Source organism: Corynebacterium sp. NML140438, from assembly GCF_001875725.1.
In the GTDB taxonomy this organism is placed as follows: Bacteria; Actinomycetota; Actinomycetes; order Mycobacteriales; family Mycobacteriaceae; genus Corynebacterium.
The window spans coordinates 111064-222478 of the sequence record NZ_MLCQ01000029.1 but is presented as its reverse complement, the minus strand read 5'-3'; the positions used below and the strand labels follow the sequence as shown (position 1 = coordinate 222478).

General features: G+C 62.9%; 115 protein-coding genes and 1 pseudogene (2 of these 116 running past the window's edge). 62 read left to right on the top strand and 54 right to left on the bottom strand.

The genetic code is table 11. From position 1 onward, the window contains the following. From groL to BJP08_RS09600, 3 genes are all read left to right on the top strand, one after another. Window positions 1–636, top strand: partial view of a chaperonin GroEL gene (gene groL / locus BJP08_RS09610; RefSeq protein ID WP_071569369.1) — the 3' end only. The gene continues 975 nt to the left of window position 1, outside the view; the window shows 636 of its 1611 coding nt (coding positions 976–1611); its start codon lies beyond the left edge, outside the window; it ends in the stop codon at window positions 634–636. Between the two features lie 139 nt (window positions 637–775). Beyond that, complete coding sequence (locus BJP08_RS09605; RefSeq protein WP_071569368.1) at window positions 776–1360, top strand: sigma-70 family RNA polymerase sigma factor; 585 nt, start codon at window positions 776–778, stop codon at window positions 1358–1360. Further along, window positions 1357–2115, top strand: coding sequence for a hypothetical protein (locus BJP08_RS09600; protein WP_071569367.1), 759 nt, complete (start codon window positions 1357–1359; stop codon window positions 2113–2115). The genes BJP08_RS09605 and BJP08_RS09600 overlap by 4 nt, the downstream gene beginning before the upstream one ends. Here the strand turns inward: BJP08_RS09600 and BJP08_RS09595 are convergent. Then, window positions 2112–2534: a DUF5319 domain-containing protein gene (locus BJP08_RS09595; protein WP_071569366.1), complete on the bottom strand. Its 423-nt coding sequence runs from the start codon at window positions 2532–2534 to the stop codon at window positions 2112–2114. The two genes, BJP08_RS09600 and BJP08_RS09595, sit on opposite strands and share 4 nt — an antisense overlap. A 104-nt stretch (window positions 2535–2638) precedes the next feature. Here BJP08_RS09595 and guaB point away from each other — a divergent pair, with 104 nt between their 5' ends. From guaB to guaA, 4 genes are all read left to right on the top strand, one after another. Then, window positions 2639–4162, top strand: coding sequence for an IMP dehydrogenase (gene guaB / locus BJP08_RS09590; RefSeq protein ID WP_071569365.1), 1524 nt, complete (start codon window positions 2639–2641; stop codon window positions 4160–4162). Window positions 4163–4197: 35 nt separating this feature from the next. Further along, window positions 4198–5352 carry a GuaB3 family IMP dehydrogenase-related protein gene (locus tag BJP08_RS09585; protein WP_071569364.1) on the top strand — a complete coding sequence of 385 codons (1155 nt, stop codon included), beginning with the start codon at window positions 4198–4200 and terminating at the stop codon, window positions 5350–5352. 24 nt (window positions 5353–5376) lie between these two features. Then, on the top strand, window positions 5377–6669 hold the full coding sequence (locus BJP08_RS09580; RefSeq protein ID WP_071569363.1) for a PAS domain-containing protein: 1293 nt from the start codon (window positions 5377–5379) through the stop codon (window positions 6667–6669). 130 nt (window positions 6670–6799) lie between these two features. Next, on the top strand, window positions 6800–8353 hold the full coding sequence (guaA, locus tag BJP08_RS09575; protein WP_083428503.1) for a glutamine-hydrolyzing GMP synthase: 1554 nt from the start codon (window positions 6800–6802) through the stop codon (window positions 8351–8353). A gap of 9 nt (window positions 8354–8362) precedes the next feature. Here guaA and BJP08_RS09570 read toward each other — a convergent pair whose 3' ends face one another. Further along, window positions 8363–9409 carry a PspC domain-containing protein gene (locus BJP08_RS09570; protein WP_071569361.1) on the bottom strand — a complete coding sequence of 349 codons (1047 nt, stop codon included), beginning with the start codon at window positions 9407–9409 and terminating at the stop codon, window positions 8363–8365. Between the two features lie 111 nt (window positions 9410–9520). Here BJP08_RS09570 and BJP08_RS09565 point away from each other — a divergent pair, with 111 nt between their 5' ends. After that, window positions 9521–10648, top strand: a complete 1128-nt coding sequence (locus BJP08_RS09565) for a PspC domain-containing protein (protein WP_071569360.1) — start codon at window positions 9521–9523, stop codon at window positions 10646–10648. Beyond that, entirely contained in the window at window positions 10645–11268 is a 624-nt protein-coding gene (locus BJP08_RS09560; protein ID WP_071569359.1) for a response regulator transcription factor, read from the top strand. Before BJP08_RS09565 ends, BJP08_RS09560 begins: the two co-directional genes overlap by 4 nt. On the opposite strand, the gene BJP08_RS09555 is transcribed toward BJP08_RS09560, so the two are convergent. After that, the gene (locus BJP08_RS09555) at window positions 11265–13160 is read right to left on the bottom strand and encodes an FAD/NAD(P)-binding domain-containing protein (RefSeq protein WP_071569358.1); all 1896 of its coding nucleotides are present in this window, start codon (window positions 13158–13160) and stop codon (window positions 11265–11267) included. The genes BJP08_RS09560 and BJP08_RS09555 overlap by 4 nt on opposite strands. A 375-nt stretch (window positions 13161–13535) precedes the next feature. On the opposite strand from BJP08_RS09555, the gene BJP08_RS09550 reads away from it, so the two are divergent. After that, window positions 13536–14042, top strand: a complete 507-nt coding sequence (locus BJP08_RS09550) for a hypothetical protein (RefSeq protein ID WP_143110092.1) — start codon at window positions 13536–13538, stop codon at window positions 14040–14042. On the opposite strand, the gene BJP08_RS09545 is transcribed toward BJP08_RS09550, so the two are convergent. Then, window positions 14039–14482, bottom strand: a complete 444-nt coding sequence (locus tag BJP08_RS09545; protein WP_071569356.1) for a hypothetical protein — start codon at window positions 14480–14482, stop codon at window positions 14039–14041. The genes BJP08_RS09550 and BJP08_RS09545 overlap by 4 nt on opposite strands. A 106-nt stretch (window positions 14483–14588) precedes the next feature. Between BJP08_RS09545 and BJP08_RS09540 the strand changes: the two genes are divergently transcribed. Beyond that, window positions 14589–15302, top strand: a complete 714-nt coding sequence (locus BJP08_RS09540) for a hypothetical protein (protein ID WP_071569583.1) — start codon at window positions 14589–14591, stop codon at window positions 15300–15302. Next, complete coding sequence (locus tag BJP08_RS09535) at window positions 15299–16843, top strand: DNA polymerase Y family protein (RefSeq protein ID WP_071569355.1); 1545 nt, start codon at window positions 15299–15301, stop codon at window positions 16841–16843. Before BJP08_RS09540 ends, BJP08_RS09535 begins: the two co-directional genes overlap by 4 nt. 13 nt (window positions 16844–16856) lie before the next feature. Here the strand turns inward: BJP08_RS09535 and BJP08_RS09530 are convergent, their stop codons facing one another. Continuing rightward, window positions 16857–17450 (bottom strand): hypothetical protein, encoded by a 594-nt coding sequence (locus BJP08_RS09530; RefSeq protein WP_177221752.1) that lies wholly within the window; start codon window positions 17448–17450, stop codon window positions 16857–16859. Window positions 17451–17593: 143 nt separating this feature from the next. On the opposite strand from BJP08_RS09530, the gene BJP08_RS09525 reads away from it, so the two are divergent. Further along, window positions 17594–18499, top strand: a complete 906-nt coding sequence (locus BJP08_RS09525; RefSeq protein ID WP_071569354.1) for a sucrase ferredoxin — start codon at window positions 17594–17596, stop codon at window positions 18497–18499. On the opposite strand, the gene BJP08_RS09520 is transcribed toward BJP08_RS09525, so the two are convergent. Genes BJP08_RS09520 through BJP08_RS09505 form a run of 4 tightly spaced genes read right to left on the bottom strand, consistent with a single transcriptional unit; the run spans window position 18496 to window position 21925 of the window. Then, a complete protein-coding gene (locus BJP08_RS09520) occupies window positions 18496–19284 on the bottom strand; it encodes an HAD family hydrolase (RefSeq protein ID WP_083428540.1) in 789 nt (262 codons plus the stop codon). The two genes, BJP08_RS09525 and BJP08_RS09520, sit on opposite strands and share 4 nt — an antisense overlap. Before the next feature lie 29 nt (window positions 19285–19313). Beyond that, window positions 19314–20006, bottom strand: coding sequence for a methionine ABC transporter permease (locus BJP08_RS09515; RefSeq protein ID WP_071569352.1), 693 nt, complete (start codon window positions 20004–20006; stop codon window positions 19314–19316). Continuing rightward, on the bottom strand, window positions 20003–21034 hold the full coding sequence (locus tag BJP08_RS09510) for a methionine ABC transporter ATP-binding protein (protein ID WP_071569351.1): 1032 nt from the start codon (window positions 21032–21034) through the stop codon (window positions 20003–20005). Before BJP08_RS09510 ends, BJP08_RS09515 begins: the two co-directional genes overlap by 4 nt. Window positions 21035–21037: 3 nt before the next feature. Then, window positions 21038–21925 (bottom strand): MetQ/NlpA family ABC transporter substrate-binding protein, encoded by an 888-nt coding sequence (locus BJP08_RS09505; RefSeq protein WP_071569350.1) that lies wholly within the window; start codon window positions 21923–21925, stop codon window positions 21038–21040. A gap of 144 nt (window positions 21926–22069) precedes the next feature. Here BJP08_RS09505 and BJP08_RS09500 point away from each other — a divergent pair, with 144 nt between their 5' ends. The 3 genes from BJP08_RS09500 to BJP08_RS09490 are packed head-to-tail and all read left to right on the top strand — an operon-like array spanning window position 22070 to window position 27163. Beyond that, window positions 22070–25207, top strand: coding sequence for an error-prone DNA polymerase (locus BJP08_RS09500; RefSeq protein WP_071569581.1), 3138 nt, complete (start codon window positions 22070–22072; stop codon window positions 25205–25207). Window positions 25208–25226: 19 nt separating this feature from the next. Beyond that, window positions 25227–25733, top strand: coding sequence for a PH domain-containing protein (locus tag BJP08_RS09495; RefSeq protein ID WP_255364817.1), 507 nt, complete (start codon window positions 25227–25229; stop codon window positions 25731–25733). Beyond that, window positions 25730–27163: a PH domain-containing protein gene (locus BJP08_RS09490; protein WP_071569349.1), complete on the top strand. Its 1434-nt coding sequence runs from the start codon at window positions 25730–25732 to the stop codon at window positions 27161–27163. The genes BJP08_RS09495 and BJP08_RS09490 overlap by 4 nt, the downstream gene beginning before the upstream one ends. Here the strand turns inward: BJP08_RS09490 and BJP08_RS09485 are convergent. Beyond that, window positions 27086–27556 carry a tRNA (cytidine(34)-2'-O)-methyltransferase gene (locus BJP08_RS09485; protein ID WP_071569348.1) on the bottom strand — a complete coding sequence of 157 codons (471 nt, stop codon included), beginning with the start codon at window positions 27554–27556 and terminating at the stop codon, window positions 27086–27088. The two genes, BJP08_RS09490 and BJP08_RS09485, sit on opposite strands and share 78 nt — an antisense overlap. A gap of 23 nt (window positions 27557–27579) precedes the next feature. Here BJP08_RS09485 and BJP08_RS09480 point away from each other — a divergent pair, with 23 nt between their 5' ends. Beyond that, window positions 27580–28428, top strand: coding sequence for a bifunctional methylenetetrahydrofolate dehydrogenase/methenyltetrahydrofolate cyclohydrolase (locus BJP08_RS09480; protein ID WP_205634833.1), 849 nt, complete (start codon window positions 27580–27582; stop codon window positions 28426–28428). Further along, entirely contained in the window at window positions 28421–28756 is a 336-nt protein-coding gene (locus BJP08_RS09475; protein WP_240492742.1) for a DUF3017 domain-containing protein, read from the top strand. Before BJP08_RS09480 ends, BJP08_RS09475 begins: the two co-directional genes overlap by 8 nt. A gap of 7 nt (window positions 28757–28763) precedes the next feature. Here BJP08_RS09475 and BJP08_RS09470 read toward each other — a convergent pair whose 3' ends face one another. The 3 genes from BJP08_RS09470 to BJP08_RS09460 form a co-directional block, all read right to left on the bottom strand. Beyond that, entirely contained in the window at window positions 28764–29858 is a 1095-nt protein-coding gene (locus BJP08_RS09470; RefSeq protein WP_071569347.1) for a homoserine O-acetyltransferase, read from the bottom strand. A gap of 1 nt (window position 29859) precedes the next feature. Beyond that, the gene (locus tag BJP08_RS09465) at window positions 29860–31182 is read right to left on the bottom strand and encodes an O-acetylhomoserine/O-acetylserine sulfhydrylase (protein WP_071569346.1); all 1323 of its coding nucleotides are present in this window, start codon (window positions 31180–31182) and stop codon (window positions 29860–29862) included. A 626-nt stretch (window positions 31183–31808) separates the two neighbouring features. Further along, the gene (locus BJP08_RS09460; RefSeq protein WP_071569345.1) at window positions 31809–32306 is read right to left on the bottom strand and encodes an ATP-binding protein; all 498 of its coding nucleotides are present in this window, start codon (window positions 32304–32306) and stop codon (window positions 31809–31811) included. Window positions 32307–32341: 35 nt separating this feature from the next. On the opposite strand from BJP08_RS09460, the pseudogene bioB reads away from it, so the two are divergent. Both bioB and BJP08_RS09450 read left to right on the top strand, forming a co-directional pair. Further along, a pseudogene (gene bioB, locus BJP08_RS09455) lies at window positions 32342–33168 on the top strand (biotin synthase BioB); the annotation flags it as partial. Between the two features lie 92 nt (window positions 33169–33260). Then, on the top strand, window positions 33261–33452 hold the full coding sequence (locus BJP08_RS09450) for a hypothetical protein (RefSeq protein ID WP_071569344.1): 192 nt from the start codon (window positions 33261–33263) through the stop codon (window positions 33450–33452). 30 nt (window positions 33453–33482) lie between these two features. Here the strand turns inward: BJP08_RS09450 and BJP08_RS09445 are convergent, their stop codons facing one another. From BJP08_RS09445 to BJP08_RS12010, 4 genes are all read right to left on the bottom strand, one after another. Continuing rightward, on the bottom strand, window positions 33483–34166 hold the full coding sequence (locus tag BJP08_RS09445) for a hypothetical protein (protein WP_071569343.1): 684 nt from the start codon (window positions 34164–34166) through the stop codon (window positions 33483–33485). Further along, on the bottom strand, window positions 34163–34846 hold the full coding sequence (locus tag BJP08_RS09440; protein ID WP_071569342.1) for a hypothetical protein: 684 nt from the start codon (window positions 34844–34846) through the stop codon (window positions 34163–34165). The genes BJP08_RS09445 and BJP08_RS09440 overlap by 4 nt, the downstream gene beginning before the upstream one ends. After that, window positions 34843–35196 (bottom strand): GntR family transcriptional regulator, encoded by a 354-nt coding sequence (locus BJP08_RS09435; RefSeq protein ID WP_071569341.1) that lies wholly within the window; start codon window positions 35194–35196, stop codon window positions 34843–34845. Before BJP08_RS09435 ends, BJP08_RS09440 begins: the two co-directional genes overlap by 4 nt. A 165-nt stretch (window positions 35197–35361) precedes the next feature. Next, window positions 35362–35544 carry a hypothetical protein gene (locus tag BJP08_RS12010; protein ID WP_071569340.1) on the bottom strand — a complete coding sequence of 61 codons (183 nt, stop codon included), beginning with the start codon at window positions 35542–35544 and terminating at the stop codon, window positions 35362–35364. 74 nt (window positions 35545–35618) lie between these two features. Here BJP08_RS12010 and BJP08_RS11230 point away from each other — a divergent pair, with 74 nt between their 5' ends. Then, on the top strand, window positions 35619–36479 hold the full coding sequence (locus BJP08_RS11230) for a hypothetical protein (RefSeq protein ID WP_083428502.1): 861 nt from the start codon (window positions 35619–35621) through the stop codon (window positions 36477–36479). 230 nt (window positions 36480–36709) lie between these two features. On the opposite strand, the gene BJP08_RS09420 is transcribed toward BJP08_RS11230, so the two are convergent. Then, the gene (locus tag BJP08_RS09420; protein WP_071569339.1) at window positions 36710–38923 is read right to left on the bottom strand and encodes an NADP-dependent isocitrate dehydrogenase; all 2214 of its coding nucleotides are present in this window, start codon (window positions 38921–38923) and stop codon (window positions 36710–36712) included. A 103-nt stretch (window positions 38924–39026) separates the two neighbouring features. Between BJP08_RS09420 and BJP08_RS09415 the strand changes: the two genes are divergently transcribed. From BJP08_RS09415 to BJP08_RS09400, 4 genes are all read left to right on the top strand, one after another. Then, window positions 39027–39944 (top strand): exodeoxyribonuclease III, encoded by a 918-nt coding sequence (locus tag BJP08_RS09415; RefSeq protein WP_071569579.1) that lies wholly within the window; start codon window positions 39027–39029, stop codon window positions 39942–39944. 1 nt (window position 39945) lies between these two features. Next, window positions 39946–40725 (top strand): trimeric intracellular cation channel family protein, encoded by a 780-nt coding sequence (locus BJP08_RS09410; RefSeq protein WP_071569338.1) that lies wholly within the window; start codon window positions 39946–39948, stop codon window positions 40723–40725. A 43-nt stretch (window positions 40726–40768) separates the two neighbouring features. Beyond that, a complete protein-coding gene (gene trpS / locus BJP08_RS09405; protein ID WP_071569337.1) occupies window positions 40769–41776 on the top strand; it encodes a tryptophan--tRNA ligase in 1008 nt (335 codons plus the stop codon). 81 nt (window positions 41777–41857) lie between these two features. Next, window positions 41858–42955, top strand: coding sequence for a YhjD/YihY/BrkB family envelope integrity protein (locus BJP08_RS09400; protein WP_071569336.1), 1098 nt, complete (start codon window positions 41858–41860; stop codon window positions 42953–42955). On the opposite strand, the gene BJP08_RS09395 is transcribed toward BJP08_RS09400, so the two are convergent. Continuing rightward, on the bottom strand, window positions 42915–44177 hold the full coding sequence (locus BJP08_RS09395; RefSeq protein WP_083428501.1) for a D-alanyl-D-alanine carboxypeptidase family protein: 1263 nt from the start codon (window positions 44175–44177) through the stop codon (window positions 42915–42917). The genes BJP08_RS09400 and BJP08_RS09395 overlap by 41 nt on opposite strands. 88 nt (window positions 44178–44265) lie before the next feature. Between BJP08_RS09395 and BJP08_RS09390 the strand changes: the two genes are divergently transcribed. Next, on the top strand, window positions 44266–44955 hold the full coding sequence (locus tag BJP08_RS09390) for a VIT family protein (RefSeq protein WP_071569335.1): 690 nt from the start codon (window positions 44266–44268) through the stop codon (window positions 44953–44955). On the opposite strand, the gene BJP08_RS09385 is transcribed toward BJP08_RS09390, so the two are convergent. The 4 genes from BJP08_RS09385 to BJP08_RS09370 form a co-directional block, all read right to left on the bottom strand. Then, window positions 44952–46037, bottom strand: a complete 1086-nt coding sequence (locus tag BJP08_RS09385; RefSeq protein WP_071569334.1) for a trimeric intracellular cation channel family protein — start codon at window positions 46035–46037, stop codon at window positions 44952–44954. The genes BJP08_RS09390 and BJP08_RS09385 overlap by 4 nt on opposite strands. A gap of 66 nt (window positions 46038–46103) precedes the next feature. Next, on the bottom strand, window positions 46104–47342 hold the full coding sequence (locus BJP08_RS09380) for a hypothetical protein (RefSeq protein ID WP_071569333.1): 1239 nt from the start codon (window positions 47340–47342) through the stop codon (window positions 46104–46106). 12 nt (window positions 47343–47354) lie between these two features. After that, on the bottom strand, window positions 47355–48317 hold the full coding sequence (locus BJP08_RS09375; RefSeq protein ID WP_083428500.1) for a C40 family peptidase: 963 nt from the start codon (window positions 48315–48317) through the stop codon (window positions 47355–47357). Continuing rightward, entirely contained in the window at window positions 48317–48652 is a 336-nt protein-coding gene (locus BJP08_RS09370; RefSeq protein WP_143110091.1) for a hypothetical protein, read from the bottom strand. Before BJP08_RS09370 ends, BJP08_RS09375 begins: the two co-directional genes overlap by 1 nt. Before the next feature lie 7 nt (window positions 48653–48659). Between BJP08_RS09370 and upp the strand changes: the two genes are divergently transcribed. The 4 genes from upp to BJP08_RS09350 all read left to right on the top strand — a co-directional run bounded on the left by upp (window position 48660) and on the right by BJP08_RS09350 (window position 52441). Continuing rightward, window positions 48660–49295, top strand: a complete 636-nt coding sequence (gene upp / locus BJP08_RS09365; RefSeq protein WP_071569331.1) for a uracil phosphoribosyltransferase — start codon at window positions 48660–48662, stop codon at window positions 49293–49295. A 61-nt stretch (window positions 49296–49356) separates the two neighbouring features. After that, window positions 49357–49713, top strand: coding sequence for a helix-turn-helix domain-containing protein (locus BJP08_RS11225; RefSeq protein ID WP_255364816.1), 357 nt, complete (start codon window positions 49357–49359; stop codon window positions 49711–49713). Window positions 49714–49764: 51 nt separating this feature from the next. Beyond that, window positions 49765–50943, top strand: coding sequence for an amidohydrolase (locus tag BJP08_RS09355; RefSeq protein ID WP_071569330.1), 1179 nt, complete (start codon window positions 49765–49767; stop codon window positions 50941–50943). Between the two features lie 91 nt (window positions 50944–51034). After that, a complete protein-coding gene (locus BJP08_RS09350) occupies window positions 51035–52441 on the top strand; it encodes an NAD(P)H-quinone dehydrogenase (protein ID WP_071569329.1) in 1407 nt (468 codons plus the stop codon). Here the strand turns inward: BJP08_RS09350 and BJP08_RS09345 are convergent. After that, window positions 52438–53745, bottom strand: a complete 1308-nt coding sequence (locus BJP08_RS09345) for a short-chain fatty acyl-CoA regulator family protein (protein WP_071569328.1) — start codon at window positions 53743–53745, stop codon at window positions 52438–52440. The genes BJP08_RS09350 and BJP08_RS09345 overlap by 4 nt on opposite strands. A gap of 189 nt (window positions 53746–53934) precedes the next feature. On the opposite strand from BJP08_RS09345, the gene prpD reads away from it, so the two are divergent. The 4 genes from prpD (at window position 53935) to BJP08_RS09325 (ending at window position 61224) form a co-directional block, all read left to right on the top strand. Further along, entirely contained in the window at window positions 53935–55446 is a 1512-nt protein-coding gene (gene prpD, locus BJP08_RS09340) for a 2-methylcitrate dehydratase PrpD (RefSeq protein WP_071569327.1), read from the top strand. 1 nt (window position 55447) lies between these two features. Further along, a complete protein-coding gene (prpB, locus tag BJP08_RS09335) occupies window positions 55448–56368 on the top strand; it encodes a methylisocitrate lyase (protein ID WP_071569326.1) in 921 nt (306 codons plus the stop codon). Between the two features lie 51 nt (window positions 56369–56419). After that, window positions 56420–57580: a bifunctional 2-methylcitrate synthase/citrate synthase gene (locus tag BJP08_RS09330; RefSeq protein ID WP_071569325.1), complete on the top strand. Its 1161-nt coding sequence runs from the start codon at window positions 56420–56422 to the stop codon at window positions 57578–57580. Window positions 57581–57774: 194 nt separating this feature from the next. Then, window positions 57775–61224 carry a pyruvate carboxylase gene (locus tag BJP08_RS09325; RefSeq protein ID WP_255364815.1) on the top strand — a complete coding sequence of 1150 codons (3450 nt, stop codon included), beginning with the start codon at window positions 57775–57777 and terminating at the stop codon, window positions 61222–61224. A gap of 18 nt (window positions 61225–61242) precedes the next feature. Here the strand turns inward: BJP08_RS09325 and BJP08_RS09320 are convergent, their stop codons facing one another. Next, window positions 61243–61740 (bottom strand): GNAT family N-acetyltransferase, encoded by a 498-nt coding sequence (locus tag BJP08_RS09320; RefSeq protein ID WP_071569323.1) that lies wholly within the window; start codon window positions 61738–61740, stop codon window positions 61243–61245. 87 nt (window positions 61741–61827) lie between these two features. Here BJP08_RS09320 and BJP08_RS09315 point away from each other — a divergent pair, with 87 nt between their 5' ends. After that, entirely contained in the window at window positions 61828–62718 is an 891-nt protein-coding gene (locus tag BJP08_RS09315) for a hypothetical protein (protein WP_071569322.1), read from the top strand. On the opposite strand, the gene BJP08_RS09310 is transcribed toward BJP08_RS09315, so the two are convergent. The 6 genes from BJP08_RS09310 to BJP08_RS09290 all read right to left on the bottom strand — a co-directional run bounded on the left by BJP08_RS09310 (window position 62705) and on the right by BJP08_RS09290 (window position 67928). Then, complete coding sequence (locus BJP08_RS09310; RefSeq protein ID WP_071569321.1) at window positions 62705–63190, bottom strand: GNAT family N-acetyltransferase; 486 nt, start codon at window positions 63188–63190, stop codon at window positions 62705–62707. The genes BJP08_RS09315 and BJP08_RS09310 overlap by 14 nt on opposite strands. Before the next feature lie 2 nt (window positions 63191–63192). Continuing rightward, window positions 63193–64962: an acetyl/propionyl/methylcrotonyl-CoA carboxylase subunit alpha gene (locus BJP08_RS09305; protein ID WP_071569320.1), complete on the bottom strand. Its 1770-nt coding sequence runs from the start codon at window positions 64960–64962 to the stop codon at window positions 63193–63195. A 136-nt stretch (window positions 64963–65098) separates the two neighbouring features. Continuing rightward, on the bottom strand, window positions 65099–65782 hold the full coding sequence (locus BJP08_RS09300) for a hypothetical protein (RefSeq protein ID WP_071569319.1): 684 nt from the start codon (window positions 65780–65782) through the stop codon (window positions 65099–65101). Window positions 65783–66269: 487 nt separating this feature from the next. Further along, on the bottom strand, window positions 66270–66440 hold the full coding sequence (locus tag BJP08_RS11720) for a hypothetical protein (protein ID WP_168156198.1): 171 nt from the start codon (window positions 66438–66440) through the stop codon (window positions 66270–66272). A 5-nt stretch (window positions 66441–66445) separates the two neighbouring features. Beyond that, entirely contained in the window at window positions 66446–66877 is a 432-nt protein-coding gene (locus BJP08_RS09295; RefSeq protein ID WP_143110088.1) for a hypothetical protein, read from the bottom strand. A 184-nt stretch (window positions 66878–67061) separates the two neighbouring features. Beyond that, entirely contained in the window at window positions 67062–67928 is an 867-nt protein-coding gene (locus BJP08_RS09290; protein WP_071569317.1) for a sulfurtransferase, read from the bottom strand. Between the two features lie 295 nt (window positions 67929–68223). Here BJP08_RS09290 and BJP08_RS09285 point away from each other — a divergent pair, with 295 nt between their 5' ends. Then, window positions 68224–69282 carry a Cj0069 family protein gene (locus tag BJP08_RS09285; protein WP_071569316.1) on the top strand — a complete coding sequence of 353 codons (1059 nt, stop codon included), beginning with the start codon at window positions 68224–68226 and terminating at the stop codon, window positions 69280–69282. A 38-nt stretch (window positions 69283–69320) separates the two neighbouring features. Here the strand turns inward: BJP08_RS09285 and BJP08_RS09280 are convergent, their stop codons facing one another. The 5 genes from BJP08_RS09280 to BJP08_RS09260 form a co-directional block, all read right to left on the bottom strand. Further along, entirely contained in the window at window positions 69321–69716 is a 396-nt protein-coding gene (locus BJP08_RS09280) for a DUF3151 domain-containing protein (protein WP_071569315.1), read from the bottom strand. 5 nt (window positions 69717–69721) lie between these two features. Next, window positions 69722–70315 (bottom strand): nucleoside triphosphate pyrophosphatase, encoded by a 594-nt coding sequence (locus tag BJP08_RS09275; RefSeq protein ID WP_071569314.1) that lies wholly within the window; start codon window positions 70313–70315, stop codon window positions 69722–69724. A 3-nt stretch (window positions 70316–70318) separates the two neighbouring features. After that, the gene (locus BJP08_RS09270; protein WP_071569313.1) at window positions 70319–70522 is read right to left on the bottom strand and encodes an acyl-CoA carboxylase subunit epsilon; all 204 of its coding nucleotides are present in this window, start codon (window positions 70520–70522) and stop codon (window positions 70319–70321) included. Window positions 70523–70537: 15 nt separating this feature from the next. Then, a complete protein-coding gene (locus BJP08_RS09265) occupies window positions 70538–72064 on the bottom strand; it encodes an acyl-CoA carboxylase subunit beta (protein WP_071569312.1) in 1527 nt (508 codons plus the stop codon). Window positions 72065–72169: 105 nt separating this feature from the next. After that, complete coding sequence (locus BJP08_RS09260; protein WP_083428499.1) at window positions 72170–72592, bottom strand: hypothetical protein; 423 nt, start codon at window positions 72590–72592, stop codon at window positions 72170–72172. A 31-nt stretch (window positions 72593–72623) separates the two neighbouring features. On the opposite strand from BJP08_RS09260, the gene BJP08_RS09255 reads away from it, so the two are divergent. Then, on the top strand, window positions 72624–73346 hold the full coding sequence (locus BJP08_RS09255) for a biotin--[acetyl-CoA-carboxylase] ligase (RefSeq protein ID WP_071569310.1): 723 nt from the start codon (window positions 72624–72626) through the stop codon (window positions 73344–73346). 10 nt (window positions 73347–73356) lie between these two features. Next, window positions 73357–73818, top strand: coding sequence for a hypothetical protein (locus tag BJP08_RS09250; RefSeq protein ID WP_255364814.1), 462 nt, complete (start codon window positions 73357–73359; stop codon window positions 73816–73818). Here BJP08_RS09250 and budA read toward each other — a convergent pair whose 3' ends face one another. Next, window positions 73819–74556: an acetolactate decarboxylase gene (budA, locus tag BJP08_RS09245; RefSeq protein WP_071569575.1), complete on the bottom strand. Its 738-nt coding sequence runs from the start codon at window positions 74554–74556 to the stop codon at window positions 73819–73821. Between the two features lie 57 nt (window positions 74557–74613). On the opposite strand from budA, the gene BJP08_RS09240 reads away from it, so the two are divergent. Together BJP08_RS09240 and purE are read left to right on the top strand one after the other, a co-directional pair. After that, entirely contained in the window at window positions 74614–75777 is a 1164-nt protein-coding gene (locus tag BJP08_RS09240; RefSeq protein WP_071569309.1) for a 5-(carboxyamino)imidazole ribonucleotide synthase, read from the top strand. Between the two features lie 18 nt (window positions 75778–75795). Continuing rightward, a complete protein-coding gene (purE, locus tag BJP08_RS09235; RefSeq protein ID WP_071569308.1) occupies window positions 75796–76299 on the top strand; it encodes a 5-(carboxyamino)imidazole ribonucleotide mutase in 504 nt (167 codons plus the stop codon). A 12-nt stretch (window positions 76300–76311) separates the two neighbouring features. Here purE and BJP08_RS09230 read toward each other — a convergent pair whose 3' ends face one another. The 7 genes from BJP08_RS09230 to BJP08_RS09200 all read right to left on the bottom strand — a co-directional run bounded on the left by BJP08_RS09230 (window position 76312) and on the right by BJP08_RS09200 (window position 82466). Then, window positions 76312–76521 carry a PEP-CTERM sorting domain-containing protein gene (locus BJP08_RS09230; protein WP_071569307.1) on the bottom strand — a complete coding sequence of 70 codons (210 nt, stop codon included), beginning with the start codon at window positions 76519–76521 and terminating at the stop codon, window positions 76312–76314. A 3-nt stretch (window positions 76522–76524) separates the two neighbouring features. Next, the gene (locus BJP08_RS09225; protein WP_071569306.1) at window positions 76525–76794 is read right to left on the bottom strand and encodes a hypothetical protein; all 270 of its coding nucleotides are present in this window, start codon (window positions 76792–76794) and stop codon (window positions 76525–76527) included. Window positions 76795–76864: 70 nt separating this feature from the next. Beyond that, window positions 76865–77686 carry a carbohydrate ABC transporter permease gene (locus tag BJP08_RS09220; protein ID WP_071569305.1) on the bottom strand — a complete coding sequence of 274 codons (822 nt, stop codon included), beginning with the start codon at window positions 77684–77686 and terminating at the stop codon, window positions 76865–76867. Next, a complete protein-coding gene (locus tag BJP08_RS09215) occupies window positions 77683–78699 on the bottom strand; it encodes a carbohydrate ABC transporter permease (protein ID WP_071569304.1) in 1017 nt (338 codons plus the stop codon). The genes BJP08_RS09220 and BJP08_RS09215 overlap by 4 nt, the downstream gene beginning before the upstream one ends. Window positions 78700–78800: 101 nt before the next feature. Further along, on the bottom strand, window positions 78801–80057 hold the full coding sequence (locus BJP08_RS09210; RefSeq protein ID WP_071569303.1) for an ABC transporter substrate-binding protein: 1257 nt from the start codon (window positions 80055–80057) through the stop codon (window positions 78801–78803). 123 nt (window positions 80058–80180) lie between these two features. Continuing rightward, on the bottom strand, window positions 80181–80879 hold the full coding sequence (locus BJP08_RS09205) for a TIGR03089 family protein (protein ID WP_071569302.1): 699 nt from the start codon (window positions 80877–80879) through the stop codon (window positions 80181–80183). Between the two features lie 24 nt (window positions 80880–80903). Continuing rightward, window positions 80904–82466, bottom strand: coding sequence for an LCP family protein (locus tag BJP08_RS09200; RefSeq protein ID WP_071569301.1), 1563 nt, complete (start codon window positions 82464–82466; stop codon window positions 80904–80906). A 138-nt stretch (window positions 82467–82604) separates the two neighbouring features. Here BJP08_RS09200 and BJP08_RS09195 point away from each other — a divergent pair, with 138 nt between their 5' ends. The 3 genes from BJP08_RS09195 to BJP08_RS09185 all read left to right on the top strand — a co-directional run bounded on the left by BJP08_RS09195 (window position 82605) and on the right by BJP08_RS09185 (window position 85193). Then, the gene (locus BJP08_RS09195; protein WP_071569300.1) at window positions 82605–83477 is read left to right on the top strand and encodes a glycosyltransferase family 2 protein; all 873 of its coding nucleotides are present in this window, start codon (window positions 82605–82607) and stop codon (window positions 83475–83477) included. A 25-nt stretch (window positions 83478–83502) separates the two neighbouring features. Continuing rightward, a complete protein-coding gene (locus BJP08_RS09190; RefSeq protein WP_255364813.1) occupies window positions 83503–84597 on the top strand; it encodes a sugar phosphate nucleotidyltransferase in 1095 nt (364 codons plus the stop codon). Window positions 84598–84902: 305 nt separating this feature from the next. Then, a complete protein-coding gene (locus BJP08_RS09185; RefSeq protein WP_305083192.1) occupies window positions 84903–85193 on the top strand; it encodes a WhiB family transcriptional regulator in 291 nt (96 codons plus the stop codon). A gap of 9 nt (window positions 85194–85202) precedes the next feature. Here BJP08_RS09185 and BJP08_RS09180 read toward each other — a convergent pair whose 3' ends face one another. Next, window positions 85203–85673 (bottom strand): metallopeptidase family protein, encoded by a 471-nt coding sequence (locus BJP08_RS09180; RefSeq protein WP_071569299.1) that lies wholly within the window; start codon window positions 85671–85673, stop codon window positions 85203–85205. 93 nt (window positions 85674–85766) lie between these two features. Here BJP08_RS09180 and BJP08_RS09175 point away from each other — a divergent pair, with 93 nt between their 5' ends. From BJP08_RS09175 to manA, 3 genes are all read left to right on the top strand, one after another. Continuing rightward, complete coding sequence (locus BJP08_RS09175; RefSeq protein ID WP_255365770.1) at window positions 85767–86273, top strand: DUF3499 domain-containing protein; 507 nt, start codon at window positions 85767–85769, stop codon at window positions 86271–86273. A 10-nt stretch (window positions 86274–86283) separates the two neighbouring features. Then, window positions 86284–87669 carry a phosphomannomutase/phosphoglucomutase gene (locus tag BJP08_RS09170; RefSeq protein ID WP_071569297.1) on the top strand — a complete coding sequence of 462 codons (1386 nt, stop codon included), beginning with the start codon at window positions 86284–86286 and terminating at the stop codon, window positions 87667–87669. A gap of 105 nt (window positions 87670–87774) precedes the next feature. Further along, on the top strand, window positions 87775–88962 hold the full coding sequence (manA, locus tag BJP08_RS09165; protein WP_071569296.1) for a mannose-6-phosphate isomerase, class I: 1188 nt from the start codon (window positions 87775–87777) through the stop codon (window positions 88960–88962). Here the strand turns inward: manA and BJP08_RS11495 are convergent. Continuing rightward, on the bottom strand, window positions 88959–89171 hold the full coding sequence (locus BJP08_RS11495) for a hypothetical protein (protein ID WP_143110087.1): 213 nt from the start codon (window positions 89169–89171) through the stop codon (window positions 88959–88961). The two genes, manA and BJP08_RS11495, sit on opposite strands and share 4 nt — an antisense overlap. Window positions 89172–89193: 22 nt before the next feature. Between BJP08_RS11495 and BJP08_RS09160 the strand changes: the two genes are divergently transcribed. The 9 genes from BJP08_RS09160 (at window position 89194) to secA (ending at window position 99168) form a co-directional block, all read left to right on the top strand. After that, entirely contained in the window at window positions 89194–89718 is a 525-nt protein-coding gene (locus tag BJP08_RS09160; RefSeq protein WP_143110086.1) for a hypothetical protein, read from the top strand. Window positions 89719–89923: 205 nt separating this feature from the next. Beyond that, a complete protein-coding gene (locus BJP08_RS09155) occupies window positions 89924–90283 on the top strand; it encodes a DUF4259 domain-containing protein (RefSeq protein ID WP_071569294.1) in 360 nt (119 codons plus the stop codon). Window positions 90284–90317: 34 nt separating this feature from the next. Next, a complete protein-coding gene (locus BJP08_RS09150) occupies window positions 90318–90923 on the top strand; it encodes a dTMP kinase (protein ID WP_071569293.1) in 606 nt (201 codons plus the stop codon). Between the two features lie 18 nt (window positions 90924–90941). Then, complete coding sequence (mtrA, locus tag BJP08_RS09145) at window positions 90942–91613, top strand: MtrAB system response regulator MtrA (RefSeq protein WP_070477811.1); 672 nt, start codon at window positions 90942–90944, stop codon at window positions 91611–91613. A 9-nt stretch (window positions 91614–91622) separates the two neighbouring features. Beyond that, a complete protein-coding gene (mtrB, locus tag BJP08_RS09140) occupies window positions 91623–93248 on the top strand; it encodes an MtrAB system histidine kinase MtrB (RefSeq protein WP_369816421.1) in 1626 nt (541 codons plus the stop codon). Continuing rightward, on the top strand, window positions 93238–94944 hold the full coding sequence (gene lpqB / locus BJP08_RS09135) for an MtrAB system accessory lipoprotein LpqB (RefSeq protein ID WP_071569292.1): 1707 nt from the start codon (window positions 93238–93240) through the stop codon (window positions 94942–94944). Before mtrB ends, lpqB begins: the two co-directional genes overlap by 11 nt. A 5-nt stretch (window positions 94945–94949) precedes the next feature. Further along, the gene (locus BJP08_RS09130; protein WP_071569291.1) at window positions 94950–95594 is read left to right on the top strand and encodes a ComF family protein; all 645 of its coding nucleotides are present in this window, start codon (window positions 94950–94952) and stop codon (window positions 95592–95594) included. Window positions 95595–95723: 129 nt separating this feature from the next. Then, complete coding sequence (gene hpf / locus BJP08_RS09125; protein ID WP_070362946.1) at window positions 95724–96416, top strand: ribosome hibernation-promoting factor, HPF/YfiA family; 693 nt, start codon at window positions 95724–95726, stop codon at window positions 96414–96416. 211 nt (window positions 96417–96627) lie between these two features. Then, on the top strand, window positions 96628–99168 hold the full coding sequence (secA, locus tag BJP08_RS09120) for a preprotein translocase subunit SecA (RefSeq protein WP_070477721.1): 2541 nt from the start codon (window positions 96628–96630) through the stop codon (window positions 99166–99168). Between the two features lie 34 nt (window positions 99169–99202). Here secA and BJP08_RS09115 read toward each other — a convergent pair whose 3' ends face one another. After that, entirely contained in the window at window positions 99203–99610 is a 408-nt protein-coding gene (locus BJP08_RS09115) for a hypothetical protein (protein WP_071569290.1), read from the bottom strand. A gap of 150 nt (window positions 99611–99760) precedes the next feature. Between BJP08_RS09115 and BJP08_RS09110 the strand changes: the two genes are divergently transcribed. Together BJP08_RS09110 and BJP08_RS09105 are read left to right on the top strand one after the other, a co-directional pair. Further along, window positions 99761–100174, top strand: coding sequence for an HAD family hydrolase (locus BJP08_RS09110; protein ID WP_071569289.1), 414 nt, complete (start codon window positions 99761–99763; stop codon window positions 100172–100174). After that, on the top strand, window positions 100174–100668 hold the full coding sequence (locus BJP08_RS09105; protein WP_070362942.1) for a hypothetical protein: 495 nt from the start codon (window positions 100174–100176) through the stop codon (window positions 100666–100668). Before BJP08_RS09110 ends, BJP08_RS09105 begins: the two co-directional genes overlap by 1 nt. Here BJP08_RS09105 and rsgA read toward each other — a convergent pair. Together rsgA and aroA are read right to left on the bottom strand one after the other, a co-directional pair. After that, window positions 100642–101664 carry a ribosome small subunit-dependent GTPase A gene (gene rsgA, locus BJP08_RS09100; protein ID WP_071569288.1) on the bottom strand — a complete coding sequence of 341 codons (1023 nt, stop codon included), beginning with the start codon at window positions 101662–101664 and terminating at the stop codon, window positions 100642–100644. The two genes, BJP08_RS09105 and rsgA, sit on opposite strands and share 27 nt — an antisense overlap. A gap of 10 nt (window positions 101665–101674) precedes the next feature. Then, entirely contained in the window at window positions 101675–102943 is a 1269-nt protein-coding gene (gene aroA, locus BJP08_RS09095; RefSeq protein ID WP_071569287.1) for a 3-phosphoshikimate 1-carboxyvinyltransferase, read from the bottom strand. 21 nt (window positions 102944–102964) lie between these two features. Here aroA and BJP08_RS09090 point away from each other — a divergent pair, with 21 nt between their 5' ends. After that, the gene (locus BJP08_RS09090; protein WP_071569286.1) at window positions 102965–103612 is read left to right on the top strand and encodes an SOS response-associated peptidase; all 648 of its coding nucleotides are present in this window, start codon (window positions 102965–102967) and stop codon (window positions 103610–103612) included. Here BJP08_RS09090 and ybaK read toward each other — a convergent pair. Beyond that, window positions 103609–104076 (bottom strand): Cys-tRNA(Pro) deacylase, encoded by a 468-nt coding sequence (gene ybaK, locus BJP08_RS09085; protein ID WP_071569285.1) that lies wholly within the window; start codon window positions 104074–104076, stop codon window positions 103609–103611. The two genes, BJP08_RS09090 and ybaK, sit on opposite strands and share 4 nt — an antisense overlap. Before the next feature lie 45 nt (window positions 104077–104121). Here ybaK and BJP08_RS09080 point away from each other — a divergent pair, with 45 nt between their 5' ends. The 3 genes from BJP08_RS09080 (at window position 104122) to BJP08_RS09070 (ending at window position 107859) form a co-directional block, all read left to right on the top strand. Continuing rightward, complete coding sequence (locus tag BJP08_RS09080; RefSeq protein ID WP_071569284.1) at window positions 104122–104733, top strand: sigma-70 family RNA polymerase sigma factor; 612 nt, start codon at window positions 104122–104124, stop codon at window positions 104731–104733. Next, window positions 104733–105008 carry a hypothetical protein gene (locus BJP08_RS09075; RefSeq protein WP_071569283.1) on the top strand — a complete coding sequence of 92 codons (276 nt, stop codon included), beginning with the start codon at window positions 104733–104735 and terminating at the stop codon, window positions 105006–105008. The genes BJP08_RS09080 and BJP08_RS09075 overlap by 1 nt, the downstream gene beginning before the upstream one ends. Window positions 105009–105615: 607 nt before the next feature. Beyond that, on the top strand, window positions 105616–107859 hold the full coding sequence (locus BJP08_RS09070) for a hypothetical protein (protein ID WP_071569282.1): 2244 nt from the start codon (window positions 105616–105618) through the stop codon (window positions 107857–107859). A 436-nt stretch (window positions 107860–108295) separates the two neighbouring features. Here BJP08_RS09070 and BJP08_RS12005 read toward each other — a convergent pair whose 3' ends face one another. Together BJP08_RS12005 and BJP08_RS09065 are read right to left on the bottom strand one after the other, a co-directional pair. Further along, window positions 108296–108370: a 50S ribosomal protein bL37 gene (locus BJP08_RS12005; RefSeq protein ID WP_100227335.1), complete on the bottom strand. Its 75-nt coding sequence runs from the start codon at window positions 108368–108370 to the stop codon at window positions 108296–108298. A 131-nt stretch (window positions 108371–108501) separates the two neighbouring features. Next, window positions 108502–108765 carry a WhiB family transcriptional regulator gene (locus BJP08_RS09065; protein ID WP_070362936.1) on the bottom strand — a complete coding sequence of 88 codons (264 nt, stop codon included), beginning with the start codon at window positions 108763–108765 and terminating at the stop codon, window positions 108502–108504. Window positions 108766–109229: 464 nt separating this feature from the next. Here BJP08_RS09065 and BJP08_RS09060 point away from each other — a divergent pair, with 464 nt between their 5' ends. Then, a complete protein-coding gene (locus BJP08_RS09060) occupies window positions 109230–109685 on the top strand; it encodes a hypothetical protein (protein ID WP_255364812.1) in 456 nt (151 codons plus the stop codon). A gap of 46 nt (window positions 109686–109731) precedes the next feature. Here the strand turns inward: BJP08_RS09060 and BJP08_RS09055 are convergent, their stop codons facing one another. Next, on the bottom strand, window positions 109732–110943 hold the full coding sequence (locus BJP08_RS09055; protein WP_071569281.1) for a hypothetical protein: 1212 nt from the start codon (window positions 110941–110943) through the stop codon (window positions 109732–109734). Further along, window positions 110940–111415, bottom strand: partial view of a DEAD/DEAH box helicase gene (locus BJP08_RS09050; protein WP_071569280.1) — the 3' end only. The gene runs 850 nt beyond the window's last position; only the last 476 of its 1326 coding nucleotides appear in the window; the start codon falls outside the window, past its right edge; it ends in the stop codon at window positions 110940–110942. The genes BJP08_RS09055 and BJP08_RS09050 overlap by 4 nt, the downstream gene beginning before the upstream one ends.

The following is a 111415-nucleotide window of genomic DNA, read 5'->3' as shown; positions in this document are numbered from 1 at the left end:
GACGATACCGTGCTTGTCGACGGCGCCGGTACCGCGGAGGACGTCGAGGAGCGCCGCAACCAGATCCGCCGCGACATCGAGGCGACGGACTCCACCTGGGACAAGGAGAAGATGGAGGAGCGCCTGGCGAAGCTGTCGGGTGGCGTCGCCGTCATCCGCGTTGGTGCCGCGACCGAGACCGAGGTTAACGAGCGCAAGCTGCGCGTCGAGGACGCTATTAACGCTGCCCGCGCGGCTGTTGAAGAGGGCATCATCGCCGGTGGTGGTTCCGCGCTGGTCCAGATCGCACGCGAGCTGGAGACCTTTGCGGAGTCCTTCGAAGACGAGCAGAAGACCGGTGTGCTGGCGGTGGCCCGCGCACTCGTGAAGCCGGCGTTCTGGATTGCGGACAACGCTGGCCTGGACGGCTCCGTCGTTGTGTCAAAGATCGCCGAGATGCCGAACGGTGAAGGCTTCAACGCCGCGACGCTGGAGTACGGCAATCTTGTCGAGCAGGGCATCATCGACCCTGTGAAGGTGACGCACTCCGCCGTCGTCAACGCTTGCTCGGTTGCCCGCATGGTGCTGACCACGGAGGTATCTGTGGTGAACAAGCGGGAGGAAGCTGAGGAGCACGCACACGGTCACGCGCACTAACTGAGCGCTTGTCACGTGTTGAGCCCGGACGGGTACGTGCCGTCCGGGCTTTTGCGTGCGCGGAGAGGGGCGAGCTTTGGGAAAGGCACGCTCGCCGCTGTACCCTTGAGCGATACTGGAAAGGAGTCGGGCGTCGCGTATGAGCAGTACAACTACTGATGATGTAAACGCGCAGCTTGTGCAGTTGCTGCCTGCAGCGCAGTCCGGTGACGACCGGGCGACGCAGCGCATCGTGGCGCTCATTTACCCGCTCGTGCTGCGTTATGCTCGCGCTCGCATTGGTGGTGGGCGCACCCCGACACCAGAAGACGTCACCCAGGACGTCTGCTTCGCCGTGGTCAACGCGCTTGGCAACTATAGGGACCAAGGCAAACCGTTCATGGCGTTCGTGTACGGCATCGCATTCAACAAGGTGACGGACGCGCACCGCAGTTACGCGCGCGACCGCATGTTGCCCACTGAGGACATCCCCGAGGGGGTCTCGCAGGAGGCCGACCCCGAAGGGTATGCCCTGGATATCGACGCAAGTAACAAAATGCGCGAGCTGCTCGATGTACTCAACGAGAAAGCGCGAAATATCATTATTCTTCGCGTGTTTGTTGGCCTTTCGGCGGAAGAAACAGCAGAGATTGTTGGCGGGACAGCTGGGTCGGTTCGTGTCGCACAGCACCGCGCTCTGGCTCGTTTGCGCGAGGCCCTTGAAGAGGAGGAATCTGCGAAATGACACGTGATGCTCACCGCATCCCGCAGTTTGATGAGCTGTTGGCAGACGACGCCTTGCTGACCCGCGTGTCACGTGGGGAAGACCCAAGCGACGGTACCGACCCGCTGCTGGGGTTGATGAGCGCGCTGCGCGAGGACGTCGAGCGTCCGATGCCGTCACCTCCTTATATCGCGCCTGTAGTGAAGCCTGCGCGGAAGCAGATGAACCCGTGGCTCAGTGGGCTTGTGGGCGCGGCAGCGGCCACGGCCATTGTCGCAGGCAGTGGGACGATGCTGTACAACGCGACGCCCGATTCCCCTCTGTGGCCAGTGGCCTCAACAGTGTTCGGGGAGCGCGCGTCGGTGATGGAGCTGGCGAGCACGCTCGACGAAATGGAAGTCGCGAGCGACGAGGGCAATGAGGACGCCGTACGCTCACTGATGCTGCAGGCCAAGGCGCTGCTGAACGCGATGGATGTGAGGAGGACGCAGGGGTCTGAGCCTGCGGTGGCGTCGACAATTCCTGAGGTCACGGTGACGCGGACGGTGACCGTCACGGTGACGCCTGAGCCGCGCGAACCTGTGACGGTGACGCATGTGGTGACGGAGCAGCCTGCCATCGAGCAGCATTCCTCCCCGCAGCCAACGGCGAGCGCGGAGCCGAGCCAGCCTCGCCCGGCTACTTCTGCTGCCAAAGACGCAACCCCGGAATCGTCGGCCGTGACTACTTCCCCCAAACCGGCAGAGGCGCCGGCGTCGGCTGTGCCGCAGCGCTAGCGGCCTGCGGACTCGATGCCGTCCATGTAGCCCAGCGCGTAGTCCCACGTCACGTAGGCGTTGACGTCAGGGCTGGCGCTCGGCTCGTGGACGGGTGGGAGCGCGTGATTAAGCGTGGAGATCATGTTTTGCTCCATGATGTCCCAGTCGTAGTAGTGCGTCTGCTCGCAATCCTCGCACATGAAGAAGATTCCGAGGATGCCGCGGGGACGCAGGATTCGCTGCGCGTCGCGGACGTGGGCGAGATCGTGAATGATCGCCTGTCGCTCCTCGCTGCTTAAGGGCTCCGGCAGTTCGTCGTCCTCGATGAACGATGCCGGGTCGTTCGGATCGTTCGCGAACGGGTCGAGTGGCATCATGTCGTCGTAATTCACACCGATCAGCCTATTGTGTGGGGAGTGACAAGGCCAATTAGCCATGTGTGTTGGGAATTTTCGACGCGTCTGTGTGTCGTGTCGCGCGACGTTATATCATGGCTGAAAACCAATGTCGGGTACACCGCGCGCGGAAGGAGAAGTTGTCAATGGCAAACGAGCGAGTTCTTACAGGTGGGGATGACCCGCACAAGATTGCACTGCGGGGCTTGACCTTTGACGATGTGTTGCTGCTGCCTGCCGAGTCACACATCGTGCCGGCCGAGGTGAGCACGAGCTCGCAGTTCAGCCGGAACATCAAGCTGGGTATCCCGATCGCGTCGGCCGCGATGGATACGGTCACGGAGTCGAGGATGGCGATCGCGATGGCGCGCCAAGGCGGCATCGGTGTGCTGCACCGTAACCTGAGCGCGCAGGACCAGGCGGAGCAAGTGGACATCGTGAAGCGCTCCGAGTCCGGCATGGTGACCAACCCGGTGACCGCCACTCCGGACATGACGATTCGTGACGTTGACGCACTGTGCGGCCGCTTCCACATTTCGGGCCTGCCGGTCATCGATGCAGACGAGCGCCTCGTCGGCATCATCACGAACCGCGACATGCGTTTCGAGCCGGACTTCGACCGCAAGGTTGCAGAGGTTATGACGCCGATGCCGCTCGTGGTGGCGGATGAGGGCGTCGATAAGCAGGAGGCGCTCGCGCTGCTGTCGGCGAACAAGGTGGAGAAGCTGCCGATCGTCGATAAGACCGGCAAGCTGGTTGGCCTGATCACGGTGAAGGACTTTGTAAAGAGCGAGCAGTACCCGAACGCGTCGAAGGACTCGAACGGTCGCCTGCTCGTTGCTGCGGGCATCGGCACTGGCGAGGAGTCCTACGAGCGTGCTGCGCTGCTCGTCGAGGCGGGGGTCGACGCCCTCGTCGTCGACTCCGCGCACGCACACAACAACCGCGTGCTTGAGATGGTCTCCCGCGTGAAGAAGGACTTCGGCGACCGCGTCGACGTTATTGGTGGCAACCTGGCGACGCGCGAAGCCGCGCAGGCCATGATCGATGCCGGTGCGGACGCCATCAAGGTCGGCATTGGCCCTGGCTCCATCTGCACCACGCGCGTTGTGGCTGGTGTTGGTGCCCCACAGATTACTTCCATCTTGGAGGCCTCCGTGCCTGCCCACAAGGCTGGTGTGCCGATCATCGCGGACGGTGGTATGCAGTTCTCCGGCGACGTCGCGAAGGCGCTCGCGGCTGGCGCATCGACCGTCATGCTCGGCTCCATGCTTGCGGGCACCACTGAGGCGCCAGGCGACGTCGTAGTCGTCGGCGGCAAGCAGTACAAGCGCTACCGCGGCATGGGCTCCATGGGCGCGATGCAGGGCCGTGGCCTGACCGGCGAGAAGCGTTCCTTCTCCAAGGACCGCTACTTCCAGGCCGACGTCACGAGCGAGGACAAGCTGGTGCCGGAAGGCATCGAGGGCCGCGTTCCGTTCCGCGGAGATATCGACGCCATCACCCACCAGATCGTCGGTGGCCTGCGTGCCGCGATGGGCTACACCGGCTCCGCCTCGATCGCTGAGCTGCAGACGAAGCAGTTCGTCCAGATCACCACGGCTGGCTTGCGCGAATCGCACCCGCATGACATCACGCAAACGGTTGCAGCGCCGAACTACAAAAACTAATCTTTTCTGACTGCTCCTGAAGGAGAGAACCTGACATGCGTGAATATGTAGAAATTGGCATCGGGCGCGAGGCCCGCAAGGCCTACGACCTTGATGATCTAACCCTGGTCCCGACGCGGCGCACCCGCTCGTCGAAGGACGTCAACACCGAGTGGCACATCGACGCCTACTCCTTTGACATGCCGCTCGTTTCCCACCCGACCGATGCCCTGGCGAGCCCTGAGTTCGCCATCGAGATGGGTAAGCAGGGCGGGCTGGCGGTACTGAACGCCGAGGGCATTCTGGGCCGCCACGCGAACTTCGAGGAGGCGATCAACGAGGTTTGTGGTCAGGCGCCAACCCCCAAGGACCTCGAACCGGAGAACTACCACGAGATTCCTAGCAAGATTGCCAAGGCTACGGCGACGCTGCAGAAGCTCCATCAGGCGCCAATCGACCTCGACGTGTTGAGTGAGCGCATCGCGCAGGTCCGTGCGTCGGGCGCGACCGTCGCCGTGCGCGTGAGCCCGCAGAACGTGCGCGAGCTTGCCCCGGCAGTGATCAAGGCCGGCGCGGAGATCCTGTTCGTGCAGGGCACGTTGATTTCCGCCGAGCACGTGCAGCCCGGTGGGGAACCGCTGAACTTAAAGGAGTTCATCGGTTCCCTCGACGTCCCAGTTATCGCAGGCGGCGTGTTCGACTACACGACGGCCACACACCTGATGCGTGCTGGCGCAGCCGGCGTGATTGTCGGCTCGGGACGGTCCTCCTCTGGCCTGGCCCTGGACGTTCCTCTCGCAACCGCGATTGCTGACGTGGCGGCGGCGCGCCGCGACTACTTGGACGAGACCGGCGGCCGCTACGTCCACGTCATCGCGGACTCGGCACCGTCGAACGCCGGGGACATCGCGCTGGCACTCGCCATGGGGGCAGACGCCGTCATGGTCGGTGACCTGCTTGCGAAGGCGAACGAGGCCGCCGCTGGTGGCGCATACTGGGAGCCGGCCTCTGCACACCCGCGTTTCCCGCGCGGCGAGGTCGCCAACTGGGGGCTGGGCGAGCGCCTCCCGTTGTCTGAGATTTTGTTTGGCCCATCGAGCGATTCTGGCGCCGCCACCAACTTAGTGGGTGGTTTGCGCCGTATTATGGCGAAATGTGGGTACACTGATCTCAAGTCGTTCCAAAAGGTCGACGTGACCGTCCGCCCGTAAACAGATTGACCTAATATATCGAATATGGCCTACGAAGTAGTTATTAAACGAGATGCCCCAGACGGCCCGCACCATGAGGTCGATGTTGACCACATCTTCTTCTCGGTGACGGACAGCAAGGGCATTATGACCCATGTCAATGAGGTCTTCATCCACTACGCCCAATATCCCGAAGTTGAGATGATCGGGAAGCCGCACAATCTCATTCGCCATATTGAGATGCCTGGTGGCGCGTTCAAGTTGATGTGGGACGTCATTGAGGACGGCCGACCGTTCGCAGGCTATGTTCGCAACCGTGCAAAGAGCGGTTCCGCGTACGACGTGTTTGCTACCGTGACGCCTCTGCCAAACGGCGATTATCTCTCGGTGCGTACCCGCCCGATGACTGACCTGTTCAAGGTCGTCGGCGATGTGTACCAGGCGGTAAACGACGTCGAGTGGAAGGCGCGCCACGAGGGTGTTGGTCGTCGTCGCCGCGCCGAGCTTGGCCTGGCCAAGCTGCAGGAACTCGTTCCCGACTACGACGCCTTCGTTGCCGAAGCGCTACCGGCCGAGGTGCTGGCGCGCGAGGAAGCAGGCTTCGACCTCCCAGAGGGCACCGGCGAGGTGTACGAGGCCACCAAGCGTCTCTACCGCGAGCTGGACCGCTTCATGGAAATCCAGTCGTCCATCAAGGAAGCCGCTGAAGAACTGGCAAAGGCCAGCCAGACTTTGGTGGAAGAAAACGCTTTGACCAACAGCGTGAAGGGCGAGATGGAAAACGTCATGGCGGAGGGCGCTGCCCGTACGCTGCTACTCGCACCGCTCCAGGTATGGGCGACGATGCGTGGCATCATCGACGAGAACGCGCAGTCGCTCAACGAGGTCGCTGGTGAGTTGGCAAAGAAGGCTGCGACCGCGCGCATGGCGATTGCGCTGGCGCGCCTGCACACGGCGCAGACCGCGATCTTCTCCCTCGAGGAGAACCGTGGTGAGGTGCTCTCCATGCTGTTCGACGCCCTCGAAGTGGACGTGAAGCAGATGGACGACGCGGTCTTCCTGCACTCCTCCCTGGCGAACCGTGTGGATCTGAAGGTGAACTCGATTTCAGAGCTGACCAAGATGCCGCTCGAGATGATTCGCCGCTGGTCCCAAACAACGGCGCAGGAGCCGTTCGTCGAGAACATCGAACCGCTTGTTGCTCAGGTGCACCGCGCTATCCAGGCTGCGGATAACTCCATCGACCGACTGCACGCTTCCTCGCAGAAGCTGGGCTCCGACCCGGCGATTGACGGGGTGCACGATGCGCTGGAGAACCTGCGCGCGCTGCTGAAGTAGTCTGTTGTAACGCCGTAACGCTGAAGACACCACCTGCCTGGCGGGTGGTGTTTTGTTGTTTCGGGGGACGCAGGACGCAGCCATCGGGCTCACGTACACATTAGGTGCTGCGTAGGTTAAGATTTGGTGCGTGACTACAGCTCAAACTCGCCCTGTTCTTGTTGTTGACTTCGGTGCGCAGTACGCGCAGCTCATTGCGCGTCGTGTGCGTGAGGCACACGTGTTCTCCGAAGTCGTTCCGTCTACGATCTCCGCTGCGGAGGTGAAGGAGAAGCAGCCGCTGGCGCTTGTCCTGTCCGGTGGCCCGTCGTCCGTGTATGAGGATGGCGCTCCGCAGCTGGACCCTGAGATTTTCGAGTTGGGGATTCCGATCTTCGGCATCTGCTACGGCTTCCAGGTGATGACGCGGGCGCTCGGTGGCAAGGTTGAGAAGACCGGCGCCCGTGAGTACGGCCGCACGGCGATGAACGTCAAGGGTGGTGTGCTGCACGCTGGTTTGCCGGAGGAGCACAAAGTGTGGATGAGCCACGGTGATTCGGTGACGCAGGCCCCGGAGGGCTTCGAGGTCACCGCGTCTTCGAAGGGTGCCCCGGTTGCCGCGTTCGAGGATACGGAGCGCAAGTTCGCTGGCGTGCAGTACCACCCGGAGGTGATGCACTCGCCGCACGGCCAGGAGGTGCTGACACGCTTCCTCACGGAGATTGCGGGTCTGGAGCAGAACTGGACGGCATCCAATATCGCGGAGCAGCTCATTGAGCAAGTTCGCACCCAGGTTGGGGACGGCTACGCCATCTGCGGACTGTCCGGTGGTGTGGACTCGGCCGTCGCTGCGGCGCTGGTGCAGCGCGCAATCGGTGACCGTCTGACCTGTGTGTTTGTGGACCACGGTCTGCTGCGCCAGGGTGAGCGCGAGCAGGTGGAGAAGGACTTCGTCGCCGCGACCGGCGCGAAGCTCGTGACTGTCGACGAGCGCAAGGCCTTCCTGGACAAGCTGGCCGGTGTGACCGAGCCGGAGGCGAAGCGCAAGGCGATCGGTGCGGAGTTCATCCGTTCCTTCGAGCGCGCCGTGGCCGATGTGTTGTCGGACCACAAGGTTGATTACCTGGTGCAGGGCACGCTGTACCCGGACGTAGTTGAGTCGGGCGGTGGCACTGGTACCGCCAACATCAAGAGCCACCACAACGTGGGCGGCCTGCCGGACGACGTCGAGTTCGAGCTGGTCGAGCCACTGCGACTGCTGTTTAAGGACGAGGTCCGCGCGGTCGGCCGCGAGCTGGGCCTGCCCGAGGTGATCGTGAACCGTCAGCCGTTCCCGGGCCCGGGCCTGGGCATCCGCATCATCGGTGAGGTCACCGAGGAGCGCCTGGAGACCCTGCGCGCTGCGGACGCAATCGCGCGCGAGGAGCTGACTAAGGCTGACCTGGATGAGCAGATCTGGCAGTGCCCTGTCGTGCTGCTGGCTGACGTTCGCTCGGTGGGTGTGCAGGGCGACGGCCGCACCTACGGCCACCCGATCGTGCTGCGCCCGGTCGCGTCCGAGGACGCTATGACCGCGGACTGGGTCCGCATTCCGTACGAGACGCTCGAGGCCATCTCGACCCGCATCACCAACGAGGTGGCGGACGTCAACCGCGTGGTGCTGGACGTGACGTCCAAGCCGCCGGCCACCATCGAGTGGGAGTAATACGCCGACTTATTCGGCAAAGTACGCGGACACGGACCCGACGCGCTGCTTCACGTTGATCGTGAGGAGCTCGCCGTCCTTGTCCGCGTTTTGCTTACCCTGGGGGCAAGTAGTTTCGCCGACGGTTGCTTCGCAGTGGACGTCGACAGGCACGTTGTTCGGCAGGATGATGTCGATTTCACCGACGCCATTGCTGATGTTGATGGTCTTGGGTTCGTCGAGTGGCGCGAGGTTCGACAGGTCGATGGTGGTTTCTCCAACGAGGTTGCTGAAGTCAGGGATTGAATTCGCGTCCTCGAATGTGTGATGTATCTCGCCAATTCGGCTGTCCACTTTGCTATCGAACCGGGGGCCCGCAATACCGGTGATGAACAGGAGACAGAAGAGGATGACAGCCAGGGGCAGCCATAGCCACAGGCGTGTCTTTTTCTTCGGCTGCTCCGGTGCTGGCTCGGTTGGCTCAGGCAGGTGCCACAGCCCGGGCGCCGCGCCGAGTGGGTCCCACGCCGGTGGCGTGCCAGGATGCTCGTAGCCCTCCGGCACGGTGAGGTGCGAGGTATCCACCGTAGGGCCTTCGCGTTTCGACGCCTCCTCAGGCTTCACCACGAGCAACCCCGCGGGCGGCTCCGGCTGGCGCTGGTGGGCGAGGTACCACCCGAGCGCGAACAACACGAACGTAACGAGTACCCCGTTGACATCGCCTGCCGCTGAGACTGATGGGAAGAAGACCACTAGGCCGAGCAGCAGCCACCAACCGGTGCTGCGGTCTTTCTTCTCTGGCTCGGTGAGCTGTTCTTTCGGCGTGGTGATTGCGTTCCATGGGCTGCGGGTCATGCCGAAGCGTGGCATGTTGATCCAGCACAGCAGGTAGAGGAAGAGGCCACCACCAAATATGAGTGCAAGTGCTACGAAGATGACGCGGACAAGCGTTGGGTCGATTTGGTAGCGGGCGCCGATACCTTCGCAGACGCCACCGATGACCGCTTTGCCGCCCTGGTCCTTTGGGATGCGGGGCGGGCGAGTCTCCCACATGCGCTTCAGTGTGTTTGTTTCCATGTCTTTATTGTCCCGTGGTGGGTCCGCGGGCGGTATCGGGAACGACCCTGATTTTTGATCTCAGGGTTTACCCCGATGTGCCAGAGGAGCTGTGCGTGTAAAGATGAGTGCATGTCTGCGTTGTATCCCCGGCTGACCCGGGACCCTTCCCGCCGGGTTATTGCTGGTGTGGCCTCTGGTGTGGCTGGCCACCTCGGAGTGGACGTGAGGTGGGTGCGGCTGTTTTTTGTTGTCGCAAGCTTCGCCGGTGGGCTGGGGGCGTTGCTGTACCCGGGCTTGTGGATGTTCACCCCGGTTGCGGAGAACACTGAGTCCCGGCAGCGTCCTGGCGCGCTGGATGTGTTCCTTGTGCTGGTGGGGTTTGCAGGCGCGCTGCTGTCCTTGCAGGGCTCCTCGGGCGTTGGATCCGCCGTGCTGTTCGTGGTTGGCGTGCTCATTGTGGGTGCGGTCATCGCGCTGCAGGCCTACGACCGTGGTACGTCTTCGTGGAAGAACATGGCGGCGATGGCGCTGGGTGCGCTGCTGGTGATGGGCGGGGTGCTGGCGCTCGCACTCATGGGGGAAAGCAGTGGGGTCGCCGGGGTGGTGGTCTCTGTGCTGGTGACGGTGCTGGGGGTGGCGGTGCTGGTGGTGCCGCTGATCACGAAGCTGGCGAACTCGCTCGTCGCGGAGCATGAGCAGAAGGCGGTGGCGGACCAGCGTGCGGAGATCGCCTCCCGCTTGCATGATTCGGTGCTGCAGACGCTGGCGCTCATCCAGCGGCAGGCCGGTGACCCGGACGAGGTGGTTCGGCTTGCCCGTGGCCAGGAGCGTGAGCTGCGCGCCTGGCTGTTCGACGACACCGTGTCTAACCACACCACCACCTTCGCCGCGTTGCGCAAGGCTGCAGGCGAGGTGGAGGACGCGTACGGGGTCGTGATTCAACCCGTCACGGTGGGCGAGGACATTCCCTTCGACGAGCGCGCAGAGGCGGTCGTGCTCGCAGCTAGGGAGGCGATGGTCAACGCGGCGAAGCACGCCGGCGTGGACACGGTCGATGTCTACGCGGAGCACCTCGCTGGCAGGCTCACCGTGTTCGTGCGGGATCGTGGCAGCGGCTTCGACCCCGAGGCGGTGCCCGCTGACCGGCACGGTCTGCGGGACTCCATCGTGGGCCGCGTGGAGCGGGTCGGGGGAGAGGTGCACGTGGTGTCGTCGGAACGCAGTGGCACCGAGATTGAACTAGCGTTGGACCTATGACTCGCGTGTTTCTGGTGGATGACCACTCCGTGTTCCGCGCTGGGGTGAAGGCCGAGCTGCAGGAATCGGTGGAGATCGTCGGTGAGGCCGGGACGGTCGCCGAGGCGGTGCGGGGGATCGAGCAGACACAGCCCGACGTCGTGCTTCTCGACGTCCACATGCCCGACGGCGGCGGCCTCGCAGTGCTGAAGCGCGCACCCGGCCCAGCGTACCTGGTGCTCAGCGTGTCCGACGCCGCCGAAGACGTCATTGCCCTGATCCGCGCGGGCGCCCGCGGGTACGTGACCAAGAACATCGCGGGCGGGGAGCTCGCGGAGGCGATAGAGCGGGTACGCGGCGGGGATGCGTACTTCTCGCCGCGGTTGGCGGGGTTCGTGCTTGACGCGTTTGCGAGCGGGCCGGTCGTCGAGGAGGACGACCCGGCGGTGGACTCGCTCACCAAGCGTGAGCTTGAGGTGCTGCGGCTGCTGGCGCGTGGCTACACGTACAAGGAGATCGCGCAGCGCCTGTTCATTTCTGTGAAGACGGTGGAGACGCACGCGTCGAATATTTTGCGCAAAACGCAGACCTCGAACCGCCACCAGTTGACCCGGTGGGCGGTTGCGCGCGACCTGGGCTAGCGTACGCCCGCCTGCCGTAGCAGCGACCGTGCGGTCTTGTCTGTTTCCTGCAGCATGCGCGGGTCGGTGCCGGGCATTGGGGAGATGGTGGTGTCTGCCCACTGCTTGCCGGTGGGGATGCCGACGATGTGCAGGCGCGGGTCCAGGGTGCTGTCGGGGTGGATGATGCGGCGGGTGTCCGCGTCGGTTTCGGGGGAGCCGGTGGGCGTGCCGAAGGGCGCGAATGGGCGGATACGCTCGCCTTCCAGCAGAGACGCGGTCAGTGGGTCGGCTGCGCGGGTGATGTTGGGGGACGGCAGGAAGGCGTCCGCGAGGGTGTCCGCGGTGACGGTGCGCTCGGCGCTGGTGGCGGTGAACGCGGTGCCCGACTGCGTGACGGTTGGGGCTGGGCCCAGCAGGGTGACCAGGCCGGCGTCGATAAGAGCGAGGAGCTCGCGGGAGCGGAAGAGCGGCGGGCCCGAGCCGACCATCTGTCCGAACGCCATGTAGTCGGAGAGCGCGCCGCGCTGGTCCTTCGGGGTGCCGCGGCCGTTCTCGACGGCGATGGCGGTGGGTTTGCGGCCTGCGGAGATCACCCACAGGGCGGACTTGATGGGGGAGTCGTGGGCGGCGACGGCCTCGGCGATGTCGCGGGCCAAGGCGTCGGCGATGACGCAGTTCAGGCTTTCGGTGTCGAGGCCGTCGCACCCGGCGAGGGGGTCGATCCAGTAGGAGATGTCGAAGGGCTCGGTGGTGGCGTTGGCAAGGGATTCGTTGAGCGCGCGGGCGCAGGGCAGGAGGCTGGTGCGGGTGGCGGCGTCCGCCAGTGGTGTGGCGTCGATGCGCGCGATGATGTCCGCAAGTGGGATGCGCAGGGCGTCGGGGCGCACGCGCGCAAGCGTGGTGTAGTAGGCGGCGTAGGAGTCGCGGATGAGTGCGGGCCAGAGCTGCTCGCCGAAGCTTATCGTGGTGGCGCCGCTGTGCTGCTTGATCGCGGCGCGCAGCCGCGAGAGGTCGGCCTTGGGCGGCAGCGTGTGGTACTCGGATTTCGGCAGGTAGGGGTAGCCGCGCCCCGAGGTGACCACGAGGTGAGGCTCGGCGCCGCTGGGCTCGTAGCGCAGGCCGGAGCGGGTGTCGGCGGGCACGAAGCGGCCGCCGCGGTTGATGGTGCTCAGTGCCATGAGGTCGAAAAAGCCCATGCCAAGCCCGCGCACGATTGCGGTTTCGCCAGCGACCAGCGTATCGACGTCCTGTTCCACCGGGTTGCCTGGTTGGATCCAGTGCCCGCGGAAAGCTACCGGGTGCTCTGGGACGACCCAGCCGGTGGCGAGCACGGTGGCGTCGGCGTGGATGGTGGTGCTGTCCTCAAGCGTGATGGTGTCACGCCCGTCTTCGGCGGTGATCTGCTGCGCGCGCGAGTGGTGATTGGTAACCGTCACGTGCTCGGGGAGCTGCGCCAACGCGACCGTGAGGACCCAGTGGAGGTATTCGCCGTACAGCGCACGTGAGGGGTTGGACTCCGGGCGGGTGGCAGCCAGCTCCGCGCCGAAGTCGGCGGTGACGTGGTCGGGGGTCGGGTGGGCGTCGAAAAGCGATTGCTTGGTGGCGGACACGGCGCCGCGCTCGCCGCGCAGGAGCTGAATCCACTCGTACATGGTGGGCCCCTCGAGTGCGGGGGCGCTGACGGTCGAGCCGGGTTCGGTGAAGAGGGTGACGGCGCCGGCCAGCGTGTTCATGCACAGCGTGTGGGTCTGTGCGGTGTCCCAGACGCGCCCGGCGCCGTGCTGGGCGTCGTCGATGAGGTGGATTGTCAGAGGTTGGTTGGAATTAGATTCGTTGAGCGTGGCGGCGATGCGTTCGATGATGGAAATGCCGCGTGGACCTGCGCCGACGATGGCGATTGCTGGCTGCACTGTGTGTTCCTTCCTGTTGCGACAGCGACCGTTTAGACTGCTTAGTCTAGGCCCATGGGACCGCTCCGTCTAATCCGTGTTAGCGTTATCGCTCATTGAAGGGAGAACAGTGAACCACAAACGTTGAACGCAGGCCGGGTCTGCGCGGTAGGATCCGTCCAGGACTACGTCGCCGAACATACCTATACGCTGTCACTGCTTGAAGAGCCGTGGGCCTACGCGCTGAGCTCGCGCGTGTGCTGTACGGCGCCTACCTCCAGGAAGGCAATACGCCTTGCTGTGCATCGTCAAACGGGTAGGCCAAGCGCTCATTCTACTGCTGCTGACCTGCGCCGTCGCGTTCTTTCTGTTTTATCCCTGACGCCCGCCGGTGTGATGGCATGCTATACCGGCCCCGCCCTGGAGTTTGGCCAAGTGGGGATTGGGAAGAACTGCTCCGAGATGGGTGTCGACAAGCCGCTGTTCTCGCTGATGGTGTCGCTGCCAGGATTGTGGATCTCGATCGTTCTGTTGCGGCTTGTGTCCTTTGGGTTCGGCTGGATCGACGTGGTCGCCCCAGCCCGTTCGTGTAGGTGGTGCGGGCGCGCACTCCCTAGGTTGGCGCGCGAGGAGAAGTCCGAGTTCACCGAAGAACACTGCGACGCGCTGCTCAAACCCGAGAGGGTCGGCATGAAGTGTTTCCGGCTGCTCGTGCGCGACGCCGCCGTGGCGCTCACGCACACCCCGATCGCGTTCTCGCGGCAGCACGTCGCAGCGCTGCGCGAGGTCGGCTGTGGCGAGCTCGAGATTCTCGACCTGGTGAACTCGGCGGCGTTCTTTAACTGGGCAAACTGCCTCATGCTCAGCCTGGGTGCGGCTGACGTGCCGAAGCGCTACCGCTAGCGCTTTGTCGTAGGCGCTGCGGGTGCTGGGGGTGCGTATGCGAGGCGCCGCGTGCCGTCGACGTGCGGCATGAGCACCCACGCCGCTACAAACAGTCCGCCCGCAAGTAGCGCCAACCCCCAGCCGGGCAGCGGCGCGATCAGCGGGCACAGCATGATTGCGAGCCACCACAGCATCAGCGGCACCACCATGCTCAGCGACGGCACCTGCGAGACGTTGCGGCTGCGCGCAAACTCGGCCATAGCCTTGCGGTACGGGTGCGCCCGGGTAGTCGCACGGGCGATAAGCACCGCCGCGAGAGCAACACCGACTTTCACGGCTGCGGGCAGCGGCGCCGCCATCACGCTTATCGACGCCGCTACGCACCCCGCCGCCACCGCCCGCACAGCAGGTGGCGTGGGAATTGGGGTGACGCGGTTGCGGAAGTCTGCGTAATACATAGGGCAGAGCGTACCGCATGAGGACCCGCTTTGCGGCACAGGAATTCGAAATCCTGTTCGACCTTTGCTGTTGCTCGTGTCGGGGGCGCGTTGCATACTTGCAGACATGAATGGAACACCTATTCGCTTGCGTGAGCTCGCCCCGGACGGTGGCGGGCAGCTCAGTAAGGCTGAGCAGATCGCGCAGCTTCGCGCGCAATTAGCCGAGCTTGACGGCGGTGCCGCGCAGGAGCAAATCGGGGGCGAAGGTGTTGTTCCGTTGGGTGGTGAGTTAGCGAATGTGCTTCCGAACGGAGGTTTGCCACGGCGGCAGGTCACGCAGGTGAGCGATACGCCCTCGCTCATCGTGGAGATCCTCCGGCAGGTCACGGAGGCCGGCGGATACGTGGGCGTGGTGGGATGGCCGGAGCTGTCCTACGCGGAACTTTCAGCGCAAGCGCTACGCAGGACAGTCGCAGTCCCGGAGCCGGGGCTGGACGCAGTGCACGCCGCGGGAGTACTCGCCGAGGGGCTGGATGTGGTGGTGCTGCACGCCCGAAGCGAAATCCAGTTCACGCCTGCCCAGGCCCGCCCACTCCTCGCACGTGTGCGCGCAGGGGGAGCGGCGATGCTGTGCGTGAACGTGGCGGTACCTTCGCCAGCACTGCGCATGAGCGCGGACATCGCTAGATTCCACGGCATCGGGCGTGGCCGGGGGTGCATCGCAGGCATTGACCTTGAGGTGTCCGCGCACGCGAAAGGCTGGAAGCGGCCACCAGCATTACTGACGCTTGGGTCCGCGACGGGCGGTGTCACACGCCTGAAGGCGGTGCCCTCATGAGGGTTGCTGCACTTTGGTTCCCGGACTGGCCGGTACAAGCAGCCAAGCTCGAAGCCGAGGACACGCTGGAAGAACCGATCGCGATCGCGGTGCAGCACCGCATCAAGGTTTGTTCGCAGGAGGCGCGGCGCGCCGGGGTACGTCGCGGGATGCGGGTGCGTAACGCGCAGGCCGTCGCGCCGGAGTTGACAGTGGTAGAGGACAACCCGGAGCGCGACGGCCGCACGTTCAGCGCGCTCGCAGGCTCCCTGGACGACGTCGCTGCCTCCGTGGAGGTGCTGCGCCCCGGCCTGGTGGTCGCCGACCTCGCCGCGGCGGGGAAGTTCCACGGTAACGAGGACACCGCACTTGAGATGCTGATCGATGCCGCTGCCCGCCACGGCATCGACGTCATGGCAGGGGCCGCGGATGAGATCGCCACCGCAGTAATCGCTACCCGGAGCTCACACATGGTGGCTGAAGGGGGATCGGTGCAGTTTCTCTCGGCGCAGCCACTTCGGGTGCTCACGGCAGAGGCAGCGCTCAGCGCGGACCCGGAAACCGTCCGTACTCTGGGCCAACTTGGTATCCAGACGTTGGGGCAGCTCGCGCGGCTGCCGGCCTCCGCAGTGATGACGCGCTTCGGGGTCGCGGGCATCCACCTGCACCGGATCGCCAGCGCGGCCCCGGACCGGCGCGTCGCCCCGGAGCTGCCCGTGGAAGACTTCGCCGTGGAGATGACACCGGAGGAACCAATCGAGCGCGTCGACGCCGCCGCATTTGCCGCCCGCGCGCTCGCGGCCAGGCTGCACCAGCGCCTCAAGGGTGCTGGGGTGCACTGCCTGCGGCTGAAGATCTCCGCCGAGCTTTCCGACGCCACCCGAGTCGAGCGTGTGTGGCGCACACGGGAAGCGCTGACGGAGGCCGGCACTGCCGATCGGGTGCGCTGGCAACTTGATGGATGGCTCACCAACGGAGGCAGCGGGCCGATCGCCTCGTTGCTGTTGGAACCGCTGGAGCTTGCGCAGCCCGACGTAGTGGGGGAGTTGTGGTCCGACGGGGCGTCGGACGAGGGGGCGCGTCGCGTGATTGAGCGGGTGCAATCCCAACTCGGGATGGAGGCGGTGCTGCAGCCGGTCGCGGTCGGAGGGCGCGGTGTGGCCGAACGTATCCGCCTGGTTCCCTACGGGGAGGTGCCACCACAGGACCGCGGGAAGTTCGTCGGCGCTCTCCCGTCACCACTTCCAGCTCGGCTTGGCGGTGGGATCGAGCATCCGTCATCTCGAGTGAAGCTACTGGATAGCACAGGCCAGCCGGTGCTTCTCAACGCCGAAGTCCTACTCAGCGGCCAGCCGGCCACGTTGGTGTGGGGCAGGCGCAGCTACGATGTCACCGCGTGGGCAGGCCCGTGGCCCGTCGACGAAGGGTGGTGGGGTGCGCACCCTCTGAAGCTTGCGCGCCTCCAGGTGCTCGGGCACAAGCAGGGGGCAGGCGGTGGGCAACGCGGGTGGCTGTTGGTGTGGCACCGGCAGCGCTGGAGCGTCGAGGCGCTCTACCACTAGGCCACTAGGTGTGTTAGGACTGCACGATGTCAACAACCAGGCGCAGCGGATGCTCCAGCACCTGCACCGAATACGGCAGATCAGAACGCAGGCCCACGACCACGCGGCTGCGTCCCTCGTACGTGCCAGCGTTGACGACGTCAATAATGTTGCCGGTTTCTGCCGGGGTATCCACCTTGATCTGGTCCGCGTCCAGGCCAAGCTCGTAAGGGTAGACGGTGCCGTCGATATTGATGTTGAGGAACGCGTTGCCGGTCACCTTCAGTGGCTTGCCGGTGATTTCCTGCATCGGGGTGGAGGTGTAATCCACGAACCAGCCGGGCTCACCTTCGCCGACGAGGTCTACGACCACACGGTCGAACCCTTCGTGGGTGCCCACACGAACGCCTGCCACCGCAAGCTGCGCAGGCGCGGATGGGCGCTGGGTTTTCGGGCTCGCGTTCGCGGTACCGAGAGGCCGAAGCTGCGTCGACGACGGTGCAGCGTGTACCGAGCCGACGCGGGTCGCGGCCTGGTCCTGGGCAGGAGAGGCCACGCACCCGGCGAGCACAGCGCCGGCAACACACGGGGTCAGCGCTGCAACGGCGAACTTCGGTAAAGGAAACACGCAAATCACCGTAGCCAGAACGATTCTCGAAGAGCAAAGCAGAACAGCAAAAAACCAAAAAGGTTATCAAAATGTTAACTGCCCGACTCGTTCCGGTTTAGGTATGCCTAATCAATTAGGAAATTTTCGCTACAGTAGGTGACATGACTACAGCCCATGCACGCGAACTTTGTTCTGACACGGACAATGAGCCGCTGCCGGGTACCGCGAAACCCGGCTCGACCTACGTGTTGTTTGAGTGGCCACACAAGTGGAGCCACGATGTTCTCGACGGCGACACTTTCGGAGAAGAACTGACCCAAAAGCTGAAGGCGCACATGCAGCGCTACAACGCCACGCTGCTGCTCATTCGCCACCCAACGAGGGAAGGCCGCCAGATCAAGGACCACCACGTGTATCTGGTCTTCGCCGACCAGGCAGCCACGGAGGTGCTGCACATCGATCGCCCCGAGGAGATCCTCGACCTCGACTTATCCGGCCCGGGTCGCAACAATGCGCCGACGCGCACGAAGCCGCTCGTCCTGGTCTGCACCCACGGAAAGCGCGACATGTGCTGCGCTATCAAGGGCCGCCCCATCGTCAACGAGCTTGTAGAGAAGTACCCGTTTGGGCAGGGTAACGACGTGGTGTGGGAAACCTCGCACATCAAGGGGCACCGTTTCGCCGCCACGATGCTGCTCATGCCGTGGGCGTACAGCTTCGGCCGGATGAACATTGAGGCAACCGAGGCGATGCTCGACGCCGCGATGCGGGGCGAGTACTTCGTGCCGGGCAACCGAGGGCGTGGCACCTTTAGCTCGGTGGGGCAGGTGGCGGAGGTCGACGTCGCAACGCAGCTCGCCACCCATGGGGAGCAGGTGCGCTACGGCCAGCTTGAGGTCACCGCCGAGCGTATCGACGGCCCCTCCGCCCACGTCACCGTCACCGACACCGCCACCGATACCGCCTACGGGGTGGCACTCGAGCAGCGCGATGTTGACGCCGTGATGGCGTCGTGCGGGAAGGATCCGAAGCCGGGCAAGAGCTGGGTCGTCGCCAGTCGCTCCTAGATGTAGCTGGGCAGCACGTCAGCGACCCTGTTGATCACGTGGTCGGTGCGTTGCTGCACCTCGGCGGGCGAGTGGTGGAAGCTGTGCGAGTGATCTGCGATTTCGTGCATGGACAGGTCATTCCACGAATCGCCGAAGGTATACAGCTCGATGTTTTCGCGCGGTACGTCGAGTAGTTTCAGTAGGTCCTGGATACCAGCGCCCTTCGTGCGGCCCGGCGCCATGATGTCGATGAAGTCCTGGTTCTGCGCCACCGAAACATGCGGCAGCGCGCGCGTCCACTCGTAGACTTCGGCGCGAAGCGCCTCGTTGTCCGGGATCCACAGGGGGACGACGGCGAATTCGTGGTGGGGGATGTCGGCCGTCGTCATCGCGTCGAAGTTGACGGTGAAGCTGCTGTTCGCCTGCGTGTTATTGCTGAACTCCCCGTCGACGTGGCCGATCGTGGTGCCGAACACCGCCACACCGTCAGTGTCAGCGAAGTGCGTCACCACCTGCTCGACGATTGCTGGGTCCACGAGATGTGAGTAGAGCAGGTGCTCATTGTCGCCGGTGGTTGCGGAGCCACCGTTGGAGAGCACCTGGTAGTCGAAGCGGATGGGGCAGTGGCGCATCCCGAACTCGAGCGCGGTGCGCGAGCGTCCGGTGGCAGAAATGGCGATGTGCCCGGCGTCGCGCCAGGACTGGATCGCATCCATGTCGGCCGGGTCGAAGCCGTGCTCGCCGGTGTCAGTGCCCGTGGGATGATGAAGGGTGCCATCAAAATCAAACGCTGCGATTTTCATGGCACCCATCCTAACCAACTGGTCACACCTTAGCGGCGCATCACTTTCTTGGACAGCCAGTTGCCCAAGAACTGCGCCAGCTGCACGATGACGACAATGACGATCACAGCCGCCCACGTCACCTGCGGTTCGAACTGGCGGTAGCCGTACACGATGGCGAAGTCACCAAGGCCGCCACCGCCGATGTAGCCGGCCATCGCGGACATATCGATCACCGCGATGAAGATGAACGTGTAGCCGAGAATCAGCGGGCCAAGCGCCTCCGGGAGGATGACGGTGCGGATGATGGTCCACGGGTCCGCACCCATCGAACGCGCGGCCTCAATCATGCCTGGGTCAATAGACACCAGGTTCTGTTCGACGATACGAGCCACGGTAAAGGTCGCGGAGAAGCACATCACGAACGTGGCCGCGCCCCGGCCAATCGTGGTCCCCACCACCGACAACGTGATGGGGTAGAGCATCGCGATCATGATGATGAATGGGATCGGTCGGAAGAAGTTCACGGCGAAGTTGATCACCCAGTACACGACGCTGTTCTGCAGGATGCCACCCGGGCGGGTGGTGTACAGGAACACGCCAAGGATCAGGCCGCAGATACCGCCGACCAACAGGGTGATGCCCACCATCCAGAGGGTGTCGCCGATGGCGTCCACAAACGTGGGTCCGAGGCGGTCCCAGTTCGGCTGCGCCAGAATGAATTCGTTGACAGCACTGTTCATCGACGTATCTCCTGAATATCCGTGGTGCCCTGCAGTGTTTGCAGGAACTCGTTAATCGCTGCGTCATCGCCGTTGAGGCGAACCGTCATCTTGCCGAAGGAGTGCTCCTGCAGTGTTGTAATACCTGCGTGCACCGGCTGAATCGATACGCCACGTTGGCGGGCCTGCTCCGCTGCACCGAAGAAGCCCGAATGCTCGGACAGATCGACGGTGAAGAGGCGACCGGGCGCCGCGTTGAGGAGCTCGATCTCCTCGTGCTTGTCTGGCGTGTTACGAAGCGACGTCGATACGAAGCGCTGCGCAACCTTCGTTTTCGGGGCGGAGAACACCTCGTAGACGGAGCCGTACTCGACGACCTTGCCGGCCTCCATCACGGCGACCTTGTCCGCGATCGCGCGGATGACGTCCATCTCGTGGGTGATCACCACGATCGTGATGCCGAGTTCCGCGTTCACGCGGCGCAGCAATTCGAGCACCTCGTGGGTGGTTTCCGGGTCGAGTGCGGAGGTGGCTTCGTCGGCAAGCAAGAGCGATGGATTCGTGGCGAGCGCACGAGCGATGCCCACGCGCTGCTTCTGACCGCCCGAGAGCTGCTCAGGGTAGTTCTTGCCACGATCCGACAGGCCAACGAACTCGAGAAGCTCCTCGACGCGTGCGCGTCGCTCCTGTTTGCCCATGCCGGCAAGCTGCAGCGGGTACTCAATGTTACCTGCTGCAGTTCGGGACGAGAAGAGGTTGAACTGCTGGAAAATCATCCCAACGTTTCGGCGCACTTCCCGCAGACGCCTCTCGCTCTTGCCGACGATATTGGTGTCGTCGAGGAGGAGCTCGCCGCTGGTAGGCATGTCGAGCCCGTTGATCAGGCGCACCAGCGTGGATTTACCAGCGCCGGAGTAGCCGATCACACCGAGGATCTCGCCAGGTTCGACCGTCAGTGACACATTGTCGACGGCCACAACCTCGCGCCCACCCGTTGTAAAGACTTTCGATACGTCCCGGAACTCGACCCGGGTGCCGGTGTTCGTCACGGACTACTTCTCCTGAAGGCGTGCGAGGATAGCGTTCGCGTCATCGCGGGAGCGCTCAACAGCGACCGCGGTGCCGCGGGAATCTTCCTGGACAGCAGCTGCGACCTCGGGGGAGTTCCACAGCTCTGCAAGGCGGTTGTAGGTCGGGTTGTCCAGGTCCTCAGCGCGTGCCGCGAAGACGTTGATGTACGGCTCGCCCTGCTCGGAAGCTGGGTCGTCCTGGAAGATAGCCTGCTTCGGCTCGATGCCGGCGCGCTCCAGCCAGGAGTTGTTGATGATGGCCGGGCGGCCCTCCTTGTATGCGGAGGTCGTCTGGGAGGCGTCGACCGGAACCACCTTCACCTTCGAAGCTGCGGTGTCGATGTCTGCTGGCGCCGGCGCCAGTGCATCAGCGCCGTCCTTCAGTGTGACAAGGTCAGCCTGGACGAGGACGTTGATTGCGCGGCCCTGGTTCGAGTCATCGTTCGGGATGGCTACCTCGGTGCCTTCGATGCCGTCGAGGGAGTCGTGATCCTTCCAGAACAGTGCCAACGGGTAAATCTCCGTGGTGGACAGGACCTTCAGGTCGTTGCCGGAAGCCTCGTTGTAGGTAGCAAGGTAGAGGATGTGCTGGAACTTGTTCAGGTCAATCTCGCCCTGCGCAAGTGCCTCGTTAACAGGTGCGTAGTCAGAGAACTGCACGATGTCGAGGGTGATGCCGTTTTCCGCTGCGAGGTCTTCGAAGACGGACCACGCCTTCTGGTCGGCGTCGGTGGTACCAATCTTGACGACGGTGTCCTCGCCGCCGGCTGCATCGGTGGACTTCTCGGCAGAGTCGTTGGAGCAAGCTACCAGGCCGGTAGCCGCAAGTGCTGAAGCTGCGATGGTTGCAATCACACGGTTGAGGCGCATGATGTCTCCTTTATGTTTTTCATTGGGGAATCAGTGATGGTTTGAAAACTTAGCACCTATTGGACCGCTTAGTCTATCTCTGGCAAAAAACGATGAATATAATTCCTCTTGCGCGATCATTCGAACATGCTTACACTATCGAACATGCGATTCAATGGGGGTGCTCCACTGACGTGGTCGAAGCTGGAGCGGATACTGTCCGGGCAAGACGTCGGGCCCGTGGTTCCCGTGGGCCGTTTTGCGTCTGCCGGCAGAGCGCGGGAGGGCGCGGGTTGCTTGATGGATGGCGGGGTGCCGTTTGCGGAGTTGCACGCAGTGTCCTCCTACAGTTTTCTTGGCGGAGCAAGCGAGCCAGAGCAGCTTGTCGCGCGCGCTAGTTCTCTTGGTTTATCGGCGCTTGGCCTGTGCGATCGCGATGGGTTCTATGGTGCAGTGAAGTTTGCGGAAGCTGCAGCGAAGGCCGGGGTGGCCACCGTGTTTGGTGCAGAGCTGACGCTGGAGGAGGGGGTGCTGCCTGTCTTGGCTCGCGGTGCGGAAGGGTATCGGAGGCTGTCGCGGCTCATGTCGCGTGCACATATGAAGGGTGGGCAGAAGGGCGATCTTGCGTACCCGCCACTGCACGAAGTTGGGGAATGGCTTGACGGCTCTTGTGTGGCGCTCGGCGGATGGGAGTGGATTTCGCAATTCGATACTTTGAGCGAGAGTTTTGGGGCGAGAAATGTGGTGAGGGAGTATGTGGTATCCCTCACACCTGATGATGCCGATCATCACCGTCAATTAGACAGCTTCGTTCATCTTCCGGCCATCGTAAGTACCCGGCCCGCCGCTGCCACGCGCAACCACGCACGCCTTGCTGCGGCCAAGCATGCGCTTGCTCAGCGGCAGGCGCTCCGGCAAAACGCTGCTGACCTACACCCTATGGGGGCGCACTGGCTGCGCAGCGGACGGCAGCTGGCCCGGCTGCTGCCGGGGTGTGAGCCAATGCTGGCCACCACAGTGGAACTCGCCGAACAGTGCGCGTTTACGCTCGACCTTGTTGCCCCAAACTTACCGGACTACGCCACCCCGGAGGGCCACAATGAGATGAGCTACTTGCGGGAGCTGACCTACGCCAGCGCGCAGATGCGGTACGCGACGCGGCCAGAAAGCACCCGTGAGCAGGCATTATGGCAGATCGAGTACGAGCTTGGCGTCATCGAGGAATTACAATTCCCCGGCTACTTCCTAATCGTGTACGACCTCGTCGATTTTTGTCGGCGCAACAACATCCTGTGCCAGGGGCGCGGGTCTGCGGCAAACTCGGCGGTCTGCTTCGCCCTCGGGATCACGAACGCTGAGCCAATCAGTGCCGGCCTCCTCTTTGAACGTTTCTTGTCACCGGACCGCGACGGACCACCAGACATCGATATTGATATAGAGTCCGGCAGGCGCGAAGAAGTCATCCAGTACGCCTACCAGCGCTACGGCCGCGAGCGCGCGGCCCAGGTGGCAAACGTGATTACGTACCGGAAGAAAGGCGCGGTGCGCGACGCTGCCCGCGCGCTCGGGTACCCGCAAGGTGCTGCGGATGCTTGGTCAAAAGGGCTCAGTGACCCTCCGGGGCAGGTGAGCGAGTTAGCTGAGGAGTTCGTTGGGCAGCCGCGCCACCTCGGGATCCACTCTGGTGGGATGGTGATCTGTGACCGGCCAATCGCAGACGTGGTCCCCATTGAATGGGCGCGCAAGGAACAACGCTCGGTGGTGCAATGGGACAAGGACGACTGCGCCTCGGCGGGGCTGGTGAAGTTCGACCTGCTCGGGCTCGGCATGTTGGAGGCCCTGCACCACATGGTGGATCTCGTGCGCGACACGACGGGCATCGAGGTCCACCTGTGGGAACTCGACCTCGCGGACCAGGGCGTCTACGACATGCTGTGCCGCGCTGACGCCGTCGGGGTGTTCCAGGTGGAGTCGCGTGCGCAGCTTTCGACGCTGCCGCGGCTGAAACCGCAGTGCTTCTTTGACCTCGTGGTGGAGGTTGCCCTCATCCGGCCTGGTCCTATCCAAGGCGGGTCAGTCCACCCCTATTTACGACGCCGCGATGGTCTCGAGCCCGTTACCTACGACCATCCGGTACTGGAAAAGTCGCTTGGGAAGACGCTGGGTATTCCGCTGTTTCAGGAGCAGCTCATGCAGATCGCCGTCGATGCCGCGGGCTTCAGCGGCCGGGAGGCGGACGCGCTGCGCCGCGCGATGGGTTCGAAGCGGTCCCCAGCGAAAATGGCGGCGCTCAAAGCCCGGTTCTTCGAGGGTTGCCACACGACGAACGGGATCGGGGCGGACGTCGCGGAAAAGCTCTGGAATAAGATTGTTGCGTTCGCTGCCTACGGCTTCCCGGAGTCGCACTCGCAATCGTTCGCGTCGCTGGTGTACTTCTCCGCGTGGATGAAGTACTACTACCCAGCCCAGTTCTGCGTTGGCCTGCTGCGGGCGCAGCCGATGGGCTTCTACTCGCCCCAGTCCTTGATTCAAGACGCTCGGCGTCACGGCATCACGGTCCTGCCGGTGAGCGTGAACGGGTCCGGCGTGCAGGCGCGCTGTATAGATAATGACACAATCCGGATCGGGCTGAATCTGGTGAAGGGGGTCGGGGAGAAGGCCGCAGCCCGGATTGAGGAAGCCGCCCCGTTCACTGACATCGCGGACCTGGCGCGCCGGGCCGAGTTGACCGTGGAGCATGTCGAAGCGCTCGCGAAGGCAGGTGCGCTGGACTGCTTCGGAGTGGAGCGTCGACAAGCGGTGTGGGCGGCGGGCATCGCTGCGACGGAGCACGACGGCATGCTCCCTGGTCTTTCAGGTATCGACGCCCCCGCGTTGCCCGGGATGACCGCATTCGAGCTGCTTGCCGCAGATGTCGCCGCGACCGGCGTCACCCACGACACGCAGCCGATGCAGCTGCTGCGCGAACACCTGCAACGCGAGGGCATCCTGCGGGCGGTCGACCTGCGCAACGTAGAGGACGGAACACGTGTGCGCGTTGCAGGCGTGGTCACGCACAGGCAGCGGCCGCAAACGGCATCAGGCCTGACGTTTCTGGGGATGGAGGACGAAACCGGGCTGCTGAACATCATGGTGTCACCGGGGCTGTGGAAGAGGCAGCGCGTAGTGGCGCGCACAGCGCACGCCCTGGTGGTGCGCGGGATCGTCCAAAACGCGTCGGGTGCGGTCAGCGTGGTGGCGGACCGCTTGGAACAAATCGATGTCGGCCAGTGGCTCTCGCGTGGTTCACGTGATTTTCGGTGAGGTAGCTAGGGTGGTGCCTATGGAACAGCAGACTGACACACTGGCGAGGCCACCGCTGCCGGCATCCGTTGAGCAGATGCACCGCGTCTCGCCGAAGTACATGGTGCCCATGCTGGCGACCAACACGGTGTGGGCGCTGATCGTGATCGGTGGCCTGCTGTGGGCACAGTGGAAGTATGGCGGCTGGTGGGTGTGGGGCGCAGCCGTCTGTGGGGTGTTCTTCATCTGGAAGTACTTCCTCATCCCGTTTCAGGTGCGCAACCTGGCGTGGCTGGAAACGGATAACGAGCTGATCTTAAGTCAGGGCAAAATGTGGCACACGCTCACAGTCATCCCCTACGGGCGAATCCAGTTCGTGGATGTGAATACGGGGCCAGTGATGCGGGCGCTTGGGCTGAAGAAGCTGGTGGTGAGTACCGCATCGGTCAGTTCGGTAACCACGTTGCCGGGCCTTCTCACCGAGGACGCCGATGCGCTGCGTGACCGGCTCGTGGTCAAAGCACGCGAACAGATGAGTGGCCTATGACGGCGGCCCCTGAGTATCGGCGGGTCCACCGCCTGACCCCGTTGCTGCGCGTGTGGGCGACGCTACTTGCGCTGCTCACAATCGCTGTATTCAACTTCACCGTGCCACTGATGAACTGGTTGCAGGACGAGGGCGTCGGCATCATGGATGTGGGCGTGGCCGTCGGCGTGTTCGTCGTTGGGCTGCTTGCGGTGTTCGTGGTGTCCCAGCTGTGGTGGGCCAAGATCGGGTTCCGCGTTGGCGCCGAAGACATCGAGCTGAAGCGGGGAGTGCTCACGACCACGGTGCGCACCGCGCGCTACGACCGGATCCAGGCCGTCGACGTCATCGAGCCGTTCGCGCCGCGCCTGTTTGGGCTCGCGGCAGTGCGCGTTGAGGCGGCGGGTGGCAACAATTCGGCCATCGAGATCGCCTACCTGCCCCGCGCGGAGGCGGACGAGTTGCGTGCCGAGATTCTGCGGGCCATTGCGGCCCACCCCGGCGCAGCTGCGCCCGCGCTGACGCGCGCCGAGCAAGAAGCCGACCTGGCAAATACGCTGGTGCCTCCCATCCCTATTGGCCGCTCGCTGCTTGCGGCTGCGTTCCAGTTCTCCACCTTCATTACTGTCGTCTCGAGCGCCGTTCCGCTCTTCACCGACCTCTCGATCACCGCGGCGGTACCGATCCTCGTCGGGTTCGTGCCACAGATCTGGCGCACGATTGACCACTCGTGGCGCTTCAATTCCGTGCTTGACGACGCCCCCTCCGGCACCAACGGGACCGTCATCAACATGACGTACGGGCTTGCGAACCGCAGGCACCAAGCGGTCCCGCTGCACCGCATCCACGCGATACAGCTTCGCCAACCGCTACTGTGGCGCATGTTTGGGTGGTGGACTGTCTCGGTGACTGTGGCCGGGTACGGGTCTGAGCGCAACAAGGCAACTGGCACGTCGAAGCTGCTGCCGGTCGGGACCTGGGGGCAGGCCATGCAGGTCATCGACGCGATCGCGCCGATGTCCGGCGAGACAATGCGTGATACGTCGCGTGCGCAGCTGCGCTCCCCGCGCGCGGCGCGGTGGGTCTCACCGGTTGATTGGCGGCGGCAGACGGTCACGCTGTACCCAGAGGTCACAGTGGTCACGTTCGGTCGCCTGTCCAGGCGCTACCAGATGGTGGAAAACACGCACATCCAGGAGCTTTCCTTCAAACAAGGGCCGTTGCAGCGCAGACTTGGCCTGGCGCATGTGCGCTTTGATCTGGTCCCGGGAGCCGTCAAAATGGTGGCGCGGGACGTGCGTGCGGGGGAGGGGCGTTGGCTCGTCGACACGCTGCGCACCCGCACGCTGCCCCCAGTGACTACAGAGCCGGAGCTAGACGCCGCCGACGAATCCCAACTGCCGCCAGGCCTCGAAGACGGCGACGGAAGCGGAGTTGGAAAGGTTCATTGACCTACGGCTCGGCAGCATCGGGATGCGGAGCTGCTTGGTCACACGCGGGTGGTTCCGGTGTGCCTCGGGCAGCCCGGTCGGCTCGGTGCCGAAGAGGAGAGCGTCGCCGTCGCGGTACTCCACGTCCTGGTAGTAGTCGGTCGCCTGGGTGGTGAACGCGAAGATGCGAGCATCCGGGATGGCGGCGAAGCAGGCGTCAATAGTTGGGTGGATCTGGACGTCCGCTAAGTCGTGGTAGTCCAGCCCTGCGCGCTTGAGGTGTTTGTCTTCGAAGTTGAACCCGAGCGGCTCCACCAGGTGCAGCACGGCGCCGGTGTTTGCGCACAGCCGGATTGCGTTGCCGGTGTTGCCTGGGATGACAGGATTGTCAAAGATAACGTGAAAAGCGCACATGGTTACAGTCTAGGATGGTCACCGTGACTGCGATTAAATTAGACGGAAAACTGTACCGCGAGGAGATCTTTGCAGATCTCAAAACACGAGTCGCCGCCCTGCGAGAGCGTGGGATCACGCCGGGGCTGGCCACCGTGCTGGTTGGCGATGATCCGGCGAGCCAGAACTACGTGCGCATGAAGCACCGCGACTGCGAGGAGCTGGGCATTGCCTCCATCATGAAGGAGCTGCCGGGGGACATCACGCAGGAAGCACTCGAGGAAGTCATCGAGGAGCTCAACAACGACGACGCCGTCACCGGCTACATCGTGCAGCTGCCCCTGCCGAAGCACCTGGATGAGAACCGCATCCTGGAACTGATCGACCCGGACAAGGACGCCGACGGCCTGCACCCGGTCAACCTGGGCAAACTGGTGCTTAACGAGCCCGCGCCGCTGCCGTGCACCCCGAACGGTTCCATCAAGCTGCTGGAGCGCTTCGGCGTGGATCTTAACGGCGCGATCGTGTGCGTCATCGGCCGCGGAGTGACCGTGGGTCGCCCAATCTCGCTGATGTTGACCTCGCGCAACGTCAACGCCACGACGGTGCTGTGCCACACCGGCACGAAGGACTTGGCCGCGGAGACGCGCCGGGCGGACGTGGTCATCGCGGCGGCCGGTAAGCCGCACATGATTACGGCGGACATGATTAAGGAAGGCGCCGCACTGCTGGACGTGGGCGTCTCGCGTGTCGACGGCAAAACGGTCGGCGACCTGCACCCTGATGTGTGGGAGAAGGCGGGCTGGGTCTCGCCGAACCCTGGTGGTGTTGGCCCGATGACTCGCACGTTCCTGGTCCGCAATATCGTGGAGCGGGCTGAGCAGCTTGCCTAACTCGGCAGAAGGGTTGTCGCTGGACAACCCTCATGACATTGGGAACCCGCCCTCGCCCCTGCCACGGAACGTGCAGGTGGCGATGGTCGGCGTGTTCATCCTGGGGTTTGTCGCCGCGGGGGTGTGGTCGCTGACGGATCATTGGCGGCGTGCCACGTTCACACTCGGGGCGACCATGCTGTGGTGCGCACTGCTGCGCCTGACGTGCGACTCGCAAGTCATTGGTCTGCTGGCAGTGCGCTCCAAGCGTTTCGATATCGCGTTTTCCACCGGCCTGGGCGCCGCGATGGTGTGGCTAGCCTGGTCGGTGGACGCGCTGGGCTCCTAAAAGGATCTTACGCGCTGGTCAGCGCGATGAAGTTGCGCAAGATGTTGTCCATCTGGCGGGCCTCGACGAGAAACGCGTCGTGGCCAACCGGGGATGACAGCTTGTGCATCCCCAGCAGGTTCCCCAGGTTGCGGGACATGTGTTCCTGCTGGTGGTAGGGGTACAAAATATCCGTATCGACGCCCACAATCATCGTCGGCACCGTCGACGAGTGCAGCGCTTTGTTTAGGCCCCCGCGACCGCGGCCGATGTCGTGGCGGTTCATAGCTTCGGTGAGTGTGACGTAGGCGCCGGCGTCGAAACGTTTGACGAGCTTTTGCCCCTGGTAGTCTAGGTAGCTTTGCACAGCGAAGCGCTGGTCGTGCTCGCGGTAGGGGCCGAGTGGGTTTTCGCCCTCCTGGGCGCTGGTGCCGAAGCGCTCGTCGATTTCGAGCTCACCGCGGTAGGTGAGGTGTGCGATGCGCCGGGCGGCAGCCAGTCCCTCATCGGGGGAGATGCCGGTGGAGTAGTAGTCGCCGTCGTGCCAGTTGGGGTCGCGCACGATGGCGTAAATCTGAGCCTCCTGGATGCCGATCTGCCAGGCGCTTGCGCGCGCGGAGACTGCCATGACGCAGGCGTAGCCGACAGATTCGGGGTAAAGCAGCGTCCACTCCAGGGTGCGCGCACCGCCCATGGAACCTCCCATGATGGCATGCACACGGTGAATACCGAGCTGGGTGAACAGGGTGTGTTCGGCGCGGACCTGGTCGCGGACTGAAAGTGCGGGGAAGCGCGACCCCCATGCGGCGCCGTCGGGATGCGTGCTCGCAGGACCAGTCGAGCCGTAGCAGGACCCGATCACGTTGGTGCAGATCACGCACCATGTGTCGGTGTCGAGTGCTTTGCCGGGGCCAATCGCCCCGCTCCACCACTCGGCGGCGTTGGAATCGCCGGTTAAGGCGTGCTCAACAACAAGGATGTTGTTGTCGCCCTTCGGGTCACCCCGGAACTGCCCCCACCGCTGGTATGCGATGTGGGCGTCCTGGATGGTGGCTCCGGCCTCTGTGGTGAAGTCGCCAATCGGGACTAATTGCAGCTCGCCTTCAGGCGCCAGGTTGGGCATGTTAGATCGCTGCGAATCCGCGCTCGAGGTCCGCAATGATGTCGTCGGCGTCTTCGATACCGACGCTCAGGCGGATGGTTGCCTGGGAGATGCCGGCTCGTGCCAGGCCCTCCGCGTCCGACTGGGAGTGCGTCGTTGTAGCCGGGTGAACCACCAGGGAGCGGACGTCGCCGATGTTCGCCAGGTTCGAGTGCAGCTTGAGGGCGTCGATAAACTTCCAGGCGTTGGTGTGGTCGTCCTTGTCGCCTGCGACCTCGAAGGAGAGCACCGAGCCGGTGTAGCGCAGGCCGAGCTTCTCCTTGACCGCGTAGTACGGAGAGGACTCGAGGCCGGCGAAGTTCACCTTGGCCACCTTGTCGTGCTCGCTGAGGAACTTTGCCACCTTCAGCGCGTTCTCGTTGTGGCGCTCCACGCGCAGGCTGAGCGTGTCCAGCCCCTGCAGTGCAACCCACGCGTTGAACGGGGAGATTGCAGCGCCAGTGTCGCGCAGGATGCCAGCGCGAGCCTTCAGGGCGAAGGCCGGTGCGCCGAGGTCCGCGTACTTCAGGCCGTGGTACGCCGGGTCCGGGGTGACGAAGTACGGGAAGACCGGTTTGCCGTCGCGTTCGACGGTCCAGTCGAACTTGCCGCCGTCGACGAGGACGCCGCCGATAGCTGCGCCGTTGCCCGTGTAGAACTTCGTAGTGGAAGCGACCACGATGTCCGCGCCGAGCTCCAGTGGGCGGACCAGGGCAGCGGTGGCCATGGTGTTATCGATAATCAGTGGCACCTGGTTGCGGTGCGCGACCTCTGCGATGGTCGGGATGTCGAGGACGTCGGCGATCGGGTTGCCGAAGGTCTCGCCGTAGAACGCCTTCGTGTTCGGCTGGACGGCCGCCTGCCAGCTCTCTGGATCGTCAGGGTTGTCGACGAACGTGACGTCGATGCCGAGGCGTGGCAGCGTCACCTGGAACAGGGTCTCGGTGCCGCCGTAGATGCGAGGCGAGGTGACGATGTGGTCACCTGCCGACGCCAGGTTCGTGATGGCGGCGGTCTCTGCAGCCATGCCAGAGGCGAATGCGGTAGCTGCGACGCCACCCTCGAGGTCCGCGATGCGGTCTTCGAGTGCCTGCTGGGTTGGGTTGGTCAGGCGGGTGTAAATCGGGCCTGGGTTGGAGAGGTTGAAGCGGTCTGCTGCGTGCTGAGCGTTGTCGAACACGTAGGAGGTGGTCATGTAGATGGGTTGGTTGCGGGCCCCGTAGTCGCTGTCCACGGCCTGTCCGGCGTGGATGGTGCGGGTGTTGAAGGACCAGTCTTTCGTATTGCTGTTGTCGTATTGAGTCATGGGGAACAATGTAACGCTTGGTAGGTTTCGTGTGAACCAAGCTGTCTAGCGACGCCTGTTTACCAGTGGCTATGCGTGAATATAAATCTTGCGAGTACCGTAGCTCGCGATGACGTGACCTCCGTTTCCAGGACAGGGGGTGTTATCTGTACTGCGTTAGTTGGCGCACTGGATTCCCCTATTGGAGGAGGCTTCAGCGTCCGTCTAGCCCGCTGATCACGTCCGCGAAGACGTCCGATTCTGAGACTGGGTGCTCGGCCGCATTCTCTCCGAGCAAGAGGGGGCAGGAGATCTTCGATCTGGTCGAATCCAGTCGCCGTACTGTCGTCGACATCGCCCACGGGGGTGTCTCCGGCATCCTCGAGTCCATGGTCCTGTTTAAAGAGGTCGGCCTGGGCAGTGTCTACGTCGTCCCGCTGTTCGAGATGTCCAAGTCGCCATGAGTGGGCTGGTCATCGCGCTGCGCAATGAGGGGTAGGTTTTCGCAGCGGGGGTGCTGAGTGGATCTCCCTGAAACCCGCCACAGAAGCAAGAAAGAGGTAAGAAAACGTTTCTCAAGCTAGAGGAGTTTTTGGAGTGGTTTTCGGGCTGTTTTGGCACTCTTTTCTGGTTACGGAGCAAGAAAACTACTCGGCCCAAAAAGGAACATAGTGGCGGTTGCGAGCTCTCGTATTCGGGTCGTAGAGCCGGATGAGGCCTTCATCTACGGTGGCGTTTATGAGATGGGTCGTCTGGGCGGTCTGTGTATCCCTGAGTCCGAAGCGACTTCGTATCGATGTATTCGTGACCGCGCGATTGTCCAGAAATCCAAGGCATGCATGCTGGTAGACGGCTTCGATCTTTTCATCTGTAGTCATCAGCTTGAACGGGCGGTAGGCACTCAGCGTGACGGTGGTTGTGCCATTTGTGCGAATGGGCGCAGGTGGAAAGTGTTCCGCCTCCAGTGACGCAACAATCTTGTCCCAACCACTTCCACGTTGCTCGACGAAGTGTGCGAGGCGAAGCGCTTCGCCGAGACGTGGATTGCGAGTTGTGGAAGCCGAGTCAATAAAACGCTGGGGATCGACCAACGGGGCTCCAGGATTAGTCACTTCGACACGGTCGCTGAAGACCTCAACAGTCAAGTATTAGTCACGCTGTTCCAGGTCCTGGTGCATGAGTGCAAGGGATCATCTCCCTGAAGACCGGTGGCTGTACTGAGGACTGCCACTTCTGCTCCCAGTCCGGCCTGTTCGAATCCCCGGTGCGCGCCGTGACGCTGGACATCGCCGAACTTGTCGAGGCCGCCAAGCAGTCCGAGAAGATGGGCGCTTCCGAGTTCTGCATCGTCGCCGCCGTGAAGGGCCCGACCCAGCAGCTGCTCGACCAGGTTGCCGAGGCTGTAACGGCTATCCAGAAAGAGGTGGACATTTCCATCTCCGCATCACTTGGCATCCTCCCTCGCGACCAGGCTTGCCAACTGGCCGAGATGGGCGTGTCGCGCTACAACCATAACTTCGAAATCGCCGAGTCGTTCTTACCTAACGTGGGGTCACCACCCACACCTGGCAGGAGCGCAAGGACACGCTGGAGAACGTGCTGGCAGAGGGCATGGAGACCTGCTGCTGCGGCGGCATCATCGGCTTGGGTGAGAGCATCGAGCAGCGCGCCGAGTTCGCCACCCAGTTGGCCGAAATCCAGGCGCATGAAGTGCCGATGAACTTCCTCGATCCGCGCCCAGGAACCCCGTTCGTAGGCTGCCCCTTGGTGCCGCAGGGTGAGGCACTGCGTGCCGTCGCGGCGTTCCGCCTGGCCATGCTGTCCACCCAGCTGCGCTTCGTCGGTGGCACGGCGCTCGCGCTTGGCGACGACGGCACCGAAGCGGTCCTCATAGGCGGCGCGAATGCCATCATTGGTGGCAATTACCTGACCACGTTCGGCCGTCCGATGGAGAAGGACCGCGACGCCGTCGACCGAGTGATGGAAGGCGGGGCGAAGCCAGCCTAAAGCCTGAGCATCACCACGGTGGGGCAGAAGCAGAACTCCGGACACGGTGTTCTGTATGACACCATCAAGTCGCTGTAGTCAGCCGGGCCCTGATGAAAATCCTGGATTCAACGGAACTCGCCGACGCAGTCCTCTCTAGCGAGATCGCCTGGCCACTCGACCCGGCCAGGCCCTACGACGCACCGCGCATCTGCCCGCTGTGCCAGCGGTGCATGGTGATAAAAATCAGCCCGATGGCGTGGGAGGCGGCCTGCTCCCGCCATGGGCTGTTGTGCTCCGAGTAGTTGGAGAAGTAACAGGGACGGGAGTGGCTGCTAGCACACGAAGCGCTTCGTGCTACGAAACGCCACCGCGCTGACAGCGAGTGTGACTAGGCACGCGGCGCTTACGCCACCGACGGCGGCGGTGTCCCAATCGCCTACAGGGGACTCAATTGCCCAGTACAGCGCCACCGCGATGAGGAACGTGGCAAATGCGGTGATGAGGCCGCGTCCCGTGCCGAAGGATGCATAGACCAAACCGAGCGCAACTCCCACGATGGCGGCCACGAAGAAGAACGCGATGTGGAGCAGCACCGTCCACGCCATCGACGTGGTGTCTTGTCCGACGTTCGCCACGATGTAGGGGTCACCGTTAGTGTCTACCCAGGGTACGTCTGCGCCGTTCGTGAAGAGGAACAGGTCATAGGCCTGGTAGTACGGGCTCTTGAACTGGTTGTAGATCGAGGATGCCGCGGTGGGCACTCCAAGTACCACCGCAGCAAAGACGGCTGTGATTGTTGCCGAGTTCATCCACGCGGAAAAGCTCGCACCGAGCTGGTTTAACGCGCTCCACTGCGTGCCAGCGAGGATAAATAGGGCGGTCAGGGCGAAGCCTCCGAAGATAGTCCAGAGGGAACCATCTCCACGGTAGAAACGGCCCAGAGGGGCCAGGATCAGTAATACGGCCAGTGCCACCAGATAGGACAGCGGCTTGAAGGGGCTGAGGAAGAGTTTCATCGTGTGGGCCTTTCTGTTGCAAGGAGGTCGATGAGTTCGGCATCGTCCGGGTACTCGATGGGCAGGTGGACATTGTTCTCACTGAGGGGTTCAGCGAAAGTGGCGCGTGTCGTTGGCCCGAGGTTCGCCGTCTCGGCGACGGGGAAGCGGGCGATAAGTTCTTTAATCTCGGCGGTGGGGCCGGTGACCGTCGGAAAACGCAGGCGGGCGTCGTCGAGTGGGACTGGGTGCGAAACCACCCGATCAAACACCTGGATGACATGGGTGGCGAGACCCACGAAGTCCTCCGGGCGATGCGACGCCATCACCACGCTGCGCTGCGGGTTCTCTGCGATGTAGTCAATCAGCCGCTGGCGGACCTGTTTGCGGGTGGCGGTGTCGATGCCGTCAAACGGCTCGTCGAGGAGTAGCAGGTCCTTGCCGATGGCTAGGGCTACCTCGATGGTGAGGAGGCGGCGCTGCCCAACAGAGAGGTCCCTGATGCGGGCGTTGGGGAAGTCGAGCTCTACATGTGGGTGGATGGCCGCGACCGCGCGCAGATGGTCGTCCACGGTCGTGCCCGCAAACTTCGCGTCCGCACCAGCCGGGACAAACGCGGCGTGCGGGCCCATCAAGGTGTGAAGGTAGTGGGTTTTGCCGGCGGCGTTTGGGCCGACCAGAGCATAAAAGCCGGGATTCATCGAGAACGCTCCTTAGTGATCATTGTTGTCAGTTCCTCGGTGGTGAAATCGAGCTGGTCGGCTTCGTGCACGAAGGGTTTGACGAAGTTATGGAGAAAAGCTTTGCGGCGAGTGTTCAGTACCTGTTCACGTGCGCTGTCGAGCACGAACATGCCAAGTCCTCGGCGTTTTTCCAGTAGCCCCTCGTTGAATAGCTCGGTTAGTGCTTTCGCGGAGGTTGTGGGGTTGACGGAGTGAAAATGGGCGAGTTCGTTGGTGGATGGCACACGGTCACCTGGGGCAAGGACACCCGAGCCGATGAGGTCGCGTAGTTCATCGGCAATCTGCCGGTATATGGGTTTACCACTCATGTGGGTAACTATATAACTAGTATGCCTGGAGTGTCAATAGGTGGAGACTCAATGCCCGTGCCTGGAAGACGAAATCGATGTTGGCCTGCGCTACTACTAACTCTCCCTGCTTGAGCAAATCCCGACGCTCAACCGCGCTATCCGCTACGATCTGCGCGACACCTACTACCGCTCAACACCGTCCAGCTCGAGCTGCTGCGCCGCTACCGAGCCGGCGACGAGACCTTCCTCGTTTCCAAGACCATCCAGGTCACCATGAACACGCTGGCCACCGCGCTGCGCAACGCGGGGTAGGCCTTCGGCGACGGGAGGGAACCGGTGCCGGGTTTTCGCCGTCAGAAAAGACATGGGGATTGACAGAGCACATAAGGCACAACAGCAACGGTGGGAGGAACGGAAGGAAGAGCTACGGCGGGGGGATTGTGGACAAGCGGGTTCTTTCCCACAAGGAACTCGACAAACTCCGAGGGCCGTATCGGGTGCTCGACACGAGCATTGTGTATGCAGAGAAGGGCTGGAAAGAGCTGAGGTTCCACGAACGTCAGTGGCTGCGCGTCGAAGCTGCTGCGATGATGAGCAGGGAAGCGGTGTTGGTCGGAAGATCGGCCGCGCGCATGCACGGCATTTGGGTGATCAGTACGACGGAAGAACTCGTCGAACTGTGTCTGCTTTCGAGGGGGAGCCCGCCATCTCGCCGAAACCGGGAGGGGATAATGTTTCGGCGCATGGTGCTGCGTAGCAACGAAATCTCGTTGCGCGACGGCCACCGGGTTACCAACGGTTTCCGAACGTTCGCTGACATCGCCCGCCATTACGGCTTCGTCGAAGGGCTCGTCGCTGCCGACTACCTTCGGTGTAGTGGGTTTACGTTTGAACTTCTTGAACGGGAGGCATCCCAACTTGGCAGGCTAAAGGGCGTTGCCGTGGTCCGGGAGTGCATCCGGCACTGTGTCGCGGATTCCGGTTCGCCCTACGAATCTTTCGCACGCGCTCTGCTGATCCGGGCGGGGATCGGCCCTTTGTTTACGCAGTACGAAGTGGCTGGACGCTACGCGGACCTCTGCGTCGACGGCTGGCTGCTCATCGAGATCGACGGCAACGTGAAATACCAGGGACCCAACGCCGAACGCGCGCGGCAGGAAGAGTTCGAGCGACAGAAGATGATCGCCAACAGGGGGTATGTCTTCCTCCGCTACTCGCCGTCGTTCTTGCGTCGGTACCCCGATCAGTTCGTCCGCGAGGTCCGCGACACCATCGCTGGCCGCCGGGCAGCCCTCGGGTGAGTACCTGCTTCTCGACGCCACCACACCCGCAGCCCGCTCTTAGCCGAGGATGGTGACCAGAGGATGGTAATCAGCCGAGTAGAGGTGATCGCCGTTGGCCCAGTTACTCGGCTGATTACCATCCTCTGGTTACCACGTAGAGGTACCATCCTGGGCGCCAGGTCAAGAACCGTAAACGAAACCCCGGCCGCCGCGAAAACGCAGCAACCGGGGCCGATCAAACCGAGGGTTTACTTCAAACCGTCAATCACCTTGTTAAACGTTGCCGACGGACGCATGACGGCAGTGACCTTGGCCTCCTCAGGCCAGTAGTAGCCACCCAAGTCGGCAGGGGAGCCCTGCACCGCGAGCAGCTCTGCGTCGATGGTCTCGGCGTTCTCTGCCAGTGCAGCCGCAACCGGGGCGAACGTGGCCGCCAGGTCTGCGTCCTCGGACTGTGCAGCGAGCTCCTCAGCCCAGTAGCGTGCCAGCCAGAAGTGGGAGCCGCGGTCGTCGATCTCGCCCACCTTGCGCGATGGCGACTTGCCCTCGTTGAGCAGCTTCTCCGTTGCGCGGTCCAGCGCGTCACCGAGGACGCCTGCCTTCTCGTTGCCGTTCGTGTTCTTCTCGTGGCGGAAGGACTCGGCAAGCGCGAGGTACTCGCCGAGGGAGTCCCAGCGCAGGTGGTTCTCCTCCTGGACCTGCTGCACGTGCTTCGGTGCGGAGCCGCCAGCACCGGTTTCGAAGAGGCCGCCGCCAGCCATCAGTGGAACGACGGAGAGCATCTTCGCTGAGGTGCCCAGCTCCAGAATCGGGAACAGGTCGGTGTTGTAGTCGCGCAGGACGTTACCGGTCACGGAGATGGTGTCCTCGCCGCGGCGGATGCGCTCGACGGAGACCTTCGTTGCCTCAACTGGGTTCAAGATGGAGATGTCCAGGCCGTCCGTGTCGTGGTCAGCCAGGTACTTGTTCACCAGCTCGATGAGGTTGCGGTCGTGTGCGCGCTCCTCGTCGAGCCAGAAGATGGCCTTCATGCCGGACAGGCGTGCGCGGTTGACCGCGAGTTTGACCCAGTCCTGGATCGGGGCGTCCTTGGTCTGGCATGCGCGCCAGATGTCGCCAGCCTCGACGTCGTGCTCAATGAGTACGTCGCCGGCCTTGTTTACAACCTGCACCTTGCCGTCGGCAGGGATCTTGAAGGTCTTGTCGTGGGAGCCGTACTCCTCAGCCTTCTTCGCCATCAGACCGACGTTTGGCACGGTGCCCATGGTGGTTGGGTCGTAGGCGCCGTTGGCGCGGCAGTCGTCGATAACCGCCTGGTAGACGCCCGCGTAGGAGGAATCCGGGATGGTCGCCAGGGTGTCCTGCTCCTGGTCGGCAGCATTCCACATGTGGCCCGAGGTGCGGATCATCGCAGGCATCGAGGCGTCGATAATGACGTCGGAAGGCACGTGCAGGTTGGTGATGCCCTTGTGCGAGTTGACCATCGCCAACGCCGGGCCGTCCTTCAGCGCTTGCTCGAAAGCAGCGCGGATCTCTTCACCATTGTCGACGCCAGCAAGGCCGTCGAGGATCGCGCCGAGGCCGTTCTCGCCGTTCAGGCCAGCAGCCAGGAGGGTCTCGCCGTACTTGTCGTAGACGTCCTTGAAGTATGCGCGGACGACGTGGCCGAAGATGATTGGGTCGGAGACCTTCATCATCGTCGCCTTCAGGTGGGCGGAGAAGAGCACGCCCTCTTCCTTGGCGCGCTTGACGGCGTCGAGAAGGAATGCGTCGAGTGCCTTGGCGGACATGTAGGTGCCGTCCACGACCTCGCCAGCCTCAACGGCCAGGGAGTCCTTGAGGACGGTCTCGGTACCATCGTTGGCGACCAGCTTGATGGTTAGGGAATCAGCCGCCGGCATGATGACGGACTTCTCGTTGTGGCGGAAGTCGCCAGCATCCATGGTGGCAACGTTCGTCTTGGAGTCCTTCGACCAGGCGCCCATCGAGTGCGGGTGCTTCTTCGTGAAGTTCTTGACGGCCTCCGGCGCGCGGCGATCGGAGTTGCCCTCGCGCAGGACTGGGTTCACGGCGGAGCCCTTCACGGCGTCGTAACGCTTCTGGACTTCGCGCTCTTCGTCGGTTGAAGGGCTGTCCGGGTACTCCGGCAGGTCGAAGCCAGCGGCCTGCAGCTCCGCGATGGCCTTCTTCAGCTGGACCAGGGAAGCCGAAATGTTCGGAAGCTTGATGATGTTCGCTTCGGGGGTAGTGGCGAGCTGGCCGAGCTGCGCGAGCGCATCGTCCATCTTCTGCTCGTCGGTGAGACGCTCCGGGAACTGCGCGATGATGCGGCCTGCAAGCGAGATATCAGCGGTGGTGACATCGAGTCCCGCCTGAGCGGCGAATGCCTCAACGATTGGCTTGAGGGAATAGGTTGCCAGCAGTGGCGCTTCATCGGTGCGTGTCCAAATGATTTGAGCCATGGTTCTCCTTACATATCGCGTCAAAAGTGTTGCTTAAACGCACAGCGTACAGCTTTTACATACCGCGTGTCTTGTATTAGCGGGGAAAGGTAGGGTCATGGGCATGGTTTTAAGCATTGCTTCGGTCAACGTCAACGGAATCCGCGCGGCAACGAAGGTCCGCAACGAGCTCAACCACGGGATGCACGCATGGCTCGACGCATCGTCTGTCGACGTCGTGTTGATGCAAGAAGTGCGGGCAACACAGGAACAAACAGAGCAGGCGCTGGCGCCTGCGCTTGAGCAAGGGTGGCATCTCGCGGTCGCCCCGGCGGAGACTCCGGGCGCGAAAGGCCGCGCGGGTGTGGGAATTCTGTCACGAACCCCCCTATCTGAGGTAAGCGTTGGTATCCCGGGCTTCGAAGATGCGGGGCGTTTCATCGCGGCGACCCTCGAAAATGGTGTGCGGGTGGCGTCGCTTTACCTGCCGTCGGGCGCTGCCGAGACTGCCAAGCAGGATGAGAAGTACCGCTTCTTCGACCAGTTCAGTCCGGTGCTCGAGGAGCTGCCGTCGCAGCACCCAGACATGGTGATCGCTGGCGACTGGAACATCTGCCACCGTCGCGAAGACCTCAAGAACTGGAAGACGAACCGGAAGAAGTCCGGCTTCCTGCCCGACGAGCGTGCGTTCATGGACTCCGTCTTCGGTGCGTTCCCGGACGCCACGGCCCAGGACCTCGAGGACAAGGAGGCAAGCCGGTGGGCTGGGGCGGTGGAGTATGCGTCGGAGGGGCGTCGACAAGCGAATGACAACCCGCAGTGGTTCGACGTCGCGCGCCGCCTGCAGCCCGAAGACGCACCGTACACCTGGTGGACCTACCGCGGGCAGGCATTCAACAACAACGCGGGCTGGCGCATCGACTACCAGGCAGCAACACAGTCCATGCTGGAGCGTGCGCAGCGCAGCTGGGTGGAAAAGGCCCCGACAGTAGAGCAGCGCTGGTCCGATCACTCCCCACTCATCGTGGAGTACGACATCTGATATGGACGCAGTCAGCACTGATCAGCTCATCACCGCGCTGTTCATCATCGGAATCGTTGCAGAGGCCATGACCGCGGCCGTCTCGGCGGGCCGCATGCGCATGGACCTCTTCGGGGTGGTCACCCTCGGTGCGTTGACCGCGCTCGGCGGGGGCACAGTGCGCAACCTGCTGCTGGGTATCTACCCGATGGTGTGGGTGGAAAAGCCGGAGTACCTGCTGCTCGTCGTGGTTGCCTCCGTGCTGACTGTCCGCATTAGTTGGCTCATGCACCAGCTGCGCCGGGGCTTCTTAGTTGCCGACGCCATCGGGCTCGCCGCGTTCGTGGTCGTGGGTATCCGAATCGCTATTGAGCACGGCCACGGCTTCATCATCGCGTGCGTGGCCGCGATCACCACGGGTGTCTCGGGTGGCATCATTCGCGACGTCCTCTCCGACCGGGTGCCGCTCGTGTTCCGGAAGGAGCTGTATGCATCGGCGGCGGTCATCGGCACCGTGGCGTGGTGGCTGATGATGATGGCGGGGGTCCCGGAGTGGATCAACGTCATCGTGACCGTGCTGCTGGTGCTCGGCGTTCGCCTGATTTCGCTGAAGCGGGGCTGGTCACTGCCGATCTATGTGTACGACGACGATCGCGTCGCCGAAATCGATCCGAAGTACGCGCTGACCTCGTACTTCTACCGCCGTGCGCGGATGGTGCCCGGTGCGCGCCAGGTGTACCGGGGCATCAAACGCATCCGACGCCCCGATCCTAAGTCCGACGAGGAACCGGACAAGGAATAGGGCAGGTACCGCACGCGCGTGTTCCGGTCTACAGTAAGTAGGCATGACTGAAAAACAGCGCGTACTTTCCGGTATTCAACCCACGGCAGATTCCTACCACCTCGGCAACTACCTTGGGGCGCTGAAGCAGTGGATTGACCTACAAGACGGGTACGACGCGTTCTATTTCATCCCCGACCTGCACGCCATTACGGTCGACCAGGATCCGGAGGAGCTGCGTGAGCGCACTATCGCGGGCTGCGCGCAGTTGATCGCGCTCGGGATTGATCCTGAGAAGTCCACGCTCTTTGTGCAGTCGCATGTGCCGGAGCACACGGAGCTGACCTGGGTGCTGCAGTGCCTCACCGGCTTCGGCGAGGCCAGCCGCATGACGCAGTTTAAGGACAAGAGCCAGAAGCAGGGCCAGGACCGCACCTCGGTCGGCCTGTTCACCTACCCGGTGCTGATGGCTGCCGACATTTTGCTGTACTCGCCGCAGCTCGTGCCGGTTGGTGAGGACCAGCGCCAGCACCTCGAGCTGACCCGCACGCTCGCTGAGCGCTTCAACTCCCGCTACGGCTCCACGTTCGTGGTGCCTGAGGGCCTGATTCCGGAAGGCTCGGCAAAGATTTATGACCTGCAGGATCCGACGTCGAAGATGAGCAAGTCTGGGCAGAACCCGAAGGGTCTGATCAACCTGCTGGATGATCCGAAGGTGTCCGCGAAGCGGATTCGTTCCGCGGTGACGGACGACGATGGCGTCGTCGCCTACGACAAGGAGAACAAGCCCGGCGTATCCAATCTGCTGGTGATCCAGTCGGCGCTGACCGGCACCCCGATCGACTCGCTGGTGGCCAGCTACGAGGGCAAGGGTTACGGCGCACTGAAGGTGGATACGGCGGATGCACTCGAAGCCTTTACGACGCCACTTCGCGCCCGCTACGACGAGCTCATGAACGACCGCGCGCAACTGGAACGCATCCTCGCAGACGGAGCGCAGCGCGCCCGAGAAATCGCGGCGCCGTTGGTCAAAGACGTCTACGAGAAAGTCGGGTTCCTGGCCGGAGCCTAATAATTCGGTGGCTAGATCGTGGACCTTTCCTCTACGATGGTGTGCTTAGCGTAACTAACCAAACGTAGGGAAGGGACTGTGATGGCCACGTCGACGTCGCCACAGACGGAGTACACCGACCGGCAGGGTATTGAGCGAGCTACGAAGCAGCAAACAGAGGGCGCTGCGGACGAGATCGCGAAGAAGGCCCCGGCGGTTGGCCACCTGATGCGGATGAACGAGCGTTTCTCCGCGCAGGGCGGTAACCAGCTTTCTGCAGGTATTACGTACTTTTCTGTCCTGTCGCTCTTCCCGCTGGCGATGCTGCTGTTCGCTGCGCTCGGTATGTTTTTGAACGGGCGTCCGGACATCATGCAGCAGGTGCAGGACCAGATCACCGAGAACCTCGAAGGTGGGCTGGGCGATACCGTCAACGAGCTGCTGCAGGCCGCGATTGATCAGCGCGGCGCCGTCGCAGGCGTCGGTTTGCTCACAACCCTCTGGTCCGGCTTGGGCTGGATGAACAATCTCCGTGTGGGCATTTCGGCGATGTGGAACCTTGACGCGAATGATGGTGGAAACTTCGTCGTGAAGAAGTTGACAGACCTGCTCGGCCTCATTGGCCTCATCGTGCTGTTCATCGTGGCGTTCGGTGTGACCGCCATCGGTGCCTCCTCGTGGACCTCGCAGGCGATGGAGCACTTCGGTCTCGGCGACTTCCCGGGGGCCCGCCTCGTGGTGTGGGCCGTCGGCCTGTTGGTCGGTGTGCTGGCGAACTTCCTGGTGATGTGGTGGATGGTCACGTACATGCCGCGCACGAAGGTGCCGATGAAGTCCGGCTTGAAGGGCGCGCTGCTCGGCGCGGTCGCGTTCGAGCTGGTGAAGCAGTTCGCAACCGTGATCGTCAGCTCGGCGACGGGCAACCCAGCCGGCGCGATCTTCGGCCCAGTGATTGCGCTGATGGTGGTGCTCTATCTCATCTGGCGCGTTGTGCTCTACGTTTCTGCCTGGACCGCAACTACAGAGGAGTCGTTGGAGCTCGAGCCGGTTGAGGTCCCGGAGTCCGCGATTATCAACGTGCGCGCGGGCGCATACCAGGACCCGGCTAGCAGCGCCTCGGCATCGGGCAAGGCGCTGGGTGTCGGTGCGGCGATTGGTGCTATTGGCGTCGGGATCGCTTCTTTGCTGACGCGAAACTAAGCGCGACGGCGAGTGCGGTAACCACCAGCACGCCGCCGACGAGCGCGATGGAAAGCCAGGGAATGCCACCCTGGCTTTCCTCCTTCTCGGGGCCAACATCGGTCGGCTGTGGCGTCGTTGGGGTTTCCTCGACGGGGTTCAGCGACGCCACGTGGGTAGCGCGATCGGAGGCGTATGCATAGGACTCATGGAGGAGCGCCTGCGCCTGCTGCCACGCGCGCATCTTGTCCACCGTCGTATCAAGCACGACTGCCACCAGCCGCGCGCCTTCGTGGTTAACAGCGCCGACAAAGGTGTGGTTCGCGTCGTCGGTATAGCCGGTCTTGCCACCGATGCCGTCAGGGTCGTTGAGGTAGAGCTGGTTGTCGTTCCACAGCTCGTAACCCGGGATGTCGCCGTAGCCCGGGAACGGGTAGGAGGCGGTGTCCGCGATCTCGGCGAACGTCGGGTTGGAAAACGCCGCCCGGTAGGCGAGCGCCATGTCCCACGCCGAGGTAGACATTCCGGCGCGGTCCAGGCCGGAGTAGGAGGTTGCGCGCGTATCCGTCATGCCGAGCGCTCGGGCTTTCGCGTTGATCTTTGTCAGGGTGGCGTCGTCACCGCCGAGCGCCTGGGCGAGGGCGTGGGCGGCGTCGTTGCCCGATGCCATGAGTAAGCCGTGCAGCAGGTCGTCGACTGTGTACTCGCCACCTGCGCCGATACCGACGGCGGAGCCTTCCTGACCGGCGGATTCTTCGCTGACAACCACGCGCTGCTCGCGGGGCAGCTCGTCAATTGCCACGAGCGCGAGCAGCACCTTGATAATCGACGCCGGCCTGTACCTGCCGTGCGGATCCTTCATCGCGATCACGTCGCCGGTATCGAGGTTGGCGACGAGCCACGCGGACGCGAGCACCCCCTCGTCGACGTGGAACCCCTCGGGTGCTTCGATGCCGCACGGTCCCTGGTAGCGCACGGGGAGGGGCTGGAGGGTTTCGGTTTCGCGGGCTTCGGACGTCGATACCGGTTCGGGAGGCCACAGGGAGCGCTCGCAGTTGTTTGTGTCCGGCGCGTGGACGCGGACAGGCGGCACCCAGTTGCCGTAGTCGTCGTAAAACCCGGGGCGGGGAGTGACCGACGTTGTGGTTGTCGTATCCTCCGCGACTGCCAGCGCGGCAGGGGCGACGAGGGCGAGGCACAGGGGCGCGCACACGGCGCCTGCGATCCGTTTTGCAGTGTTCATCGCAGGCCATCGTACGCCAGGTCACCCGCGATATTGGTGAGGCTGCGCTTCGTTGCGCAGGTGTCTTATTTGGACCACCATGTAGTGCATGGTTGCAGTTGAAGGCATGAATGAGCGGCTGAACAAGCTGCGCGCGGCGGTGCTCGGCGCGAATGACGGCATCGTGTCGACAGCCGCGGTGGTCGTCGGCGTCGCGGGTGCTACCCCGAACGTTCCCGCGATCGCTACGGCGGGCATCGCCGCGCTGATCGGCGGCGCGGTCTCGATGGCGCTCGGCGAGTACGTGTCCGTGTCCTCACAGCGAGACATGGAAAATGCCTTCATTGAGCGCGAGCTCGAGCTGCACAAGGAGGACCCGCACGAGGAGTTCGAGCACCTCGTGGCAGGCTACGTCGCGTCCGGGCTGAGCTCGAAGACGGCGTTGAGGGTGGCGAAGGAACGCACCGCCGAGGACCCCATCAAGGCCCACCTGGAAATGCACTACGGCATCGACGAGGACGACCTGGCGAACCCGTGGTCGGCCGCTATCGCGTCGTTCATTTCTTTCTTCCTCGGCGCGCTGTTGCCGCTGGCGGCGGTGCTGCTTCCGCCGGACTCGTGGCGCGTGGCCTCGACGTTCATCGTGACACTCGCGGCGCTGGCGGCGACGGGCGCGGTCTCTGCGCGCATCGGCGGTGCGAGCGTGACGCGCGCCGTGTTGCGCCTGGTTATCGGTGGCGCACTCGGCCTTGCCATCACCTTCGGCGCCGGCTGGGTCTTCGGCACCACGGCTCTCTAGGAGTTGCGGGCCTCGTACTGTTTGACCAGCCGCTCGATGAGTTCGTCGGTGAGTTTGTCATCCTGCAGGATCATGTCCAGCATCTTGCTCGCGGTCTGATCCAGGTGGTGCTCTTCGTCATAGGAGTCGCCGGAGAGGTCCATCCCGATGCCGTCGAGCAACGACTCGCTTGTCGACGCCCCCTCCGCCACATCCTGGCCGTCCTCCACGTTGATCGCCTCGAACTGAGACGTGAATTCCTGGAGGAACGCGTCCGCCTCGTGGACGGCCTCCGAACGGCCTTTGCCACGTTTGACTTCCGATTCGATCCTGCGCTGGAGTGCCTTCTCCATCTGTCGGTGGCGCCAGGAACGCACGCGGGTCGGTTCGAGTTCGCGCGCGATGGTGCGTGAGCGCCGCTCCGCCTTCCGCGCCAGCTCCGCGAGGTGCGCCGCGGTCTGGTTCACCGGAGCGAACTCCGAGTTCGTGGAGATTCGCCAGTTGCCGTAGTAGCCGAGCAGGAACAGCGCGAAGCTGGCAATCGGGCCAAGTACTATCCCGATCGCCATGTGTCCGGTGGCGTGGCCAAGCAGCACGATGACGGAGCAGGCCACAGCCGGAATGACTGTCGGTTGGTTGTTGCCGAAGACACTTGGCTCCCGCCCAGTGACGACGTCGCGGATCATGCCGCCGCCCGTCGCGGTGAACACGCCCATCATGATGGATGGCAGGACAGGCAACCCGTACGCCAGGGCTTTCGACGCCCCCGTTGCCGCCCACAGCGCGGAGACGAAGGCGTCGCCATGGCTTTCCAGCACGCTCCACGCCCGCCCCTTGAAGTAGGTGAACCGCGCGATCACCGCGCCGGTAAACGCCAGGATGAGGTATTCCGGCTGGCTCATTGCGGCGACGGTGCCTTCGTTGATGAGGACGTCGCGAAGCATGCCCCCGCCGAGGGCGGAGAGCATTGCGATGAAGAAAAACCCGATGATGTCGTAGCCGCGGTGACGCGCGATGGTGCCACCGATGACGCCCATCAGCAAGACACCGGAGACATCGAACCAACGATAGATAGCGGAGATTAACGGATCGACCTGGTCCATGGTGGCACATTCTACGTGTGCCGGGCTCCGGCGCCTTCGGCGGCCTCAGAAACGCCTAGAACTTGCCTAGAACTTGGAGAAGCGCTTGATGAGTTGCAGCTCCATCTCGTTCCACGCCTCAGCCTTATCCGTAAACGGTGCGGACGGGACGTAGCCTGCGGCTTCAGTGGAGCCGAGCATGTATGCCAGGTAGTCCTGCATACGTGGGTTTGCCAGGAGGAAGGAATTGAGCGAGTCGTCCTTGGCCCAGTCGGCGGCGTCGGCAAGCAGCTCGTAGGCCTTCGCCATCTGCTTGGTATCGACGGCATCAACGCCCTGCTTGATGTCCTGCGCGATGCCGTTGAACGAGTAGGAGTTGTCCGGGTGAACGGTGACCTCGAGCTCGCCGGCGTTAGCCAGGGTGACCAGGTCAGGCCAGGTGGCGACGCCAGCCAGGTCGTGGTCATCATTCTCGATGATCCAACGGCCAAGGTGCTTCGTGGACGGGAAGGTGAAGATTTCGCCGTACTTGCCCAAAAATACCGGGTTGGAGCCCAGGTAGGTGCGCAGCGTGTAGACGCTCTTGCCCTGGATAGAGACCTTGACCGGGTCGATGCCGGCGCGCGCCCACGCGGAGTTGTCGTAAGGGTCTTGCGATTCCTGCTCCGCCTGTTCCTGCTCGGCAGCCTGCTGCTGTGCCTCCTCGCGGGCCTGCTGTGCGGCCTCAATGGCTGCGGCAGCGGCGCTGACGGCAGCGGCGTCGATGGAATCCGTTGGCACCACGCGGACCGACTCATCGAGGGACTTGACTACGTCCTCCCAGTTAGCCAGCACGACTCGGCCGACGCCCGACCACTCGTCCATGCCGTTCTCACCCTGGTAATGGTCCGAGCCGCGGTTGACATTGCCCAGAATTGAGTGGGAGGCGAAGAAAATCAGCGCAGGCTCTGCCGCTGAGACCTCTGCGAGGGAGCGCGAAATCTGCAGCACGCGGGACAGGTGCGAGACGTTCTCGTGGCTCGGGCGGCCAGCAAGCAGCTCCGGCGCACCGATGATGTCGAAGTACTGCTTGTCATTCGGTACAACGCGGTCGTCGCCCTGGTTGGAGAACTGCTCCCACTTCGGGTGGTCCGCAAGGTCGTGCTTCGGCGTGTTGTTCATGTACGCGAGCAGCGCCTCGGGGGATTCGAACACGAGCACCGAGTTTTCATCGCCGAAAAAGGCCTGCCACTCGGAGCCGTGCTCCTTCCAGGTTGGCGCCCACAGGGTGTAGAAATCGCCGTCGGTCAGTGAAAGCTTGACGGGCAAAATAGCACGGGTAATCATGCAGCAAATCTATCACGCTGTCGGGCGCCAGAAACCTTTGAAGGCCATTCCCATGTTTTCTGTCCGCACTGGATTCATCTGAACCGGGTCGCCGGCTTCGATGAGCATTCCGTCGCCGGCGTACATCGCGACGTGCCCGTCCCACACCGCCAGGTCGCCAGGCTGCAGGTCTTCGTAGCGAACCTGCTGCCCAATGTTTTGCTCCTGTGCAAGGCGAGGGAGCTCCACCCCGGCCTGGCGGTAGGCCCAGCTGGTCAGTCCGGAGCAGTCGAACCCGCCCGGAGCAGATCCACCCCATGCGTACCTGGTGCCGAGCTGCTGCTTCGCCGCCGCAACCGCAGCCTCACCTGCTGCCGAGCCTCCCCGAGCGGGCGGAGGCCCCGCCTGCTGCACAGCGGCAAGCTGCGTGATTTCCTGCTTCGGAGGGGCGATGTCGCGCGCAGTGATGTGGCGCTCGAGCTCGTGCATGGCGGCCTTCGCCCGAGCATTTGCCGCAATAGCTGGCTGGCTCGCGGCGTGGGCGACAATTTCCGTCAGCTGCTTGGCCAGCGGGGTGAGATCGTTCGCCAGTCCGTTGAGCGTGAACCCAGCCCGGGTGACCGCAAACGCGACCTGGGCGGCGATATCGATCCCCGCTGCGATCGCAGTTGCGGGGTTGAGCAGCAGTGGTATGAGCGGCTGGGTTGCTCTGATGAGATCAACCACGATGCCGCTTAAGTCCTTAGCAGCAAAGAACACGAGGCCGCTCGCCTGGCCGAACACCTTGACAATGGTGTCGCGATCTTTCCCCAGCAAGTTGGCGGCATTGCGCAATACTTGGCCCGCAGGGTGAGCTCCCACGAACGCGGCCAAAGGCTCGATGTCGGAAAAGTCAGGAGTGGAAAGGGACGGAAGTTGGGGAAGTGGGGCAGGAACGTGTCGCAGAATGAGCTGCGCTGCCGCGATCGGGTCAATGCCCGCAGCTAGTGCAGCCATCACAGCACCGCCTGAAGCCGCTGGCTGAAGCGCTCATCGACACTGATGGCGGCTTGCACCGCTTTGAGCATCGCGAACGCAACGCGACTTGCTTCCTCACTGAGGGCCTCGCTTCGCGCGTTTTCCTGCTCTACTGCTTGCGAGAGTGCCTGGCTGAACTCCGCGAGTGGCCACACATTTGGCACTGGAACGTTGGGCAACGGTTGCAGCGCAGCCGCGTCGTCACGTAATGAATCAGCGTGCGAATGGATGGTTGATTGGTCAAAAGCGAAAGTAGTCATATGAGTTGGACGCACGGAGTCAGTAATCGGTTCCCTGCGAATTTCAATTACCATGTGAGTTATGGAAATTACCGTTGTTGACCACCCCCTGGCAGCCTCCCGCCTGACACTGATGCGTGACGAGCGAAGCGACAACACTGCGTTTCGCGCCGCACTCGCTGACCTGGGGGCGATGCTGATTTATGAAGCATCGCGTGACCTGAAAACCGAAACGTTTGAAACCAAAACTCCGGTAGCAACCGCCACCGGCGTTCGTTTGGAAAAACCCCCAATCATTGTTCCCATTATTCGTGCCGGCCTCGGCATGATTGACCCCGCACTGTCCATGATCCCGGACGCACAGGTCGGCTTCATCGGCATGGCACGCGACGAGAAGACCCACCAGCCGGTTCCGTACCTCGAGGCGTTGCCCGATGACCTGTCCGGTCAGCCTGTGTTCCTGGTCGACCCGATGCTGGCAACCGGGGGTTCCCTCATCCACGCGATCGAATTGTTGGAGGGCCGCGGGGCAGACGACATTACTTGTGTGTGCATGGTCAGTGCGCAGCCGGGCGTCGATAAGTTGAAGCAGCATGGTGGGTCAGTGCGGCTGATCACTGCCGTTATTGACCCAGGGTTGAATGAGGATGCGTACATCGTGCCGGGCCTTGGTGACGCCGGAGACAGGTTATACGGGCCACGCAACATTGACCTCTAGGCAAAACGCCGTGCGTCGGGTATAATCACCGGAAGTTTGCTACGTACACGAGGGGGTATACGTGTTCTTCCAGGGGAGTTTAGGCGCACGGTTTTCGGATGTTGATTCGGACCAGTACTGGGCCAGCTACGCGTTTGCATTAGGGGAGAGAATTCGCGCCCTGCGCACCATGCAGGGGTTATCGCAGGCGTACCTGGCGGAGCGCGCGGGGATCTCGCGGTCCCTGCTGTCCAACTTGGAGCGCAACAGCTACAACAGAAATAGGGCTGCTGACCCCACGCTTTCGACGATCTACAGGATCGCCGCCGCGCTCGATGTTTCGCCGCTCCAGCTGCTGCCGGCCGACGAGGAGCAGGAGGCGGAACACTCCAAGTCGCAAGATTCGGTGGAGATGGGCGTAGAATCAGTGCCACAATAAGGCGCAGTGGGAGCCACGCGCACAAATGCTGGGTGAAGGGTGAGCAACACAATGACGGCCGGAGGAATTGCGCGCGCGGTAGACCAATGGGTCCAGGAACACCACTCGACGATGGTGGAATGGCGCCGTCATTTTCACTCGTTCCCTGAGCTTTCTAACCAGGAATTCGCCACCACAGAGTTCATCGCGAAGGTGCTGCGTGAGCACGGCCTGGAGCCGGTTCTCTTTCCGGGCACCGGTCTCTACGTTGACCTGGGGCCGAAGGACGGTAAGCGGCTCGCGTTCCGCGGCGATATCGATGCCCTGAAAGTACCGGAGCAGACAGGCCTGCCGTTCGCATCGCAGCACCCGGGTGTTTCCCACGCGTGCGGGCATGATGTGCACACGACGGTGGTGCTCGCACTCGCGTGTGCCTTATCGACGATCCAGCTGCCGCTCGGCGTGCGCATCATCTTCCAACCGGCGGAGGAAGTCATGAACGGCGGGGCACTCGACGTCATCGAGTGGGGTGCGCTGCAGGACGTCGCGAGTATTTTTGCCCTCCACGCCGAACCGAAACTGCGCGTGGGGCAAGTCGGTGTGCGCACGGGCGCGATCACGTCCGCGTCGGATGTGCTGCGCATTACCGTCAACGGGCCGGGTGGGCACACGTCGCGCCCGCAGCTCTCGGCGGATGTCGTGTACGCGCTCGGGGCGCTGATCACGCAGCTGCCTGCGCTGCTGTCGCGCCGGGTCGACCCGCGGACGGGCACGGTGCTGGTGTTCGGGCACGTGGAGTCGGGAGATGCGGCGAACGCCATCCCGAAGACTGGTGAGCTGCTGGGCACGCTGCGAACGGCAGATATCGGGACGTGGCGCATCCTCGAAGACCTGGTCACCGACCTGATTGACCTGGTGGTCGCGCCGACCGGATGCACGTACCACCTGGACTACATGCGCGGCGTGCCGCCGGTGCTCAATGATGACGCCGCGACCGCACTCGGAGTTCAAGCAGGCCGCAGGATCGACCCCCACGCGGTGGTGACCGCGCCGCAGTCATCCGGCGGCGAGGACTTCTCCTGGTACCTGGAGCACGTGCCGGGGGCGATGTTCAGGCTTGGTGCGTGGAGCGGTGAGGGGGAGATGCAGGACCTGCATCAGGGCGATCTCAATATTGATGAGCGTGCCCTTGAGGTGGGGGTGCGGTTGTTCGGAGGGGTCGTCGAAAAATATGCGGAAAACCTCAGCTAGTGCAACTTTTGGTGGGTATCGAAGCAGCGTACGGCGGTGTAGAATAGTCAAGTATTTGTGTGAACGACGAAGACCGTTGAGGAGTATGTAGGTGTCGAAGAAGATCGTCATTATTGGCGGAGGGCCGGCTGGTTACGAGGCCGCGCTGGTCGCATCAAAGTACGGGGCCGATATCACCATCGTGGAAGACAACGGTTTGGGCGGCTCCGCTATCCGCAAAGACGTTGTCCCTTCGAAGGGCTTCATTGCCGGAGCCAACATCAAGACCGACCTTCGTCGTGCAGACGATATGGGCCTCAACCACGGACTGGGTGAGGCCCAGCTTTCGTTGAGTGCCCTCAATGAGCGTGTGATCGCGCTGGCGGAGAAGCAGTCGAGTGACATTAAGAAGCAGCTAGAGCAGCGCGGTGTGCGCCTCATTCAGGGGCGCGCACGGTTCGCTGACCAGCAGGTTGGACACACCACGCACCGCGTGGAGGTGTGCTGCGAGGGCAACGACACCGAGACCATCGACTGCGACATGGTGCTGGTGTGCACCGGCGCGAATCCGCGCGTGCTGCCGGGCGCTGAGCCGGACGGTGAGCGCATCCTGAACTGGCGCCAGATGTACAGCCTGCAGGAGATGCCGACGCACCTGATCGTGGTCGGTTCCGGCGTGACTGGCGCCGAGTTTGTTTCTGCGTTTGCTGAGCTTGGTGTCAAGGTGACCATGGTGGCGTCGCGCGACCGCATCCTGCCGCACGACGACGCCGATGCCGCTGACGTGCTCGAAGACGTACTCGCTGGCCGTGGCGTGCACCTGGAGAAGCATGCCCGTGTGGAGTCCGTGACGAATACCGGCGACGGCGTGGTGGTCCGCACGACGGACGGGCGCGAAATTACCGGCTCGCACGTGATGATGTCCATTGGTTCAATTCCGAATACGGCGGACCTCAACCTGGAGGCAGCCGGTGTGGAAGTCGCGCCGTCGGGCCACATCGTTGTTGACCGCGTGTCGCGCACCAACGTCGCTGGCATTTACGCCGCGGGCGACTGCAGTGACCTGATGCCGCTGGCATCCGTCGCAGCGCAGCAGGGTCGCATTGCCGTCGACCACGCCCTGGGTGAGGGGGTTTCGCCGGTGCGTTTGAAGACGGTGGGCAACGCGGTCTTTACCCGACCGGAGATCGCAGCGGTTGGCGTGACGCAGCAGCAGATCACCGACGGCGAGGTCGACGCGGACATCTACAAGCTGGACTTGGCGACGAACCCTCGCGCGAAGATGCGCTCCCTCCAGCATGGTTTTGTGAAGATTTTTGCCCGCAAGGGTTCCGGCCAGGTGCTCGGTGGCGTGATTGTCGCCCCGACTGCCTCGGAGTTGATCCTGTCGCTGACCATCGCGGTGGCGAACGACCTGACTGTGCGTCAGCTGGCGAATTCGATGGCGGTGTACCCGTCCCTGTCCGGTTCGATTACAGAGGCGGCACGCAGGCTGATTGCTAAGTCCGATCTGGACTAGTACCCGACCTCGGTACCCGGGTGAGAGCTCGGTGGCCCCGGAAACGCTCGCTGCGGGCACGATGTGCGCGGGCAGGTAGCGCAGCCGGGGCCAATTTTTGTCGCCGACTCGGGGGAGATGTTCAGCCCGTCGGCGTAGATCATGCGTTGGGCGAACGCGATATCGCAGCCCAACACCACCGCGTGCTCCCGGCGCGGGGAGTCGAAACCGACGACGGGGCCCTGCACCATGCGGGCGATCCACAAGTAGGTCCGCCCGTCCGGCATGACGGCGACCTGGCGCGTCACCCTGTTCGAGGTTTCAAACGCGCGGTGCACGACCCACAAGGGGCAGCCCCCGCCATGGCGTGAGAAGTGAAACGCGGTCGACGACTGGCGCTTCGAAATATTGCCTGCCCGGTCTGTGCGAACGAAGACGAACGGGATTGCTTCCGCGCCGGGGCGCTGCAAGGTGGCGAGGCGTTGGCAGGTGGACTCGAAGCCGGTGCCGAAGCGCGCTGAGATGACGTCGATGTCGTAGCGGGTTTCCTCGGCGGCCTGAAGGAGTTCGGCGTAGGGCATGGTGACGGCCGCGGCGAAGTACTGCGCCAGCCCGTGGCGGGCAAGTTGAACGGGTTCGGGTTGTGTTGCCTCATTGAAGGTGTCGCGCACGTATTCGTCGATGAGTGCGGCGAACGCGGTGCGGCCGTAGTGGTAGGCGAGTTCGAAGCACTGCTGCGCTTCGGTCAGGCCGGTGCGTAGGCGGATCTCGCGCTGATTGTGTTGCAGGGTAGAGCGGGGGCCGTGGGCGTACTGGTTGAAGCGCACTTGGATGCCGTATTCGCGGTCGAAGGTCGCGGCGAGCCGGGTCAGTCGCAGTTGTCGGTTCGCGGTGTGCGCGGCGAGCTGTTCGGCTGCGACGTCGAGTTCGTGGAAGTAGTTCTTGTGGTTTTGGAAGAACTCGCGGACTAACGCGTGGGGATGTTCGGGGTCGGCTGTTTCGGGAGAGGGCAGCGCCCGGAGGGTATTTGCGATGTCGGGGAAGCGCTGTGCGAACTCGTGCAGTTGCGGTTGTGGAATGCGCGGGAGGAGTTCGGACAGCTCGTTGACCACACGTTGGTCTTCGTCGGGGGAGAAGAAGGTGGGGGAGAGCTGAAACACGTTGGTGAGTTGGAGGAGCACACTGACGGTGAGGGGACGCTGGTCGTTTTCGAGCTGGTTGAGATAGCTCGTTGAGATGTCGATTCGGCGGGCCATTTCCCCTTGTGTGAGTTCGAGTTCACGGCGGAGCGTCTGTATCTTTGCCCCCGCGTACAGCTTTGTCATGAGTGCTTTTCCTCGGTTTTGTGTGTCTATGCAGCGCAGTTAGCAGGGTTTGCAGAGTCAATTGAATTTGTACGCAGAAGTTTACAGGCAAAAATCATGGCCCGCATCACATTTTGCTTCTTAGTATGAGCTGCAACATCGACAACGTTTCGCAGATGCGGAACTTCAGCAAAAGACGAAGGAGCCGAGATGATCGAACACAATGTGCGCACGCACCGTTCGGCAGAAGATTTCCCGATTGAAGAGCACCTCGCATACAAGATTGCAAAGGTTGCGGCAGACCCGGTAGAGGTTCCTGCAGAGACAGCCGAGATGATCATTAATCGCATCATCGACAACGCCGCGGTCGCTGTTGCTTCCTACGGTCGCCGCCCAGTCGCCACCGCCCGCGTGATGGCGGAGGCGCACCCGGTTGCCGAGGGTGGCGCGCAGATCTTTGGTGTCGACGGTGCCTACTCCGCAGAGTGGGCCGCGTTTGCGAACGGTACCGCGGTCCGCGAGCTGGACTTTCACGACACCTTTCTTGCAGCGGAGTACTCTCACCCGGGCGACAACATTCCGCCGATTCTCGCAGTCGCACAGCACAAGGGGCTCGACGGCAAGGCGCTGATCCGCGGTATCGCAACCGGCTACGAAATCCAGGTCAACCTGGTGAAGGGCATGTGTCTGCACGAGTGGAAGATCGACCACGTGGCGCACCTTGGCCCGTCGGTTGCCGCTGGGCTGGGCACCATGCTGGACTTGGACGTCGACACCATCTATCAGGCGGTTGGCCAGGCGCTGCACACCACGACGGCGACGCGCCAGTCCCGCAAGGGCCTCATCTCTTCCTGGAAGGCGTCCGCCCCAGCATTCGCGGGCAAGATGGGCATCGAAGCCGTTGACCGCGCGATGCGCGGCGAGGGCGCACCCGCACCGATCTGGGAAGGCGAGGACGGCTTCATCGCGTGGATGCTGCACTCCCCAGAGCGCACCTACGTTGTGCCGCTGCCGGCGGACGGTGAGGCGAAGCGCGCAATCCTGGAGACCTACACCAAGGAGCACTCGGCCGAGTACCAGTCGCAGGCGCCGATCGACCTGGCGCGACGCATGAAGCAGACCATTGTGGACGCAGGCAAGTCCACCGCCGACATCGAGTCCATCGTGCTGCATACCTCGCACCACACCCACTACGTCATCGGCACCGGCGCGAACGACCCACAGAAGATGGATCCGAAGGCATCTCGCGAGACCCTCGACCACTCGATCATGTACATCTTCGCCGTGGCACTCGAGGACGGCACGTGGCACCACGTTGATTCCTACGCACCCGATCGCGCGAACCGCCCTGAGACGGTCACGCTGTGGCACAAGATCTCCACTGTGGAGGACCCGGAGTGGACGCGCCGCTACCACTCGCAGGACCCGAACGAGAAGGCGTTCGGTGCGAAGGCCGTCATCACCTTCAACGACGGCACCGTCATCGAGGACGAGATGGCCGTGGCGGATGCGCACCCGCTGGGGGCGCGCCCATTTGCCCGTGAGCAGTACATCCAGAAGTTCCGCACGCTGGCGGAGGGGATCGTCGATAAGGAAGAGCAGGACCGTTTCCTTGCGGATGTGCAGAACCTCGAGCAGCTCACCGACCTGAGCAAGCTCAACATCACGGTCAACGCAGACGCGCACGCCAACGCGCCCCAAATTCCAGGAGGGATTTTCTAAAATGTTTGTTCCTGATACAACGCCGAACGAGCGCCGACTGGCGCTGCGGGCCTCACTCGAGTCCGCAGAAATTACAAAACTGCCCGGCGCATTCAACCCGTTGACGGCCCGCCTCATCGAGGACATCGGTGGCTTCGAAGGCGTCTACGTCTCCGGCGCGGTACTCGCCAACGACCTGGGCCTGCCGGACATCGGGCTGACCACATTGACGGAGGTCGCGCAGCGCGGCGGACACATCGCCCGCGCGACGAACCTTCCAGTGCTTATCGACGCCGACACCGGCTTCGGCGAACCGATGTCCGCAGCACGAACCGTGGCTGAGTTCGAAGCCGCGGGGCTTGCTTCACTTCACCTGGAAGATCAGGTCAACCCGAAGCGCTGTGGGCACCTCGACGGCAAGGAAGTGGTGCCGCGTGACCTGATGGTCCGACGCATCAGCGCCGCCGTCCGGGAGCGCCACGACGACGCTTTCGTCATCTGCGCACGCACCGACGCGGCTGGCATCGAAGGCATTGACTCCGCGATCGAGCGCGCCAAGGCCTACGCCGATGCTGGCGCTGACCTCATCTTCACCGAAGCGCTCTACACCGAGAAGGATTTCGAAACCTTCCGCAAGGCCGTCGACATCCCGTTGCTCGCGAACATGACCGAGTTCGGAAAGACCAAGCTGCTCTCCGCAGGCACCCTGCAGGACCTCGGCTACAACGCGGTGATTTGGCCGGTGACCACGTTCCGCCTCGCGATGGGGCAGACCGAGGCCATGCTGCGCGACATCGCGGAAACCGGCACGCAGGAGCCGTGGCTCGACCGCATGCAGCACAGGTCCCGCCTGTACGAGCTGGTCAAATACGAAGACTTCAACCAGTTTGACCAGTCCGTCTTCACCTACTCGAAGGACACGTACTCGTCCACGTTCGAGTAGTCCCTAGTACTCAACTCTCATCCCAATCACTATCCCGAAAGGACTCATCCCATGACCACTCAAGAAATCAAGAAGGGCCTCGCTGGCGTCGTTGCGGACTACACCGCAATCTCCAAGGTCAACCCGGAGACCAACTCCCTGCTGTACTATGGCTACCCGGTCCACGAGCTCGCCGAGCACTGCACCTTCGAAGAGGTTGCGTACCTGCTCTGGCACGGCGAGCTGCCAGACAAGTCGGGCGCGGAGGAATTCCGTCTCGGCTGCATGAACAACCGCGACATCGATGAGGAACTCATCCAGGTGATCAACTACCTGCCGAAGGACTGCCACCCGATGGACGTGCTGCGCACCGCAGTGTCTTTCCTGGGCACCCGCGACGAGTACAAGTTCACCCCGGACGCTGACCACATCCGCAAGATCGGCACCGAGCTGCTGGCGAAGCTGCCGACGATCGTCGCGACCGATATCCGCCGCCGCCAGGGCAAGGGCTACATCGCCCCGAGCAAAGACAAGGGGTTCTCGGAGAACTTCCTCTGGATGGTCTTCGGGGACGAGGAAGGCTCCCCGGCAACCATCCCGTCGGATATTGAGGCGTTTGAGAAGACCATGATTCTCTACGCGGAGCACTCCTTCAATGCCTCCACGTTCACCGCTCGCACGGTGACCTCGACGCAGTCTGACGCTTGGTCGGCGATCACCGCGGCAATCGGTGCGCTGAAGGGTCCGCTGCACGGTGGCGCAAACGAGTTTGTCATGCACCACATGAAGGAAATCGACGACCCAGCCAACGCTGAGCAGTGGTGCCTGGACAAGCTGAAGAACAAGGAGCTCGTCATGGGCTTCGGCCACCGCGTGTACAAGAAGGGCGACTCCCGCGTGCCGACCATGGAGGCTGCGTTCAAGAAGCTTGCCGCAGAGCACAAGGACAAGGGCGCCGAGAAGTGGGTGGAGATCTACGACATCATGGCAAAGACCATGTACGAGAACACCTCCATCAACATCCGCCCGAACCTTGACTTCCCGTCCGGCCCGTCCTACTACATCCTGGGCTTTGACATCGAGTTCTTCACCCCACTGTTCGTGATGAGCCGCATCACCGGCTGGACCGCGCACATCATCGAGCAGTACGAGAACAACTCGCTGATCCGCCCACTGTCCGCCTACAACGGCCCGGAAGAGCGTCACCTCGACGGCACCTACCAGCCGCAGTAAACATGATCGACGGGTGGTCCGCCTTCGCCGCGGGCCATCCGTTTTGTTTGTTTTGCCTGAAGGCGCGGTGCCGCTGACCCCAACATGGGGGGTAGTCGCTGCGGGAAGGAATGCAATTCTTGGTTTTCCCGTGGCGTGGACCCGACCTGCGTTAAGATTGTCAGGCCAACCAAATAACATTCAAACTGTCACCCATGTCACAGTATGAAAGGATTGCATCGATGGAGCAGCTCCCCCTGAATGACCTTCCGTCATTCAATAAGATCTTGGTAGCAAACCGCGGCGAAATCGCGGTGCGTGCTTTCCGAGCAGCATTCGAAACGGGTGCAAAGACCGTCGCGGTCTACCCACGCGAGGACCGTAAGTCCTACCACCGGCCGTTCGCCGACGAAGCCGTCCAGATCGGCGTCGAGGGCCAGCCAGTCAAGGCGTACCTCGACATCGACGAAATTATCCGGGCAGCGAAAGCAACCGGCGCCGATGCAATTTACCCAGGCTATGGCTTTCTCTCGGAGCGCGCGGAACTTGCGCGCGCCTGCCGAGACAACGGCATTAAGTTCATCGGCCCCAGCCCGGAGACGCTCGAGCTGACCGGCGACAAGGCAGCCGCAGTACACGCAGCTGAGCGCGCCGGGCTGCCGACGCTGAAGGACTCAGAGCCATCGTCGGACCCTGCTCACCTCGCCGAATTGGCGAAGGACTTCACCTTCCCGATCTTCGTCAAGGCGGTCGCTGGTGGTGGCGGGCGCGGTATGCGCTTCGTCGAGAAGATCGAAGACGTTGAGCACCTCGCGGCGGAAGCGTCCCGCGAAGCGGAGGCCGCGTTTGGCGACGGCAACGTCTACCTCGAGCGCGCGGTCATCCGCCCGCAGCACATTGAGGTGCAAATCATGGCGGACTCCCACGGCAACGTGGTCCACCTGTTTGAGCGCGACTGCTCCCTGCAGCGCCGCCACCAGAAGGTCGTCGAGATCGCTCCGGCGCAGCACATCACGCAGGAACAGCGTGAGCGCATTTGCCAGGACGCGGTGAACTTCTGTAAGGAGATCAACTACGAGGGCGCCGGTACCGTCGAGTTCCTCGTTGACGAGCAGGGCAACCACGTCTTCATTGAGATGAACCCGCGTGTCCAGGTGGAGCATACCGTCACCGAGGAAATCACCGGCGTGGACATCGTGAAGAACCAGATGTACATCGCTGCGGGCGCGAAGCTCGAGGACGTGCACCTGACCCAGGACCTCATCGAGATGAACGGTGCGGCGCTGCAGTGCCGCATCACCACGGAGGACCCGAACAATGGGTTCCGCCCAGACTCCGGCGTGATCACCGGGTACAGCTCCCCGGGTGGCGCGGGTGTGCGCCTCGACGGCTCCGCAAACGTCGGTACCGAGATCACCCCGAACTTCGACTCGCTGCTGGTGAAGATGACGTGCCGTGGCCGCAACTTCCAGGTCGCGGTTGACCGTGCGCTGCGCGCGCTCAACGAGTTCACCGTCACCGGTGTCTCCACCAACATTGGCTTCCTGCGCGCACTGCTGTCCGACAAGGACTTCCGCTACAAGCGCATCAACACCGGCTTCATCAACGATCACCCGTACCTGCTTGATGCGCCTGCTGCTGCGGACGATGCGGGCAAGATCCTCGACTACCTGGCGAACGTGACCGTCAATAAGCCGAATGGCCCGCGCCCGACCTCGATTCGTCCTTCGAAGAAGCTGCCGGAGCTCAACTACGGCGATCTGCCACGCGGCTCCCGCGACGACCTGCTGGAGCTCGGCCCGACGAAGTGGGCGGAGAAGATCCGCAACCAGACGGCGCTCGGCGTGACCGAGACGACGTTCCGCGACGCGCACCAGTCGCTGCTGGCAACGCGCATCCGTACGAACACGCTGGTGGCTGCGGCGAAGCACGTCGGCCACATGACGCCGCAGCTCGCCTCGGTAGAGGCGTGGGGCGGTGCCACCTACGACGTCGGCATGCGCTTCCTACACGAGTCCCCGTGGATGCGTCTCGACGCCCTGCGTGAGGCCATCCCGAACGTGAACATCCAGATGCTGCTGCGCGGCCGCAACACGGTGGGCTACACCCCGTACCCGGATTCGGTGACGAAGGCGTTCGTGAACGAAGCGGCGTCGTCAGGCATTGATATCTTCCGCATCTTCGATGCTCTCAACGACGTCTCCCAGATGCGTCCCGCCATCGAGGCCGTCCTGGAGACGAACACCACCGTCGCCGAGGTCGCGATGGCGTACTCCGGCAACCTGCTTGATCCTGCTGAGGACATCTACACGCTGGACTACTACCTGCGTCTGGCCGAAGAGATTGTCGACGCCGGCGCTCACGTCCTCGCGATCAAGGACATGGCGGGCCTGATGCGTCCGGGCGCCGCAGCGAAGCTCGTCAAGGCGCTACGCGAGCGCTTCGACCTGCCAGTGCACGTGCACACCCACGACACCGCTGGCGGCCAGCTGGCGACCTACCTGGCGGCAGCAAATGCTGGCGCGGACATCGTGGACGTGGCGTCGGCACCGCTGGCGGGTACCACCTCGCAGCCTTCGCTGTCCGCACTCGTTGCGGCGTTCGCGAACACCGAGCGCGACACCGGCATCGACCTGCAGGCGGTCAGCGACCTTGAGCCGTACTGGGAGGCTGTGCGCCAGGTGTACGCACCGTTCGAGTCCGGTATCCCTGGCCCGACCGGCCGCGTGTACAAGCACGAAATCCCAGGTGGACAGCTCTCCAACCTGCGCACGCAGGCGAAGGCGCTCGGCCTGGGCAACCGCTTCGAGCTCGTCGAGGACTACTACGCCGCGGTCAACGAGATCCTCGGCCGCCCGACAAAGGTCACGCCGTCCTCGAAGGTTGTCGGTGACCTCGCGCTGCACCTGGTGGGTGCGGGCGTGGACCCGAAGGACTTCGCGGAGAACCCACGCAAGTACGACATCCCCGAGTCCGTCATCGGCTTCCTGCAGGGTGAGCTGGGGACCCCTCCGGGCGGCTGGCCGGAACTGCGTGACAAGGCGCTCGAGGACCGCCAAGCAGTCGACCACACGGTGGACGTGCCTGAGGAGCTCGCGGGCGATCTTGCCACCGATGACCACGTGACTCGCCGTGCCGCGCTGGATCAGCTGCTGTTCCCGAAGCAGTACAAGGAGTTCCTGGAGCACCGCCGCACCTATGGCATCACGGACCACCTGTCCGACCGCACCTTCTTCTACGGCCTCGTTGAGGGCGAAGAGACAATGATTTGGTACGGGGAGCGCGAGGAACACCTGCCACCGCTCGTGGTGAACCTTGACGCTGTCGGCGAGCCCGATGCGAAGGGTATGCGCCAGGTCATCCTGACTGTCAACGGCCAGATCCGCCCGATGCAGGTCAGGGACGAGAACGCCGAGTCTACAGTCGCCGAGGTGGAGAAGGCAGATCCGTCGCAGGAGGGCCACGTCGCGGCGCCGTTCGCTGGTGTGGTGAACGTGACCGTCAAGCCTGGCGATGAGGTCAAGGCCGGCGACCAAGTCGCTTCGATCGAGGCGATGAAGATGGAGGCCGCGATCTCCGCGACGAAGGACGGCACCATCGAGCGGGTCGCCTTCACACAGCCAACCAAGGTGGAGGGCGGGGACCTGGTCGTCGTGATCTCCTAATGTGGCTGGTCGCCGCAGTTAGCCGACGTTGCAGTCAAACACCATGACATTGGCAACGTCGGCGACTGCGGTGAAGCCGAACTGCTCGTAACGGTGGCGCGCACGCTCGTTGTCTGGGTCAACCCAGAGAGCGACGCGGGGCGCGCCTTGTTGCGCTGCGAGCTCAATCACCGCGCGCAGCAGCTTCGACCCGAGCCTGTGGCCGGCGAAGCGGCGCTCCACAGCAATGGCGAGCTCTGGTACGTCGGGCCCAAGGTTGGCGTGGCCTGCGTCCGGGGTATCCCAGTAGCGCAGCCACACGCCACCGGCGGGGGTGCGGAACTCGTCGCAGGCGATGATTCCGCCGTCGCGCTCGGGATCCCAGTGGTCCACGTAGTCGGTGACACCGAGGCGTTCCTCGTGGCCGACGGGCGCGGTCTCATCCCCGAACACGTCCGCGAGAAAGTTCAAGCGCTGCAGGTACATGCGGTCAGACTCGGTGGCCTGACGCAGGGTAAACGACTTGTTTTGTGTCATGGTGCCTACTGTAACGCGGGCTGCACAGGTAGATGCAGATAGGCGCAGTTCGGGCAGTGCGGTACCCTGTGGCCTATGCGAGGAGGAATGACACGTGGCATCGGGGCGATCACCGTGGCGTTGACCCTCGGCGTTTGGCACGGTGCCGCGGTGGCGGCGCCGGTAGTGCAGCAGGGCGGTCTCATCGTCGTTGGCGGTAACGTGAAGTGTACCGTCGCGATGAACGATCCAGACCAGGGCGTGAGCTACACCAGCGCCCACTGCGGGCACAACGGGGACCGGGTCACCGTCAACGGCGCCGAAGGCCTTACCGGAACGTTTCTCCCTTCGCCGCTGTACCGCGATGAGGAAGGCTACACCGCGAATGACTGGGCGATGGTGCTGTGGGACGACGACGTGGCACTTGGCCCGAACTGGCTGAGCGGGGACACGCTTATTCCCCCGGGCACGGAGTTGACCTCGAAGGATCGCGTGTGCACGTACGGCGGGGTGTCCAAGTCGAAGCGTTGCGGCACGTTTGCCGCTCGCCTCGGCAACACGGTGTTTGCCACGTTGCCGGACGGCCAGCCGGGCGACTCAGGCGCGCCCGTCTGGGTCGAAGGCAAGGGCATGATCGGGCCGTACTCGGGCATAAGCAAGATCTCGTCCTCCTCCGGATCGCGGGGCCTCGCGCGGGCGGTGCACCCGGAAGACGGCAGGGACTACAGCGTTGATGAGGAAATCAGTGTGCTCAAGCGCAAGTTTCGTATCGACGGCCCCGTCACGCATACCGCGCAGCGCCCAGTAGAAACCGCCGCGCACGTGGGCGCTCAGCTAGGAAAGCGGCTGGAATCGCTGTCCTCCGAGGGCGACTCCGCGGTGCGCGGCGTGCTTCCCGTGGTGCTGGCCATCGTGTTAGGGGTGTTGGTGGCAGCCGCGCCAGATATCGTCTCCATCGCGGAGTCCTGGCGCTCGATCGCGGCAGCTAGAGGTCAATAACCATAGTGCCCGGGCGCGGGGCGTCGGGGACGTCCCGGAAGCCAAACTTTTCGTAGACGTGGCGGGCTTTGGGGTTGTCGGCGTCGACAGATAACGCGAGCTGCCGGGCGCCCTTGTCGCGCGCGAGCTCGCAGGCCTGCTCAATCATCGTGCGCGACAGGCCCTTGCCTTGTGCGCGCGACTCGATCGCGATGGCGAACTCGGGGACATCCGGCCCGAGGTTCGCCCACCCGACGGCGGACGCATCTTCCCAGAACCGCAGCCAGATCGCCCCGGCTGGCACGCCGAGGGCGTCGTAGACGATGACGCCGCCGTCGCGCTCCGGGTCCCAGTCGCCGATGTAGCCCGCGGCGTAGGTGGGGTAGTCGGTGAACAGTTCGCTCGACTCGTCGCCGTGGGCTTCGGCGAGGAAGTAGATGCGTTCGAGGTAGGTGCGGTCGGACTCAGTAGCCCGGCGGAAGCGGAAGCTCATGGCTACTTCAGCTCCATGATGGTTGTGCCCTTGGACACCTGTGCGCCCTGCTCGACGGCCAGGCCCGTCACTACGCCGTCCTTGTGCGCCTTGACCGGGTTCTCCATCTTCATGGCCTCGAGGACCACGAGGACGTCGCCCTCGGTAACCGTGTCGCCCTCGGTGACGTTGAGCTTGAGCAGCGTGCCTTGCATCGGGGCAGTGACGGCGTCGCCGGATGCAGCAGCTTTCGCAGCGGATGCGCGGCGCTTCTTTGGCTTACGGGCAGGACCGGCACCAGGCACAAGCGCGGAAGGCAGGGCGACCTCGATGCGTCGCCCATCCACCTCAACAGCAAACACCTGCTTCTCGACGCCTCCTTCGCCCTCAACGGCGCCGTCTTCGGTTGGAGCAGCAGGCATCTCGCCGTCCCACGCCTCTTCGATCCAGCGAGTGTAGACATCGAAGGAGGAGCCGTCGCCGACAAAGGCGTCGTGCTCTACCATGGCGCGGTGGAACGGGATAACAGTCGGGATGCCCTCGACGACGTATTCCGCAAGGGCGCGGCGCGCGCGGCGCAGCGCTTCTTGGCGGGTTGCGCCGTACACGATGAGCTTGGCCAACATTGAGTCGAACTGGCCACTAATCGACGAGCCCTCGCGCACACCGGAATCTACGCGGACGCCGGGGCCGGTTGGCTCACGGTACGCGTTGATCGGGCCGGGAGACGGCATGAAGTTCGTTGTTGGGTCCTCGCCGTTGATGCGGAACTCGAATGCGTGCCCGCGTGGCGTGGGGGTTTCCGTGATGCTGAGCTTCTCGCCGCGGGCGATGCGGAACTGCTCTCGCACAAGGTCGAGATCCGTGGTCAGCTCAGTGACGGGGTGCTCTACCTGCAGGCGCGTGTTGACCTCCAAGAAAGACACCAGGCCGTCGGCGCCAACCAGGTACTCCACGGTACCGGCGCCGTAGTACCCGGCCTCCTTGCAGATCGCCTCGGCGGAGCGCTCGATCCGCTCCCACTGCTCGGCAGTGAGGAATGGTGCGGGGGCTTCCTCGATGAGCTTTTGGAAGCGACGTTGCAGTGAGCAATCACGAGTGCCGACGACCACGACGTTGCCGTGCTGATCCGCCAGCACCTGGGCCTCAACGTGGCGGGCCTTATCCAAGTAGCGTTCCACGAAGCACTCGCCGCGACCGAAGGCCGCGGTGGCCTCACGGGTTGCGGACTCGAACAGCTCCGGGATCTCCTCCCGCGTGTGCGCGACCTTCATGCCGCGCCCGCCACCACCGAACGCGGCCTTGATCGCAATTGGTAGCCCATGCTCATCTGCAAACGCAAGGACTTCCTGTTCGTCTGCGACTGGATGCTTCGTACCTGGAGCCATCGGGGCGTCGACAGCTTCGGCGATGGCGCGGGCAGCCACCTTGTCACCCAGCGTGGCGATCGCCTCAGGGGAGGGGCCGATCCAGGTGAGGCCGGCGTCGATAACTTTCTGTGCGAACTCAGCATTCTCCGCGAGGAAACCGTAGCCGGGGTGGACGGCGTCCGCACCCGAATCAGCCGCAACCTTGAGCAGCTTCTCCATGTCCAGGTACGTTTCCGCGGCGGTTTCGCCGCCAAGCGCGAACGCTTCATCGGCAAGGGAAACATATGGTGCGGCCGCGTCACCGTCTGCGTACACCGCAACGGACGCGATGCCTTCATCCTGGGCAGCACGAATGATGCGCACCGCGATCTCGCCGCGGTTTGCAACCAACACCTTGGTCACTTGCTGATTGTGAATAGGCACAAAAAATCCCGTCTTTCTCAAAGAGTCTGAGCTTTGCCGAAATATATCGGATTTTGCCACCTTATGTTACAACTTGCCGGTAGGTCCCAGCGATTCTCATAGCGAGGGGTGTATGAAACGTGTCGCGGGGGCGCGCTTAATCGTACGTGCCCAACAGGTAGCTGGTGGAGGAGCTCCAGCGGTCGTGGAACTTCTCGGTGTCCCCCGAGACCGCTGCGATGCCCCCGTCGGTGGCGCGAAGCTCAGCAGAGTAGTGGTTGACGAAGCCTTCGGCTGTGTAATTGCCGCGCTCCGACCACTCGAAGATTGCGCTGCCGTCCCCGAGCGGCTCGATGCTGTCTATGCGGCCGAAAGCCTTCATCTCTTTGACCGGTTTGCCGTCGACGTAGAACGCTACTCCGTCGGTAATGGAGGCGCCGGTGCCTGCTGGGCGCTCCTTGTCCCCGAGTGAGCCGCGGAAGATGATCCAGCTCAGACGCTTACATGGGTCGTAGGCGTTGTCGATGTCCTCGATCCAGTAGTTGGAGTCGCTGCCATCGTCAGCAGGCATGCGCCCGGGCGTCGAGTTGGAAGGGTATGCCTCACGTGGGTCGTTGGGTAGCTGGGCACACGCATCCGTGTTGTTCTGCTGCGCTGGTTGCTTGGCAGGCGGTGTGGCGGTGTCAGGGGTGTTTGAGGAGGAGGGCTCTTCCACCACGGTGGTCTGCGTGATGGTGATGACGGGTGGTGTGTCCGTCTCGGAGCTGCAGGCGGTGAAGGTCAGTGGTGCCAATATCGTGAGAGTGGCAGCTGATGCGCGGCTGAAAAGCTTGTGTGTCATGGTTTCGTCCTGAGACTAGAGGAGTGTAGCGACGCAGCCCGGGTCGGCGCCGGAAAGCATTTGGTTGCAGGCTATCAGTTTGTGCTTGTCGACGAGCCAGCGCTTACTGCGCGCCAGGGTGTTCGCGCTTGGCTCCGAAGCACTACACTTCGAGGCATGCTACGGACGGACGCGTTTGTTTCAGTTGTTTATTCGGCGGGCAAGGTTTTCGACAACCTCCGTACCGGACGGCTTGCGACTGAGGAGTTCTTGGCGAATGGCAGCACTGCCGGAATCGCCTCGCGGGCTGACTTGCAGCTGCTCCAAGACCTGCAGGACGCTGCACGAATTGCGCTGCGCGCGAAACACGATCGGCAGCCGGTGACCGCCGAGCTTGTGTGCGCACTCAACGCCGCGATCCTATGCGTAGCCGCGGGGTGCAGACACGGGGAAAGTGATTCCTGGCAGCCAACCTGGCAATGGGGTGGAGAGCAGGAGAGGCTCAGAATTAGTCTCCGTAGTTCGCGAGGTAACGGATCTTCGGTGTGATCTCCACACGTCCTTTGCCCTCGCGGTGGCGCTTCATGATGAGCTTAGCCGCGGCGATCTGGCCCGCGTTCGGGGGAACGTTGGTCTTTGGGACGTAAAACTCTTGATTAGGGGTACGGCGCTTTTCCATTTATGTCACCTGCTCTCGGAGTCCCAACTCCTGGTTATTTGCTTGATTAATGAATCGACGAGGTCATTCTCATTATTTCCTAGGAAGGGCGCGTCATCAAGCGCATCGATGGTAGCGACACCGATGGCGACGGCTTCTGGCTCTTTTGATACGCAAAGGTCCGTCGCCCAACGCAAATTTGAGTGCCATTCTTTAAGCAAATCTTGCTTTCGTGTGTTCTCAAGAGTTTTCATGACTCCGTAAAAAGCCGCTGCGGCGGGAATTGAGGGTCCCAGCACCTTAGCGCCTAGATCGAGGGCAGCTTCTCGTGTTACTGGGTCCTTGAAGATTAACGCTAAGTAAAACAACCCGGCGAACAAGAACAAGATAATGATAAGAAAATCTTTGACCCAAGTTAATCCTTGGTCTGTAGTGCCCCCACCACGTTTCATACTCATAAACCATAGCAGACAGCCATGGGCTGAGAGCAGACCTGTGAAGGAGGCTCTTGAGCCCCACAAACGGGATGGGCTGGAAGTGGTCCACTCTGTCCTCGCCAAGCTTGACGTGACCGGTCGTATCACTCTCGCTCAGCTACGACGGCGACTACGCCACCGCCACCTGCCTGATAACCAACCTGCCTTAGCGTTCGTCGCGCTCCACTGGGACACGCACCATGTTTCCCCACTCAGCCCACGAGCCGTCGTAGAGCGAAACCTGCTCGAAGCCGAGCACATGCTTCAGTACGAACCAGGTGTGGGCCGCGCTTTCGCCGAGCTGGCAGTAGACCACAGTCGGTACAGCAGGGTCGAGATCCTTGTAGACCTGCGCAATGTCGTCCTTGCCCTTGAGGCGCGCGTTCGGGAACACGGAGTTGCCCCAAGGAATATTCGTAGCTCCCGGGATATGTCCGTGGCGCAGGGTGCCGACGCCACCATCCTGTGCCGCCTCTTCTGTTCCTGCATAGTGCTCGGGCGTGCGGACGTCGATAAGCTGGGCGGGTGTTTCCGCCAGTAGCTGCGATGCGAACGTGCGCAGTGGCGCGTCCTGGCGCTCCACCACCGGGTACTCGGTGCGCGGGTACTCGGGAACCACGAAGGATGTGTCGCGCTCTTCACCCATCCAGGCGTCGCGGCCACCGTCGAGGATGCGAACATCCGGGTGGCCGAAAAGCTCAAAGACCCACGCCGTGTAGGCGGCCCACCAGTTGGAGCGGTCGCCGTAAATCACTACGGTGTCGTCGCGGGCAATGCCACGGGCGCTCATGAGTTCCGCGAAAGCTTCACCGTCGATGAAGTCACGCTGCACAGGATCGTTGAGGTCATTGTGCCAGTCGATGCGCACCGCGCCGGGGATATGGCCGATGTCGTAGAGGAAGGCGTCCTCGTCGCTTTCGATCACCCGCAGCCCCGGCATGCCGAGGCGCGCAGACAACCACGCCGCAGAGACGAATCGTTCAGGGTGCGCGTAGTCCGCAAACTGCGAATGATCATCGAGTTCAATACCCACGGTGGGCTAACCTCCAATAACACTGACTAATAACACAGAGCGAAGTTCCTTAATACTCCTCACCCTACATGTCAAGGAAATAGAGAGCCGGGAAATCCCGCAAAAACGGCCCTGTTGTGCCCGGTGTCACTCCTGTGTGCAGGGTGTATTCGAAGGGGTGAACCGGGGTGTGAAATTGGGCACGTTTACCTAGGCGAGTGCAGGAAAATTCAGACTGGACAATAAAGTGAAAAATTGAAACATTTCGACACCCGTTTCCGCCAATACGGTGGGACAATGACATGAAAGGTGCCCCATGCATAAAGCTATCGTCGTATTCGAGGTCGAGGGCGGCTCGGATAAGTATTTCGACGGACACCGGAAAGACACCATGCCGATCGTGAACGCGATCAAGGCGATGGGATGGCACGCCGAAGTCGTCTACTACCGCCCCGAGTGGAAAGACGCGATCTACACCTACGTCTCCGAGAACTTCGACGGCTACATCTCCCGTGTAAACCCAGGCAACATCCCCGGCGGCGAGAAGGGCTACTTCGACCTGCTCACCAGCCTTTCGGTTGCGGGCCTGGTTGGCATGTCCACGCCGGGCGAGATGATGGCCTACGGCGCGAAGGACGCCCTGGTGAAGTTGAAGGACACCGACCTCGTCCCGTCTGACACCGCCGCCTACTACGACGTCGATACCTTCCACGAGACCTTCCCGACGTCCCTGTCTTACGGCGAGCGCGTACTCAAGCAGAACCGTGGCTCCACAGGTGAAGGCATCTGGCGCGTCCGCATCGCTGACGAGGGCCTCGCCGCGTCCGTCGAGCCGGGCACCGCGCTGCCACTGGACACCAAGATCCGCTGCACCGAGGCCGTCGACAACCACACCGAGACCCGTGAGCTCGGCGAGTTCATGACCTTCTGCAACCAGTACATCGTTGGCGACAACGGCATGCTGGTGGACATGCGCTTCATGCCACGCATCGTCGAGGGTGAGATCCGTATTCTGCTCGTCGGACCGCACCCGGTCTTCGTTGTGCATAAGAAGCCGGCAGAGGGCGGCGACAACTTCTCCGCAACCCTGTTCTCGGGTGCAACGTACACCTACGACAAGCCAGAGGCATGGCAGGAGCTCATCGACATGTTCGCTGAGGCACGCCCAATCATCGCCGAGAACCTCGGTGGCGACAACATCCCGCTCATCTGGACCGCGGACTTCATGCTTGCCGACGGCGAGAACGGCGAGGACACCTACGTGCTCGGCGAGATCAACTGCTCCTGCGTCGGCTTCACCTCCGAACTTGACATGGGTATCCAGGAGCTCGTTGCGCAAGAGGCAATCAAGCGCGTCGAGGCGAAGTTCGCCTAACCGCGCTTAGCCAAACGCGGCATGGCGCCGACCGGGGTTTAGAGCAGTGTAGCGACGCTGTCCGGGTCGGCGTCGGACAGCATTTGGCGGCAGCGGTCGTACTCGGCGTCGTCGCCAATTGCCTTGGAGACCAGGGCGAGCATCGCGATGGCCTTGAGTACCGGCACGTTCGCCGCGTGCGAGGCCGGCACCGGGCCCCAACCCTTCCAGCCGTTGGCGCGCAGTCGGTCGAGCGAGCGGTGGTAGCCGGTGCGGGCATAGGCGTAGGCGACGATCGTGTCGCCGTCCGCCAGCTCGCGCTCGGCGCGGGCGGCCCACACGGCGGGGGAGTCGGGGTGTTCGACGGCGGTGGCGTCGGCAAGCAGATCGCAGCCGGTAGCTGGGTCTTCTGGGAGGCGGATCGGGTCAGGGGCAAGCATGTCGTTGAACTTCATGCCGACTAGGATACCCAGAACTCCGATGCGTCCAGTGCGAAGTGGTAGAGGCAGCGCCGCAGCAGCGGCATAGACAGGCCGATGACGCTGGTTGGGTCGCCATCGATGGAATCAATAAACCAGGAGCCGAGCGCCTCCAGCGTGAACGCGCCCGCGCACTCCAGGGGCTGGCCGGAGTTGGCGTAGGCCACGATGTCGGCGTCGCTCGCCTCGCCGAAGCGGATGGTGGTGCGCACGGTGTCCGTCACCCACTCGCCGTTGTAGGTCACGGCGTGGCCGGTGAGCAGCTCTGCGGTCTTGCCGCGTTGCGCGCGCCAGCGCTCGATCGTGGCCTCAACGGTGTGTGGCTTGCCCAACAGCTGGCCGTCCAGAAGCAGCATGGAATCGCAGCCGACCACGACGTCGTTAGGGAACTCGTCGGCGACCGTTGCAGCCTTTGCACGGGCGAGGGCGGCGACGGTGTGGGCAGGTGGGGCGTCGACAAGCGAGGCGATCACCGCATCCTCGTCGATGTTGGCGGGCCGAAGCACAGGCTCGACGCCACCCTGCTCGAGCAACATTCGGCGCGACGGCGACTGCGAGGCGAGAACAATCCGCATGGCTTAGGAGTACGTCGAAGGGGAGAAGGCGAGTGAGTTAAACAGCGTCGGCGCATGCACTGGCGAGGGCGCTACGCCCCACAGGTTGCGCTGCCCGCGCTTCGCCGCCTGCGCCTCTTGCTGCAGTTGCTCCAGGACAAGGCGCAGCGCCTCGACCTCCTCGGGGGAGGGGTTGCCTTTCACAACGTCGAAGGGGAGGGAAGACATACGTTCCTTTCGTGGTTACAGCGGCAGGTTGCCGTGCTTCTTCTGCGGCGGGTACACAACCTTGCGCTCCAGCAGGCGCAGACCCTCCACGAGCTGGGCGCGGGTGTCGCTTGGCGCGATGACGGCGTCGACAAGGCCGCGCTCGGTAGCGACGTAGGGGTTGAGGTTTTCTTCCTCGTACGCCTGCGTATCGACGCCCAACGCCTCAGCAGCCGTCGGGGCGTCAGCCAGCGCGATCTGCGCGGTGGGCCACGCAAAGACCAAGTCAGCGCCCAGGCCCTTCGAGCCAAGCACCGAGTAAGCGGTACCGAGTGCCTTGCGCGTGATCACCGTCATGGTGCCCACCTGGGCCTCAGCGAATGCGTACGCCAGGGTGGAGGCCGCGGACAGTGCGCCTGCCTGCTCCTCCTCGACGGTCGGGACGAAGCCTGGGCAGTCCACGATGTGCAGCAGCGGCAGGTTAAAGGCGTCGCAGGTGCGGATGAAGCGCGCAGCCTTTCGGGCGGCGTCGGCGCTCAGGCAGCCGGCGAGCACGCTTGGCTGCGTTGCCACGATGCCGAGCGCCCGACCATCAATGTGCGCAAACCCGGTGACAACGTTGCCGGCGTGGGCGCCGCCGAGCTCGTAGAAGTCGCCGTCGGTGATCGTCTCGATGACGGTGGTGATGTCGTATGGCTGCGCGTCCTCATCCGGGACGAGGGAGTCGAGCACGTTGGCGTCCGCGCCCTCGGCGGCATCTGCGACGGGGGCGGCCGCGCGGTTGTTCAGTGGCAGGTAGCTCACGAGCTTGCGTACCTCGTCGACGGCCTGCTCATCGGTGCTGACGCGGATGGTTGCGACACCAGTGGTCGCGGCGTGGACGTCCGCGCCGCCGAGCTGCTCAGCGGTCACCTCGCTGCCAGCGACCTTGGAGGCGACGTCGGTCGCAGCCAGGTGCAGGCTCGCACCATCGACCATGATGCGCATATCGGCCAGAGGAACGGTCGTGGCAGCAAGCGTGGCAACCTCACCGGCAACCACGGCGATCTGTGGCACCAGGCCAGAAGCCTGCGTCGCGGCACGCAGGATCTTCGACTGCATGTGCGCCGTGACGACGCCCTCCTGCCAACGCGGACCGAGCGAGTCGTAGAACCCGATCACCGGCACGCCAGTCTTTGCAGCCAGCTCGTAGACCTTGAGGATCTTCTCGGCGTACACCTCGCCGATGCCGCCGTCGAAAATGCTTGAATCCTGCGAGAACACGCACACGCGGCGCCCATCGATCAGGCCGTAACCCGCCACGACACCGTCCGTCGACGGCTTGGTGCGGTCCATCTTGTACGCCTCGACGCGGTGGCGTGCCAGCGCGTCAACCTCCACGAATGAGCCCGCGTCCAGCAGGCGCTCGACGCGCTCACGCGCGGTGAGGTCCCCGGCCTCGTGGACTGCGTCGATCGCATCCTGGCCAAGCGGCGCGCGGGCCTCATCGAGCCGGTTGCGCAGATCTTGGATGCGGCCTGCAGTCGTCGACATGTCAGGTTTGGAAGAAGATTTATCGCCCATATCGCCTCAGTCTAACTAGCACGGAAAGAAAACCACATTATAAATCGCGTGGCGGCACCCCAATGTTTCAGGCACCAGGACGCCGCCACGAAATCTGCACAGCGCTTAGCGCATGCTTGGATCCTTGAAAATGCTCCACGCAGCCGAGATCAGCGGCAACTGCAGCGGCAGGCGGCCGATGCTGATCACTTGTTTCTGCCACGGCTTATCACGCCACTGGCGTGCCATCTCGAAGTTCGCAGGCCACACGGCCAGCAACAGCGCTGCCGCGAAGCCACCACCGAGTTTGCGCAGCTTCGGCGCACGCTTCTGGTGTCCCGCATGTGACGCCGGGCCAAGCTTTGGTGCTGCCAGTAGTACCGCGGCCGCAAGCTCTGCGACGCCAGAAGCGTAGGTGTACGTCCGGGCCTCACCCGGGAGGGACTCGGGAACGATGGAGTCGAACGGCTCCGGTTTGATGAAGTGCAGGATGCCGGCCACCCCGAACGTCGGGATGAGTGCCTTGCGGAGAAAACGTTGAATCGTCATGCGTCCAACAGTAGCGCTAGATTGGGTCAACATGAATGCTGAGGAACTGAGCAGGCTCCAGCGGGGCGTCGAAAAGTATTGGCCGGTGGTGCGCTGGGTGGAAACCACTGGGTCGACGAACGACGATCTCCTCAACAAAGGCGAGCCGGGCACCGTGCTCATCGCGGGGGAGCAGACGGCGTCGCGCGGGCGCCTTGGCCGCAAGTGGGTCAGCCCGAAGGGCGCGCAGCTGGCGATGAGCATGGTGGTGCCCGTCGGTGATACCCCTCCACCGTTCGGGCTTCTCTCGATCGCGCCCGGCGTCGCGGTGACCGACGTCGTGCCGCAGGCCCAGCTCAAGTGGCCGAACGATGTGCAGATCGGTGGCAAGAAGCTCGCGGGGATCCTCTCCGGGCTCGCGGATGGGCGCGTCGTGGTCGGCATCGGCATCAACTTGAACTTTGCACGCGAAGAGTTGCCCATTCCCACCGCGACCGCGCTGAACCTCGAGGGCATCGACGTCGACTTCGTTGATTTCACCACGCAGGTGCTTTGCGCGATGGGGGAGCGCTTTCAGCAGTGGCAGCAGCGCGACCCGCAGCTGCTTGCCGACTACCGCAAGGTGTGTACCACGATCGGCCAGCACGTGCGCCTTGAGCTGCACAACGGCGAGGTGGTCGGCACCGTCGATGGTGTCAACGACGAGGGCGAAGTAATCATCGACGGCACGGCGTACAGCGTCGGAGATGTGCACCACCTCCGGCCGAAACAGTAGGATCTGTGCCGTGCAACAGTCGCGGGTGAAGTTTCAGCTGGCAGAGGGCGAGACCGTCCTCGCCGACACGAACCCGCCTTTCACGAGCCTCATTTTCCCGTTGCTCGAGCTCATCGTGATCACCGGGGTCGCCTGGATCGCCATCGGCTGGATGGACGTCACCCCGTTTGTTGACGCTCAGGCGCGCAACATCGTCGTTGTAGTGTGGGCGCTGCTTTCCGCGTGGCGCTTTGTGTGGCCGGTGGTGCGTCACCGTCGCCAGCGCTTTCTGCTCACCGACCGCCGCATCCTCGCCCGTTCGGCGCGCGGTGCGGTCGACTCGATCCCGCTGCGCCAGATTCATTCTTTTCGACGCCAACGCGGCGGGCTGTCCATCGCTCTGTGGGGGTACGACCAACCGGTGTTCTTCCCCCGCGTAGGCAAGGTGCGCGCGGTGGAGCGCGCGCTCGACGCGAGTCTGCGCCGCCGCTAATTACTCCTTAATTTCCGTCGTGTGCAGCTGGCTGTCCAAGTCGTTGGGGTTTAAGTTGCCCGCCTGGAAGTCCGCTGTGATCGGTAGATGCAGGTCCATGTCGGTGGCGGGGCATAGCTCGATGACGGCGTCGTTGATGGTGTAGTCGAGCACGTGGCCGCCGGCGGTGCGGGCGTCGTCAATGAAGTGGACGTGGCAGCCTGGCACCCCGATGCCCTTGGCGTATTCGGGTGTGCGGAAGCCGCCGATGATGCCGTGGATGTCGGTGAAGTGGTGCTCGGCGTCGTCGCCGATGGCTTCCGTCATGGGGCGGTAAGGCTTCTCCTGCTTGGTTACGGTGCGGGTCACAACTTCGTCGAAGGTGCCGGTGATTTTGACCGCGTAGAAGAAATTGTGGCTCGGCTCGAGCGCGTCGATGAACTCGGCGAGTTCCGCGCGGCGCATCCCTTTCGGGGCGTCGACGCGGATGCGTGGCACAAAGTTCGTCACGACGGTGAATGGCGTGCGCTGGTCGAGGGTGGCGACGCGAGCCTTGCCGTCGCTGGTGAGCTGGTAGCACACGCCGTCGAGAATGATCATCTCGCCGTCGAGCCCGTCGAAGGTGCCAAGGCCGAAGTTTCCCTTGCCGAGGATGTCTCCGATGGTCAGTTCGCCTTCGTAGATGCCGTCGAGAAGCGCGGTCATCAACGAGTTCTGGAAGATAGTGTGGCGAACAATGGCAGGATTCGTTTCAGTCATGCCCACATCGTAGCGCCCTTAAGGCTAAGGTAGTTCGTTGTGAGAGACGCTCAAGGAATGCCCAGAGTCGCCATCATCGGTGACGGTCAGCTTGCCAGAATGATGCACACCGAAGCCATCGAGCTCGGACTGCAGCCCCGGGTGCTTGCGGGAGCCCCGGACGCCTCGGCCGCCCAGGTGTTTGGCGACGTCCAGCTCGGCGACTACACCAACTTCGACGACCTGCACGCAACGGTCCAAGGGGCCTCGGCGATTACGTTCGACCACGAGCACGTCCCGAACGAGTTTCTGCAGCGCCTGCTGGACGAGGGCTACAACGTGGAGCCGCGCCCCCAGGCGCTGATTTATGCCCAGGACAAGCTTGAGCAGCGCACAAAGCTCAAGGAGTTGGGGGCACCGGTGCCGCCGTTCGCGAAGTTCGACTCGGTGGAAGATGCGCGCGAGTTCTGGGAGCGTGTCGACGGCCGCGTGTGCGTCAAGGCGACGCGCGGTGGCTACGACGGGCATGGCGTCTGGTTCCCGGAGACGCTGCAGGAGTGCGAGCAGCTGGTGGCGGACCTGCTGGAGAAGGGCGTTGTACTGTACGCGGAAGAGAAGGTGGATTTCGTCCGCGAGTTGTCCGCGATGGTGGCACGCAACCGCGATGGCGAAGTCAAGGCGTGGCCCGTCGTCGAATCGCGCCAGGCGGACGGCGTGTGCCATATCGCGATCGCGCCTGCGCCAGAACTACCGGCTGATGTGGCGAAACAGTGTCGTGACCTGGCGGCCAAGATCGCCACGAAGCTCGACGTCACCGGAGTGCTTGCCGTCGAGCTGTTCGAGCGTATCGGGGAAGATGGGGCGTCGGAAATCCTGGTGAATGAGCTTGCGATGCGCCCGCACAACACCGGGCACTGGACCCAAGATGGGTGCGTGACCTCCCAGTTCGAGCAGCACCTGCGCGCTGTCCTGAACTGGCCGCTTGGCTCGGTGGACACCCTGGAGCCAGTCACGGTGATGGTCAATACCCTCGGCGCGGAGGAGGACCCGCAGATGCCAATGGAGCAGCGCGTCATCGAGGTGATGCGCCGCTACCCAGAGGCCAAGGTGCACTTGTACGGCAAGAGCTGGCGCCCTGGGCGCAAGATGGGCCACGTGAACGTTACCGGCTACGACGTTACGTCCACCTTGGCGATTGCGCAGCACGCCGCGCACTTCATCGTTCACGCGAACTGGTACTAACAGGAGGAGAGTTTCTTCATGAACGCACGCGTTGGCCTCATCATGGGCTCGGATTCGGACTGGGACACGGTTGCGCCTGCCGCAGAGGTACTTGCGGAGTTCGGGGTGCCGTTTGAGGTCGGGGTGGTCTCCGCGCACCGCACCCCTGAGAAGATGCTTGCCTATGCGAAGCAAGCACATGAACGTGGCATCCAGGTCATCATTGCGTGCGCCGGTGGGGCAGCCCACCTGCCGGGGATGGTTGCCGCGGCAACGCCACTGCCAGTCATCGGTATCCCTCGCGCATTGAAGGACCTTGACGGGCTGGATTCTCTGCTTTCCATCGTGCAGATGCCAGGGGGTGTTCCAGTCGCGACGGTGTCTATCGGCGGCGCGAAGAACGCGGGCCTGCTTGCTGTTCGGATGCTCGGTGCCGGGGATCCGGAACTAGTGGACAAGATGGCGAAGTACCAGGCCGACATGGCCGCGGAGGTGGAGCGTAAGGACGCCGCGCTGCGTGAGCGCCTCCTCGGGGAACAGTAAACAGTAGGAGGTTTACGAGTCACCTGCGCGCCACCGACGCCAGCGGCGAACAAGCCACCACAGCGCCGCGACGAACGCGGCAAGAACGAGGCCCGGCCATATTGATGGCTCGGGCCTTGTGATGTTGATGACGGCCTGCACGAAGGCGAGCAGGGTGAAAAACCCTACGAACCCAATGATCGTCTGCCAGATCAGGTCCTGGCGCTGCGAGGGCCGCTGCACGCGTTAGCGGAGCGGGCCGAGAGCGAGCCCCAGGTGCGGGGCAGCGAAGTACATCCAGCCAGCCATGAGCGCTGCAAGCACTGCCAAGAGTCCAACCACGACTCCGGCGACCTCAAGCGCATTCGCCTCTTCTTGTGTGACGCCGCTCTTCGACGTGGTGTTGGTGGTCACCGTCGTGGTGGTCTCGGCGTGCGCGCTGCCGGTCACGCTGCCCAGCACCAGGGCGGACGCGAGTGCAATCGCGGTCGCGATGCGGAGTGTGGTGTTGTGCATAGTTGCGCTTTCTAGGGGCCGGAAGTAATAAAGTGAATACAGCTTAATCGAGACATAAGAGAAAGTTAAGCTACCCCTTGACACCTCCAGCTGTGAGGCCTGACACAATCCGTCGCTGGAACACTAGCACCATGATGATCAGTGGGATGGTCACCAGCGAACCGGCCGCCATAATCGCTGCGTACGGGTACTCGAAGGCGCTTGGCCCAGAGAAGCGAGCAATAGCGACGGTCACCGGCTCCGTCGCGGTCGAGGACAGCTGACGTGCCAACATGAACTCATTCCACGTGGTGATGAAAGCCAGGATTGCCGTCGTGAAGATGGCCGGCGCAGCCAGCGGCAGCAAGACGAGGCGGAACGCCTGGCCGCGGGAGGCGCCGTCGACACGCGCGGCCTCTTCCAGCTCCCAAGGAAGCTGCTGGAAGAAGGACACCAGCGTGTAGATAGTCAGAGGTAGGGCGAACGAGATGTTCGGGATGATCATTGCGCGGTAGGTGCCAATCCACCCAAGGTCACCGAATAGCTGGAACAGGGGAGTGACAAGCGCGATGCCGGGGAACATCGACGCCGCCAAAATAATGCCCGTGATGATTCCTTTGCCACGGAAGTCCAAGCGGGCAAGCGCGTAGGCGGTAAACACGCCAACGGCGACTGCGAGCGCCGTCGTCGCCAGCGAGATGATCAGCGAGTTGAGAATTGCCCCGAGGAAATCGTTACCTGCATCTGTTGCCAGCGCATCGCGGAAGTTTTCAAGGGTGACGTGCGTGGGCCACGGGGTGGTATCGAAGGTGAACCGCTTGTCCCGCAGCGCCGTAATCAGCATCCAATAAAACGGGGCGAGTCCCCAGAACATAATGAAGATGATGCCTGCGTAGTGGCCGAGCCGCTTCATCGTGTGGCCACCTCCTTTGTCTGTTCTGTCTTTGCCTGCTTGCGCTTCGCGCGCCGGGCTTCACGGCGTTCGTTCGCGCCGCCCACGTTTGCGCCGAGGAACCTCACCATGACGAACGCCACCGCGAAGATCAGCAGGAAGATCAAGGTGGACAACGCCGAGGCCGAGTTGAAGTTGCCCTGGCGCATGTCCTCGACCACCAGCTGGGAGATCGTCGCCGTTGGTGAGTTGGAGGAGCCCGAAATCATGATGACGGGCAGGTCGTACATGCGCAGCGCGTCCAGCGTGCGGAAGAGCACCGCCACCATGAGCGCCGGGCGCACTAGCGGCAGGGTGATGCTGGTGAACGTCTGCCATGCGGAGGCGCCGTCGACACGCGCGGCCTCGTAGACGTCCTTCGGGATCATCTGCAGGCCTGCGAGGATCAACAGTGCCATAAACGGCGTGGTCTTCCATACGTCGGCGATGATCACCGCGAAACGCGCAGCCCAGGGGTCGGTCGTCCACGCGATGTTTGCGCCCAGCAGCGAGTTGACGATGCCGCTTGGCGCGAACATGAACTGCCACAGCTTCGCCGTCACCGCGGTCGGGATTGCCCAAGGGATGAGCACCGCCGCGCGGATCAGACCGCGGGCCCGCGACGGCCGGTTCATGATGATAGCCATCCCGATGCCGAGCACCGTCTCGAGTGCGACGGTGACCACCGTGAAGAAGAGTGTCACCGAGACCGATGGCCAGAAGTCGGTGGCAAGCACGCCAGGAGGGCAAGCGCCCACGACGCCCGACGGGGTCATGCAGCGGTTCGACAACCAATACAAGTAGTTATCGACGCCAGCGAAGCCACCGTCGACGAAGACTCCGGTTGAGGCGTCAAGGTGCCTGTTGGACTGAAACGAAAGCCAAATTGCGCGGACGATCGGGTAGCCGATCACCACTGCCAATACCAGCAATGCGGGCGCGACGAGCGCTGCCGCTTTCGCAGTATCGCGAGGCTTTGATGGAGGTGTTCTCATCGTGGGCCTTTGCAAGTAGACGGGAAGATGGAGATGTGCGAACTTGAACGCCCGCCCGAACACAGTCCGGGCGGGCGTTATGCTCATACGAAGTTATCGTATTAGGAAGCCTGCTTGATAGCAGCAGCCATGTCGGCGGTGGCGTCATCGACGCTCTTTCCCGCGGTCAGCGCTGCGTACGCGTTGTCCTGGATAGCCTTCGAGATTGCCGGGTAGAACGGGGAGACCGGGCGTGGCTGCGCGTTCTCCAGCGATACCTTCAGTGCCGGCAGGTATGGGTGCTTTGCTACCAGCTCGGCGTCGTCGTAAATCGAGGCGAGCACCGGCGGGAAGGAGGCTTCAGCGAACGAGAGCTGGTTCTCCTCGTTGATGATGAACTCGATGAAGTCCTTCGCCGTCTGCTTGTGCTTGGAGTTGACGTTGATGCCGTTGTTGTAGCCACCCAGGGTGGAAACGCCGACGCCGTCCTTGCCAACCAGCGGTTGGACCTCGAAGTTCACGCCAGCTTCCTGCGCGTTGGTGTACATGTACGGCCAGTTGATCGCCAGGGCGGTCTTTCCTTCGGTGAACGCGAGGTTGGTCTCTTCCTCGGTCGCGGCCGTGGAGCTCTTGGCGATGACGCCGTCGTTGTATGCGTCAACGAGCGCCTGCAGGCCGGCCTTCGCGGCGTCGGACTCGACGGTCGGTGCGCCGGCATCGTCAAGGACGCTGCCGCCCCAGCCGTTGATGAAGCCAAGCGTGTTCACGGTCAGGCCTTCGTACTGCTTGAGCTGGGTGGTCAGGCAGTCGCCTTCCACCTCCTTGCAGGCGGCGATGACGTCGTCGAAGGTGTCAGGCGCGCTCGGCACCTTGTCGACGTTGCGGAACAGCAGCTGGCCGTTCGTGTTCTGCGGCAGGGCGTAGAGCTTGCCGCCGTAGGTCGCGGAGTCGACCGTGGACTGCAGTAGGCCAGAGGTGTCGACGGCGTACTCGCCCTCGAGTGGCTCGAGCCACTGGTTCGCTGCGAAGTCGGCAGTCCATACGACGTCGAGGGCCATCACATCGTAGTCGGCGTTGCCCGCCTGGAGGGACTGTACGAGGGTGTCGCGTTGGTCGTCGGCCTCGCCAGCGAGCTCGGAGAGGGTGACCTTCTCATTGGGGTGGGCTTGGTTCCACTTCTCGATGATTGGCTTGAGCTTGTCCGTATCGTTACGGCCCATCGCGAAAGTAATTGGGCCGCGGCCTTCGCCGACCTCGGAAGCGGTGGTGCCGGAGTCCTTGTTGGTGTCCGCTGGCTCGCTATCGGAAGAGCAGCCGGTCAGCGTTGCTCCCGCGAGTGCGATTGCGCAGAGGGTTGCACCAGTCGTACGGAGTTTCATTCATCCGCCTTTCGTTGCGTCATGTGTGACTCGTGTGAATTCGGTGACTTCAATCTAGTGAAAAACAGGGCCAAGGTGCGACGAAATCTGTAGAATTACCTACGAACGGGGGCGGAAGCGGATCTACGTGTCCGTTTGTATGTGGTTTACGTGCTCTGCGCGGGCGATGGAAGCGATACGGTCCTCACCAGGAGTTTCCGTAGCTCCCGTTACCACGACGACGGAGCCACATGCCGCGAGCGGAGTGAGCACGCCCTGCTCGAATGTCTCGGCGCTGTCCCACCCGGAAATGATCACCCGTTCGGGGGAGGAGGGCTGCTCGGTCGCCTGAGTCGGCTGGGCCCACTGGGAGATGTCGGCGGTCTGCCCAAAGTATTGGTCACCGTAGCTGCGCACAGTCGGGCTGAAGTCGACTGTCCCGACTGGGAGCGAGCCGCCAGACTCGACGACGCCGCGCCCGAACGGATCGCGGGATACGACGACGCACTCTTCCGCGTCAGACCATGTATCCGCCCGCTCCGCCACGGTGAATACGAGCGCCACATCCTCAACAACCTCGGGCGTATCTGTGAACACCGGGCGCCGCCCAATGTTGTACGCCCCGAGCGCGATCACCGCGGCCTGCCACGACACAGGGAGATCAATCACGATGGTGGCGGCATCCTCGAGGTCGAACTCCTCATCCAGGAAGTTGCCCACTTTGCTCAACCAATTGTCGAGGGTCAGCGCGGAGAACTCCATGCGGCTACCCTGGGATTCGTCGTAGACGGTCAGGCGGGGTGCCGCGGGGTCATCCTGCAATAAGCGTGCCAGCATACTCATGGCAGCCAAGCATAGGTGGCCGGGCTAGTTCACGCAGCGGGGGCCCTGACCGCCGGCGTCGATTTCGGGGCCGAGGCTCATGCCGCTGATGTCGTCGCCAGGTGTGCCGACCGGCACGTGCTGCTGGGCATCCGCCGGGTCGACCTTCGCCGGGCCGTTGTAGTCTTCCGCGACAACCGCGATGATGCTGCCCGGCTCGAGTGCATTGTTCGCCGTGACAGGGACACCACCGAGCATCTCTGCCAGCTTCTTCGCGCGGGGGTCTTCGGGGTCGGCGGCAACGACCTGGGATTCCCAGTACACGCCGTCCATCGCGTTGGAAACGTCTGTAACGGTGATGCCCGCGTCGGCGAGCCACTCGCCGGTAGCGCGTGCTTGCCCGGGAACGGAACCAGCGTTGAGGACGAAGACTTGCGTGCCGGCAAAATCTTCGGCCTGCTCCGGTGCCTGCTCCGGCTGCTCGCCCTCGGGAACCTGTTCCTTGATGGCGGCGTCCATGAAGCTGTGGACCTCGTTGACGTCAACGGTCACGATGGATTCGCCGTAGTCGCCGACGCCGTTGACAGAGGTCACCGGGATGGTGGTGAAGGTGACGTTGCCGCCAGCCAGGCCGGACATCTGCTGGGCAAAGCGCATCACGTCGAGGCTCTGGTCCAGGGTGACTGAGCGCTCCGCTGCGTTCGCCAGGTCACGTAGCTTCGCCGGGCTCGTCAGTGTGCCAGCGGAGAGCACCTTCTGTACGAGTGACGCCATGTACGCCTGCTGGCGCACGATGCGGTCGAGGTCGCCGCGTGGCAGGTCGTGGCGCTGGCGCACGAAGGACAGCGCCTGGGCACCGTCGAGCGTTTGCTGCCCGGCAGGGAAGTGCGCACCCGATAGCGGCTCGTCCACCGCAGCGTTGAGGCAGACGTCGACCCCGCCGACCGCGTCCGTCAGCAGGACGAAACCGAGGAGGCCAACCTGCGCGTAGTGGTCGACTTCCACGCCGGTGAGGTCATTGATGGCGTCGATAAGCCCGAGCTGGCCCGCGCGCGCTACCTCCTGCTCGAGGGCGGGGCCTTCCGGCTTGCCCGCAGCGATGAGCTCCTCGCGCTTGGCGGCGGCGTGCGCACTGTAGACACCGTTGATCTTTAAATTGCCGTAGTCGTCGGTGTGCACGTAGGTATCGCGCGGGATGGACACCGCCGTGGCCCGCGATCCGTCGTCGGGGACACGGATAATCATGATGGTGTCCGTGTTGATCTCCCCGTCGGCAATACCTGCGTTGAGGTGCGCCAGCTCGGCCTCACTCAAGGGGTTGCCCTGGGCGTCAGTACGCGAATCTGAGCCGACGAGCAGGATGTCCATCGCGCCGTCGAGCTGCTCCTTGTTGTTCTGCCCGCGGCCTGCATTGATCCGCAGCTCGGAGGCGCTGAGCTGATTGCTGACTCGTCCGACCGTGAAGTACCCGACGGCAGACACCGTCAAGGCGACAGCGGACAACACGGCAAGGGATGCCTTTACAACCGGGTGACCCATCTGCGAAATGTCACGCATCTGCGATGGGGCGGGCTGGATGTCGCGCGCGGGCCTCAGGGAGTCAGTCACAGGGCGCAAGTATACAGGGTGCGAAAAGTGAGCTGGGTAGGTGAGTTCAAGATGCCTCTCACACTTTTGGATGGGTAAGCTGATTCGCATTGTGTTCGCAAAGGCTGACCGGCAGGACAGATAGGAGGACAGGCAGCTATGACGGCTCCACTTGCTGTGGTGGCAGTGACCTATTCGCCAGGCAAGCACCTGGCTGAGCTCATCGCCTCGCTTGACGACGCCACCGCTGGCCAGACACTGCTCATCTGCGCTGATAACGGCTCCACCGATGGGGCCCCGGAGGCTGCAGCGCGTGAACACGAGCACGTCGAGCTGCTGCGGACTGGTGGAAACATCGGGTACGGCGCGGCGATCAACGCCGCGGTTCGTCAGTTGCGCGCTCGCCGGGAGCGCGGCGAGATCAACGGGGATTACTTCCTGATCTCCAACCCCGACGTGGTGTTCCAGGCGGGGAGCGTGGACACGCTGCGCGCCTGCATGGAGGCCCTGCCGGAGGCCGGTGCCGTCGGTCCGCGCATCGAGGACTGCGAAGGCAACCTATACCCGAGCGCGCGTGAGGTGCCGGGCATCGTCACCGGTATCGGGCACGCCCTGTTATATGAGGTGTGGCCGTCCAACCCGTTTTCTGCCTCGTATAAGGCGGAGCAGCACATGGACCAGCAGCGCAGCGCCGGGTGGCTCTCGGGGGCGTGCTTGCTCGTGCGGTGGGACGCCTTCGACGCCATCGGAGGCTTCGACGAGCGCTACTTCATGTACCTGGAGGACGTGGACTTCGGAGACCGTCTGCGTCGCGCCGGGTGGGAAAATGTGTACTGTCCTTCCTCGGTCATCGTGCACGACCAGGGCCACGTCGCCAGTAAGTTTCAGCGGGTCACGCTGCCGGCGCACCATGACTCCGCCTATCGTTTCCAGTCTGACCGTCACCCTCACTGGTGGCAGGCCCCGCTGCGCGCGCTGTTGTGGGTTGGCCTGAAGGTGCGGGCAGCACTGCTTGTTTCGCGCAGTAAGTAATAGAGAACGCTTGAAAGGATTCCACGTGAATGCATCCCGCACCGTGACCCCGGAGAATACCGACGCGGTCATTTTGGTTGGTGGCCGCGGCACGCGCCTGCGTCCGTTGACAGTGAGTACCCCGAAGCCGATGTTGCCGACTGCCGGGCACCCGTTCCTTTCGCACCTGCTGGCGCGGATCCGCCAGGCGGGGATGCGCCATGTGGTGCTGGGGACGTCCTACCGCGCGGAGGTGTTCGAGGAGTACTTCGGTGACGGCTCCGACTTTGGTCTTGAGATCGAGTACGTCGTCGAAGAAGAGGCGCTGGGCACCGGCGGTGCGATCCGGAACGTGGCTGACAAGCTGCGCTTTGATAACGCGATGGTGTTTAACGGGGACGTGCTCTCGGGGGCTGATCTGAGCAAGATCCTGGCCTACCACGCCGAGAAGGATGCCGACGCGACGCTGCACCTGGTCCGCGTCCCAGATCCGCGCGCGTTCGGGTCCGTCCCGACGGATGAGGACGGCAACGTGCTCGCGTTCTTGGAAAAGACGGAGGATCCGCCAACCGATCAGATCAACGCTGGGTGCTACGTGTTCCGCCGCGAAGTCATCGAGCAGATCCCGGCTGGCCGAGTGGTTTCCGTGGAGCGCGAAACCTTCCCTGGCCTGCTTGAATCGGGTGCGAAGATGGTTGGCTATGTGGATACCTCGTACTGGAGGGACATGGGGCGGCCGTCGGATTTCGTGCAGGGATCTTCGGACGTGGTGCGCGGTATCGCGTACTCGCCGTTGCTGGAAGGCCAGACTGGTGAGTCGCTTATCGACGAATCCGCTGGCGTCGCGGGAGGCGTCATCCTGATGGGCGGCACTGCTGTTGGCCGTGGTACGGAGATCGGGGCTGGGTGCCGCGTGGATGACAGCGTCATCTTCGATGGGGTCACGATTGAGCCGGGCGCGATGATTCGTGATTCGATTATTGCCTCTGGCGTCACGATCGGGGCGAACTCCCGGATCGATGGTTGCGTGATCGGTGAGGGCGCCCAAATCGGTGCCCGTTGCGAACTGCAGGGCGGTATGCGGGTGTGGCCGGGGGTTGCGATCCCGGATTCGGGAGTGCGTTTTTCCCCAGATGCGTAAGCGACACGCGGGGTGCCCCGAAAAACCTGCCGGTTAGTAAGGGTATGGCAACCAGGGTACCACATGTAGTACCCCCGGCCCATACCCCCGAATCTGGACCCCTGTGACTGTTGTGACTCGTGTGACTGTTGGCGTGCGTTTCCCGTGGAAAAGGGCGGAGTTTCCCCCCGATAGCTTGCACCTATTTAGTGGTTCGGTGTGTAATCGCAGAAGTACAAGGGTCACTCGTCGCGCCCCTCAAACGGAGTGTGGGCGGTAGTTGGCCGTAACGAAGAACGACGGAGAAAGGGGACGGCGTGGAAGACATGGCGAATGGTGCTGACATCCGTGGCGTAGCCGCGGTTGGCATGAGCTTCGACGAGCTGTTCGGTGCCGTCGAGCAGGAATGGCAAGATCAAGCGCTATGTGCTCAGACCGATCCCGAGGCGTTCTTTCCGGAAAAGGGTGGCTCGACCCGCGAGGCGAAGCGGATCTGCAAAGCCTGCGCCGTGCGTGACGAGTGTCTCGAGTTTGCGCTCGAGCATGACGAACGCTTCGGCATTTGGGGCGGGCTCTCGGACCGTGAGCGTCGCCGCTTGAAGAAGCAGATCGGCTAAACGTCTGGTCTACCAGGGGAAGTCGGAATCGATGTCCCGTGGGTCCAGGTTGATATACGAAGCAACAAGGGCGGTCAGTACCCAATGAATGAGGGCTGACCGCTCTTCTGCCGTCTCGGTACGCTGCTCAATCGGGCGACGGAAAAGCACGAAGCGTGCCCTCGTGGGAACGCCGTAGCGGTCCACGCCTGCCTGCAGGATGCGGCCGAGCGGGACGGGGCCGTCGGCAACGATCTCGTCGCTGAAGCGGGCAACATCGGGGTGCAGGCGCATCCGGGGGATCGTATCGACGGCCAAGTCCACCGTAGCTAGCTGCTCAAAGTACGCGTTGTGCAGTGGAGCGTACGTGTCCAGCACCAGTTGGTCGAACTGCGCGGAGCGCGTCCGGTAGCGAGGAACGCCGACGGGAAGGAGCGGGCCACGGGCCCCGCGTCCATGGCGGTCCCGTGCGGTCCGAAGGTGGTGGATTGGGGCGTTCATGCCCCAGATTCTAGGGATCTTGGGGTGCAGTCGGGTGTGGCGCGCCGGGGACGTACTACCAAAATCTCAAGTTGGGGTTTAGGCTTGGACGGCGTGAGTACTTTCCGTCGGTGTTGTCGTCCTGGTTGTGGCAGGCCTGCTGTGGCCACGCTGATTTATGCCTACTCGGAATCGACAGCAGTCATTAGCCCGCTCTCGCCGAATCCTGAGCCACACGCCTGGGACCTCTGCGAGCGCCACTCGGCGCACATCACGGCCCCTGTCGGTTGGGAGCTGGTGCGAGTAGAAGCCGTCGATATCTTTGACGACGAGGCGCACGCGCTTGAGGACGAAGAGCTTACGGCTCTGGCGCACGCTGTCCGTGAGGCAGGCCGCGTGACCACCGGGCTGGTGGAAAACGGTGGCGACCCAATCGAGTACGAGGCGACGAAAGACTTCAACGATCCGTCGACCTCGAACCACCCGGTACACCGCACGAAGCGGATTGAGGAGCACCTCGCCGCGGAACGTGACGCGCGGCGCTCCCACCTCCACGTTGTGCCCGACCCTGCTGAAGGTAGTGAAGGTACTGAAGGCGGCGACGAGGAGTCGAGCCACTAAGATTGCCGGTATGGCTATTGAGCACACCTATGAGTCCTTGAAGGACCTTATTAAGGCGTATGACATTCGCGGCGTTGTCGGTTCCACCATTGATGCGGATACGGTCCGCACAGTCGGAGCGGCATTCGGCCACATCCTGTACAGCGAGGGGGAGCGAACCATCGCCGTCGGCCACGACATGCGGCCGTCCTCACCGGAGCTGTCGGCCGCGTTTGCAGAGGGCGCAACCTCGCAAGGGTTGCGCGTTCTCGACCTGGGGCTGACCTCCACTGACGAGCTCTACTACGCGGCTGGCACCTTCGAGTGCGCCGGCGCGATGTTTACCGCCTCCCACAACCCGGCCCAGTACAACGGCATCAAGTTGTGCCGCGCGGGCGCGACCCCGGTCAGCACAGACACCGGCCTTTCAGAGATTAGCCGTATGCTCATCGAGGGGGTTCCGGCGTTTGAGGGCGAAGCTGGGAGCGTCGAGAAGCGGGACGTGCTGGATGCGTATGCGCGCTTCCTCCGCCAGCTTGTGCCGCTGCCGCAGGGCAAGGCGCTGAAGGTCGCCGTCGACGCCGCGAACGGTATGGCGGGGCTCACGGTGCCGGCGGTGCTCGGCGACCTGGATATCCGGCCGCTCTACTTCGAGCTCGACGGCACGTTCCCGAACCACGAGGCGAACCCGCTCGACCCGAAGAACCTTGTTGACCTCCAGCGGTTTGTTGTCGAAGAAAAGGCCGACATCGGGCTTGCCTTCGACGGCGACGCGGACCGCTGCTTCGTCGTGGATGAGCGCGGTGAGGCTGTGTCCCCGTCTGCGATCACGGCGTTGGTTGCCACGCGCACGCTTGCGACGCACCCTGGCGCGACCATTATTCACAACTTGATCACCTCGCGGGCGGTGCCGGAAATCATTCGTGAGCAGGGCGGCAAGCCGGTGCGCACGCGGGTGGGCCACTCGTACATCAAGGCTGAGATGGCGCGCACCGGGGCGATGTTCGGTGGGGAGCACTCGGCGCACTACTACTTCACGGAGTTCTTCAACGCGGACTCGGGGCTGGTGGCGGCGCTGCACGTGTTGGCGGCGCTTGCGGAGCAAGACAAGCCGCTGAGCGAAATGATGGCCCAGTACGAGCGCTACGAGGCCTCCGGGGAGATCAACTCCACCGTCGCGGACCAGGCAGCTGCTACCGAACGTGTCCTTGAGGCGCTCGGCGACCGCGTCGCGGATATCGACCGCCTCGACGGTGTGACGGTGTCGCTTCGCGACGAAGACAGCGCACCTGGCCCGGTGTGGTTGAACCTGCGCGCGTCGAATACGGAGCCGCTGCTGCGCCTCAACGTTGAGGCTCCAACCAGGGCGAAGGTCGACGAGATTGTGCAGGAAGTCCTGGCGGTGATCCGTCAGTAGTTTGTGGTCTCTGTCGCCGTTCCGTGAATCGGCGCCACGCTGGTATTCTGAAACGCTGTTGTTTCAACTGTTGCAACGCCGACGGAACTTGCGAAGGAGACACTTATGGAGCACCTGCAAGGGGCTCTACGGACGTACCCGTGGGGGTCGCGCACATTGCTTGCGCAGCTGCGCGGCACCGAGGTGCCGAGTGAGGCACCAGAGGCTGAGCTGTGGTTCGGCGCCCATAGTGCCGCGCCTTCGCTGGTGGGCGAGCAGGGTCTTGACGCCGTGATCGCCGCGGATCCCGTCGGAACGCTGGGCGAGCGCGTTGCCGACCAGTACGGCTCGCAGCTGCCGTTCTTGCTGAAGCTGCTCGCCGCCGCCGAGCCGCTGAGTATCCAGGCGCACCCGTCGCGCTCGCAGGCGAAGGCCGGGTTCTCCCGGGAGGAAGCCGCGGGCATCAGCCTGGATGATCCGACGCGAAACTACAAGGACCCGAACCCGAAGCCGGAGCTGATTGTGGCGCTGACCCCGTTCGAGGCGCTCGCAGGGTTCCGCCCGCTGGAGCAAACGCGCGAGTTTTTCGCCGCGCTCGACTGCGAGGAGCTTGACCGTTACGCCTCGCTTCTCGACGCCACTTCGGAAGAAGCCGGACTCCGCGCAGTATTCACGACGTTTATCTCCCTGCCAGAGGATCCCCGCACCTCTCTGATCGCCGCGATTGTTCCGGCGGCCCAGCGCGTCGCCAAAAACGCTGCGGCGGGGGAGTCCGCGACGCTGGCCGAGATGTTCTTGCGGGTGCACGACAAGTACCCGAATGACGTCGGTGTTCTTGCCGCGTTGTTGCTCAACTACGTGCAGATGCGCCCGGGGGAAGCGCTCTACCTGGCGGCTGGCCAGCTTCACGCGTACCTTGCTGGGCTTGGTGTGGAAATCATGGCGAACTCCGACAACGTGCTTCGCGGGGGACTGACGTCGAAGCACGTTGACGTGCCCGAGCTTGTGAAAGTGCTCGACTTTTCTTCGCTGGAGGACCCGTTTGCGGTGACGTCGGAACAGGACAACGTGGTGAGCTTCCACTTGCCCGTGCAGGATTTCATCATGAGTGCCCACCGTGTCGACGCCGACCACCCGATGCACGTGGACACCGACGGTCCTGCGATCATCTTGTGCACCGAAGGGCAGGTGTGCGCGGGCGACTTCGTGCTCACGCCTGGTCAGGCTGCGTGGATCCCTGCTTCCGACCCGGCGGTGACGTTCGACGTCGCTGAGGGGTTCACCACTGCGCAGTGCTTCTACGCGCGCGTCTAGGACTGATCCTCAGTAGGTTCTTCAGGCGAGGTTGACTCCTCGGAAGGCGCTGCCTGAGCTGCCGCCGGGGATTCCGGGGTTGGCTCCTGCTCGCTCGTTGGTGTTTGGGTAGGCGTCGGCGCCGCTGATGTGGACGCCGTGGCGCCGGGGTTCGGGGCCGAAGTCGTAGACGTCGTCGGTGCTTCCTGCGTTGGCTCCGAAGGCAGCATCGTCGGGGATGGTGGCTGCGTTGTGTCAATCGTGGTTGGTGTTGACACCGTGGTCGGTGCCTGCTGCGTCGTCTGCGGGCGCGAGGTGCTCGAGGCGGTGCTCGGCACATGCGGCGTGTTGGGCCGCGGGGAGCGGTGCTTCGGCCGCTGCGGCTCAGCGGTTGGCGCAGGACCCGCCGGCCGCGGCGCGGACGTAGACGGCGCCACGTTCGAAGGCCGGTACTGCTTCGTCGGCTCCGTCACAGCAGGGCCTCCCGAGAACGCGTGTGCCGGGGCGAGTGGGTCCGCGGACAAGTTGTACGCCGAAGGGGGAGTCGTGGCGACGTGCGCATCAGCAGCGTGTGGCGCTGCTGCATCACGGCGCGAAGAGTTCGAAGTGGGCGTCGATAAGGAAGCGGTTGTTGTGGTGGAGGTTGTTGCGATGAAGCCGGCCTGTGTGCTGGCGTTCGAGCGTCCGGGCGATGATGCGTTCCAGACAACAACTCCCACCGCGATGGCAACACAGATGCCGAGCGCCATGAATGTGGCAACTCTCCTTTGCGTCTGATTCATAGGTTGCCCTTCGCCGCAGAATTTCCAGAATTACAAAACGATAACAATTTCGTTGCTTGGAAACGTTTATAGCATGGATGGTAAACATTGAAAAGGGGCCGCCCGCACGGTTTTCAGGTGGGAAGCAGGGGAGTTCGCAATGCGTGCTGCGCCGTGTAGATTGCAGGGTATATACAGCCTCCACCTGAAAGGACGCACTGATGAGCAGCTGGGACCAGAAGATTTTCTCCGACGACGACAACATTGATTTTCTCGACGAGATCGCGGATTTGGACGAAGAGGACATTCTGGAAGCCGTCCGTGACGCGGTGCTGCTGGCTGCGGACCAGGACAGTGCCTCAGACCAAGAACGCACCAATGGGCTCGCCGCGGCGACCATCACTGCTATCTGGGCCGGTGCACCATTTTCCGCCGGTGAGATTGCGGAGCGTTTCCCGTTCATCCGTGGCAACAGCGGTGAGCTTGACGAGCAGCTCATTGAAAGCGCGGCCGAGCTGCTCGAGGCGGTCGGTGACGACGAGGAAGAGGACGTCGAGCAGTTTTTGGAAGCGCTCGCGTAGAAAAGGCGACGGAGGGCAGGAGGAGGTTAGCGGCATGATCATTGCCATCGAGGGCATTGATGGGGCGGGTAAGAACACCATCGTGCGGCGCATCGTGGAGGAGTACGGCGCGGATACGCTGTCCTTCCCGCGCTATGAGGATTCGCTGCACGCGCAGCTGGCACAAGACGCCCTCTACGGCATGATGGGTGACCTGGTGGATTCCGCCTATGGGATGGCGACGATGTTCGCGCTCGACCGCTACGGCGCGAAGGAGCAGCTCGCGCAGTACCAGGGCGCGCCGGACCGTATCCTGTTGCTCGACCGCTACGTTGCCTCGAACGCCGCGTACACCGCGGCGCGCACCGGCGATGATGCCGCGGCAGAGTGGGTGGCCGAGCTCGAGTTCGAACGGCTCGGGCTGCCGAAGCCTGACCTGCAGGTGCTGGTCGCTACTTCCCCGAGCATTGCGCGGGAGCGTGCGCAGCGCAGGGAGGCGCAAGACGCTTCGCGTACCCGCGACCATTACGAGCGCGACGGCGGCCTGCAGGACGCGACGTTTGCGCAGTACCAGCGCCTTGCCGACAGCGGCTGGGTGAGTCGGTGGATTTCCACGTCGGATGCCACGGCTATTATCCAAGCAATACAAAGCGCGCGTTAAGAGGAGCCACCAATGTCCATGTCGAAAATCCTGGTCGTTGACGACGACCCCGCCATTAACGAGATGCTCACCATCGTCCTGGAGGCCGAGGGGTTTGATTCCCGGCCCGTCACCGATGGTGCCGAGGCCGTCCAGGCCTTCCACGAGTACGAGCCGGACCTGATCCTGCTGGACCTCATGCTTCCAGGTATGAACGGCATCGACATCTGCAAGGCGATCCGCCGCGAGTCCTCAGTGCCGATCGTGATGCTTACCGCGAAGACGGACACGGTCGACGTGGTGCTCGGCCTCGAGTCGGGCGCGGACGACTACATCACCAAACCGTTCAAGCCGAAGGAGCTCGTGGCCAGGATCAGGGCCCGCCTGCGCAGGACGGATGAGGAGCCAGGCGACGTCATCGAAATCGCCGACTTAGTTATCGACGTCCCCCAGCACATGGTGACCCGCAACGGCGAAGAGATTGCGCTGACCCCGCTCGAGTTCGACCTCCTGCTGGAAATGGCGAAGAAGCCGAACCAGGTCCACTCCCGCGACGAGTTGCTGGAATCCGTGTGGGGCTACCGCAACAACTCCGATACCCGCCTGGTCAACGTGCACGTGCAGCGTCTGCGCTCCAAGATTGAGCACGACCCGGAGCACCCCGAGATCATCCAGACTGTGCGTGGTGTGGGCTACAAGTCCGTGAAGTAAGAATGGGAGGTGGCGCTCCTGTTCGCCGTACTGAAACGTAGCAGGGACCGAATCACAGAGGCGTGGCGTACTTCGTTGCAGGTGCGCTTCGTCGGCACAGTGCTGATTGTTTCCGCTGTGGTGATGTTGGTGTTGGGGTTCGCGTTGGCATCCGTGGTGAGCCAGCGCATCGCTGCCTCGAAGATTGAGGCGGCGAGTGTGGAAATCGACCGCGCACGCGTCACGGTTGAGGAGCAGATTAACAACTCGGGGTCGGCGACCTCGCTGCAAAGCCGTTTGAATTCGGCGCGCGCCGGGCTGACGCAGCGCACGCAGCAGAGCTCTGAGGCGACCGCCGTGTACGAGCCGGTGCTGGTGGTGAAGAACCCGAACGGGATCGTTACGTCCTCGCCGGAGGCGTATCAGATCCCGGACAAGCTGGAGGAATACGTTGCGGAGGGGAACATTGCGTACCAGTTCTCTTCGGTGCAGCGCGGTGACCACTCGTCGTACAACGCGCTGATTATCGGCACCCCGACGACTTCTGATGTGCCACACTTGCAGCTCTACCTCGTGATGAATATGGACAACGAGGCCTCGACGCTGGCGCTGATGCGCGGCATCTTAGCGACGGCCACGGTGATCGTCAGCGTCCTGCTGGTGGGGATTGCGTGGTTGGCGTCGCAGCAGATTGTTGCTCCGGTGCGCTCGGCGTCGCGCACTGCGCGTCGGTTCGCGGAAGGACACCTGCGTGAGCGTATGCCGGTCGATGGGGAGGACGAGATGGCGGTGCTGGCGCTGTCCTTCAACAACATGGCTGACAAGCTGTCGCAGCAGATTGACCACCTGGAGCGCTACGGCGATCTCCAGAGGCAGTTCACGTCCGACGTGTCCCACGAGCTGCGTACGCCACTGACCACGGTGCGGATGGCGGCGGACATGATCGCTGCCGACGAGGACTCCTTGGAGCCGGGCACACGTCGCGCCTCCCAGCTGATGACTCGCGAGCTGGACCGCTTCGAGGCCCTGCTCAACGACCTGCTGGAGATTTCCCGCCACGACGCCGGTGTGGCCGACCTGTCCGTGACGCAGATGGATATGAAGGCGCCGATTGTCTCTGCTTGGCAGCAGACGCAGCACCTTGCCGAGGAGCTCGGCGTGGACGTCTCCTTCGACATGCCGGAGGAGCCCGTGATGATGCTCGGCGAGGCTCGCAGGATTGAGCGCATCGTGCGCAACCTCATCGCGAACGCCATCGACCACTCGGAAGGCAAGCCGGTTGTCGTGGCACTGCGAGCCAACGACAGCGCGGTTGCGGTGACGGTCAGGGACCACGGCATCGGGCTGAAGCCCGGACAGGAGGAGCTGGTGTTTAACCGTTTCTGGCGAGCGGACAAGTCCCGCAAGCGCCACTCGGGCGGTACGGGCCTTGGCCTGGCGATTGCCCGCGAGGACGCGCAGTTGCACCACGGCACGTTGGAGGCCGTCGGGGAGGAGGGCGTCGGCGCGATGTTCAGGCTGGTCTTGCCGCTGGATCCGGAGGCAGGCTATTCGACGTCCCCGTTGCCCCTCGAGCTGGAACCCGAGGTGGACGCGGATGGTGTCGAAGTGGACGTCGAAACGCAGGACGAGGAGAGGCAGCCAGATGAAGCATAAGTATTGTGCCGTCATGATGAGCGCGGCGCTGCTGCTGGGCGGATGTGCGACGCTGCCGTCGAATACTGACCCGCATGTGCTGCGGCCCTACCAGGAGCCGGAGCACGAGTCGGAGGTCATCGGCCCGATCAAGGACCGCGAGCCGGACCTTTTGCTCCGAGATTTCTACGCGGCCTCCGCGATCCCAACCGGTGACTACGAAGCCGCGCGCTCCTTCCTGACCGAGGACGCCAAGCCCACGTGGAGCGCGAACGAGCAGACCCTCATCGTCGACCGGATCGGGCTGAATACCGTGTCTGGAAGCGCTGGGAACAAGCGTAGGTTTGCCGTGCACGGCAACGTGGTCGGGGCGCTCGGCAGCGGTGGAGTGTTCACCCCGGAGCGCGGCACGTACGAGGCGACGCTTGAGCTCGAGCAGGTCGACGGCCAGTGGCGCATCGCATCGCTGCCCCCGGGCGTGGTGATGGAGCGCACCGAACTACGCAACCAATACCAGCCCTACAACCTCTACTTCTTCGACCCAACGGGCAAGGAGCTGGTCACCGACCGGCGGTGGGTGTACTCGCCGCGCGACTTTTTGCCGAGCACGCTGGTCTCGCTGCTCCTCGACGGCCCAGCGACCCGCCTGCGCCCAGCCATCATGGGCACGCTGCCGTCGACGGTGCGCTACACCGGGTTCGAAAATGGTGCCTACCACTTCGCGGGCCTCGGCAGCATGCCGGAGGCGGACCGCAGCCGTTTCGCGGCGCAGGTGGTGTGGACACTCGCCTCCGCCGGCGTGACCGGCCCGTTTTCGCTGATCTCCGACGGCGAACCACTCATCACAGGTGCCCGCGAACTCACAACGGACGACTTTATCGACGTCAGCCCCGTCGTCGAGCAGGTCGGGGAGAGCACCCTGTATTCGCTCGCCGACGGCCACGTCTCCCAAATCACCGGTGGCGGCCCCCAGCCCGTGCCCGGCGTGCTGGGGAGCACGCGCAGCGTGGTCACCGCCGACGTTGCTGGCGGTGGGCAGTGGGCGGCTGTCTTCAACCTCGGCGACGGACCCGAGGGTGCGGAGCTGCGCCTCGGGCAGCTCACGGAAGGGGATGTGGGCGTGGTCAAGGCGGAGACGTTCTCGCGCCCATCCTTCGAATCCGACAGTAAGGCAGTGTGGACCGTCTCCGACGGCAAGCACGTGTTGCGCTCCGCGCAGTCCTCGGCGACGGGGGAAGTCACCACTGAGGAGGTGCACGTTGACCTGCCCGAGGGGGTCGACGGCAACATCTCCGTCCTGCGCCTTTCCCGTTCCGGCTCGCGCGTCGTGATGGTGATCGACGGCCACCTGTACACCGGCATCATTGAGCAGCGCGCGGCGGGCGCCGGGGCGATCGTCAACGTCCTTGAGTACAGCTTTGAACTTGGCGGAAGCGTGGTTGCTGCTGACTGGCACCCGGACGGCTCGCTGATCGTGGGCACGTCGAACCCGGCGTCCCCGGTGATGCGCGTGGAGCAGGACGGCTCTTCGACCACTGCGCTGTCGATTGGGAATATTTCCGCGCCGGTTGTGGCGGTGGCGGCGTCGTCAAGCATGCTGTACGCCACGGATGCCAACGCGATCCTGCAGATGCCCGTCAGCGGTGCGGACACCCCGATTTGGCGTGAGGTGCCTGGGCTGCAGGGCGTGCGCTCTCTCCCAATCATTGCGAGGTAGCTGGCGTGACGCTCGCAGAGGTTGGTGAACTCTTCCTTCCACGCCACTGCGCGGGGTGTGGCGCGCCGGGTTCCGTGCTGTGTCGAACGTGTCGCACGGAGCTCGCCGCGTTGCCTCGCAGAGTGTCACCGCAGCATCTGCCGCACGTGCCGGTGTTCGCGCTCGGGCCGTATGGTGGTGCGCACCGCGGGGTGGTGCTGGCGATGAAGGAGCGCAAGAACCTGGCCGTGCGCAAGCACGTGGGGGCGGTGCTGGACGCTGCGCTGACATTCCTTGAGGTCCGTGGAGAGATTCAGCCGGGTGCACTCCTTGTTCCTGCTCCGACGCGTGCGGCGTCTGCCAGGGAGCGTGGCGGAGACCCGGTGAGCGCGATCTGTAAGCGCACGGGCCGCAGCGTGGCGGACGTGCTGGAGCTTGCGGAATCTACGATTGACCAGTCGGAACTCGACGCCGCGCACCGCCGGGCAAATTTGGTTGGTGCGGTGCGGATGCGCCGCGGGTGGGAGGCGCTGCAGGCTGGGCCCGGCGCTGGCCCCGTCATCGTTGTTGACGATGTGGTGACCACCGGCGCTACGCTGCAGACCAGCGTCGAGGTACTGCTCGCGCGCGGTTTTGACGTGGTGAGCTGCGTCGCTGTGTGCGCCGCCTAGCAGCGTTGTCGGTGTGGTGTTCGCTGGTAGCAAACTGGCAGGGAGTTTTACACAGATACGTAGCCATTGGTTATTACCAGTTGTATAGTGGTGATAGACCCAGTTCCAACAACGCTAGGGAGGAAGCAGATGACTTCTGCAGAGCACACCGACGGATTCGCACCAGCAGCCCAGGTTACGATTACTGGCCGTAACGTCGAGGTCCCAGAGCATTTCCAAGAGCGCGTCAACGCCAAGCTCGCCAAGATTGAGAAGCTTGATCCAACGTTGACGTTCTTCCATGTTGAGCTGCAGCACGAGCCGAACCCTCGTCGTGAGGCACAGGCACAGCGCGTGCAGATTACTGCGACCGGCAAGGGCCACCTGGCACGTGCGGAAGCCAAGGAAGACAGCTTCTACGCAGCGCTTGAATCCGCGCTGGGCAAGCTGGAGCGTTCCTTGCGCAAGGTAAAGGTCCGCCGCGAGATTGCTCGTTCCGGCCACCGCGCACCGAAGTCCACCGGCGAAATCGCAGCTGAGCTTGCGCACGAGGCAGAGGATGCTCGCGCAAAGCAGGCGGAGGGCCAGTACGACACTGACCCGTACGCGGGCACCTTTGAGGATGCCCCGCTCGGCCAGGTTGTGCGTCGCAAGCTGCACCCGGATACCCCGATCAGCGTCGATGAGGCGCTCTCCGAGATGGAGCTGGTTGGCCACGACTTCTACCTCTTCATCGATGAAGAGTCGAAGCGTCCAGCAGTGGTCTACCGCCGCCACGCATACGACTACGGTCTGATCACCCTGGCTCCAGAAGATGAGGTCAAGGCAAACGACGAGAAGTAGCGTCGTCACTGTATGATTCGTCGCCTGCTTGTGTAAGCAAAAAGCTTGTACGGGCGGGCGGCGTTTTCACATTCTTTTCTTATTGATTCCACCAGTTGTGATTGCCTGTTTTCGTTGACGCGTGCGTACAATGGCCGATTGGTACATAAAAGCAGCGCGTAGAGCTGGCGTGATCGCTTTGTTTTTCTAACTTTTGAAGGATTCTAGAAACGTGTTTGGACTGTCGAAACTGCTGCGTGCGGGTGAAGGGCGTATGGTAAAACGCCTCTCGAAGATCGCTGATCAAGTCATGGATCTCGATGACGAGTACGCGGCACTCACAGATGACGAGTTGAAGGCCAAAACGGAAGAGTTTAAGCAAAAGATTGCCGACGGCGCTTCGCTCGACGACATTTTGCTCGATGCGTTCGCGACAGCCCGCGAAGCATCCTGGCGCGTGCTGGGGCAGAAGCACTACAAGGTGCAGATCATGGGCGGTGCCGCGCTCCACTTCGGTTCCGTCGCCGAGATGAAAACTGGTGAAGGTAAGACCCTGACCTCGGTGCTGCCTGCCTACCTCAATGGTTTGAGCGGCAAGGGCGTGCACATTGTTACCGTCAACGACTACTTGGCAAAGCGTGACGCCGAGATGATGGGTCGTGTCCACCACTTCCTGGGGCTCGACGTGGGTGTGATCCTGTCCGACATGCGCCCGCAGGAGCGCAAGAAGGCGTACGACGCGGCGATTACGTACGGCACCAACAACGAACTCGGCTTCGACTACCTGCGTGACAACATGACCCGTTCGGTCAACGACATGGTGCAGCGCGGCCACAACTTCGCCATCGTGGACGAGGTTGACTCGATTCTTATCGACGAAGCCCGTACCCCGCTGATTATTTCCGGCCCGGTTGATGGCTCCAGCCAGTTCTACACCGTGTTCGCGCAGCTCGCACCGCGTATGCGCGAGGGCATCCACTACGAAGTGGACCACCGCAAGCGCACCATTGGTATCTCCGAGGAAGGCGTGGAGTTCGTCGAGGACCAGCTGGGCATTGACAACCTGTACGCGCCTGAGCACTCGCAGCTGGTGAGCTACCTGAATAACGCTATTAAGGCGAAGGAACTCTTCGAGCGCGATAAGGACTACATCATCCGCCAGGGTGAGGTCATGATCGTCGATAGCTTCACGGGTCGCGTGCTGGCGGGCCGTCGCTACAACGAGGGTATGCACCAGGCGATCGAGGCGAAGGAAAACGTCGAGATCAAGAACGAGAACCAGACGCTGGCGACGGTGACGCTGCAGAACTACTTCCGTCTCTACGACAAGCTGGCTGGCATGACCGGTACCGCTGAGACTGAGGCGGCGGAGCTGCACCAGATCTACAAGATGGACGTTGTACAGATTCCACCGAACCGCCCGAACCAGCGCGTGGACCGCGACGACCTGATCTACAAGACGCAGGAAGCGAAGTTCGCCGCTGTTGCGGAGGATATTGCGGAGCACGTCGAGAAGGGCCAGCCGGTGCTGGTCGGTACCACCTCGGTGGAGCGCTCGGAGTACCTCTCGCAGCTGCTGACGCGCAAGGGCATTAAGCACAATGTGCTCAACGCGAAGCACCACGAGGAAGAAGGCCGCATTATCGCGGAGGCTGGTCTGCCGGCGAAGGTGACGGTCTCTACGAACATGGCTGGTCGCGGTACGGATATCGTGCTGGGTGGCAACCCGGAAATTCTGTTGGATGCGAAGCTGCAGGAGCAGGGCCTCGACCCGTTCGAGGATGAGGAGCGCTACCAGGAGGCGTGGAACGAGCAGCTGCCGAAGGCGAAGGAGCGCTCGAAGCAGCTCGGCGACGAAGTGCGTGAGGCCGGTGGCCTGTACGTGATCGGTACGGAGCGCCACGAGTCTCGTCGCATTGATAACCAGCTGCGTGGCCGTTCTGGCCGTCAGGGTGACCCGGGTGAGACCCGTTTCTACCTGTCGATGCGCGACGAGCTCATGGTTCGCTTCGTTGGCCAGTCGATGGAAAACATGATGAACCGCCTCAACGTTCCGGACGATGTTCCGATTGAGGCGAAGATGGTGTCGAATGCGATTAAGGGCGCGCAGTCGCAGGTTGAGAACCAGAACTTCGAGATGCGTAAGAACGTCCTGAAGTACGACGAGGTGCTCAACGAGCAGCGCAAGGTGGTCTACGGTGAGCGCCAGGAGATCTTGGCGTCGAAGGACATCAAGGATCAGGTCCGCCGCATGATCAGCTCGACTGTCGGCGCGTACGTGGATGGCGCGACGATGGAGGGCTACGTCGAGGACTGGGACCTGCAGGAACTCTGGCACGCACTCGAGTCCCTGTACGGCCCGTCGAAGACGGCCCAGGAGCTTATCGACGGCGACGAGTACGGCAAGCCGGGCGAGCTCACCGCTGAGCAGCTGCGCGAGGCACTCATCGACGACGCCCAGGCGCAGTACGATCAGCTCGAGGCGAACGTTGCCGAGATCGGCGGCGAGGAGCAGATGCGCAACGTGGAGCGTATGGTGATCCTGCCGATCATCGATACGAAGTGGCGTGAGCACCTCTACGAGATGGATTACCTCAAGGAGGGCATCGGCCTGCGTGCGATGGCGCAGCGCGACCCGCTGGTCGAGTACCAGAAGGAGGGCGGCGACATGTTCAACGCTATGAACGAAGCGATCCAGGAAGAGACGGTGCGCCAGCTCTTCATGATGCGTAAGCAGTTCGAGTCCGCGCAGGAGGAGACTGCGCAGGCCTAAGTTCGACAGGTAGGCCCTGGCCGGGTGGTGTCACTTACAAAACTTTGAAGGACACCAGCCGGCCGTTGTCCATTTTTGCCACGAACCCGAACCGTTTTTGGCCTGTGGCGACGGTGCCGAAGAACTCGCCGCCGTCGCGGGCGTGGCAGGTCACGATGCGTGGCGGGCCCGCGTGTTGCTGCTGGAAGCGCCGGTAGGCGCGGACATTGGCGCGGGCGGCCGTCGAGAAGCGGTCGGCGCGTAGTACGCGGAGGTTTGTGGCGCCGAAGCTCGCCGCGAGCGCCGTGCGGACGAGCGGTGCGACGTTTGAGGCGGTGCGGCGTGGATCGCTGGGGGAGTACCTTGCCTGGCGGCGCTGAGCCTCCGTGGTGCGCTCGGAGCGCTTTGGGGAGGGGACGAGCAGTTGGACATGCTGGTGGCCGGGTGCGGGGTAGTAGGTCATGGCGGGGTCCTTTCGTATCGTTGTGCACGGTGTGGCGTGCTGGTAGGTAGTATTGTGCACGTTCGCGCCGTGATGGCGCTAGGAGAATTTGCGCACCTTGGTGTGCACTGCAGAAGAAGCAAAACGAAGTACAGGAATTGAGGCGTCCAGATGCAGGGACTCATTATTGACTACGCAGGTGTGTTGGATCAGGACCAGGAGGACCAACGCCGGTGGCAGCAGCTCATTGAGGCTGTGAAGGAGAAGGACAAGGCTGTCGGCATTTTGTCTAACGAGGAATCCGAGGGCCAGATGGCGGACGCGGTGCGCGACTGGGAGTTCCGCGGTGTCGTGGACGCGGTGGTGCTCTCTGGTGATATTGGTGCGGAGAAGCCGTCCCCGGCCGCGTTCCAGGCTGCGGCTGATGCGTTGGATGTCCCGCTCAACGAGTGCGTCATGATCGACGACGACATCATGAACGTGCGCTCGGCCGTCGAGTGCGGCATGATCGCGATTTTGCACACGGCGTTTGACCGCACCGCGGTGGAGATCCAGACGCTGTTCAATATCGAGGGGGAGTTTTAATGCGCGTCTACATTCCCGCGACGTTCTCCATGGTGGAGGGGCTCGCCGCTGACAAGGTTCTGCACCCGCGCAACGGGTGGGGCTTCGCCGCGACGACGGCGCTGCGCGAGTTCTTCACCTCCGGCGACGAGGAGGAGATCGAGGCAGTGGCGTTTGACGACGCCGCGCTGGCCTCCATCCGCCTGCTGGCCATCGGTGACCAGGATCGTTTCCCGCACCGTCGCGTGGTGATCTCCGCGGACGTGGACGCCGAGGAAGCCGACGACATGGGGGATTCCGTGGTACGGGTGTCTGGGCCGGTGGCGCTGGAGGACGTTGCCGCGATCCACATCGACTTGGCGGAGGCGGAAGCGGCGACGGCGAAGGCTATCGAGCACATCGACGCCGCCGACCTCGGGGATGAGGACGCGGAGCTGGCAGTCGGGGACGCTCAGGACAACTACCTGGCGTTCTACGACGTCAGCGAGCTACCGTTCCTCGTCGAGCTGCTTTAGTTCCCACTCGTTGTTGGAGCGCAGTGCGCTCAGCAGGCGCCGGACCGCGGCGACGCGGCGCGACAGCGCGCCTTCTTCGAAGGCGTCCCAGGCGCACTCCGGGTCCGTGGGCGGGCCGGCGTGCGTGCAGCCACGCGGGCATTGTTGGGCTGCCTCGGCGAGCTCGGGGAAGACGTCGATGACCTGGTCGGGGGAGACGTGGGCCAGGCCGAACGAGCGGATGCCCGGCGTATCGATGATCCAGCCGCCTCCCGGCAGCTCGAGCGCCACGGATTGCGTCGAGGTGTGACGCCCCTTGCCGACGCCGGAGACGTCGCCGGTTTCGCGTTGCGCGTCCGGGACGAGGCGGTTGACCAGCCTCGACTTGCCCACGCCGGAGTGCCCGATGCAGGCGGACACGTGCCCGGCGAGGCGTTGTGTGAGCTGGTCGAGGGGGTCGTCGATACCTACGGTGAGGACTTCGACGTTGAGGTCCTCGATTTCGGCGATGAACTCGTCCGGGCGCGCGAGGTCGGTCTTGGTCATACAGACGATGGGGCGCACGTCGCCGACGAACGCGGCGATGAGGGCACGCTCCACCAGGCCCGTGCGTGGTGGCGGGTCGGCGGCGGCGACCACGATGAGTAGCAACTCAGCGTTGGCAACGACGACACGCTCGAAGGGGTCTGTGTCGTCGGCAGTGCGGCGGAGTACAGAGATGCGGTCGGCGCGGTGCACGATGCGGGCGAGCGTGTCCTTGCGCCCGCTGGTATCACCCACGACGCTGACTCGGTCGCTGACTTCGATGCTGGTGCGCTTCAGGTGGCGTGCCCGCATACAGTTCACTAGGGTGCCGTTGTCCAGCATGACGCCCCAGCGCCCCCTGTCTTTGGTGACCACCATCCCGGTGAGCGCGTCCTCGTAGGAGGGTCGGTCCTTGGTGCGGGGGCGTGAGCCGCGCCCGGGGCGGACGCGGACGTCGGATTCGTCGTAATCGCTGAACTTGCGGCGTGCCATGAGGTTCTTTCTATGCTTCTTCTTGTTCGAGCGCGGTGTGCCACATCGCGGGGAAGTCGGGGAGGGTCTTCGCGGTGGTTGCGATGTTTTCTACCTGCACATTTGGGGTGCGCAGCCCAATGATCGCGCCGGCGGTGGCCATGCGGTGGTCGTCGTAGGAGTGCCACGTGCCACCGTGGAGTGGCTGCGGGTGGATGCGGAGGCCGTCCTCGAGCTCCTTGCACGCGCCGCCGAGCCTGTTGATCTCGGCGGTGAGCGCGGCGAGCCGGTCCGTTTCGTGGCCGCGCAGGTGCGCGATGCCGGTCAGCTTCGAGGGGGTCGCTGCCTGCGTCGCCAGCGCCGCGACGGTCGGGGTGAGCTCACCGATGTTGCCCATGTCCAGGCTGATGCCACGCAGGGTGCCCGGGGTCGGTCCCTGGACGCGCAGCGCGTTGCCCGACATATCTACTTCGCAGCCCATCTGCGCCAGAATGTCGCGGATGGCGTCGCCAGGCTGCGTCGTCTGTGCAGGCCAGTGCTCGATGCACACCTCGCCGCCGGTGACTGCCGCGGCGGCCAAAAACGGCGTCGCGTTCGACAAGTCGGGCTCAATCTCCCAGCGCCGCCCGCGGATCTCTTGCGGGGCCACGCGCCAGGTCCCGTCCTCGTACTGCGTTTCGACGCCCGCTTCGCGCAACATCTCCACCGTCATTTCAATGTGTGGCATGGACGGCAACGAGTCGCCTGTGTGGGTGATCGTGACGCCGTGCTCGAAGCGAGCCGCGGCAAGCAACAGACCGGAAACGAACTGGGAGGACCCGGAGGCGTCGATGCTGACGTCCCCGCCTGCGACGGTGCCGGTGCCGTGGACGGTGAAGGGGAGGCGCTCACCCTCGATATCGGCGCCGAGCTGGCGCAGCGCGTCCAGGATGGTGCCCATCGGCCGGGTGCGGGCGTGCGGGTCGCCGTCGAAGCGAGTGGTGCCCCGCGCAAACGCCGCCACGGGAGGCACGAAGCGCATCACAGTGCCGGCCAGGCCACAGTCGATGTCGCCGCCGCGCAGGGGCGCTGGCTGGACGTGGACGGTGTCGCCGTCGTGGGCGAACTGCACGCCGAGGGCAGCCAGGGCAGCCTCCATGAGGTCGGTGTCGCGGGAGCGCAGCGCCCCGACGAGCGTCGACGGACCAGAGGCCAGCGCCGCCAGGATGTAAGCGCGGTTGGTCATCGATTTCGACCCCGGCAGCGCGAGCGTGGCGCGGACGGGGTCGGCAATTGAGGGGGCTGGCCACAAGTCAGTCATGGCGTACATCATAATGGAGGAATGTGTGGCCGTTTCGTTTTGTTTAGCACCGGCGAGCAACTCGTTGATTTTGTGGGCTCGCTGCCTGGTGTGAGCGAGGTCCTCACGCCAGACGGCACGCCGCCTGCTCGCTACAACGTTGCGCCGACGCATCAGGTCCCACTTGTGCGCTTCCACGGCACCGAGGCGCTGCTCCAGGCAGCCCGCTGGGGCCTGCTACCAGGCTGGAAGCGCGACGACTCCGGCCCGCCCCTCTTTAACGCGCGCGGCGAGACTGTTGCGGAGAAGCCGTCGTTTCGAAACGCCATGCGCGCTCAGCGCGGCGTCATGCTTCTCGACGGCTACTACGAATGGCACGAACAACAGCCCTACTACGTCACCCCGGAATCCGGGATGCTCGTCGCGGCCGCACTGTGGGACACCGGCGCCGATCGGCTTTCGACGACCATGGTCACCACCGAGGCTGCCGAGCGCATCGCGTGGATGCACCACCGGCTTCCACTGTTCCTCCTGCCTGAGGAAGTAGAACAGTGGACGCAGGGCACGCCCGAAGAAGCCCAGGCGCTCATTTACCCGTCGCGGGTTGCACCGCAGCTGCAGTGGCACGCTGTTGGGCGCGAGGTGGGCAACGTCCGAAACGACTCGCCCGAACTCATCCAACCGATCTAGGCGCCAATCGGTGCGAACTTCCCGGATGTCAGCTTCGCAAGATCAGCCGGGGCAAGCTGCACGGATAGCCCCCGCTGACCGGCGGAGACGGTGATGGCGTCGAGTGGCTCGATGGTGGCGTCGAGAAGCACTGGGAGCCTCTTGAGCGTGCCCAGCGGTGAGATCCCACCCACCACATAGCCCGTGGCGTGCTCAGCCTGGGCGAGCTCCGCCATCGCCGCCTTCTTCCAGCCCAGCGCCTTCGCTGCCGCCTTCAAACTCAAGTGCCTGGAGACCGGCACGCAACACAGTGCAAGCTTCTTCGGGTCCTGCACATTCGACACCACCAGCGTCTTGAGCACCGTCGTGGGGTCAAGCCCCAGCTCATGGGCCGAATGCTCACCGAAATTATCCTGGCTCGCGGCGTACTCCAACACCTTATGCGGCGTCTTTGCCACAACTTTCAAAGCACGAGTTCGTTGCATACAGACGATGCTACGTCGCGCGCCCGGATAGCTACAATGGCCCCTATGCCCGAAACTGACCTCAAAACACGCTTTACTGAGGAAGCGATGCCGCTGCTCGACCAGCTCTACGGCGGTGCGCTGCGGATGACCCGCAACCCCCAAGACGCCGAAGACCTCGTGCAAGAGACCTTTTTGAAGGCGTACAACGCGTTCGACAGCTTCAAACCAGGAACCAACCTGAAGGCCTGGATGTACCGAATTATGACGAACACGTACATCAACTCGTACAGGAAGAAGCAGCGTCGACCACTGGAAACTTCCGCCGAGGATGTGACTGACCACCAGCTCTACACCACAAGCTCGCACGATTCGACGGGCCTCGAATCGGCGGAGGTTGAGGCGCTCAAGGCGATGCCGAACTCGCGGATCAGCGAAGCGCTCAATGCGCTCAACGAGGACTACCGCATGGTGGTCTACTACGCGGACGTCGAAGGCATGGCGTACAAGGAAATCGCCGAAGTGATGGACATTCCGCTGGGGACCGTGATGAGCCGACTGCACCGTGGAAGAAAACAGCTCCGCGAGATGTTGAAAGACGTAGCACACGAACAGGGCATCGGGCTCGACCATGCGGATATGGCGGAGTTGACGCAGCAGAAAGCGGAGGAGAAGTAATGGCAACAGAACATAACCACGCAAATGAAGCCGACTGCCGTGGCATGCACCAGCTGTTGTGCGAGCTGTTCCAGCCCGACACTGCACCGGAGCGCGTCGCCGCGATCCGGCAGGAACTAGCCAGCTGCCCGGACTGCCTCCGTCAGCTTGAATCGGAGGAAGCGATCCGCGGCCTGGTGCGCGACTGCTGCGGGCAGGCCCAAGCGCCAAGGGTGTTGCGGGAGCGGATTATCACGTCAATTTCTTACACAGAGGTGCGCATTCAGCGGCGCTAAGTACCGCGTGTTGGCGTTGTTTGCCGGGCCCGAACCAGTACAAGCATCATGCTGGTTCGGGCCTTTCATACTTTCGACCCAACCCAACGGGGGTAAAACGCGGGGGTGGTAACTGTTCAACGATCGCGAAAAGGTCTGCCTAACACATCCATAGGGCCTAAGTTTGACTACACTAGACCACGAAAGGTTTTTAGCATAAAAAGGTTGTGCATTAATAGTGTCGGCGACACGTGTCGAATGACACATGTTGTGCCTGGTAATCCCGATTTGTTAAGTATTCTCTTACCCACTGTTGCACTAGAGCGCATAATATGCGGGCGGGTTGATTGTTGAACACCCATCGACAGGTGTCGGTGGGTTTGTTGAACATGTTGGGTTTGTTGCGATGGTTCCTGAGTGTTTTTTAAGCTATGTGTGCAGGTTGTAGGGCTAGATGTGTTGAACAATCCGAGTTTTGTGGGCGTGTTTTTGCCTGTTTTGTTGTCGTGTTTTGGGTGGATTGGCCATGTATAGTTGCGGTGCATAAACTTGGGGTCAGAACAACGAAGGGTTTCATGTTCCACCGGTTGGGTGGTGCGTGATGGAAGGTATAAGGATTGTGACAACGATGATGAACAGCATTGCGCGGAAGGTATGTGTAGCAGCGTGTGTGTTGGCCGTTGCGGCTAATGGTGCACAGGTTGCTCACGCGGAGATGGCTGTTGCTGACTCGTCGGTCACAGTGACCGCTGACGGGCCGGGTGCGGTCTTTCACAACTCGGTAACACAGCCGGGTCGTATTTCGACGTTGAAGTTTACGGATGCCCGCTCCATTGCAGGCAGCCAGGAGTCCTCACTGTACGTGGACTTGCGTGCCGATGGTGCGTTGGTGGATTTAGAGTCTGGCCTTAACGTGGATACCTACCGTGATGGTAACACCCAGGTGGTCATCTACCGCGGTGAAGACCAGGACGCTGGTGTGTCAGTGGAGCGTGAATACCGCTTTGATGGCAACCGTGTCGATGTCATTGTGCGGGTGACCAACAACAAGGATGCTTCAGCGTTTGTGCAGGCGGATCTGACGAACCAGATTAACTCCCAGGTCGGGCTTTCCGGCTCCTATACGGATGGGAAGTTTGTTGTTGCCCCGGCACAGCTTGGCTATGAGACCTCGGTGGCCTTTGATAATGCAACCTCGTCTGGTGTAGCCGATGCGTTCCAGCGCACCACGGCTGCCGGTGAGGTTGGGTTTGTGGATCCAGCAGGGGCCAGCTTCCAGCGTGGTCGTTGGTTTGAGCGCATTGATGCTGGTGCAACGTTGACTGCCGCTATGCACATGGAGGTTGCAACCCAGGACAGTGCTGTTGATTCTGATGGTGACGGTCTGCCGGATATGTGGGAACGCGAAGGCGTGACCTTACACGATGGTACCGTCATGCCACTGAATCAGTGGGGTGCTGATCCTGAGCGACCGGATTTGTTCCTGCAGCTTAATTGGATGAATTCGCAGTGGCAGCAGGCTGGCTGCGACACACCTGGTGCGGATGCTGCCATGTGTGCGCAGATGTCGGTGGCAAGCTACCGCCCACACCGCGATATTTTGCAGCAGTTGGTGGATCGCTTCGACCAGTACGGGGTCAACCTGCACATCGATGCCGGTGATACCTACACCAACATTGCAAACTATCCGACGCGTCATGGTGGGCAGACTGAGCCGTATGCCCCGTACTACTTTGAGGGCACCATCCCGGGTATGAAGCTGGTCGATAATATCGATACCATTTTGGGTGCGCGTGCGGCAGTCTTCCGGGTTGGTGTCATTGGGGACCAGATGCAGCGTGGCCACTGGGGTACCGGGTTGGCCCTGGTTGCGGATAACTCGTTTTATGTTGCCAAGCATGAACGCATGCGCACCGATGATCAGCTGCGCAACACGATCATGCACGAGCTGGGGCATACGTTGGGGTTAAACCATAATGGTTCGATGAAGTTCGCCAACGAGGTCCCGCAGTCGGATTACCTGCCGAACTACTACTCGGTGATGAACTACCTCTACCAGTTCACCCACTTTAACTACTCGGATGAAGAATCCGTCTCCGGTGGGCCACTGCCGGAGGTGTGCAACCAGCCAGGCATGGACTGCTACAAAGGTGACTACCGTGTGCCAGCCGACTGGGACAACCTGATGATCAACACCGGCAAGATCGGCAAGGATTACAACTCCACCATCGGTGCCGCCGATGTGAAGGTTGATGGTAAAGCGCTTGCCGCGCAGCAGGAAGCGATGCAGCAAGCTGAGGCCGCGCAGGGTAGTGCGAAGGTTGCTGTTGTAGGTGACCCTGAGCTTCACCGTGGTGAGAATATGGTGAGCTTGAAGGTTGCAAATCCTGGGTTGGATGCGGCCCGGATGCGTGTTGAGGTTGTCTACCCGTCTGGGAAGGCTGAGCAGACTGTGACGGTTGCAGGCCAAGGCGAGGCGACGGTTGCGCTGCCAATCAGTGTTGGTGTGGTTAAGACGTCGTCGTTGCCGTTGGATGTGCGTGTGGTCAATGAGGATGGCTCGCAGGCCTTTGCTGGCCGGTTTGATGTTGCCGCGGTTATGGATGCTGATGTTGATGGTGATGCGATGGCTGGTGCGCCTCGTAAGCCGCAGCACAATGCGCAGGCTGCGCCGACAACGAGTGTGAAGGCTGGTAAGCATGAGTCTTCGCAGTTGACCACGGCAGCGCGTCCAGCACCGAGTGCTGGTGATGTAAGTGGTGCGCCTGCTGGTGAGACGAATATCGCGGCGATTGTTGCTCCGATTGTGGTACTGCTGCTGTTAATTGGTGGTGGTGTTGCTGCGGCGATGTCTGGTGGTCTGCACTTCTAGCAAAGGGTAGTGGGCCGTGGGGCTTGTGATACCGGGATTGTTCCCGGGGCTGCAGGCCCCTTCTTTGTTGTTGTGCGGGGTTCAGGATAGTTCCCCGAAGATCAGTGAAACCGGGAACAATTTTCGTAGACAGTCGTCGCGACTTGGAGAAACGCCGGTGCTGGTCGACCGGAACCGGCCCCAGACGCAAAATGGTTCCCGGGCGTGGGAACTATTTTCTAGTGGCGCGCGGGGCATCAGCAGGTGGCGCACCTAATTCCGGGTTTTGCGGCCCGTCGTTGCGAGAGCTTGCTGGTCGCGTCTGCATGCGGTAGGAATGTGGTGCCCAGCCACCACACGGGCAACCAAAACATCCCGCAATGCCAGCGGACCAGGGCACGAAAAACTCCCCACCGGGTGGGCTCAAGGTCCTTGCCGATGGGGAGTGTTCGCGTTCTTATGCGTTTGGACGCTTACCGCGGTTCGCGCTCTTCTTGCGACGGTCCTTACGCTTACGGCCACGCTTGCTCATGGTGCCTCCTTTAAAATGCGATGAATTAGGTGCAAACCTAGTTACGAAGTATTCAGTTTATCGTTGTTGCCGCAGTGTGGTGAAATCCCGCGAGGAAATTCTGCGAGAGGCACCGGCAAGGGCCTAAAAGCCTATGCCGACAGGCGTGCGCGGTTGCGTGCGCGGGCCTTGTTGCGGCGCTTCAGTGCGCGACGTTCTTCCTCGGAGAGGCCGCCCCATACGCCGGCGTCCTGGCCGGTCTCCAGGGCCCACTTCATGCAGTGGGAGGTGACTGGGCAGCGGTTGCAAACAAGCTTCGCCTCGGCGATCTGCGCGAGCGCAGGGCCGGAGTTGCCGACGGGGAAGAAGAGTTCTGGGTCTTCGTCGCGGCAAACGGCTTCGTGGCGCCAATCCATAATAGGTACTCCTTCAAGTTCAGAATGTGTCGTGACTATGTATTTTTTGCGCACCACATTTCTCGCCCTTGAGGGGCGTGTTGCAAACTAAGTTTGATTCCATTGCCTGGGCGAGTGCACCGCGTTGTGCGGGACTCCACTTCCAGACCTGGCGTTAACCCTGTGGTGACTTGGGGTTAAGGGCTGTGAAGCCAGCCCGTAATTTTTGCTACTCGAAAATGATGGCATGTATTTCGTCGTTCCGCTAGGGTTCCGGGTAAAAATGTGAGTGGAATCATACGAATTGTATTCATTGTTATCGCTCATATGTTGTGTAAATTTCCAATTGTGGAAGTGTGTAAGGTCCCTGAGCTGCATATATAAGAAGAGAATTAGCTGACATATGTGTTCGCTAAGGTCAAATCGTCGATTGCTCAGACCGCAACTGGTGACGGAATCTGTCCCTGATCATTAGACTCCCTTGTGTGAACAGCAAAGAAAACTCATTGGACCACACTGGCGTTCCGGGCATGCTGCGGTTCGGGGCGGTCGTCGTGTTGCTGCAGTGCTTGGCGATGCTCGGCTACATCATCATGCTGCTCTACGCCCAAATTGAAGGCATTAGCGATAGCAGCATCGAATCAAGCGCGGAAGCAAGCCACTACGTGGCGCTGGGCACGGCGGTGTTCCTCGCTATCGTCTTCGGCTTCGTGGCGTTTGTTGCTATCTCGACCTTGCGTGGGCGTCCGCGCAGCTCAGGTGCAATTGTGCTCATCGAGGCGATCCTGTTCGGTGTGGCGTTTTATATGTTCCTTGGGGGCGCGCACTTGCTCAGTGCTGCGACGGCGCTTTCGGCGGTGGTTGTGCTGATCACTGTGTTTCATCCGTCGTCAGCGGCGTACCAAGAGGCGATGTATGAGCTGAAAAAGGCCCGCCGCTAACAGAGCTAACAAGGCTCACAAGCGGCGGGCTCGGGGGTGCGCGGTGTCAGGAGAGGTTCGTGTTGAGCACGACGATCTCCTCGCCGCGCTTTTCTACGATTGTGGTGCCGGCGGAGTCGATGTAGACGGGGCCGGTGTAGCCGCCGCGGTCGACGGGGATGATTTTTTCCACTTTGTTGTCGTCCCAGTTGGCGACGGCGATGCCGGTATCGGAGGCGTAGAGCAGGCGCTCGCCTGCTGGGAAGCCGGTGCCGAGCGCGCCCTGGAACACGCCGGTGACACTCAGGCGGGAAGGCTCCATAAGGAGCAGGGTGTCGCCCTCATGGTACGTCATATGATGGGGTAGGTCGGCGACGGGGAGGACGTCGACAATTTGGTCGACCTTCTGCGGGCCGTCCAGTGGCGGGATTTCGGAGGCTGCGAGGTCGTTGCCGTCCTTGTCGTAGGTACGGACCTTGTGGCTTTCGGGGTCGTAGATCGCAGCCGCGTCCTGTGAGATGGCAACGAGGTAGGCGTTCTCGGAGATGTCCACGCTTTCGTACATCTCAGGCTCGCGGGAGTCCTCCGGGGTGGTGTTTTGGAACTTCAGCTTGGGGCCGTCGTCGCAGTACTCCGTGGTTGCGAGCAGGTCGGTGCGGGTCAGTGCGGAGTTGATGGTGCAGGACTCAGGCTGCATGTCTGGTTCCTGCGGGGCTTCGTTGTAGCCGTACTCGACGGTCTTGACCATGTCGGAGCGCCACAGCTCGACGCGGTGGGAGCTGGCGTAGCCGACGCGGTCGTTGGACTGCACGCGCGTGACTACTTCGGGGGCGATGGCGGAGCGTGTGCCCGCGTACTCGCCGGTAAGCGCGTTAATCGTGACGACGTCCCCGCAGCCAGCATTGTCGCGGTATGCGGCAACGACCTTGTCCCACGCATGGCCGAGCAAGCAGAGCTCGTTTGGGCGCTTGTAGGTCCAGGCGGTGTCGCCGGTCGGGGTGGTAGCGGTGATGGTGCCGTCGTGGTAGGTGATGATCATGCCGGCGGCGATGACGGGTTGGACGCCGGGGGAGCTATCGGGAAGGCGGAACGCTTCCTCGACCTTCGAGGGGACGACGGCGAGGCGTCCAGCGTTTTCGTATTCCTCCGCTGCAGGCTCGAGGTGTGAGTTGCGGATCGGTGCGGTGAAAAACGCGATGGCAAGGAGGACGATGGCGAGCACAGTGATGACTGCGGTCGCGATCAAGTCGTTGCGGGTGCGACGTAGGGGCTGACTCAACGCCGTTTCCTTCCTGGGCGATTCGTTCCACGTCTCGTGGAGGGTTTTCTCTCGCCCGGCCGTTGCGGGCGTGCTCCGAGCACTTTACGCGGTTTGCCCACCTTGGATAAAGCCGAGTCCGGAATGTCGAGGGCTTCGAAGAGCTCTTCGGAGGTGGAAAACCACGTTGGGGGCTGGGGCTTGTCGAGGGAAAGCTCCTCGTTGATGGCTTCCCACTTGGTGGTTTCGTCGAGGTCGGCCATGGTCACGGCAGTGCCGGAGTGGCCTGCGCGTCCCGTGCGGCCGATACGGTGAACGTAGGTCATCGGGTCGTCGGGGACCTGGTAGTTGATGACGTGGGTGACGTCGTCGACGTCGATGCCGCGTGCTGCCACGTCGGTGGCGACGAGGATTTCGACGTCCCCTTTGCGGAAGGCGCTGAGGGACGCCTCGCGCGCGCCCTGGCCGAGGTCGCCGTGGACGGCGCCGACGG

Coding starts and splice junctions, on each gene's coding strand:
- aroA (WP_071569287.1), bottom strand. CDS start 102,943: ATGACTGACTTGTGGCCAGCCCCCTCAATTGCCGACCCCGTCCGCGCC.
- BJP08_RS09155 (WP_071569294.1), top strand. CDS start 89,924: ATGAGCAGCTGGGACCAGAAGATTTTCTCCGACGACGACAACATTGAT.
- BJP08_RS09150 (WP_071569293.1), top strand. CDS start 90,318: ATGATCATTGCCATCGAGGGCATTGATGGGGCGGGTAAGAACACCATC.
- BJP08_RS09260 (WP_083428499.1), bottom strand. CDS start 72,592: ATGACGATTCAACGTTTTCTCCGCAAGGCACTCATCCCGACGTTCGGG.
- BJP08_RS09385 (WP_071569334.1), bottom strand. CDS start 46,037: ATGGACCAGGTCGATCCGTTAATCTCCGCTATCTATCGTTGGTTCGAT.
- BJP08_RS09580 (WP_071569363.1), top strand. CDS start 5,377: ATGGCCTACGAAGTAGTTATTAAACGAGATGCCCCAGACGGCCCGCAC.
- BJP08_RS09295 (WP_143110088.1), bottom strand. CDS start 66,877: ATGAGTATGAAACGTGGTGGGGGCACTACAGACCAAGGATTAACTTGG.
- BJP08_RS09375 (WP_083428500.1), bottom strand. CDS start 48,317: ATGGCTGCACTAGCTGCGGGCATTGACCCGATCGCGGCAGCGCAGCTC.
- BJP08_RS09110 (WP_071569289.1), top strand. CDS start 99,761: ATGCAGGGACTCATTATTGACTACGCAGGTGTGTTGGATCAGGACCAG.
- BJP08_RS09215 (WP_071569304.1), bottom strand. CDS start 78,699: ATGAGAACACCTCCATCAAAGCCTCGCGATACTGCGAAAGCGGCAGCG.
- BJP08_RS09170 (WP_071569297.1), top strand. CDS start 86,284: ATGGCTATTGAGCACACCTATGAGTCCTTGAAGGACCTTATTAAGGCG.
- BJP08_RS09540 (WP_071569583.1), top strand. CDS start 14,589: ATGAATGGAACACCTATTCGCTTGCGTGAGCTCGCCCCGGACGGTGGC.
- BJP08_RS09195 (WP_071569300.1), top strand. CDS start 82,605: ATGACGGCTCCACTTGCTGTGGTGGCAGTGACCTATTCGCCAGGCAAG.
- BJP08_RS09325 (WP_255364815.1), top strand. CDS start 57,775: ATGTCACAGTATGAAAGGATTGCATCGATGGAGCAGCTCCCCCTGAAT.
- BJP08_RS09070 (WP_071569282.1), top strand. CDS start 105,616: ATGATGAACAGCATTGCGCGGAAGGTATGTGTAGCAGCGTGTGTGTTG.
- BJP08_RS09500 (WP_071569581.1), top strand. CDS start 22,070: ATGCGATTCAATGGGGGTGCTCCACTGACGTGGTCGAAGCTGGAGCGG.
- BJP08_RS09495 (WP_255364817.1), top strand. CDS start 25,227: ATGGAACAGCAGACTGACACACTGGCGAGGCCACCGCTGCCGGCATCC.
- BJP08_RS09285 (WP_071569316.1), top strand. CDS start 68,224: ATGCATAAAGCTATCGTCGTATTCGAGGTCGAGGGCGGCTCGGATAAG.
- prpB (WP_071569326.1), top strand. CDS start 55,448: ATGTTTGTTCCTGATACAACGCCGAACGAGCGCCGACTGGCGCTGCGG.
- BJP08_RS09470 (WP_071569347.1), bottom strand. CDS start 29,858: ATGCCCAACCTGGCGCCTGAAGGCGAGCTGCAATTAGTCCCGATTGGC.
- budA (WP_071569575.1), bottom strand. CDS start 74,556: ATGACTGAAACGAATCCTGCCATTGTTCGCCACACTATCTTCCAGAAC.
- BJP08_RS09310 (WP_071569321.1), bottom strand. CDS start 63,190: ATGAGCTTCCGCTTCCGCCGGGCTACTGAGTCCGACCGCACCTACCTC.
- BJP08_RS09535 (WP_071569355.1), top strand. CDS start 15,299: ATGAGGGTTGCTGCACTTTGGTTCCCGGACTGGCCGGTACAAGCAGCC.
- BJP08_RS09440 (WP_071569342.1), bottom strand. CDS start 34,846: ATGAATCCCGGCTTTTATGCTCTGGTCGGCCCAAACGCCGCCGGCAAA.
- BJP08_RS09080 (WP_071569284.1), top strand. CDS start 104,122: ATGCCCGAAACTGACCTCAAAACACGCTTTACTGAGGAAGCGATGCCG.
- BJP08_RS09450 (WP_071569344.1), top strand. CDS start 33,261: ATGAAAATCCTGGATTCAACGGAACTCGCCGACGCAGTCCTCTCTAGC.
- BJP08_RS09400 (WP_071569336.1), top strand. CDS start 41,858: ATGGCCACGTCGACGTCGCCACAGACGGAGTACACCGACCGGCAGGGT.
- BJP08_RS09595 (WP_071569366.1), bottom strand. CDS start 2,534: ATGGCTAATTGGCCTTGTCACTCCCCACACAATAGGCTGATCGGTGTG.
- BJP08_RS09490 (WP_071569349.1), top strand. CDS start 25,730: ATGACGGCGGCCCCTGAGTATCGGCGGGTCCACCGCCTGACCCCGTTG.
- BJP08_RS09545 (WP_071569356.1), bottom strand. CDS start 14,482: ATGTATTACGCAGACTTCCGCAACCGCGTCACCCCAATTCCCACGCCA.
- BJP08_RS11495 (WP_143110087.1), bottom strand. CDS start 89,171: ATGCTGCCTTCGGAGCCAACGCAGGAAGCACCGACGACGTCTACGACT.
- BJP08_RS09485 (WP_071569348.1), bottom strand. CDS start 27,556: ATGTGCGCTTTTCACGTTATCTTTGACAATCCTGTCATCCCAGGCAAC.
- prpD (WP_071569327.1), top strand. CDS start 53,935: ATGATCGAACACAATGTGCGCACGCACCGTTCGGCAGAAGATTTCCCG.
- BJP08_RS09415 (WP_071569579.1), top strand. CDS start 39,027: ATGGTTTTAAGCATTGCTTCGGTCAACGTCAACGGAATCCGCGCGGCA.
- ybaK (WP_071569285.1), bottom strand. CDS start 104,076: ATGCAACGAACTCGTGCTTTGAAAGTTGTGGCAAAGACGCCGCATAAG.
- mtrA (WP_070477811.1), top strand. CDS start 90,942: ATGTCGAAAATCCTGGTCGTTGACGACGACCCCGCCATTAACGAGATG.
- BJP08_RS09205 (WP_071569302.1), bottom strand. CDS start 80,879: ATGAGTATGCTGGCACGCTTATTGCAGGATGACCCCGCGGCACCCCGC.
- upp (WP_071569331.1), top strand. CDS start 48,660: ATGGAAATTACCGTTGTTGACCACCCCCTGGCAGCCTCCCGCCTGACA.
- BJP08_RS09345 (WP_071569328.1), bottom strand. CDS start 53,745: ATGACAAAGCTGTACGCGGGGGCAAAGATACAGACGCTCCGCCGTGAA.
- BJP08_RS09330 (WP_071569325.1), top strand. CDS start 56,420: ATGACCACTCAAGAAATCAAGAAGGGCCTCGCTGGCGTCGTTGCGGAC.
- BJP08_RS09560 (WP_071569359.1), top strand. CDS start 10,645: ATGACTCGCGTGTTTCTGGTGGATGACCACTCCGTGTTCCGCGCTGGG.
- BJP08_RS09600 (WP_071569367.1), top strand. CDS start 1,357: ATGACACGTGATGCTCACCGCATCCCGCAGTTTGATGAGCTGTTGGCA.
- guaB (WP_071569365.1), top strand. CDS start 2,639: ATGGCAAACGAGCGAGTTCTTACAGGTGGGGATGACCCGCACAAGATT.
- BJP08_RS09090 (WP_071569286.1), top strand. CDS start 102,965: ATGTGTGGCCGTTTCGTTTTGTTTAGCACCGGCGAGCAACTCGTTGAT.
- BJP08_RS09115 (WP_071569290.1), bottom strand. CDS start 99,610: ATGACCTACTACCCCGCACCCGGCCACCAGCATGTCCAACTGCTCGTC.
- BJP08_RS09525 (WP_071569354.1), top strand. CDS start 17,594: ATGACTACAGCCCATGCACGCGAACTTTGTTCTGACACGGACAATGAG.
- BJP08_RS09410 (WP_071569338.1), top strand. CDS start 39,946: ATGGACGCAGTCAGCACTGATCAGCTCATCACCGCGCTGTTCATCATC.
- BJP08_RS09185 (WP_305083192.1), top strand. CDS start 84,903: ATGGCGAATGGTGCTGACATCCGTGGCGTAGCCGCGGTTGGCATGAGC.
- BJP08_RS09465 (WP_071569346.1), bottom strand. CDS start 31,182: ATGACTCAATACGACAACAGCAATACGAAAGACTGGTCCTTCAACACC.
- purE (WP_071569308.1), top strand. CDS start 75,796: ATGAACGCACGCGTTGGCCTCATCATGGGCTCGGATTCGGACTGGGAC.
- lpqB (WP_071569292.1), top strand. CDS start 93,238: ATGAAGCATAAGTATTGTGCCGTCATGATGAGCGCGGCGCTGCTGCTG.
- BJP08_RS09300 (WP_071569319.1), bottom strand. CDS start 65,782: ATGACACACAAGCTTTTCAGCCGCGCATCAGCTGCCACTCTCACGATA.
- BJP08_RS09505 (WP_071569350.1), bottom strand. CDS start 21,925: ATGCGCCTCAACCGTGTGATTGCAACCATCGCAGCTTCAGCACTTGCG.
- BJP08_RS09370 (WP_143110091.1), bottom strand. CDS start 48,652: ATGGTAATTGAAATTCGCAGGGAACCGATTACTGACTCCGTGCGTCCA.
- BJP08_RS09355 (WP_071569330.1), top strand. CDS start 49,765: ATGACGGCCGGAGGAATTGCGCGCGCGGTAGACCAATGGGTCCAGGAA.
- BJP08_RS09220 (WP_071569305.1), bottom strand. CDS start 77,686: ATGAAGCGGCTCGGCCACTACGCAGGCATCATCTTCATTATGTTCTGG.
- BJP08_RS09180 (WP_071569299.1), bottom strand. CDS start 85,673: ATGAACGCCCCAATCCACCACCTTCGGACCGCACGGGACCGCCATGGA.
- rsgA (WP_071569288.1), bottom strand. CDS start 101,664: ATGGCACGCCGCAAGTTCAGCGATTACGACGAATCCGACGTCCGCGTC.
- BJP08_RS09390 (WP_071569335.1), top strand. CDS start 44,266: ATGGTTGCAGTTGAAGGCATGAATGAGCGGCTGAACAAGCTGCGCGCG.
- BJP08_RS09210 (WP_071569303.1), bottom strand. CDS start 80,057: ATGAAACTCCGTACGACTGGTGCAACCCTCTGCGCAATCGCACTCGCG.
- BJP08_RS09380 (WP_071569333.1), bottom strand. CDS start 47,342: ATGATTACCCGTGCTATTTTGCCCGTCAAGCTTTCACTGACCGACGGC.
- BJP08_RS09315 (WP_071569322.1), top strand. CDS start 61,828: ATGACACGTGGCATCGGGGCGATCACCGTGGCGTTGACCCTCGGCGTT.
- BJP08_RS09270 (WP_071569313.1), bottom strand. CDS start 70,522: ATGTCTTCCCTCCCCTTCGACGTTGTGAAAGGCAACCCCTCCCCCGAG.
- BJP08_RS09320 (WP_071569323.1), bottom strand. CDS start 61,740: ATGACACAAAACAAGTCGTTTACCCTGCGTCAGGCCACCGAGTCTGAC.
- BJP08_RS09255 (WP_071569310.1), top strand. CDS start 72,624: ATGAATGCTGAGGAACTGAGCAGGCTCCAGCGGGGCGTCGAAAAGTAT.
- BJP08_RS11720 (WP_168156198.1), bottom strand. CDS start 66,440: ATGGAAAAGCGCCGTACCCCTAATCAAGAGTTTTACGTCCCAAAGACC.
- manA (WP_071569296.1), top strand. CDS start 87,775: ATGGAGCACCTGCAAGGGGCTCTACGGACGTACCCGTGGGGGTCGCGC.
- BJP08_RS09225 (WP_071569306.1), bottom strand. CDS start 76,794: ATGCACAACACCACACTCCGCATCGCGACCGCGATTGCACTCGCGTCC.
- BJP08_RS09565 (WP_071569360.1), top strand. CDS start 9,521: ATGTCTGCGTTGTATCCCCGGCTGACCCGGGACCCTTCCCGCCGGGTT.
- hpf (WP_070362946.1), top strand. CDS start 95,724: ATGACTTCTGCAGAGCACACCGACGGATTCGCACCAGCAGCCCAGGTT.
- BJP08_RS09105 (WP_070362942.1), top strand. CDS start 100,174: ATGCGCGTCTACATTCCCGCGACGTTCTCCATGGTGGAGGGGCTCGCC.
- BJP08_RS09065 (WP_070362936.1), bottom strand. CDS start 108,765: ATGGATTGGCGCCACGAAGCCGTTTGCCGCGACGAAGACCCAGAACTC.
- BJP08_RS09585 (WP_071569364.1), top strand. CDS start 4,198: ATGCGTGAATATGTAGAAATTGGCATCGGGCGCGAGGCCCGCAAGGCC.
- BJP08_RS09570 (WP_071569361.1), bottom strand. CDS start 9,409: ATGGAAACAAACACACTGAAGCGCATGTGGGAGACTCGCCCGCCCCGC.
- BJP08_RS09240 (WP_071569309.1), top strand. CDS start 74,614: ATGCCCAGAGTCGCCATCATCGGTGACGGTCAGCTTGCCAGAATGATG.
- BJP08_RS09075 (WP_071569283.1), top strand. CDS start 104,733: ATGGCAACAGAACATAACCACGCAAATGAAGCCGACTGCCGTGGCATG.
- BJP08_RS09280 (WP_071569315.1), bottom strand. CDS start 69,716: ATGAAGTTCAACGACATGCTTGCCCCTGACCCGATCCGCCTCCCAGAA.
- trpS (WP_071569337.1), top strand. CDS start 40,769: ATGACTGAAAAACAGCGCGTACTTTCCGGTATTCAACCCACGGCAGAT.
- BJP08_RS12010 (WP_071569340.1), bottom strand. CDS start 35,544: ATGTCTTTTCTGACGGCGAAAACCCGGCACCGGTTCCCTCCCGTCGCC.
- BJP08_RS09605 (WP_071569368.1), top strand. CDS start 776: ATGAGCAGTACAACTACTGATGATGTAAACGCGCAGCTTGTGCAGTTG.
- BJP08_RS09520 (WP_083428540.1), bottom strand. CDS start 19,284: ATGAAAATCGCAGCGTTTGATTTTGATGGCACCCTTCATCATCCCACG.
- BJP08_RS09420 (WP_071569339.1), bottom strand. CDS start 38,923: ATGGCTCAAATCATTTGGACACGCACCGATGAAGCGCCACTGCTGGCA.
- BJP08_RS09445 (WP_071569343.1), bottom strand. CDS start 34,166: ATGAAACTCTTCCTCAGCCCCTTCAAGCCGCTGTCCTATCTGGTGGCA.
- BJP08_RS09395 (WP_083428501.1), bottom strand. CDS start 44,177: ATGAACACTGCAAAACGGATCGCAGGCGCCGTGTGCGCGCCCCTGTGC.
- BJP08_RS09515 (WP_071569352.1), bottom strand. CDS start 20,006: ATGAACAGTGCTGTCAACGAATTCATTCTGGCGCAGCCGAACTGGGAC.
- BJP08_RS09550 (WP_143110092.1), top strand. CDS start 13,536: ATGGCATGCTATACCGGCCCCGCCCTGGAGTTTGGCCAAGTGGGGATT.
- BJP08_RS09275 (WP_071569314.1), bottom strand. CDS start 70,315: ATGCGGATTGTTCTCGCCTCGCAGTCGCCGTCGCGCCGAATGTTGCTC.
- BJP08_RS09265 (WP_071569312.1), bottom strand. CDS start 72,064: ATGGGCGATAAATCTTCTTCCAAACCTGACATGTCGACGACTGCAGGC.
- BJP08_RS09435 (WP_071569341.1), bottom strand. CDS start 35,196: ATGAGTGGTAAACCCATATACCGGCAGATTGCCGATGAACTACGCGAC.